This window comes from Rhodococcus shunpengi, from assembly GCF_048381395.1.
Taxonomy (GTDB): domain Bacteria; phylum Actinomycetota; class Actinomycetes; order Mycobacteriales; family Mycobacteriaceae; genus Rhodococcus.
In genome coordinates this window covers 247,251-361,901 of sequence record NZ_JBLWIU010000008.1, presented here as the reverse complement: position 1 = coordinate 361,901, position 114,651 = coordinate 247,251, and the positions used below count along the sequence as shown (strand labels likewise).

The following is a 114,651-nucleotide window of genomic DNA, read 5'->3' as shown; positions in this document are numbered from 1 at the left end:
ACCACCGCGACGTGGAGTCCACCGAGCACGACGGTCGCCGCCGCGGCGGCGATGTGCCATCCCGCGCCCACCGGCGCGACGAGCGCCCACACGACCTGCGCGACGACCAGCGGCAGCCACATCGAGGCCGCGCTCACGGCCCACAGCACACGCGCCTTCGGGCTCGGCCGCCACGACGGCTCCCTCATCACCACACCCGTCACCGCGGCACCGTCGGCCGGCCCCGCCGGCGTGCTCGCGGCAGGCCTCACCGATGTGTCCTCGACCGGTCCCGCCGGTGCACCCTCGTCGTCCTCCACCCGCACCTCCTGCTCCATCGGGCCCCGTGTCCGGTTCCACGCTAGGCTGGGATCCGTAGAACCCGGCCGGACTCGCCCGATCCGACCTCGCGATCGGGCCCTGTGAGGAGGAGATCGCAATGACGGAGTCGAATGCGCTCGACATCGAGATCCAGTCCGACAACGATTCCGAGGCCGACCGGCTCGAGCAGGCCACTCCCGTCTACGACGATCCTGCCGACGACCTGCCTTCGGATGTGCCCCTCGAGGCCGACCCGGCAGACACCTACGAGCAGTCCCGCGAAGTCCCGGCGGACGACGACTACCCGCGCGAATAGACCCCGAAGTGGCATGGGGGTGCTCGTAGGCGCATGATCGGGCGCATGACCGATTCCGCAGACGACACCCCGCAGTCCGCGATGCTCCCGACCCCCACCGTGCGTCCCGGCGCTGCGCACCGATCCGCGGCGACTCCCTCGGGAATGCGTCGAGCGCTGCGCCGGGCTCGCGACGGGGTCGCACTGAACGTGGACGAAGCGGCGGTCCTGCTGCAGGCCCGGGGCGCCGATCTCGAGGATCTCTGTGCGTCGGCGGCGCGGGTTCGCGATGCCGGCCTTCTCGCGGAGGGTCGACCCGGCACGGTCACCTACTCGCGCAAGGTCTTCGTCCCCATCACCCGGCTGTGCCGGGACCGATGCCACTACTGCACCTTCGTCACCGTCCCCGGTAAGCTCCGCGCCGAGGGTCACGGCATGTACCTCGAACCCGACGAGATCCTCGAGATCGCCCGTCAGGGAGCCGAACTGGGTTGCAAGGAAGCCCTGTTCACACTCGGCGACCGGCCCGAGGACCGGTGGCCCGAAGCGAAGCAGTGGCTCGACGAGCGCGGCTACGACTCCACCCTCGACTACGTGCGAGCGATGGCGATCCGCGTCCTCGAGGAGACCGGTCTGCTGCCGCACCTCAATCCCGGGGTGATGAGCTGGGCCGAGATCTCGCGGCTGAAGCCGGTCGCCCCGTCCATGGGCATGATGCTCGAGACCACCTCCGAACGGTTGTTCACCGAGAAGGGTCAGTGCCACTACGGCAGCCCCGACAAGGATCCGGCGGTGCGGCTGCGGGTGCTCACCGATGCGGGCCGACTCGCGGTGCCGTTCACCACCGGCATCCTCGTCGGCATCGGTGAGGACTTCACCGAGCGTGCCGAATCGATCCATGCGATCCGCAAGTCGCACAAGGCATTCGGTCACATTCAGGAAGTGATCGTCCAGAACTTCCGCGCCAAGGACGACACCGCGATGCGCGAGCACGACGACGCCGATCTCGACGAGTTCCTCGCCGCGATCGCCGTCGCCCGGCTCGTCCTCGGGCCGGGCATGCGCATCCAGGCCCCGCCGAATCTCGTCTCGCTCGACGAGTGCCGCGCGCTGCTCGGGGCGGGTGTCGACGACTGGGGTGGTGTCTCGCCGTTGACGCCCGATCACGTCAACCCCGAACGGCCCTGGCCGAATCTCGACACCCTGGCGCGCCTGAGCTCCGAGGCCGGCTTCGAGCTCACCGAGCGGATCGCCGCGCAGCCGAAGTACGTGCTCGCCGGGCAACCGTGGATCGATCCGCGCATCACCGCGCACGTGCACGCCCTCGCCGATCCGGCCACGGGCCTCGCGCGCGAGGTGATCCCGTCCGGACTGCCCTGGCAGGAGCCCGACATCGACTGGGAGTCGTCGGGCCGCGTGGATCTGAACTCCGAGATCGACGTGACCGGACGCAACACCGAGCACCGGTCCGATCTCGGGAGCGCCTTCGGTGACTGGGAGACCGTCCGCGAGCAGGTGCTCGAGCTGGGCGCCTCCGCACCGGTGCGGCTCGACAGCGACGTGCTCTCGGCGCTGCGCTCCGCGGAACGGGATCCGGGCGGTTGCACCGAAGCGGAGTACATCGCCCTCGCCAACGCCGACGGCGCCGGTCTCGAAGCGCTCGTGGCGCTCGCCGACCAGCTGCGCCGCGACACCGTCGGCGACGACGTCACCTACGTCGTCAACCGGAACATCAACTTCACCAACATCTGCTACACCGGCTGCCGGTTCTGCGCCTTCGCGCAGCGCAAGGGCGACGCCGACGCGTTCACCCTGTCGGCGAGCGAGGTCGCCGACCGCGCCTGGGAGGCGCACGTCGCCGGCGCCACCGAGGTGTGCATGCAGGGCGGCATCGACCCGGAACTGCCGGTGACCGGCTACGCCGATCTCGTCCGCGCCGTCAAGGCACGGGTGCCGTCGATGCACGTCCACGCCTTCTCGCCGATGGAGATCGTCAACGGTGTCGCGCGCAGTGGCACGTCGATCCGGGACTGGCTCACCGAACTGCGTGAGGCCGGGCTCGACACCATCCCGGGCACCGCCGCGGAGATCCTCGACGACGAGGTGCGGTGGGTGCTCACCAAGGGCAAGCTCCCGACCGCCGAGTGGATCGAGGTGGTGACCACCGCGCACGAGGTGGGCCTGCGCTCGAGCTCGACGATGATGTACGGGCACGTCGACCAGCCGCACCACTGGGTCGGCCATCTCGAGGTGATCCGCGGAATCCAGGACCGCACAGGCGGATTCACCGAGTTCGTGCTGCTGCCCTTCGTGCACCAGTCGTCGCCGTTGTATCTGGCCGGCGCGTCGCGTCCCGGCCCGACCATGCGCGACAACCGTGCCGCGCACGCCCTCGCGCGGGTCATGCTGCACGGCCGGATCGACAACATCCAGACCAGCTGGGTCAAGCTGGGCGTCGCCGGAACGCAGGCCATGCTCGAGGGTGGGGCGAACGATCTCGGCGGCACGCTCATGGAGGAGACGATCTCGCGCATGGCGGGCTCGCAGCACGGCTCGGAGAAGACCGTCGCCGAACTGGTCGCGATCGCCGAGGGCATCGGGCGGCCGGCGCGCCGGCGGACCACCGCGTACACGCCGATCGAGCTTCCGGTCACCTCGGGCTGACCCGCCACGGCGGCCGGCACTCCGAAGTAGGTAACCCTTACTCCGGAGGCCTACGGTGGGTCGGGGGATACTGGAGGACCGTGGGCGCCGAGGGTGCCCGCTCGGGCGAGACCGCGCAGGTCGGCGGGCTTACAGAGAGGCAGGGAGAACAGCAGTGACGTACACGATTGCGGAACCGTGCGTGGACGTGTTGGACAAGGCATGCATCGAGGAGTGCCCCGTCGACTGCATCTACGAGGGCGGTCGAATGCTGTACATCCACCCCGACGAGTGCGTCGACTGCGGTGCGTGCGAGCCCGTGTGCCCCGTCGAAGCGATCTTCTACGAGGACGACGTCCCGGACGAGTGGTCCGAGTACGTCAAGGCCAACGTCGACTTCTTCAACGATCTCGGCTCGCCCGGTGGCGCCGCGAAGCTCGGCAAGGTCGACTACGACCCGCCGTTCGTCAAGAACCTCCCTCCCATGGGCGAAGAGTGACGAACGGACCGGTGGAACTTTCGTGAGCACGCGTATCCGCCGTTCGGTGGCGAAGGGCCTGCCGGACTTCCCCTGGGACTCCCTGACCGACGCGAAGGCGAAGGCAGCGGCGCATCCCGACGGCATCGTCAACCTGTCGGTGGGCACACCGGTCGACCCGGTCGCCCCCGTGATCCGGGAGGCGCTCGTCTCCGTCGCGGAGGAGCCGGGTTATCCGACCACCCACGGCACCGCCGCACTTCGGCGGGCGGCCGTGGGTGCGCTCGAACGTCGCTACGGCATCACCGGTCTCGACGACTCGGCGATCCTGCCGGCGATCGGCACCAAGGAGATGATCGCCTGGCTGCCGTCGCTGCTCGGCCTCGGTGCCGACGATCTCGTCGTGATCCCCGAACTGGCGTACCCGACCTACGAGGTGGGCGGCCTGCTCGCCGGTGCCCGCATCATCCGCGCCGACGGGCTGACCCGCCTCGGCCCCGAGGTCGCGTCGCTGGTCTTCGTGAACTCGCCGTCGAACCCCACCGGCAAGGTGCTCGGACCCGACCACCTGCGCAAGGTCGTCGACTGGGCGCGCAGCCGCAACGCGATCGTCGTCTCCGACGAGTGCTATCTCGGGCTCACCTGGGAGGGTGAGGCCCTGTCGATCCTGCACCCGAGCGTGTGCGGGGGCGACCACACCAACCTCCTCGCGGTGCACTCGCTGTCGAAGACTTCGAATCTCGCGAGCTACCGGGCCGGTTTCGTCACCGGCGACGCCGACCTCGTCGCCGACCTGCTCGAGGTCCGCAAGCACTCCGGCATGATGCTGCCGCTGCCGATCCAGGCCGCGATGACCGCGGCACTGAACGACGACGAGCACGAGAACGCCCAGCGCGAGAAGTACCGCAAGCGTCGCGAGGTGCTCCTCGAGGCCGTGCGCGGCGCCGGCTTCACCGTCGACCATTCGGAGGCGGGCCTGTACCTGTGGGCGACGCGCGGTGAGGAATGCCGCGCGACCGTCGACTGGTTCGCCGAACGCGGCATCCTCGTCGCGCCCGGTGAGTTCTACGGTCCCGGTGGTGTCCTGCACGTCCGGATCGCGCTCACCGCAACCGACGACGCCATCGACGCCGCCGCTGCCCGACTGCGTGGATAGAGCGCAGCCTCCGGCTCCGCTGGGCGGATAGTCGCAGCCTCCGGCTCCGCTGGGCGGATAGTCGCAGCCACTGATGCGACAGCGTCGACGCACCGCCCGGCGAGCGGCTCGCCGGTAGATTGGCCCCGTGAGTTCGTCCGGTGAGGATCCGCTGCTGTGGGTGCTCTACGTCGCCGTGGTGGCCATCGCTGCGGTGAGCGCGTCGCGCTCCCACTCGGGAAGCTCCGCGCACGCGACGACGCGATCGTTCTGGTGGCCCCCACCCGTCGCGGCGACGATCCTGTGGTCGGTGGTCGCGGTGGCCTCACTCGCGCGGCTCGTCTTCCCCGGACTGCTCGACGTCTTCCGGCGGCAGCCGGTCCGCACCCGTGACCGGGGGGAGTGGTGGCGTGTCCTCACCGCCGGTCTGATCGAGGACGGCGGCGTGCTCCTCACCGTCGTGAACCTGCTGTTGCTCGCGGTGGTCGCCGTCGCGATCGTGCGGGTGTGGGGGTGGTACCGCGCACTCGGGTTGTTCCTGGTCGGCCAGGTGCTGTGGGGGTTGTTCACCACCTTCGTCTTCCCGTCCGACGGCGCGGGAACGACCGGCGCGACGCTCGCCTCGGCCGCGACCCTCGCGGGACTGTGGCCGGTCGTCGGAGCGACCCGCTCGCTGCTCGTCGCCTCCGCGGCGACCTTCCTTCTCGGTGTGGTCCTCGTGATCGCGGGCGACGCGCACGGCGTGGCCGTCCTCATCGGAATGCTGCTGGGCGCGGTCCTGGCCACTGTGCTTCCCCCGGCACATCTCGCGCGGACATCGATGTCCGCGGCGCGCGGCGACATCCACACCTGACCGCCACACCCGACCGCCTCCGCGAGGCTGCGGGAGCGATATGAAATCGTGGCTGCTGTGTCTGCACTGCTTCGTTCGCTGAACCCGCTGGCCGTCGCGCGCGGCGACGATCTCCCGGACGCCGTTCGTATCGACGGCCACACCTTCTCCCGCAGCGATCTGCTCGGCGCGGCCACCGCGGTCGCGGCGCGGGTGGCACGCGCCGATCGGGTGGCCGTGCTCGCCACTCCGAGCGCGACCACCGTCGTCGCCGTGACCGGTGCCCTGCTCGCCGGGACGACCGTGGTGCCGGTGCCGCCGGATTCGGGGCCCGCCGAACTCGCCCACATCCTGACGGATTCGGGTGCGCAGGCCTGGCTCGGTCCGGCGCCGGAGGTGCAGCATCCCGACGTTCCACAGCTGCCGAGCCTGCCGGTCCGCCTGCACGCCCGCGACTGGCACCACCTGCCCGAGCCGAACCCCGCGCGAATCGCGTTCGTGCTCTACACCTCCGGTACCACCGGCGCTCCGAAGGGTGTGCTGCTGAGCCGCCGGGCGATCGCCGCGGGCATCGACGCGCTCGCCGAGGCGTGGGCCTGGACCGAGCGCGACACGCTCGTCCACGGACTGCCGCTGTTCCACGTGCACGGACTCGTGCTCGGTGTGGTCGGGGCCCTGCGTGTGGGCAGCCGGCTGATCCACACGGGCAAGCCCACCCCGCAGGCCTACGCCGAAGCGCAGGGATCCCTCTACTTCGGGGTGCCGACGGTGTGGACACGCGTCGTCGAGGACGAGGACTCCGCCCGCGCGCTCAGCGGCGCGCGACTGCTCGTCTCGGGCAGCGCGCCGCTGCCGGTGCCGGTCTTCGAACGACTGCGTGAGCTCACGGGGCTGGTTCCGATCGAGCGCTACGGCATGAGCGAGACGATGCTGACCCTCAGCACGCGGGTCGACGGCGAGCGCCGTCCCGGCTGGGTCGGCACGCCGGTGGCCGGGGTCGAGACGCGACTGCGCGACGAGCAGGGCCGCGACGTGCCCCACGACGGGGAGAGCATCGGTGTCCTGCAGGTGCGTGGACCGATGCTCTTCGACGGCTACCTGAACAGGCCGGAGGCCACTGCGGCCGCGTGGACCGAGGACGGATGGTTCGTCACCGGCGACGTGGCGGCCGTCGACGAGGGTGGATTCCACCGCATCGTGGGTCGCGAGTCGACCGATCTGATCAAGACCGGCGGGTTCCGGGTCGGTGCGGGGGAGATCGAGACCGTTCTGCTCGGCCATCCCGCTGTGCGGGAGGTGGCCGTGGTGGGCCTGCCCGACGACGACCTCGGTCAGCGGATCGTCGCGTTCGTGGTGCCCGCCGCCGACGGCTCGGAGGTCGACGAATCGGAACTGATCGACCTTGTCGCACAACAGCTCTCCGTGCACAAGCGGCCCCGGGAGGTGCGTGTGGTGAGCGACCTTCCGCGCAACGCGATGGGCAAGGTGCAGAAGAAGAAACTGGGCTGACAGGGTCGGTGGGGGAGCGCCCGCGGGCAATTCCTGTTACCGGAACTTCGTGGAAAATCGGTCACAGGGGTTGCATGTGTCACACTGCGAGGCGGATTCTCTACTGCACCGTATGTAGATCTACTCACTTCGATGGGGGTTCGAGGGATGTCTGTAACGGATCAGGTCCGGTTGCCCGGGCACGACCGTCGGGGGGACGGTGAGAACGCTCCGCTCTTCGTGGTGGACGGGAAGCCCGCGTCCGTTCCGCTGCGCGATCTGCCGGCCGTGGCCCGCAAACTCGTGGCGCACTTCGCCGACAACGTGGCTCCGTGTTCGCTCCGACCGGGGGAATCACTGCGCGGCGACGTCACCGAGGTCACCGTGCGTTGCCTGCGCATCGCAATTCATCTCCTCGACTCCGGAGAACTGCCGTCCGACGCGGAGCTCGCCGACCTGCGCAGCAGCGCCGCACAGTGGGCCCGCGCCGGATTCCGGCTCGAGTACATGCTCCGGATCTACCACGAAGGCATCCGCCTCGGTTGGGAGCTGGTCACCGATCGGGCCCGGGAGGGCGACGTCTCCTCCGTCGCCGACGCGTCCCGCCTGTGGATGGCCCTGCTCGAGAAGGTCACCGTCGCCGCGACCACCGGTTTCGTCGCCGAACTCGACGCCATCCGCCGCGAACGCGACGTCGCCGCGCAGGAACTGGTCACCGCGCTGCTGAGCGGGCAGGACGCCGCGGCGGTCGCGCAGCGCTCCGGGCTGGTGCTCGCCGACACCTACACCGTGCTCGCGGTCTCGCTCACCCGGCATCCCGACGAACGCAATCCGCACGTGCGGCCGGAGGTCGTCGCGCGGCGCACCCTGCGGCGGGTCGAGACCGAACTCGAAGCGATCTGCGAGGGTCGCCATCTCGCGATGCTCGGTCCCGAGGGCGGCACCGTCCTGCTCCCCGAATCACCCACGACCGAGGCGATCGAGGAGTTCCGGCAGCGTATCGAGACCGTCGCGGGGGTGTCCGTCACGATCGCTCTCGTCCACGCTCCCGTCCGGGAGGTGCCCACCGCCGCGAAGCAGGCCCACGAGTTGCTCGATCTCGTGCGACGGCTCGGCCGTCCGGTCGGGGCCTACGGCATGAAGGATCTGGCCCTCGAATACCAGCTCACCCGGCCCGGACCGGCACGCCGCCACCTCGCGCGCGTACTCGACCCACTCGACGAATCACCCGAACTCGTCGAGACGCTGGAAACGCACATCGCCCACGACCTCAGTCGTCAGCTCACGGCCAAGACCTTGCACGTCCACGCGAACACCGTCGACTACCGGCTCAAGCGGGTCGCGCAACTCACCGGCTTCGACCCCACCCGGCCCTCCGGTCTGCGGCAACTGCAGGCGGCGCTGATCGCTCGACGACTCGAACTGGAGAGCTCCGAACAGGGCTGATATCGCATCGGATTCGGCTTCCCGAGGTCTGTCGGTCTATATCATCGGTCTCGGGCGACCGAGGGGCGTCACCCGGAGTGAACGCGAGGGGGCCGACGCATGGCGGGGGAATCCGAACCGTCCGAGTCGGATCCGCCGAGCCGTCGTGGCGGCGCGCGTGGGGGTGCACGGCCGGACAGGAGTCGGCAGGGCAGGGGTCGTGCGCGCTGGCTCGTCGTTGCCGCGATCCTCGTCCTCGCGGCCGGATCCGTCGCCTTCCTCGTCGTGGAGGGGCAGAGCGGGTGCGACGACTCCGAGCGCTACACCGTGGCGGTCACCGCGGACCTCGCACCCGTGATCGAGGAGATCGCGGTATCCGGATGCACCGAATTCGAGGTCGTCGAACAGGAACCGGGCGAGGTGTCGGCGCGACTGGCGACCGACGACGTTCCCGACCTGTGGCTCCCGGCGGGCGGTTGGTGGGCGTCGTGGGCGGGTGAGACCGCTACCGGCCCGGTGCGCACGGTGTCGACCCCTCTCGCCACCACGCCGCTCGTGATCGCGGGCGCGCCGGGCACCGTCGAACCGGCGGCCGACTGGCAGGAGGCCCTGTCCGATCCGGATCTCGTCTTCGGCAACCCACTGCGCTCCGGCCCCGCGGCGGGAGCCATCCGCGCGGTGCTGGCGGAGGCCGCCGACGACCCCGTCGCGATGGGCACCGTCCGTCCCGTCATGGCGCCGCTCGCCGAGCGGGAGGGGGTCCGCGACGAGGAGGTGCCCACCGGATCGACGCTGCTCGAGGAGACCGTCGCGAACGGCGGGACGGTGGTGAGCACCGAACAGCAGGTCGAGGCCTATCGCAGCGTCCACGAACGCGAACTGGGCATCGAGGTACCCGCCACCGGGACGCTGCTCGTGGACTATCCGGTGATCGTGACCGCGCGGGGGGAGAGACACGACGCCGCGGCGGCCGCCGCGACCGCGCTGACCGACGCGCTGCACACCTCCGAAGGGCTCGACAGGCTGGCCCGTCACGGCTTCCGGGGCGGAGGCGGACGGCCCCTGCCCGACGACCGCGGTGTGGGCGCGGTGCCGGTGCTCGAACTCGACGACGAGACCGTCGCCGAGGAAGCGATGAATGTGTGGGCGTTGCAGGCCCTTCCCGTGCGCACCGTGTTCGCGGTGGACGTCTCCGCTTCGATGAACCGCAATCTCGGCGACGAGAGCCGGATCGAACTGGTCCGACGCGCCGCGACCGCCGCCAACGAGGTCCTGCCCGGGAACGTCTCGGCCGGCCTGTGGTTCTTCGGCGGCAGAGTGAGCGACTATGCCACCTTGCCGAACGACCGGGCCGAACCCTCGGGGGACTACATCATGGCGGCCCCGATCCGGCGCTTCGATGCCGTGGTGGACGGCGGGACCCATCGCGACCGGCTCACCGCGCTCGTCGCGCAGATGGCCGGCACGGCCGACGAGACCACCGCGCTCTACGACACGATCCTCGCGGCCTTCCGGTACGTGCAGGACAGCTACGACCCGCGAGCGGCCAACAGTGTCGTCGTGGTGACCGATGGTGCCGACGACGGCTCCGAGATCTCGAAGGACGAACTGCTCGCCGTCCTCTCGAACGAGAACGATCCGTCCAGGCCGGTCCGGATCGTGACGATCGGACTCGGCGAGGACGTCGACACCGCGACCCTCGAGCAGATCGCTGCGGCGACCGGAGGGGTGAACTACCGGACGAGCGATCCGCTCGACATCACCGAGCTCGTGCTCACTGCGCTGGCCGATCGGACGGGTGGCTGACGGCCGTCCTGTCGTGGGTGCGGTGCCAGATCAGGCCGAGCGCCGTGATGATCAGGAACAGCACGAAGGTCGACGCGAGCTGGACCCGGGCCGCGCTGTCGGACAGCATCAGCACGATGAAGCCGATGAGCATCGCGAGCGTGAACCAGCTGAGATAGGGGAACAGCCACATGCGCAGGCGAATGGTGCCCTCGCGCTCGAACTTGCGACGCAACCGCAGATGCGAGACGACGATGAACAGCCAGATCGCGATGAGCGCCGATCCGACGGCGTTGAGCAGGATCCCGAGAATGGTGTCGGGCAGCAACCAGTTGAGCCATACGCTGACGAAGCCGAAGAACACCGAGACGAGCACCGCGTTGCGGGGCACTCCGTGGTGGGTGAGCTTGCTGAGCCAGGCCGGGCCGTCGCCGCCGCGCGCCAGCGAGTAGGCCATGCGGGAGGTGCCGTAGACGTTGGCGTTGAACGCCGACAGCAGCGCGATCACCACGACGAGTTCCATGAAGCCGGACGCGTAGGGGAGGCCGGCGATGTCGAGCACCGAGACGAACGGGGACGTCTCGCCGCTCGCCGCGGTCCACGGCAGCACGAGCACCATGATCGAGATCGACCCGAGGTAGAAGATCGAGATACGCCAGACGACGCTGCGCACGGCGGTCGCGATGGACCGTTCCGGGTCCTTCGATTCGGCCGCGGCGATCGTGACGATCTCGATGCCGCCGAACGCGAAGGCCACCGCGAGCAGGCCGGCCGCGATGCCGGCGATGCCGTTGGGCGCGAAACCGTCGCCGTCGCCGAGCAGGTGCGTGGTGCCGACGGGTTCGGTGCCGGGGAGCAGGCCGAACACGAGCAGGATACCGATCACCAGGAACCCGAGGATGACCGCGACCTTCAGGGCCGCGAACCAGAACTCGAATTCACCGAAGTTGGCGACCCGCGCGAGGTTGACCACCGCGAAGAAGGTGACGAACACCAGCGCGACCACCCATTGGGGTACGCCCGGTAGCCACGACTGCACGATCGCGGAGGCGCCGGTGATCTCGACACCGAGCACCATGATCAGCATGAACCAGTACAACCAACCCATGCTGAATCCGGCCCAGCGGCCGATCCCGATGCGTGCGTAGTGGGAGAACGAACCGCTCACCGGCAGCGCGGCACCCATCTCGCCGAGCATGCGCATCACGAAGATGATCATCACGCCGGCGAGCAGGTACGACACGATGATGGCCGGACCGGCGGCGGCGATACCCACTCCGGAACCGAGGAACAGGCCCGCGCCGATGGCGGAGCCGAGTCCCATCATGGTCAGATGACGGACCTTCAGGCCGCTCCCGAGATGTTCGACCTCGGAAGCCGGCCGCTGGGTTTCACTCACAGTTTCTCGGTTCCGAATCTGTCGTGGGGTGCAGAGCTAGTCGTTGGCGTGCAGAGCCGCGTTCAGTTCGACTCCGCTGCCCTTGTTCGGCACGACCTCGACCGCGCCGCTCACCGAGTTGCGTCGCAGCAGGAGGTTGGACGCGCCGCTGAGGGTCGCGGCCTTGACGACGGTGCCGTCCGGGCCGGTGACCTTGGTGCCGGCGGTGACGTACAGGCCGGCCTCGACGATGCAGTCGTCCCCGAGCGAGATGCCCACGCCCGCGTTCGCGCCGAGCAGGCAGCGCTTGCCGACGGAGATGACCTCCTTGCCACCACCGGAGAGGGTGCCCATGATCGAGGCGCCGCCACCGATGTCGGAACCGTCGTCGACGACGACACCCGCGGAGATGCGGCCCTCGACCATCGAGTTGCCGAGCGTGCCGGCGTTGAAGTTGACGAAGCCCTCGTGCATGACGGTGGTGCCGGACGCGAGGTGCGCGCCGAGGCGGACGCGGTCGGCGTCGGCGATGCGGACACCGGCGGGAACGACGTAGTCGACCATGCGGGGGAACTTGTCGACACCGAAGACGGTCACCGGTCCGCGGATGCGCAGACGCGAGCGCACGGTCTCGAAGTTCTCGAGCGAGCACGGGCCGTAGTTGGTCCACACGACGTTCGCGAGCAGACCGAAGATGCCGTCGAGGTTGAGTCCGTGCGGCTGGACGAGACGGTGCGACAGCAGGTGCAGGCGCAGGTAGGCGTCGTGAGTGTCGACGGGCGGCTTCGACAGGTCTGCGATGTCGGTGCGCACCACGACCTGCTGGACCTCGCGCGCCTCGTCGTGACCGGCGAGCAGGGCGAGATCGGACGGGATGTCCGTGCCCTCGAGTCGCGTGGTTCCGGTCTCGCTCGGCTCGCCGAGGGCGGGTGCCGGGTACCACGTGTCGAGGACGGTCCCGTCCTCCGTGATGTTCGCGATGCCTACTGCTGATGCTCCGTGTGCACTCACGGGTGAGAAGCGTACGCGAGGCGGTCCTGCGCCTGTGTCCCCCCTGAGAAAATCGTGTGCGGGGTCTGAGGGACGGACGCGTTTCGTATCGTGCAGGTATGCCCGTACCGCAGCTGGACCTGCACGCCGACCCCGTCGAACTGACCGCCGCACTCGTCGACATCCCGAGCGTGTCGCAGGACGAGACGCTCATCGCCGACGCCGTGGAAGTGGCCCTGCGGGAGCAGACCGACGGCTTCGAGATCGTGCGCAACGGCAACTGTGTCCTGGCGCGGACGAACCGCGGGCTCGGCAGCCGCGTGATGCTCGCCGGCCACCTCGACACCGTCCCGATCGCCGACAACGTGCCGTCGCGGCGCGACGGCGACCTGCTGTGGGGCTGCGGCACCTCCGACATGAAGGCCGGCGACGCCGTCTTCCTGCACCTCGCAGCGACCGTCACCGATCCCGCTCACGACCTGACGATCGTGATGTACGACTGCGAGGAGATCGCGGCCGCGTACAACGGGCTCGGCCGGATCGAGACCGAACTGCGCGACTGGCTCGACGCGGACGTCGCGATCCTCGGCGAACCCACCTCGGGTGAGATCGAGGCCGGTTGCCAGGGCACCCTGCGGGTGCGCATCACGACCGACGGTGTGCGGGCGCATTCGGCGCGCTCCTGGCTCGGCGACAACGCGATCCACAAGCTCGCTCCCGTGCTCGACCGTCTGGCCCGCTACGAGGCACGGTCGGTCGACATCGACGGCTGTGTGTACCGGGAAGGACTGTCGGCCGTGCGCATCGAGGGCGGTGTCGCCGGGAACGTGGTGCCCGACGCCGCTGCGCTCGACGTGAACTTCCGGTTCGCCCCGGATCGCAGCCCCGACGACGCACTCGCGCACGTCCGCGAGGTCTTCGACGGTCTCGCGATCTCGATGGAACTCACCGACATGTCGCCCGGCGCGCTGCCCGGACTGTCGAACCCGGCCGCGGCCGCGCTCGTCGAGGCCGCCGGCGGGAAGTTCCGGGCCAAGTACGGCTGGACCGACGTCTCGCGGTTCGCCGCGCTGGGGATTCCGGCCGTCAACTACGGGCCGGGCGACCCGAACCTCGCGCACAAGCGCGACGAGCACGTCGAGGTCGGTCGGATCACCGAGGTGACCTCCGTTCTGCGCTCCTACCTCACCCGATAACGTGACCGCCATGTCCGGCGACAACTCCTCCTCCGAACGCGGCTCCCGGCGCGAGGTCGTGCACCAGGGTCCGGTGCAACTGCGTGGTTCTCTCGCCCGCGAGGCGACGACGATGGACCAGCGGCTGCTCGATCGCCGCGGCCCGTCCGACTGGGTGCACACCGATCCGTGGCGTGTACTGCGGATCCAGAGCGAGTTCGTCGAAGGCTTCGGTGCGCTCGCCGAGGTGCCCCGCGCCGTCACCGTCTTCGGATCGGCACGCACCCCGGCCGGTCACGAGGAGTACGAGATCGGCCGCGAGCTCGGCGCCGCACTCGTCCACGCCGGATACGCCGTCGTCACCGGTGGCGGCCCGGGCGCGATGGAGGCGGCCAACCGCGGTGCCAGCGAGGCCGGGGGACTGTCGATCGGACTGGGGATCGAGCTGCCCTTCGAGCAGGGCCTCAACGAGTGGGTCGATCTCGGACTGAACTTCCGGTACTTCTTCGCGCGCAAGACGATGTTCGTGAAGTACTCGCAGGCGTTCGTGTGCCTGCCCGGCGGTTTCGGGACGCTCGACGAGCTGTTCGAGGCACTGACCCTCGTGCAGACCCGCAAGATCACGCAGTTCCCCATCGTGCTGTTCGGTTCGGAGTACTGGAACGGCCTGGTGGGATGGTTGCGCGAGACCCTGGTCCGCGGCGGCAAGATCTCGCCCGCCGATCTCGACCTCCTCTTCGTCACCGACAGCGTCGAGGAGACGGTGGACATCATCCTCGAGGCGCATCGCGGCGAGGACGAGAACGAACTGTACGGAAACGGGAGTGGATGGTGACCGAAGCTCTGTCGGTCTGTGTGTACTGCGCGTCGGGCCCTGTCGACCAGAAGTTCCTCGAACTCGCCGCCGCGGTCGGCACCGAGATCGGCCGACGGGGCTGGCAGCTGGTCTCCGGCGGCGGCAACGTGTCGATGATGGGCGCGGTCGCCGACGCGGCCCGCGCGGCGGGGGCGCACACGATCGGGGTCATTCCCAAGGCGCTCGTGCACCGCGAGGTCGCGGACGTCGACGCCGACGAGCTGATCGTCACCGAGACGATGCGCGAGCGCAAACGCATCATGGAGGACCGCGCCGACGCCTTCCTGACCCTGCCCGGCGGCATCGGAACCCTCGAGGAACTGTTCGAGACGTGGACCGCGGGGTATCTCGGTATGCATGACAAGCCGGTGGTCCTGCTCGATCCCACGGGGCACTTCGACGGCCTGCTCGGCTGGCTCGGATCGATGGTCGACACCGGTTTCGTCGCGCAACGCGCACTCGACGGTCTCGCGGTCACCACCGACCTCGCCGATGCGCTCGACCGGTGCGCTGCGCCGTACGCGGCGGTCTGAGGTGTTCCACTTCGGCGCGCGCTTATCTACTCTTCGGTAAGTTCGGGGGAACGCCATGGGTGTCGCCCGAGCGAGCCCGCCCGTCCCCGACGTCGCCGTGAGGAAATGTGTCGTGACCACTCGATCCGATCGAGACAATGCCCCCGTCGTGTCCCTGCCCGGACTCGTCTCGAAACTGCCCCGGATGGCCCCCGATCTCCCCATCGTGTTGCGCGGAGCAGTCGGGATGACCCGGAAGCCGACCGCCCGCGAGACGATCGGGTCGGTCTTCCAGAAGCTCGCCGAGCGTCACCCGGAGCGGCCCTTCATCCGGTTCGAGGGCGCCACCATCGGGTACGGCGAGGCCAACGCTCGGGTCAACCGGTACGCAGCGGTGCTCGCCGATCGCGGTGTCGGCAAGGGCGACGTCGTCGGCATCCTCATGGGCAACCGGCCCGAGACCCTGCTGGTCGCGCTGGCCGCGGTCAAGCTCGGCGCGGCCGCCGGCATGCTCAACATCAACCAGCGTGGTGAGGTGCTCGAGCACAGCCTGTCGCTGCTCGACAGCGCCGCCCTCGTGATCGGGGAGGAGTGCGAGGAGGCCGTCGACTCCCTCGGCGGCGAACCGCAGGCCCGCACCGTGCTGCGCTTCGACGAACTCGACACCGCCGCCCGCGACGCCGACGCGTCGAATCCCGCCGTCACCGAGGACCTGCGGGCGTCCGAGACGGCCTACTACATCTTCACCTCCGGCACGACAGGACTGCCGAAGGCCAGCCGCATGACGCACTTCCGGTGGCTGAAGTCGATGTCGGGCCTCGGCAGTCTCGGTGTGCGCCTGCGCCGCACCGACGTCCTGTACTCCTGCCTGCCGCTCTACCACAACAACGCTCTGACGGTCGCGTTGTCCTCGGTGCTCGCTGCCGGGGCCACCTTCGGGCTCGGCCGGAAGTTCTCGGCGTCCAACTTCTGGGACGACGCGGAGCGCAACGGCGCCACGGCCTTCATCTACATCGGTGAGATCTGCCGCTACCTGCTCAACCAGCCGCCGCGGGAGGACGACGCCGATCACGGGATCCGCCTGGCCGTCGGCAACGGTCTGCGTGCCGAACTGTGGGACGAGTTCACCGAACGCTTCGGCATCGACCGCGTCGCGGAGTTCTACGGCGCCAGCGAATGCAACATCGCCTTCATCAACGCGCTCGACCAGAAGCGCACCGCCGGCATCTGCCCGCTGCCCTACGCCGTCGTCGACTACGACCCCGATTCCGGGCAGGCGCGCCGCGGTGACGACGGCCGCCTGAAGAAGGTCGGCAAGGGCGAGGTCGGACTGCTCCTCGCGAAGGTCACCTCCCGCGCGCCCTTCGACGGATACACCGATCCCGAGGCCACCGAGAAGAAGTTGCTGCGCGACGCGTTCTCCGACGGCGACGTCTGGTTCGACACCGGCGACCTCGTCCGCGACCAGGGCTGGATGCACGTCGCGTTCGTCGACCGGCTCGGCGACACCTTCCGGTGGAAGGGCGAGAACGTCGCGACCACGCAGGTCGAGGCCGCGGTGTCGTCGCACGAGACGGTCGCCGAGGTCGTCGTCTACGGCGTAGAGGTCGATGGGGCCGACGGCCGCGCCGGGATGGCCGCGATCACCCTGAAGGAGGGCGCCGAGCTCGACGGAGCGGCGCTCGCGAAGTCGCTGCACGACGCGTTGCCGGACTACGCGGTCCCGCTCTTCGTCCGCATCGTCGACGAGCTCGAGTACACGACGACCTTCAAGAGCCGGAAGGTCGATCTGCGCAAGCAGGGCTACTCCGAGACCGGTGAGGACGAGGTGTACGTGCTCGCGAGTCGCAGCGAGGGCTACCGGCCGATCTTCGACGGCTTCGTCGACGGCATCGCGCGGGGAGAATTGCCCGCTCGCTGAGCATGTCAGGATGGGATCATGAGCGGCCCCGCGACCGAAGTCGACGAGCAGACCCCCGTGACCCGTCCCGGTCCGGCACCGTCCACCCTGTGCGGGCGCCCCGTCGCCACCGACCGGGCGCTCGTCATGGCGATCGTCAACCGCACCCCGGACTCGTTCTACGACCGGGGAGCGACCTTCGAGGACGACGCGGCGCTCGCCGCCGTCGACCGCGCGGTGGCCGAGGGTGCCGACCTCGTCGACATCGGCGGGGTGAAGGCCGGGCCGGGTGAGGTCGTCGACAGCGACGAGGAGATCCGGCGCGTCGTGCCGTTCGTCGCCGCCATCCGCGAGCGGTATCCGGATGTGCTCATCAGCGTCGACACCTGGCGCAGCGAGGTCGCGCGTCGCGCCGTGGGCGAGGGCGCCGATCTGATCAACGACACGTGGGCCGGTGCCGATCCCGAACTCGTCGCGGTCGCCGCCGAGCTCGGGGCCGGCATCGTCTGCTCCCACACCGGCGGTGCCGTCCCGCGCACCCGGCCGCACCGCGTGCGGTACACCGACATCGTCGGGGAGGTGGTCGCGGAGGTCGTCGCCGCCGCGGACGCCGCCGCCCGCGCCGGCGTTGCGAGCGACTCGATCCTCATCGATCCGACCCACGATTTCGGAAAGAACACCCATCACGGACTCGCTCTGTTGCGGCACGTGGACGTTCTTGTAAAAACCGGGTGGCCTGTGCTTATGGCGCTGAGCAACAAGGACTTCGTGGGGGAGACTCTGGGAGTCGAACTCGCCGACCGGTTGGAGGGCACATTGGCAGCGACAGCTCTGGCCGCAGCGGCCGGCGCACGGATGTTCCGGGTACACGAGGTGGCAGCCACACGTCGGGTGGTCGACATGGTCGCGGCGATCGCGGGCACACGCCCGCCGGCGCGCACGGTGAGGGGGTTGGCATGAGTGCACCTGTACGCACGTGGAACGAGGCCAACAGCTGGGATCGGCCCGCCTGGGCGATCGACGAGCTGATCGCGGCCAAGGCCGGCCGCACGGTGACCGTGGTGTTGCCCGCCCTCAACGAGGAGGAGACCGTCGCGGGAGTGATCGACACGATCCACCCGCTGCTCGGCGGTCTCGTGGACGAATTGGTGGTCCTCGATTCGGGTTCCACCGACGAGACCGCCTCCCGGGCGCGGGCGGCGGGTGCCCGCGTCATGTCCAGGGAGGAGGCGGTACCGGGCATCGAACCGGTCCCGGGCAAGGGCGAGGTGCTGTGGCGGTCGCTCGCCGCGACCTCCGGCGACCTCATCGCCTTCGTCGACTCCGATCTGATCGATCCCGATCCGGCCTTCGTGCCGAAACTGCTCGGGCCCCTGCTGCTCGGCGACGGTGTGCACCTCGTCAAGGGGTACTACCGGCGTCCCCTGCGCACCGGTGGTGGCGAGGACGCCCACGGTGGTGGCCGCGTCACCGAGCTCGTCGCACGGCCGCTGCTCGCGGCACTGCGACCGGAGCTGACCTGCGTGCTGCAACCGCTCGGCGGTGAATACGCGGGCACGCGGGAACTGCTCGAATCGGTTCCGTTCGCACCGGGTTACGGGGTGGAGATCGGGTTGCTGCTCGACACCTACGACCGGTTCGGTCTCCACGCGATCGCGCAGGTCAACCTCGGGGTCCGCAAGCACCGCAACCGGCCGCTGTCCGAACTCGGGGCGATGAGCCGGCAGATCGTGGGCACGATGCTCTCGCGATGCGGGATCCCCGATTCGGGGGCGCCGCTCACCCAGTTCCTGGTGGAGGGCGACGCGTTCGTCCCGTTCGACACCTCCGTCGATCTCACCGACCGGCCACCGATGGTGACGGTCACCGGCTGAACCGACCGTCCGGCACCGGCCCCGGCCGGTGTCGGACGCTCGTGCCAAGATCGGAGCATGCTCACGGTTCTGCTGTACGTGCTCGTGATGGCGGGCGTCGCCGCCGTGCTGTTCTTCGTCGCGAGCGCCGTCTTCGGCCGGGGCGAGACGTTGGCGCCGCTGCCTCCGGGCACCACCGTCACGGTGCTGCCGGCCACCGACGTCACCGGCACCGACATCCGCGACCTGCGGTTCCAGCAGACCGTGCGGGGTTACAAGATGAGCGAGGTCGACTGGGCGCTCGATCGTCTCGCCCGCGAGGTCGACGAGCTGCGGGTCCGTCTCGCCGACGCCGAGGCCCGCGCGGCGGGAGAGTCGGTCGACGGTGCCGGGCAGGACGTCGGGGCAGAAGAGCTCGAAGAGGAGGACGTTCCGGAGAGCGCATCGTCGGAGTCGACGGGGGAGTCGCGATGACGGCCGACGAGCAAGGACCCGTGGTCGACACCGACGAGCACGCTGCCGTGACCGATGCCGACGACCGCGTGCGGTGCCCGTGGGCGGTCGACGGTCCCGGTTCGTCGCTCTACCGCGACTATCACGATTACGAGTGGGGCCGGCCGCTCCACGGCCGCGACGAGATGTTCGAGCGGCTCTCCCTCGAGGCGTTCCAGTCGGGATTGTCGTGGCTGACGATCCTGCGCAAGCGGGAGGCCTTCCGCGCGGCATTCCAGGGCTTCGACGTCGAGGCGGTCGCCCGCTTCACGGAGGCCGACGTCGAGAGGTTGCTCGCCGACCCCGGCATCGTGCGCAACCGCCGCAAGATCGAGGCGGTGATCGCCAACGCGCGGGCCGTGCTCGAACTGCCCACCGACCTCGACGAGCTGCTGTGGTCGTTCGCACCGCCGCGACGCGCGCGACGGTCGGTAACGGTCGAGGAGATTCCGGCAGTGACGCCGGAGTCCACGGCGATGGCCCGTGAGCTGAAGCGTCACGGCTTCCGGTTTGTGGGCCCTACCACCGCATATGCGCTGATGCAGGCCACCGGGATGGTCGACGATCACCTCGAATCGTGCTGGGTGTCACTCGACCCGTAGAACCCGGAGGAGTCTCTTACCCAGGAGTCAGCTACGCGCACGTATTCCGGATAGGGAAGAATGAGAAGGTGCGCGTCGCCGCGACCGGCGATGCAACCACACGGTAACCCACGCGCCCGGCGGTCGGGTGCAGATTTGGAGGGAGCAGAGGATGGCGGCCATGAAGCCCCGGACCGGGGACGGTCCCCTCGAAGCAACCAAAGAGGGACGAGGAATCGTCATGAGGGTTCCACTCGAGGGCGGCGGACGTCTGGTCGTCGAGCTCACGCCGGAAGAGGCTGCGGCACTCGGCGACGAACTCAAGAGTGTCACCAGCTGATCGGCCCCTCTCAGGGCACTCCGGGCCCCGCGCTTCTCGGCGCGCGGGGCCCGGTGTCGTCCTGAGAACACGATCGGAGGCGCGATGCTCGCCGACGTGATCGACCTTCTCGCGTGCCCTCACTGCGAGTCCGCGCTCGACCTCGACGACAACGTCGTGATGTGCGATCGCGGGCACAGCTTCGACGTCGCACGCCAGGGCTACGTGTCGCTGCTCGCCGGCGGTTCGACGCCGTTCACCGGCGACACCGCCGACATGATCGCCGCCCGCGCCGACTTCCTCGGTGCCGGGCACTACGACCCCATCCGCCGCGCGGTAGCCGACGCCTGCGTCGACACGGCCGATGCGGTGGACACACCCGATTCGGTGGACGCACCCGCCGACGCTGCGATCCTCGAGGTCGGGGCCGGTACGGGGCAGTACCTCGCGTCCGTGCTCGACGCCCTGCCGGCAGCGCGCGGCATCGGACTCGACGTCTCCAAGCCCGCGGTGCGCCGCATCGCCCGCAGCCATCCCCGGACCGGAGCGATCCTCGCCGACGCGTGGCAACGACTGCCCGTGAAGTCGGCCTCGCTCACCCATGTGCTGTCGGTGTTCGCGCCGCGCAACGCCGCCGAGAGCCACCGCGTGCTCGCCCCCGGCGGAACGCTCGTCGTCGCGACACCCACCTCGGAGCATCTGCGCGAACTGGTCGCGCTACCCGGCATGGTGAGCGTGGACGACCGGAAGACCGAGCGGCTCTCGTCCGCCCTGTCGGGACGTTTCGAGCGGGCGGGACGGACGGACGTGCGCTTCACGGCCGCATTCCCGCGCGAGGCGCTCGGCCTCGTCGCGGGGATGGGCCCGTCGGCCCACCACGTGACCTCCGACCGGCGTGCGGAGTTGCTGGCCTCTCTGCCCGACCCGTTCGACGTGACGGTGTCGGTCACCGTCACCACGTGGCGACGGGTCGGGACGGCCGACGAACCTAGCGCGCCGTGATCACCTGCTGGTAGACGGAGACGGTCTGACGGGCGATCTGCGCCCACGAGAACTCGCTGACGGCGCGGTCGCGTCCGGCCCGGCCCCACTGTGCGGCCCGGTCGCGGTCGCGCGCGACGTCGTTGACGGCGTCGGCCAGTGCACGCTCGTAGGTCGCGGTGTCGAACGCGTCGTAGTGCACCAGGCGCCCGGTGATCCCGTCCTGCACCACCTCCGGGATGCCTCCCACGTCGGAGGCCACCACGGCGGTCTCGCAGGCCATCGCCTCGAGGTTGACGATCCCCAGCGGCTCGTACACCGAGGGGCAGACGAAAACCGTTGCCGCCGAGAGAAGTTCGCGGACCGATGCGGTGGGCAGCATCTCGCGCACCCAGTGCACCCCGTCGCGGGCCTCCTGCAGGGCGGCCACCGCGCGTTCGGTCTCGGCGGCGATCTCGGGGGTGTCGGGCGCGCCGGCACACAGGACGAGCTGGATATCGGGATCGAGGTGGTGCGCCGCGGCGATCAGGTGCCCGACGCCCTTCTGCCGGGTGATGCGGCCCACGAACACGACGATCGGGCGGTCCGGATCGAGACCGATGCGGGTGACGACGGACTCGTGGCCCGGCTCGGCCGGACCCGGATGCCAGACGGCGGTGTCGATCCCGTTGCGCACCACGTGGACCCGAGCAGGATCGACGAAGGGGTAGGCGTCGAGCACGTCGAGGCGCATCCCGTCGCTGACCGCGATGATCGCGTCGGCGTACCGGACGGCGTTGCGTTCGGACCAGGAGGAGATGCGGTAACCGCCGCCGAGCTGCTCGGCCTTCCACGGCCGTCGCGGCTCGAGGGAGTGCGCGGTGAGGATGTGCGGGACATCGTGGAGTTCGGCGGCGAGATGACCGGCCAGCCCGGTGTACCAGGTGTGCGAGTGCACCACGTCGACTCCGGCCGCGGCGTGCGCCATGCGCAACCCGGCGGACAGGGTCGTCAGGGCGGGATTGGCGTCGCGCAGTGCCGGGTCGGGGGAGTGCACGAACGCGGTGTCGCGCGGTGCACCCGTGCAGTGCACGTCGACCTCGACCAGTCGACGCAGTTGTTCGACGAGTTCGGTGACGTGGACTCCGGCCCCGCCGTACACCTCAGGCGGATATTCCCGCGTCATCATTGCCACCCTCACCGCCTCAAAGTAGCGGGCCGCGCAGGTTCCGGCCACCCGGCCCCGACACTCCGATCGGCGTCGAGATTCCGCTTCGCTGGCGGTGGCCTGGGTCGGGGGATAGGTTGAAGCGTGTGAGGAGCCAGCCCCATGTGCTTGGAATCGTTCTCGCCGGCGGCGAGGGCAAACGTCTGTATCCGCTGACCGCGGACAGAGCCAAGCCGGCAGTGCCGTTCGGGGGCGCGTACCGCCTCATCGATTTCGTGCTCAGCAATCTCGTGAATGCCGGTTACCTGCGCATCTGCGTTCTCACGCAGTACAAGTCGCACTCCCTCGACCGGCACATCTCGCAGACCTGGCGCCTGTCCGGATTCACCGGTGAGTACATCACCCCGGTGCCGGCCCAGCAGCGACTCGGTCCCCGCTGGTACACCGGCAGCGCCGACGCGATCCTGCAGTCGCTCAACCTGGTCTACGACGAGGATCCCGAGTACATCGTGGTCTTCGGCGCCGACCACGTGTACCGGATGGACCCCGAGCAGATGGTGCGCCAGCACATCGAGTCGGGAGCCGGTGTCACCGTCGCCGGTATCCGCGTCCCGCGGAGCGAAGCCTTCGCGTTCGGCTGCATCGACAGCGACGAGAGCGGCAGGATCACCCAGTTCCTCGAGAAGCCCGCACACCCGCCCGGGACGCCCGACGACCCCAACGTCACGTTCGCGTCCATGGGCAACTACGTCTTCACCACGAAGGTCCTCGTCGAGGCGCTGCGGGCCGACTCGGAGAATCCCGACTCCGACCACGACATGGGCGGCGACATCATCCCCGCGCTCGTCGAGCAGGGCGAGGCCCACGTCTACGACTTCAACGACAACGTCGTCCCGGGCGCGACCGAACGCGACCGTGCCTACTGGCGCGACGTCGGTACGCTCGACGCCTTCTACGACGCCCACATGGACCTCGTGTCGGTCCACCCGATCTTCAATCTCTACAACCGGCGCTGGCCCATCCGCGGTGCCGCCGAGAACCTGCCGCCCGCGAAGTTCGTGCAGGGTGGCCTGGCACAGGAATCGATCGTCGGTGCCGGCAGCATCCTGTCGGCCGCCACGGTCCGCAACTCGGTGCTCAGCTCGAACGTCATGGTCGACGACGGAGCGACCGTCGAGGGCAGCGTGCTCATGCCCGGTGTGCGCATCGGCAAGGGTGCGGTCGTGCGACGAGCGATCCTCGACAAGAACGTCGTCGTCGGCGACGGCGAGATCATCGGCGTCGACCTCGAGCGCGACCGTCAGCGGTTCGCGGTCAGCAACGGTGGTGTCGTCGCCATCGGCAAGGGCATCTGGATCTGAGACTGTGCCTGCCCCGAAGCCGGACGCCGGGGCGCACCGCGCAGATCAGCTGAGGCGCACCGCCGCAGATCAACTGAGGCGCACCGCGCAGAGCAGGCCGTCGCCGAGCGGCAGGACCACCGGGGCGAGGCGCTCGTCGTCGGACACCGCGCGGGTGGCCTCGCGCACCGCGAGCACCGTCGCGTCGCGGGCGGCGGGGTCGGCGACCCGTCCGTCGAGCAGGGCGTTGTGCAGAACGATCACGCCACCGGGCCGGAGCAGACGCACGCCCTCGCGCACGAAGTGCGGATGGTCGGCGGGGGTCGCGTCGACGAAGACCATGTCGTAGCCGGAGTCGGCGAGTCGCGGCAGCACGTCGAGCGCGCGGCCGTTGATGAGCCGGGTGCGCGACGCCACGATGCCGGCCTCGCGGAAGGCGATCTTCGCGGCCCGCTGATGTTCCGGTTCGCTGTCGATCGTGGTGAGCACGCCGTCCTCGCGGAGGCCGTGCAGCAACCACAGCCCGCTCACACCCGCACCGGTCCCGATCTCCACTACCGTCTTCGCGTCGAGCATGCGGGCGAACATCGCGAGGGTGGCTCCGACGGAGGGGGACACCGGGTCGGCGCCCAGATCTTCGGCACGGTCACGCGCCGCGGCGAGCTCGTCGTCCTCGACGACGATGTTCTCGGCGTGGGTCAGGATGCGATCGGCGTTGGTCTGCACCTCACTGAGGCTATCCTCGGCGATTCGTTCGCGCAGGCAGGCGCGCACGGAGTGGTGCCGTCAGTTGTGTGATTTCGGCGGATGAACATGCCCGGACCGGTTTTCTCAGCGACGTTTCAGGTTACTCATACGGCGGCCACATGGCCGCGAGGAAAACTGACACTCGACGAACCGGACGATCGCACCGGTTCACGACTTCGAGGACGCACCGGCCTCGTGGAACGTTCCTGTGAAGGAATATTCCCTGCAGGTCGCGTGTTGTAGGCCCCGAAGCCCGTATGACTGCGGTCCCGACGAGGAGGATCCACCGATCCACATGACCCGATCCCACACCGTTCCCGAGAACGACGCCTCGGCGCTCGACGCTGCCTTCGAGGCGGACCTGAGCGGCACCGCGGCGTTCGATGCCACCGGGGACCGCGCGGCGATGCCGTCGTGGGACGAACTCGTTCGTGAGCACGGCGACCGTGTCTACCGACTCGCCTACCGTCTTTCCGGCAACGCTCAGGACGCGGAGGATCTCACGCAGGAGACCTTCATCCGCGTCTTCCGGTCGTTGCAGAACTATCAGCCCGGCACTTTCGAGGGCTGGTTGCATCGCATCACCACGAACCTCTTCCTGGACATGGTGCGCCGCCGGAACCGCATCCGGATGGAAGCGCTCCCGGAGGACTACGATCGGGTACCGGCCGCAGGGCCGAACCCCGAGGAGATCTACCACGACGCGCGTCTCGGCGCCGACCTGCAGTCCGCTCTGGACTCGCTCGGACCCGAGTACCGTGCCGCGGTGGTGCTCTGTGACATCGAAGGTCTGTCCTACGAGGAGATCGGTGCCACACTGGGGGTGAAACTCGGTACGGTACGTAGTCGTATCCACCGAGGCCGCCAGGCACTCCGCGAGTACCTGCGCGAGCATGGAAAGGTCGAAAACGGTCGCGTCGATGCGGGGTAGCCGCCGGGAGGTAGTGATGACGATGGTGCAACCACCTCGCAGGTTCGGCTCCACTGAACATCTCGCCAGCGAGGCAGTTGCCGCTTTCGTCGACGGCGAACTGCGCATGGCGGCCTACATGCGGGCCGCCCAGCACCTGTCGATGTGTCCGGAGTGTGCCGCCGAGGTCGAAGCCCAGCAGCAGGCCCGCCACGCACTGCGGTCCGCTGCCGATCACGTACCGCGTATGCCGAGTTCACTGCTCGGGACGCTCAGCAACATCCCTTCACACCTGTGCGATCCATCCCCGCACCCGCAGGCAGAGGAAGGCTTCGCCGCGCGCCGCTGGTCGATTCTCCGGCGCCGGTGACCGGACGGGCGGTAACAGGTGATCCGATGCCATCGGTGATACTGGGCTGCGTGACGGACCTAGACGGGGGAGACGGGCACGCGTGACGGCCGAATCTGCGCAGCACACCGAACGACGAGCCGGCGACGATCCTCGTCGCGACGACGAGCTGCCCCATGCCTCATCCGGTAAGGACTCGTCGGGAAGAGGCTCGTCCGGCAACGCCTCGTCGGGTGGGTCCGACGGAGCGATCACGCGCCCTGATGACGCTCCCCGCCTCGAACCCCGGCCCGTCTACCGACCCACCGTCGACCAGGCATCCGCACGGGTCTTCGGACGCCCGCCCGGTGCCGAGGGCTCGTTCGACTCCTCGGTCCATCCCCGCGTCGTCGACCCGCGCGTCCAGCAGGCGCCCCCGGCCGACGCGATCCTGGCCGAGGCCTACGGACGTCCGTCCGACGCCGACGAGACACTCCAGCGTCCTCCCGCTCAGCCCGCAGCCGAGACCGAGGACGACACCGAACCCGATCCGTGGCGCGACCCCGACTCCGCGGTGCGGCTCGGTCCGCCCCTGGCCGGGGAGGCCGAGGAGAAGGAACTTCCCCCGGCCCCCGGACTCACCCTGCGTGAGGTGTTGTTCGACCGCCGCGTCCAACCCCGCGCACTCGCGACCTTGGCCGCGGTGGCCGTCGTGATCGGCATGGTCGGCGGACTCGTCGTCGCGCTCGCGACCGCCGACAACGGTTCGCTGACCAGTCGCGGAGTGACGCTGAGCCAGTCGGGTCCCGACGAGGAACTGCCGACCGGCGCGGTCGCGCGTGTCGCCGACACCGTGCTGCCTGCGGTCGTCTCCATCCAGACCACCGTCGGCGGCGACGCCGGCACCGGCTCGGGCGTGGTGATCGACGGCGCCGGCTACATCGTCACCAACAACCATGTCATCTCGATGGCCGCCGGAAATCCCGACGCGAAGGTGCAGGTCACCTTCGACGACGGCACGAAGGTGCCCGCCTCGATCGTCGGACGCGACATCAAGACCGACCTGGCCGTGCTCGCCGTCGAGAACGTCGACAACCTGGTCGTCGCCGAACTGGGCCGCTCCGAGGACGTCCAGGTGGGCGAGGACGTCGTCGCGGTCGGTTCGCCGCTCGGCCTGAGCAAGACCGTCACCCGCGGCATCGTCAGTGCGCTGCACCGGCCCATGCGGCTCAGCGGGCAAGGCACCGACACCGACGCGGTGATCGACGCCGTCCAGACCGACGCCTCGATCAACCCCGGCAACTCCGGCGGCCCCCTCATCGACATGGAGGGTCGCGTGATCGGCATCAACTCCGCGATCAAGTCGGAGACCGGCGGTTCGGTGGGTCTGGGCTTCGCGATCCCCATCGACGACGTCACCGAGGTGGCGCAGGAGCTGATCCGCACCGGCGAGATGCGGCACCCGGACATCGGCGTGAACGCACGCTCGGTCGTCAACGACGTCGCGAGCGGCGCGGAGGTCGCCAACGTCCGTCAGGACAGCCCGGCCCAGCGCGCAGGCATTGTCGAGGGCGACGTCATCGTCAAGGTCGGCGACCGCGAGGTCACCAGCGCCGACGAGCTCGTCGTGGCTGTCCAGCAGCAGGAGATCGACGAGCCGATCACCGTCCAGCTCGTGCGCAACGGCCGCCTCGTCGACGTCGAGGTCACCCCCGTCTCCGACTGAACGGTCCCTGTCTCGGACCGAACGTCCCAGCCGCGTGATGTGAGCTTCCGCGTAGGTGCTGCGATCCGGACGAGACCACGTACCCTGGATGCGTGTTCGGCAACATCGGTTGGGGCGAGTTCCTGGTACTCATCGTGGCGGCCCTCGTGGTTCTCGGCCCGGAGCGCCTGCCCGGCGCCGTCTCGTGGGTGGCCAAGTCGCTGCGTCAGGTACGCGACTACGCCACGGGTGCGCGCGACCAGCTCAAGGAGGAACTCGGACCGGAGTTCGACGACCTGCGGCAACCCCTGTCCGAGCTGAACCAGCTGCGCGGCATGACACCGCGGGCCGTGATCACCAAGCATCTGCTCGACGGCGACGACTCGGTCCTCACCGGCAACTTCGACAAGCCGTCCTCGGCGGCTCCGGGAACGCCCACCAACGGCGCGACCCGGCCGAACCTGTCGAAGCCGCTCGCCCCGGACGAGAAGCCGCCGATCGATCCCGACGCCACCTGACAGCTTTCCTACGATCGAGCCCCCGCCGTGAAGCACGGCGGGGGCTCGATCGATATCGGTTCTTACAGGTGACGCGTGGTGTCGATTCCCAGCGACATGCCGGCCAGCCCGCGCTTGCGCACCGCCAACTTGTCGGAGACTTCCTTCAGCGCCACCGCGGGCGCCGAGTCGGGCGCCGCGAGGACGATCGGGGTACCGGAGTCGCCGGCCTCGCGCACGGCCGGGTCGAGCGGGATCTGACCGAGCAGCGGCACCGTCGCGCCCACCGCGCGGGTGAGACGCTCGGCGACGGCCTGACCGCCACCGCTGCCGAAGACGTCCATGCGGGTGCCGTCGGGCAGCTCGAGCCACGACATGTTCTCCACCACGCCGGCGATGCGCTGACGCGTCTGCAGCGCGATCGAACCGGCACGCTCGGCGACCTCGGCGGCGGCCTGCTGCGGCGTCGTCACGACGAGGATCTCGGCGTTCGGGATCAGCTGCGCGACGGAGATGGCGACGTCACCCGTGCCGGGCGGCAGGTCGAGGAGCAGGACGTCGAGGTCGCCCCAGAAGACGTCGGCGAGGAACTGCTGCAGCGCGCGGTGCAGCATCGGGCCGCGCCACACCACCGGGGTGTTGCCCTCGGTGAACTGGGCGATGGAGATCATCTTCACGTCGTGCGCGATCGGCGGCATGATCATCCGCTCGACCTGCGTGGGCTTGGCGGACGTGCCGAGCATGCGGGGGATCGAGTGACCGTAGATGTCGGCGTCGAGCACACCCACCGACAGTCCGCGCGCGGCCATCGCTGCGGCGAGGTTGACGGTGACCGACGACTTGCCGACACCACCCTTGCCGGAGGCCACCGCGTAGACACGCGTGAGCGACCCGGGCTGGGCGAACGGGATGACGGGCTCGGTGGAATCGCCGCGCAGCGACTTGCGGAGCTCGGTGCGCTGTTCGTCGCTCATCACGTCGAGGGTCACGCGCACCTCGCCCACACCGGCGACGTCGGCGACGGCCTTGATGACGCGTTCCGAGATCTCGGTGCGCATGGGGCATCCGGCCGTGGTCAGATAGATCGCCACATCGACGCTGCTGTCGGCGCCGATCTCGACGCTCTTGACCATTCCGAGATCGGTGATGGGCTTGCGGATCTCCGGGTCCTGGACCCGTGCGAGCGCACTGCGGACGTCGGACTCACTGACTGCCATGACGCCCATGGTAGGCGGCATGCCGCTCGCTACCGGATACGGGTCGACGACCACCTCCGGTCATCAGTGGATGCGGGGGAGATCCGCGGGGCTCGGGTCGATGCCGGTGGAGTAGGCCGTCGACCAGGCGAGCACGTTCGCCACGTAGGCCATCGAGTTGTTGTAGCGGTGGATCGCCTTCGTCGAGTGCGCGAGGTTGCGCATGTCGAGGCCACCGTCGCACAGGTACTTCGCGGTGGTCAGCGTCGAGTCGTACAGGTTCTGGGGATCGGAGACCCCGTCGCCGTTGCCGTCGCCCGCGTACTGGTTCCACGTGGTGGGGATGAACTGCATCGGCCCGACCGCGCGGTCGTAGACGGTGTCGCCGTCGAGGGCGCCGCCGTCGGTGTCGTGGATGACGGCCTGGCCGGGCAGGCTGCCGTTGAGCGGCAGTCCGATGACGGGCTCGAGCAGGTTGCCTTTGTCGTCGGCGTGACCACCGTTGGCGTGTCCGGACTCGACGCGGCCGATGCCGGCGAGGAGCGTCCAGTGCATGCCGCAGGCGGGATTCTCCTCGGCGAGGACGCGCTCGGCGTTGCGGTAGGCGGCGTAGTTGATCCCGGGGATGCCGAGCGGGCCCTCCTGGAGGACCTCGGGCTCGGGTTCCGGCGCGGGGGCGGCCTTGAAGGTGCGCACGGGTGCCGGTTCGGGCTCGAGCATGATCGTCTGCACGGCGGCGACCGCTTCGGGAACCACGGCGGCGAGGTCGGCCGAGTCGGTCGACGACACCGCCGGCTCGGTCTCGTGGTGAGCTGCACCCATCAGCGCTCGCGGCGACGCACCCGCGGTGGTCGCGGCTGCGGCGACCAGTCCGACCGGAACGAGTCCGGTCATCGCGATGACGGAATTTCGCCGAAGCTTCGAATCCGACGGTTTGGCGTGGCGGCCCAATGGATAACCCTCCCTCGGGTGCCTCGGAACGAGACACCTTCGTTACGTGCCGGGCCGAGGCTACAGCATTCGATGCTTTTCCGTTACTCAAACGTGATGTAACGGGGGTGCAGGCGTACTGCTGTGGCCCATCCGTGCTGGTCCGATGGGTCGGGTGGGGTGAAAGAAAAAGATGACGACACGCGTGTCGCGCGTGTCGTCATGTCGCGTGTGTGCCGGGAGTTACTCGCAGAAGGCGGGCACCAGACAGGGGAGTTCGGGCAACTCCGGCATCGGCGGCGGAGCCGGGATGTTCTGTTCGGGTGCCTGCTGGGCCGGAGTGTCGGCGGGCGCTTGCTGGGCCGGAGTGTCGGTCGGCTGAGGTGTCGACTCCGGGGCGGGCGCGGTGACCGCCGGAGCCGGCGCGGGAGCCGCGACATCCGCGGCGTTCGGAACCGGCCGCGCCGGAATCGGAGCGAGATCGGCGGGAGCCACCTCGGCGGCCTTCGAATACGCACCGGACCAGTGCCGGACGTTCGCCAGATAGTCCGGTGACGGATCGACCGACGCCACCGCCCGCGCCTCACCGTCCGGCTCGCGCAGGTTTCCGCCCTCCGCGCACATCCGGGCACCGGCGGCCAGGGTCGCGTCGAAGATGTTCTGCGGATCGGCGGTGCCGTCCGCGTTGCCGTCGGCGGAATACTGCTCCCACACCGCGGGGGCCAGGCGCATCGGCCCGAGCAGTCCCTCCGGGGTGACGACCGGCGTGGTCAGCGTGCCCAGGATGTCGGTGCGTCCTCCGTCGGCGTGTCCGGAGCTCAGGCGCCCGACGGCCGCGAGCAGGTTCCACGGCAGGCCGCACTCGGGGGAGTCGATGGCCAGCTGCATCTCGGCCGCGCGGTAGGCGTAGAAGACGAGTTCGGGGATCGCGAGTGGCCCGTCGCCGAGAACTGCCGCACCTCCTGCCGCGGCCAGGGCGTCGGGCGGAAGCTGGGCGAGCGGGTCGCTCGGGCTGCGCAGCGGTTGCGCCTCGCGCATCTCGCCGGGAAGCACGCCCACCGCCGGGGTGGCGCTCGGCTCGGTCTCGGCGGACGTCGTCTCCGCCACCACTGTCGCCGACGACGCTGTCGCCGCGAGTCCGGCAGCGACGATCACCGGCATCGCCAGCGCGACCTTCCACCGCACGCGATCACCCTCCTCCGGCCGTCCGTCCGACTGCTGTGACGAAGGTTACAGAAGGATGTCGGGTTGTGTGCAACCGGGCGTGCCGGACAACAGGACGGGGGCCCTCAGCGACGAGGCCCGCGGGTGCGCGGAGTGCCGGCGTCGTCCTCGTTCTCGTCGTCGACCAGCAGGGCGCGCAGGTCGTCGAGTTCGCGACGCAGATAGTCGCGGGTCGCGACCTCGCCCACCGCGAGTCGCAGCGCCGCGAGTTCGCGTGCCAGGAACTCGGTGTCGGCCTTGGTCTGCTCGGCGCGGGCGCGGTCCTCCTCGAGCGACACGCGGTCGCGGTTCTCCTGCCGGTTCTGCGCCAGCAGGATCAACGGGGCGGCGTAGGCGGCCTGTGTCGAGAAGGCCAGGTTGAGAAGGATGAAGGGATAGGGATCCCACTGCAGTCCGACCGCGGCGATGTTGAGGGCGATCCACACGATGACGACGATCGTCTGGATGGCGAGATAGCGGCCCGTTCCGAGGAATCGGGCGATCGACTCGCTGACCCGGCCGACCGCCTCGGCGTCGAAGTTGAAGCGGAACCTCGACGCCTGGGGGGTTTCGAGGCGCGAGCGGCCCTGCGTGCTGCGGTCACTCATCCTCGATGTCCTCCTCGCGCCAGTCCTCCGGCAGCAGATGGTCGAGCACGTCGTCGACGCTCACCGCGCCGAGCAGGTGCCCCTCGTCGTCCACCACCGGACCGCAGACCAGGTTGTACGTCGCGAAGTACCGGGTGACGGTGGTCAGGGCGTCGTCGGGGGCCAGGCGCGGCAGGTCGTCGTCGACGACCCCTCCCACCAGGCTCGCAGGCGGTTCCCGGAGCAATCGTTGCAGATGGACACAGCCGAGGTACTTGCCGGTGGGTGTCGCGGTGGGCGGTCGCACGACGAAGACCATCGACGCCAGGGCCGGACTCAGATCCGGATTGCGGGCGCGGGCGAGCGCTTCGGCCACCGTGGTCGCCGGCGTCAGCACGACCGGTTCCGGGGTCATCAGACCACCGGCGGTGTCGGGGGAGTGCTCGAGCAGGCGGCGCACCGGCTCGGAGTCCTCGGGGTCCATGCGTTGCAGGAACGACTCGGCGTCCGTGGCGGGCAGCTCACCGAGGAGGTCGGCGACGTCGTCGGGATCCATCGCCTCGAGCACCGCGACCGCCCGGTCGAGACCGAGCTGGGTGAGCAGGTCGGTCTGATCGTCGGAGGGCAGCTCCTGCACGATGTCGGCGAGGCGTTCGTCGTCGAGTGCCGCGGCGACCTCGGTGCGTCTCTTGATCGGCAGGTCGCGCAGGGCGTTCGCGACGTCCGGCGGGCGCATGTCCTCGAACTGCAGGAGCAACTGTGCGACACCCTGTCCGGGCATCGACAGTGCCTGCTGGGTGAGTCCGTGCACGTGCGGCCATTCCACGATGTGGATGGGGGAGCGGCGCGCGAGCCGGCCGCGATGGCGACGCACCGCGACCCGGGCGACGACCCAGTCGCGGGTGCGCATGAGCTCGAGCCCCAGATCCACCACGACGGCGTCGACACCCATCAGGTCCGGTAGCTCCGGGTCGTCGACGCGCACACGCGAATCGAGGACCTGACCGAGGGCGAGCACCTCCGAAGGTCGCTGCGTGAACCGGCGCAGACTGACGTTGCCGGTGACGAGGGTGACCGCGCCGGGCTCGATCGCGGTCACGCGCAGCATCGGGACGAAGATCCGCTTGCGGGTGGGCAGTTCGACGACGAGCCCCAGCGCACGAGGAGGCTGACGCCCCACTCGTATGGTCAGCACGACATCGCGGACGCGGCCGATGGACTCGCCGTCGGGGCCGAGAACGACCAGTCCGGCCAGCCGCGCGACGAAGACCTTGCTCACTGCTGCCATGATTGCCAGGCTAGAGCGTGCGCACGCTGTTCCCGGAACTCGGAGGTCTGGTCAGGTCATGTCGTTTTCGTTCAGGCCCCGGAGGTCGGTACTCGCGGTTCCCGGCAGCAGCCGGAAGATGATCGACAAGGCCAAGGGCCTTCCCGCCGACGAGATCTTCCTCGATCTCGAGGACGCCGTGTCGCCACTGGCCAAGGAACAGGCCCGCAGCACCATCGTCGAAGCTCTGAACGAGGACGGCTGGGGCGACCAGATCAAGGTCGTGCGCGTCAACGACTGGACCACGGATGCGACCTATCTGGACGTCGCGACGGTCGTCGGTGGTGCCGGCGTGAATCTCGACGCGATCCTGCTGCCGAAGGTGCCCGACGCGAGCCACGTGAAGGCGCTCGACCTGCTCCTCACCCAGGTCGAGAAGGCTCACGGTCTCGAGGTGGGACGGATCGGCATCGAACCGCAGATCGAGAACGCCATCGGGTTGACGAACATCAACGAGATCGCGACGGCGAGCCCGCGCGTGCAGACGCTCGTGTTCGGTCCCGCCGACTTCATGGCGAGCATCAACATGCGCACGCTCGTCGTCGGTGAACAGCCCGAGGGTTACGACGTCGGCGACGCCTACCACCACATCCTCATGACGATCCTCATGGCCGCGCGCGCCCACGGGCTGCAGGCCATCGACGGTCCCTACCTCCAGATCCGCGACGTCGACGCCTTCCGCCGGTCGGCGCAGCGCACCGCCGCCCTGGGCTTCGACGGCAAGTGGGTGCTGCACCCGAGCCAGATCGACGCGGCGAACGAGGTCTTCAGCCCCCGGCAGGAGGACTACGACAAGGCCGAGATGATCCTCGACGCCTACGAGTGGCACACCTCGGCCGAGGGCGGCGCCCGCGGTGCCGCGATGCTCGGCGACGAGATGATCGACGAGGCGAGCCGGAAGATGGCCCTCGTGATCTCCGCGAAGGGCCGGGCCGCCGGGTTGCAGCGCACCCAGAAGTTCGAGCCGCCGGTCTCCTGACAGGAAAAAGAACATATCGGGCGAACCGTCGCGGCGTGCCGGTCCCCGTCGAGGCAGAATGGAGACCGGCGCCGCGACCGTCGGCGTGTATCGCGAAGGAGCCGAAACGACATGACGAATCCCCTCGGACCCGGTCGCCAGGTACCCGGTCTGCCCACACCTCCCACGGGCTGGCCCGTCGGTTCGTACCCGACCTATGCCGAGGCGCAACGGGCGGTCGACCACCTGGCCGATCAGAACTTCTCCGTCGAGGACGTCACCATCGTCGGTGTCGATCTCATGCAGGTCGAGCGGGTCACCGGTCGGCTCACGTGGCCGAAGGTGATCGGCGGCGGCATCGTCTCGGGCGCATGGCTCGGCGTGTTCTTCGGTCTGCTGCTCGGCATCTTCTCCACCGACTTCCTCGGCCCGCTTCTCGTCGGCCTCGTCGGCGGCATCATCTTCGGCCTCATCTCGGCGAGCATCCCGTACGCCGCGACCCGCGGTCAGCGCGACTTCTCGTCCACCATGCAGCTCGTCGCCGGCCGCTACGACGTGCTGTGCCAGCCGCCCACCGCCGAGAAGGCGCGCGACATCCTCGCCAAGCTCGCCATCTGATCGTCGCGCGGTCGCGCGTTCGCCGAGAACGGCACTCGTCGCGATCGGCCTCGCGCCACTACTGTCGATCCCATGCCCGACCTCGATTCGGTGGCCGATGCCCTCTACGGCCTCGACCCAGGAGACTTCGTGGCGGCCCGCTCCGAATTCGCGGCGCAGGCACGCGAAGCGGGCGACCGCGAGCTGACGGCGGCCATCGGCAGACTGCGCAAACCGACGGTCGCGGCCTGGATGGTCAATCTGCTCGCCCGCGAACGGGCCGACGAACTCGCGGCGCTGCTCGACATCGGATCCGCCCTGCGCACCGCGCAACGACGATTGTCCGGCAGCGAGATGCGGAAACTGTCGGAGCAGCGTCGCCGAGTGGTCGCCGCGCTCGAGCGCGACGCGGGTCGGCTCGCCGCCGACCGCGGCCGCACCGTCTCGGAGAGCGCACTGCGCGAGGTGGGGCGCACCCTCAACGCCGCGCTGTCGGATCCCGACATCGGGGAGCAGGTCCGGCAGGGCCGACTCGACGCGATCGTCGAGTCCGACGGCTTCGGTGACCTGTCGGCGATGCCGCTCACCGTCGTCCGTGGCGGGTCCGAGGAGAAGGACGAGGACGACAGAACGTCAGCGGACAGGACTGCGCGCAAGAGCAAGGGCGAGCGTGGACCCACGAAGCGCGAGAAGGCGGAGCAGGCGGCGCGCGACGCGGAGATCGACGAGGCCGCTGCCGCTCTCGACTCGGCTCACAGCGCGGCCGAGGACGCGCGCGAAGCCGCGTCGGCGGCAGAGCAGGAGCTGGCTCGTCACGAGGAGGAGGTCGCCGAGCTTCGGGCGAAGCTCGAACACGCAGAGCAGCAACGCACGTTCGCGCGCCGCGCCGCTGCCGAGGCGAAGAAACGGGTGGTCGCCGCCGAACGCGCCGTCTCGGCCGCCGAGGCCCACCTCGCCCGGACGAAGAACTGAGCCGTCAGGAGCGCGCCTTCGCGTGCGCGACGAATTTGCGCTGCCAGGGCGTCTCGACCGCGCGCGGATGGTAGTGCCGCCGAACGAAGTCGACCGCCTCCTCCGGGGAGAGCCCGTCGAGGACGGCGAGGCACGCCAGTGCGGTGCCGGTGCGGCCGCGTCCACGCCCGCACGCGATCTCCACGCGCTGTCTTCCCGCCCGGATCCACGCCTCGTACAGAATGGCGAGAGCGTCCTTCGGGTCGCGCGGCGTGCGGAAGTCGGGCCAGTGGATCCACCGCGACTCCCACTCGAACGGTGCTGCCGGAGGGCGGCCGAGGAGATACACCCCGAAGTCGGGAAACGGCTCGTCGAACACCGGTCTGCGTATCCCGCGTCCCCGCACGAGTCGGCCGGAGGGCAGCTGCAGCACCCCGGTGTCTGCTGGATCCCACTCGCGTCGCACGCTGGAAACCTACCCGCCCGGAGCCGGTGTACCGAACGTCACGGCCGTTCACCCGCGGTGCAAGTTCGCGGTCGATAGTGTCGTTCCATGGGTGAGCGAACGGAACCGGAGATCAGAGTTCTGGAGTCGGAAGCCGAATTGCGGGAGGCGTCCGCGCTGTTCCGCACGGCGATGGTGGGTCTGCCGTCGTGGCCCGAGGTTCCCGACGGGACGGTGAGCCGCTACCTCGAGGCCGGCCGCACGTGGGGTGCCTTCCTCGACGGCATGCTCGTCGGGACAGTCGACGCCACGAGCGGAAATCTCACCCTGCCCGGCGGCGCCCGGGTGCCGCACGCGGCGGTCACCCACATCGGTGTGCTGCCCACCCATACGCGTCGCGGCGTGATCTCCGGACTCGTGCATCGCCAGCTGAGCGACGCGCGGGACCGCGGCGAGATCCTTGCGACGCTGCGTGCCTCCGAAGCGACCATCTACGGCCGGTTCGGCTACGGCGTCGCCTCGACCTCGGTGTCCGTCGACGTCGACGTGCGTGGTGCCGCACTGCGTCCCGACGTGCCCGAGTCCGGAACGGTGCGTCTGCTGACCTATCCGGATGCGTGGGACGTGCTGGCGCAGATCCATTCCCGTCATCTGCCGCCGCGCCCCGGCATGATCGATCGGTCGGAGTACTGGTGGAACTCGCGGCGATGGCGGGCCGACTCGCTCACCGATCCGATGTACGTGGCGGTGCACGGCGAACCGGGGCAGGAGGACGGCTTCGTCCGGTACCACCCCGTCGACACGCAGGCGTGGTTCACCAGCCGCAACCGCACCGTCGTGGTCGACGACTTCTTCGCCCCGTCACCCGCGGCGTACGCCGGCCTGGTCCGGTTCCTGCTCGACCTCGATCTCGTCGACACCCTGCGGTTCGCGGCACTTCCGCAGGACGACCAGCTCCCGCTCATGCTCGGCGACGCGCGTGCCGTGCACTTCCGCTCGGTCTCGGACGAGACGTGGTTGCGCATCCTCGACCTCGATCGGGCGCTGTCGGCGCGGAGTTATCGAGGGTTCGGCTCGGTGAGCGTGGAGGTGACCGATCGGCTGCTGACGGACAACGCCGGTGTCTTCGAGATCTCCGCCGACGGCGTGGCGCGCACCGCGGGACCGGCCGACCTGACGATCGACATCGCCGACCTCGGTGCGCTCCTGCTCGGCAGGCATGGCTGGCACCGGATGGTCGACGCGGGTCGCGCCCGGGTGCACCGACCGGACGCCGTAGACACCGCTGACCTGCTGTTCTCCTGGCCCCAGGCACCCTTCTCGGGGACCTCCTTCTGACCTCGTCGTCGTGCCGATTCCGCTCCGGATGTACGCCCTGCTCGTTTTGCTACGGCTGGCCGGTACGGGCGTTATCGTCGGATCACGAGGTCCCCGATACGAGCGGAGTCACGCATGAGACGGTCGGGCAAGACACGGCGGACGCGCCGGGCGGTCACAGCTTCTGCGGCCGCGGTGCTCCTGGCGTCGGGACTGGCCGCGTGCGGCAGCGACGACGAGGGTGTCGTCCTGTCCTTCTACACGGCCGCCGACGGTGCCGAGCAGTACGCGCAGGCCGCGGAGGTGTGCACCGCGGAGGCCGGCGGCCGATATCGCGTGCAGCAGAGGACACTTCCGAAGAACGCCGACGACCAGCGACTGCAGTTGGCGCGGCGGCTGACCGGTAACGACCCGGGCCTCGACCTCATGACCCTCGACGTCGTGTGGACGGCCGAGTTCGCCGAGGCCGGGTGGGCGCTGCCCTTGCCCGACGATGTGGCCGCCGAGGTCTCCGAGGGCACCCTCGAGGGCCCTCTCGAATCAGCGACCTGGCAGGACCGGCTGTATGCTGCGCCGCTCAACACCAACACCCAGTTGCTCTGGTACCGAAAGGATCTCATGCCGGACGGGCAACCTCCGGAGACCTGGGACGAGATGATCGAGATCGCGAGCGGCCTGGCCGAGGAGGGCCGGCCGTCGTGGATCGGGGTGCAGGGCCGGCAGTACGAAGGGTTGATGGTGTGGTTCAACACCCTGCTCTCGAGCGCCGGAGGTTCGGTGGTGGGGGAGGACGGTGTCACGGTCACCCTCACCGACAACGACGCGGCGGTGACCGCGCTCGACATCATGAAGCGCGTCGCGACGGCGCCCGGCGCCGATCCGTCCCTGAACCAGGCCGACGAGGCGGCCGTCCGCCTCGGTATGGAGAGCGGGCGCACGGCGTTCCAGGTCAACTGGCCGTTCGTCCTGCCGGGCATCATCGAGAACGAGGCTGCTCTGCCCTTCATCGACGAGAACGGCAACGTCACCTCGGAGAACACCGGCAACACGGTCCTGACCGTCGACGGTGAGCAGAATTTCCTTCCCGCGCCGTACCCTTCGGTAATCCCCGGCGAGCCCGCCCAGGTCACCATCGGCGGGTTCAACATCGCCGTCGCCCGCACGAGTACCCAGCCGGATCTCGCGTTCGAAGCGATGCAGTGCCTGCGCAACGAGGAGAACCAGCGCAACAACGCCATCGGTGGCGGCGTGCCGCCGACGCTCGCGGCCCTGTACGACGACCCCGAATTCCAGGAGGCCTATCCGGCCTGGCGTGAGGTCCGCGCCGGTCTCGACAACGCCGCGGTGCGTCCCGCTTCACCGGCCTACCAGAGCATTTCGACGCTGGTGACGGCCACCCTCAACCCGGTCGACCAGATCGATCCGCCCCGCACCGTCGAGGAACTCGCCGAGCAGGTGCGCAAGGCGGTCAATTCGGAAGGACTGATCCCGTGACCGCCGTCGAATCGAAACCGACCGACGAGACCCCGAAGGAACCGTCGGCGAAGACGAAACCAGCGCTGTCCGAGGGGAAGAAGGCCGAGCGACGACTCGGTCTGCTGCTCGTCGCGCCCGCCGCGATCGTGATGCTCGCCGTGACGGCCTATCCGGTGGGATACGCCGTCTGGCTCAGTCTGCAACGCTACGATCTGCGCTTCCCCGACGAGCGCCGGTTCGTCGGGCTGTCGAACTACATCGCGGTGCTCAGCGACGAATTCTGGTGGCAGGCCTTCATCGTCACCTCGCTCGTCACCCTGGTCTCCGTCGCGATCGAGTTCGTACTGGGCCTCGCGATCGCACTCGTCATGCACCGCACGATCGTCGGCAAGGGCATCGTGCGCACGGTGGTGCTGATCCCGTACGGCATCGTCACCGTCGCCGCCGCCTACAGCTGGTACTACGCGTGGACCCCGGGCACGGGCTATCTCGCGAACCTGCTGCCCGACGGCAGCGCCCCGCTCACCGATCAGATCCCGTCCCTGGCGATCATCGTGCTCGCCGAGGTGTGGAAGACCACGCCGTTCATGGCGCTGCTGCTCCTCGCCGGCCTCGCGCTCGTCCCCGACGATCTGCTCAAGGCGGCGCAGGTCGACGGTGCCGGGGCATGGACACGTCTGGTGCGGATCATCGTTCCGTTGATGAAACCGGCGATCCTCGTCGCCCTGCTCTTCCGCACGCTCGACGCCTTCCGTATCTTCGACAACATCTACGTCCTCACCCGCGGCGCCAACGGCACCGGGTCGGTGTCGATCCTCGGTTACGACAACCTGTTCCGGGCCTTCAACCTCGGCATCGGGTCGGCGATCAGCGTCCTGATCTTCCTGTGCGTCGCGATCATCGCGTTCGTGTTCATCAAGTTGTTCGGTGCATCCGCGCCCGGCTCGGACGAAGGGGGCCGATGATGGCCGAGACCAGAAAACGGACCCTGTCGTGGTCGGCGGTGAACCTGATTGTCCTGCTCTACGCACTCGTCCCGGTGCTGTGGATCGCGAGCCTGTCGTTCAAGCCGCCCGGCACCATCCAGGACGGCCGGTTCATCCCGCAGCAGTGGACGCTGGACAACTACCGCGGCATCTTCCGCACCGACGCGTTCACGAGCGCCCTGATCAACTCCATCGGCATCGGCCTGATCGCCACGGTCATCGCGGTGATCCTCGGGACGATGGCGGCCTACGCGATCGCCCGGCTCGACTTCCCCGGTAAGAAGATCCTGGTAGGTGTGGCGCTGCTCATCGCGATGTTCCCCCAGATCTCGCTCGTCAGCCCGCTGTTCGAGATCATGCGCGGACTCGGACTGTTCGACACGTGGGCGGCGCTGATCCTGCCGTACATCACCTTCTCGCTGCCGCTCGCGATCTACACCTTGTCGGCCTTCTTCAAGGAGATCCCGTGGGAACTCGAGAAGGCCGCGAAGATGGACGGCGCGACACCGGGGCAGGCGTTCCGGAAGGTCGTGGCCCCGCTCGCCGCTCCCGGCATCATCACGGCGGCGATCCTGGTGTTCATCTTCTGCTGGAACGACCTGCTGTTCGCGATCTCGCTGACCTCCACCGAGCGGTCCATCACCGCACCGGCCGCGATCGCGAACTTCACGGGTGCATCGCAGTTCGAGGAACCGACCGGGTCGATCGCGGCGGCGGCCGTCGTCATCACGATCCCGATCATCGTGTTCGTCCTGATCTTCCAACGTCGAATCGTCGCCGGACTGACCTCCGGCGCAGTGAAGGGATAACTACCGTGGCCGAGATCGTGCTCGACAAGGTGACGAAGGAATATCCGGACGGAGCGAAGGCCGTCAGCGACGTGGATCTCGAGATCGCCGACGGCGAGTTCATCATCCTCGTCGGCCCGTCCGGGTGCGGAAAATCCACGACGCTCAACATGATCGCCGGCCTCGAGGACATCTCCGACGGCGAACTGCGCATCGCCGGGGAACGTGTCAACGAGCGGGCACCGAAGGACCGCGACATCGCGATGGTCTTCCAGTCCTACGCGCTGTATCCGCACATGTCGGTGCGCGACAACATCGCGTTCCCGCTCACCCTCGCGAAGGTGTCCAAGGACGAGATCGCCCGCAAGGTCGACGAGGCGGCCCGGATCCTCGATCTCACACAGCATCTCGACCGCAAGCCCGCCAACCTGTCGGGCGGTCAGCGGCAACGCGTGGCCATGGGTCGTGCGATCGTGCGCAGCCCCAAGGCGTTCCTCATGGACGAGCCGCTGTCGAATCTCGACGCGAAGCTACGCGTGCAGATGCGTACCGAGATCGCGCGCCTGCAGAAGCGTCTCGGCACCACCACGGTGTACGTCACCCACGACCAGACCGAGGCGATGACGCTGGGCGATCGCGTCGTCGTGATGCGCGGCGGGTTCGTGCAGCAGGTCGGGGCGCCGCAGGAGTTGTACGACCATCCGCAGAACCTGTTCGTCGCCGGCTTCATCGGATCACCGTCGATGAACTTCGTTCCGGGGCAGATCGAGAACGGTTCGATCCGCACCTCGTTCGGCGAGTTCCGGTTGCCCGACGAGCGGTGGGAGACCGTGCGCCGCAACAATCCGTCGCGCGAGGTGGTCGTCGGTATCCGTCCGGAGCACTTCGAGGACGCCGACCTGCTCGACCCGACCCAACGGGAGACGGGCGTGACCTTCTCCGCCGAGGTCGACGTGCTCGAGTCGATGGGTTCCGACAAGTTCGCGTACTTCACGGCCGAGGGGCCGGGTGTGCACTCGAAGGACCTCGACGAACTCGCCGCCGACGCCGGCGCCGACATGTCGGCCGAATCGCTGGTCGCGCGGTTGTCGGTGGAATCGCAGGCCACCAAGGGCGGGACCGTGCAGTTGTGGTTCGACCCGGCGAAGATCGCGCTGTTCGATCAGGAGACCGGCGCGAACGTCACCCTCTGACAAACCGACTTCGGTGGATCCGACCCCGGAAGGCGGGGCCGGATCCACCGAATTCGTCAGCGGGGTGCGCGGCTGCGGAGTTCGTCGACGATCTCCTCGCTCCACACGTGCCGCCGCACGAGTCGGTACCGCTCGCTCGCGATCCACAGATACACCTCGGCGTCGGTGCGTGAGCGCAGCATTCCCGCTTCGCGGGCCATCGCGACGACGGGGACGAACTCCTCCTCGTACCAGCGACGCGCGACCTCCTCGCGGGTGAGGTACTCGCCGAGATCCTGCATGAGCCGGAAACCCCACGCCTCCACGGCCTCGGCCAGTTCGGCGTACCCCCACGGGTCGGACACGCGGATCGCGTCCTGCTCGGCGCCGTGCAGGGGGACGCGGCCGAGGAACATCCGGAAGTGGTCCTTGCGCACGAGATCGGGACGGGCCCTGATGCCCTCCGCGGGCACCTTCGTGGTGATCTCGGTGACGTAGGCGTCGATCGTGTGATCGCCCTGCGCGTAGGCGATCGACACGCGGTGGTGCCCGTCCTGCACGAAGTGCATCGGCCCCACCCGGTACACGGAGATCGGCGGTATGGCCTCGCCGCGGCGCCGCGCGGCCGCGATGCGTTCCCAGCGTGCACGCAGACGCGCCGAGGTGGGGCGGAAGTGCCGGTCGAAGTCGTCGGCGCGGTCGACGCTGCCGACGATCGAGGCGACCTCGATGATCTGCAACCCGAGTCGCCGCTCACCGAGGCGTCCGAGGGCGGCGACGACGTCGTCGAAGGGCAGCACCGTGTTGACGTCGGCCGGTTCGCGGCGCAGCCATGCGATGAGCCGGGCGTACTCGGCGCGCCGGCGTTGCCGGGCGAAATCGTCGCCGGCATCGGAGACCGGAAAACCGGTGTCGCGAGCCACGCTTCGACGGTACCGGGCGGTGCACAGGTCCGGGTGGGAACCGCATGTGCGGGACGGGGACTACATTGCAGGGGTGACCGACGCAGTTCTCGCCACCGTCCGCAGCCACCTCACCGAGCATCTGACAGCGCCGGGTGATCCGGATCCGGAATCGGCGTCGGTGACCTTCCTCGGTCTCGAACCGATCGAGGTCCTCCGATTCCGCGGCGCCGAACTCCTGCGGTACGCGACCCTGGGATGTTCCCGGCACCCGATGGGCGACCCGACCGACATGGTGGCCGACCCGACGCGCGGGCCGCGGGCCGAACTGGTTCTCAGCCTGCGCGACGACGAGGGCGTCACCGCCGGCGTCCACCGCACCCTCGCGGTGCTCGCGGCGCTGCCCGCCGTGGAGGGCGTGGTCCTCACCGACGACGCCCTGCTCGATCTCGGGGAGCCGCTGTGGCCGGGCGCTCCGTTCACCGCGGTGTTGCTCGAGACGGCCGACGTGCCGTCGCTGGAGTTGCCCGAGCCGTCCGATCCGGTCCATTTCTTCGAGGCCCGTCCGATCACCGGTACCGAGGCGGCCTGGAAGCGGCTGAAGGGAACCGAGGCGCTGCGCGAGGCGTGGGAGGAAGCGGGCATCGACCTGAGCGACCCGCGCCGGGCGCAAGCACGTCTGTGACCGCTCGGGTCCTCACCGACCGTGCGCTCGGACGCGCCACGCTGGCCCGCCAGCACCTGCTGCGGCGGAGCAGCACGGATGCCTTGTCGATGATCGAGCACCTGCTCGGGTTGCAGGCCCAGGCGCCGCTCGCCCCGTATTTCGCGCTGTGGACCCGCATCCGGAGCTTCCGGCCCGACGCGTTGTCGGATCTGCTGGAGTCGCGGGCGGTCGTCCGGATCGCGTTGATGCGCGGCACCGTGTTCGCGGTCTCCGGCGCCGATGCGCACGCGCTGCGCCCGTGGGTGCAGCCGGTGCTCGACCGGGGCGTCGACGCGAACAAGGCCCACCGCATCGGCCTCGAGGGTCTCGACCGGTCGGCGCTCGTGTCGGTCGCCCGGGCTCTGCTGGCGGGCACTCCGATGAGTCAGGCCGAGTTGCGACCGTTGCTCGCCGAACGGTTCCCCGACCGGGATCCGGCCGCGCTGGCACACGCGGTGCGGTGTCTGCTTCCGCTCGTGCAGGTGCCGCCGCGCGGACTGTGGGGACGATCGGGGCAACCTCGCCTGGCGCACCTCGACGAGTATGTGGGCCCGCCGCCCGCGCTCCCCGGCCCAGATCGGTTGATCCTGCGGTACCTGGCCGCCTTCGGTCCCGCAAGTGTCAAGGACGTGCAGACCTGGTGCGGCCTGACCCGGCTCGCCGAGATCGTCGACCGCCTCCGCCCACAACTCGTCGTGTTCCGGGACGAACGCGGAACGGAACTGTTCGACCTGCCCGACGCGCCGCGACCCGACCCCTCGGCCCCTGCTCCCGTACGGATCCTCGCGCCGTTCGACAACGTGCTCCTCTCGCACGCCGATCGCACCCGGTTCGTCTCGGAGGAGCACCGCAAGCGCATCATGGCGGAGAACGGGATCATCGCACCCCTGCTGCTCGTCGGGGGCACTGTCGCGGGCAGTGCGCGCATGATCACCGACCGGACTACCGCCGCCGTGGAGATGACGCTGTGGCGGACGGTCACGGTGTCCGCTCGGTCGGCGCTCGAGGCCGAGGGCATGCGACTGCTGAACTTCGCGGCACCAGAGGTCGAGACACACGACGTGCGGTTCGTCGACGACCGCTGAGCCGCCTCCGACCCGCCGTCACCCCCGCGGCACGACCACCCCGAGCGATCCGGCACCGAGGCACACGGTGGTGCCGGGAGTGGACGAGCGCGCCTGCAACGCCGACCCGTCCCCGGAGACGCGGACGTACACCGTCCCGAGTCCTTCGGTGACGGGCACGGTGACGGATGCGTGGCCGGGGAACCCGAGGTCGATCGTGCCGTCGGCGGAGGCCCGGTAGTTCACCTGCACCGTCCACTCCCAGTCGCCCGCAGGGGAGTCGAGCGGCACGGCCGTGACGGCGTCGGTGGTGACGCGATGACCGCAGTCGGGCTCGGGGCCGGGCGGGACGAAGCGCAGCGGTAGCAGGTCGGCGGGAGTGCGGTGTCCGAGATCGTCGAGGACCCACAGGTCGGTCGCGTGGTCGCGGATGTCGGACCGGCCGGGCAGTGCGGAGAAGACGGACCCCACCAGGTTGTGCGGGTAGGTGACCGGCAGCAGGATCCACACCGACACCGGGTGATCGAGCACGGGCTCGTCGGGCCGGGCCGTGAGCGCGGCCTTCGCCGCCCCGAGGTAGTCGCCCGTCGGGTTGTCCGACCAGCTGCGCGCGAACGTCACGGTCGACCACAGCGAGCCGACGGTGAACACGGCTGCGCAGGTCCAGGCGGTCGCACGAACGACGCGAGGACGGGTCGTCGTGCCCCGCCGCGGGGCGCGCAGGATCAGCGCCGCGGCGATCGCGACGACCACCGCGGAGTCGGCGAAGTAGCGCAGCGTGCGCGCGAGTTCGTAGGTGGTCTCCGGACCGAAGCGGGTGCTGATCATCGCCGCGAGCGAGGCCAGGACGTAGGCGATCACCGCGAGCCACACCGGCCCGGTCCGGTGCCGCCGGCGCACCGTCCACACCGCTGCAACAGCGACGGCGAGCCACGCGGCGACGACGAGCACGAGCGGGGGATCGGCCCAGGGCGGACTCGGATTCCACCGTTCCCACTCCCACGGACCACCGAGCAGCGACGGCAGCAACCCGTAGGAGATGCCGTGATGGGTCAGCCCGGCCACCATCGACCACGGCGGGATCCCGAACCGGGACTCGACCACCGTCGCGTAACAGACCGCCCACACGACGAGCACGGCCACCGACCCGAGCCACAACGGCCGGGCCTGCGCCCATGTGCTGCGGATCGGGCGCGTGAGTCCGTCGACGTGGTGTGCGAGCGCGACCGCCGCGAACGCAGCGAACGGAACGAGGACCGACTTCTCGAAGAACACCAGGGCCACCGCGGTGACGACGAGGGCGCTCACGAGATGACGCCGTCGACCGGTCCTGCTGTACTGCAGCGCATCTCCCGCCACCCAGGCCAGTGCGGCCTGCAGCGGCAACGCGTTGAGCGCGGCCGCCCACCACGCGAAGGCCGGAAGCGTCAGCGGCGTGAGGAGATAGAACAGCAGCGGCCCCCACAGAGCGCGTCGCGGGCCGAGCAGCAGCCAGAGCACCCGCAGCACCGCCAGCGACGCGAGCAACTGACCGATCACGAGCGAGGCCGCCGCCGGCCACCATTCCAGCGGCGCGATCGCCGTGGCGATCCCCGCCACGAGGAAGGCGGCGGGCATCAGGTGACCGTCGTGGTCGTACCGCAGGAAGAGATCGGACAGCAGCGGATACGACCCCGCCCGCCCGACGAGGATCAGGTCGTCCCAGTAGAACTCGCCGGTCGCGGCCACCACTGCCCGGAGGATCGTCTGCAGCAGGATCAGTGCGAGAGCGACGGCGAGCACGTGGCGCCGCGGCGATCGCGCCGCCTGCGCAGCGCGTGTCGGGGCTCGGTCGAGTTCGGTCGTCACAGCCAGTTGTTGCGCCTGAAGGTGACGAACAGTCCCACGGTGATCGCGACGATCGCGGCGAGCACGACGTAATAGCCGTATTCCCAGTGCAGTTCGGGCATGCGATCGAAGTTCATGCCGTAGATCCCGGCGATCATCGTCGGCACGGCGGCGATCGCGACCCACGCGGAGATCTTGCGCATGTCGGTGTTCTGCTGCACGGTGACCTTCGCGATCGCCGCGTCGAGCAGCGTGCCGAGCGTCTCGTCGAAGGCGGCGATGCGGTCGGACACCGTGGTGTGGTGGTCGGCGACGTCGCGGAAGTACCGCCGGACATCCTTCGGGATCGGGTTGCCCGGTGCCCGGATGAGTTGCTGCAGCGGTTCGGCGAGCGGCACGACGGCGCGGCGCAGCTGCACGATCTCGCGCTTGAGCATGTAGATCTGGTCGACCGCGATCCGCGTGTCGGGGGTGAACACGAGCTCCTCGATGTCGTCGACGTCGGGCTGCACGGCCGTGGTGACGGCGAGATAGGAGTCGACCACGTGGTCGGCGATCGCGTGGAGCACGGCCGCCGGACCGCGGGACAGATGATCGGGGTCGCGTTCGAGGCGCTTGCGCACGTGCGAGAGCTCGGAGTGGTCGCCGTGCCGCACGCTCACGATGAAGTCGGGGCCGGTGAACAACATGATCTCGCCGGTCTCGACGATGTCCTTGGTGGTCGTCACCGACTCGTGCTCGATGTAGCTGACGGTGCGCAGCACCAGGAACAGCACGTCGTCGTAGCGCTCGAGCTTCGGCCGCTGGTGGGCGTGGACGGCGTCCTCGACCATCAGCTCGTGGAGTCCGAAGGTGTGCGAGACGTTCGTCATCTGCTCCTCGTCGGGGTGGTGCAGCCCGAGCCACACGAATCCCGTACCGCGCCGACGTACCTCTGCGACCGCCTCGGTGTGGCTGTAGCGGCCGGGCAGGCGGTGCCCGTCGACGTAGACCGCGCAGTCGACCACCGCTTGCTCGGTGGGGACGGTGGGGACCGGGGGAGTAGTGGGGCCGCGACGGGTGGCACGAGAAGGCTGGTGCGGCATGTTGTCCTTCCTCACGGCATGCCGCTGGGACGCGGCCCGGTCGCAGGCCCGCGGCGCGGCGGTCGCCCGTCGACGGGGACCGGGCGGGGCAGCTCCAGTCATGCTAGCCCGCCGACCTGACAGACTGGTGGCGTGCGTATCGATCTCCACACCCACTCGTCCGCATCGGACGGCACCGACCGTCCCGCGGAACTGGTCCGTGCCGCTGCCCGGGCGGGTCTCGACGTCGTGGCCCTGACCGACCACGACACGACCGCGGGATGGGACGAGGCCGCAGCGGCCCTGCCGACGGGCCTGCGTCTCGTCCGGGGAATGGAGATGTCCTGCACGGGACGCGGGGAGGACGGCGCCCCGGTCGCCGTGCACCTGCTGGCCTATCTCTTCGACCCGCACGACGCGGTCTTCGTCGCCGAACTCGAGCGGCTCCGTGGCGAACGGGTGTCGCGGATCCGGGCGATGGGTGTGCGGATGGCGGACGACGGTCTGCCGATCGACATCGACGCGGTGCTCGCCGAGGCGGGCCCCGCCGCGGGCCGGCCCCATCTGGCGCGGGCGCTCGTCGCCGCCGGTGTGGTGCCCACGGTGGCCGACGCCTTCACCGAGCTGCTGTCGCCGCGCGGCCGTTACTACGTACCGAAGGCCGATACCCCGCTCGCCGACGCGGTGAAGATGGTGACGGCCGCGGGCGGTGTGCCGGTGGTGGCGCACGCCCGGGCACGTGCGCGCGGGCGGCTCCTCGCTCTCGACCACATCGAGGAACTCGCCGAACTCGGACTCGGCGGTGTCGAGGCCGACCATCCCGATCACAACGAGCAGGACGTGCGGACGATGCGCGATCTCGCGCGGTCGCTCGGGGTCGTCGTCACGGGGTCGTCCGACTATCACGGCGACAACAAGACGATCAGGCTCGGCAGCTTCACCACGGCTCCGGCGGCGTACGAGGCGCTGCTCGACCGCGCGACCGGCGTGGAGGTGCTCGAGGGATGAGGCGACGGGGTGCGCGGTATCCGGACGGAGAGTACGGGTCGTCGAACGACGAAAACTACTACGACAGTGAGTACTACACCGAACCGTATTACCCGGACGAGGGGTACTACGCCGATCCGTACGAACCTGCACCGCGCCGCGCGAGTCTGCCGGTCCGCGCCCTCCGCGCTCTCTCCGGCGTGGTGTGCGGGGCGGTGCTGGTCCTGACGCTCGTGGTGTGCGGGGCCCAGTACCTCGCCGGCGACCGCGGTTTCCCCGGTCCGGGCACCACCTCGGTCGCCGCGCACGTCGTCGCCGCGCTCGTGGCCGTGATCGCCCAGGTGACGGCGGATCGGCGCTCGGGTGGTGCGGCACTCCTGTCGAGCCTTGTGGTGATCTTCACTGCATCGATTCTGATGATCACCCAGTGGTGGGGATGACGACCCCGAGTGCCATCTCGGCTACCCGTCGGTAGCCGTCGTGTAACTGCGGAAATTCGTCGCGGTGCGCCCGCGGCGCGGTGTTCACGGCACGTAAACTCACAGGTGAGGCGACAAAACCGTGAGACCTTCGCAATCGATGCCGATTTGATTGTTCGTCTGCAAAGGTGGCAAACTTGCGGCAATCCGAAAGCCGGAATACCCCGGAATCGGACGAAGGATGGCAGACCCACCCAGGGCTAGATCACCCAGGGCTCGATGCCAGGGCCACCCGCCCCGGCTCCATCACGTTCCGGAAGCCGTACAGCGTTGTACAGCGGCAGTCGTGATCGCGCCCGGAAGCTTCAATCCAATGTCCTTGGCGAAGCGCTGCAACTCGATGCATGCACGTGTGTGAAATGCATTGAACTGCGGTGTTTTCGCAGCAACCGAGTCCAGAGGTCGACTCGGAACACGCAGGAGTGTCATCGTGTCAATTGTGTCTGATGCACCTACCCCTCAGAAGCTCGAGTTGACTGACGAGGAGATCTTCTCGAGTCACGTCGACGGCAAGCTGTCGGTCGAGCTGACCGCGCCGCTCGAGAACCAGCGCGATCTGTCCATTGCGTACACCCCCGGTGTCGCCCAGGTCTGCCGAGCTATCGCCGCCGACGAGACCCTCGTCGACCGTTACACCTGGACCAACCGCCTGGTCGTCGTCGTCTCCGACGGCACCGCGGTCCTCGGTCTCGGCAACATCGGCGCACGTGCCTCGCTGCCGGTGATGGAGGGCAAGTCCGCGCTCTTCAAGAAGTTCGCGGGCCTGAATTCCATCCCGCTGGTGCTCGACACCACCGATCCCGACGCGATCGTCGAGACCCTCATCCGGCTGCGTCCGTCCTTCGGCGCCGTCAACCTCGAGGACATCTCGGCTCCGCGCTGCTTCGAGATCGAGAAGCGCGTCATCGAGGCGCTCGACTGCCCCGTCATGCACGACGACCAGCACGGCACCGCCATCGTCGCCCTGGCCGCCCTCAAGGGTGCGGTGAAGGTGCAGGGCCGCGACATCGCCGACCTGCGCATCGTGATCTCCGGGGCCGGCGCTGCCGGCGTGGCGTGCACGAACATCCTGCTCGCCGCCGGTGCGCGCGACGTGGTGGTGCTCGATTCGAAGGGCATCATCTCCTCCGACCGCACCGATCTCGGTGATATCAAGGCCGATCTGGCCTCCCGCACCAACCCCGAGGGCCGCAAGGGCGGCATCGCCGAGGCGCTCGACGGCGCCGACGTCTACCTCGGCGTGTCGTCGGGCACCGTGCCCGAGGAGATCGTCGCGACGATGGCCGACGACGCCATCATCTTCGCGATGTCGAACCCGGATCCGGAGATCCACCCCGACATCGCCCACAAGCACGCCGCGATCGTGGCGACGGGTCGCAGCGATTTCCCGAACCAGATCAACAACGTGCTGGCTTTCCCCGGTGTGTTCAAGGGCGCTCTCGACGCAGGTGCCCGCCGCATCACCGAGGGCATGAAGCTCGCCGCCGCCGAGGCCATCCTCTCGGTCGTCGGTGACGAACTGGCCGCGGACAAGATCGTCCCGAGCCCGCTCGATCCGCGTGTGGCGCCCGCCGTCGCCGAGGCCGTCGCGGCCGCGGCGAAGGCCGAAGGCGTCACCGACTAGGGATTCGCTCCCGGCGAGATCGCACCGAACGCCCCGATCCGAACCGCACAAGGGTTCCGGACCGGGGCGTTCGGCGTCGCGGCGGGCCGGACGGTCGGGCACGTGCGGACCGTGGCGCACCGGTGGGCGACAATGACCGCCGTGGCGAACGAAGCGAGACGGATCCGGCCGGTCGCGGCGACGGTGCTCACCGCATGCGCGGCGGCAGCCGTGCTCCAGGGATGTGCGTCGCCCGTTCTCGACGAGACGGCACCGTCGACGACGGTCGTCGTCGGGGCGGGGGAGCGGCCCGACGAGGAACTGCTCGCGCAGCTGTACGCGGGAGCGCTGCGCGGCAGCGGGGTCGAAGTACAGGTCCGCTCCGGCGTCGCCGATCCGACCGCAGCGCTCGACGCCGCCGAGCTCACGCTGATCCCCGGCTACACGGGACGGCTGCTCGCGTCCTACGACCCGGGCGCCGACGCGACCGACGCCGAGGACGTCTTCGAAGCGTTGGCGCGCGCACTGCCCGACGAACTGACCATCTCCGACTACGCCTCGGCGCAGGACCGCGCGGTGCTGCTCGCCGACCGCGAAGGACTCACGCAATGGTCGGTGAGCCGCGTGGCCGACCTCGCCGACCGCTGCGCCGACCTGACCTTCGCGGTGACCGAGGACTTCGACACCGCCGGTGGACTCACCGCCCTCGAACGCGCCGACTGCCGCCCGCGCGAGGTGCGACGGATCGAGGATGCACAGTCCGTCGCCGTCGCGTCGGAACCCGACACGGTCGTCGGAACCACCACGACGTCGTCCGCCCTCGCGGAGATCGACGCGGATTCGCCCGTGAGCACCGTGCCCGACGCACCCGACCGCAGCCCGCAGGACGACACGAACGCCGACGACACGCCCGCACCGGTCCTGCCGGCCCAGAACGTCGTCCCGGTCTTCCGCAAGGGCACCCTCGACGAAGCGCAACTCGACGCGTTGCGGACCATCGCGGGTGAACTGACCACGAGCGATCTCACCGAACTGCGTGCGCGGGTCGAGGAGGGCGACGATCCCGAGACCGTGGCCCGCGAATGGATCGACGAACACGCCGGAGCGTGAACGGCACCCCACGAGTACTCAGCTCGCGCGGGTGCCCATCCGGTCGCGGAGGAAGACGCCGAAGTCGGAGATCGCCGCGGCGGCCTCGGGAACGAGCGACGCCTGCAACGGCGCGACGTGCCACAGCTCGGGTTGTTCGACGAGGGTGACGTCGACGCCCGCCGCCCGGAGCTTCTCGGCGTACTGCCGCACCTGTGGGTGGAACATCTCCGCGGTGCCCACCTGGATGAGCGTCGGCGGCAGACCCGTGGGATCGGCGTGGATGGGCGCGTAACCGGGATCGGTGGGATCGCCGTCGGCGAGATACGCCTCGGCCGACGAATACACCCAGCCCTTGTTCAGGACGACGTCGTTCACGTCGGGCAGGTCGCGAGCGGCCGGATCGGTCCATGGCGACAACAATCCGAGCGCCGGCGGGATGATCCCGTGACGGTCGATGAGCCGGTGCGTGGTCGCCGCGGCGAGGCCACCGCCGGCCGAGTCGCCGGCGATCGCGGTGCCGGGCACCTCGAAGCCGTGCTCGCTGACGAGTTCGAGATAGGCCGCCTCGGCGTCGTTCAGCGCCGCCGGATAGGGATGCTCGGGAGCGAGCCGGTAGTCGAGGACGTACACGGCCGATCCGGACGCGGCGGCGAGATACGCCGCGAGCGAGCGGTGCGTGGCGAGCGACCCGCCGGTGTACGCGCCGCCGTGCAGGTACAGGATCGCCGTGGTCCGCTCGGTAGCGCCCACGGTGATCCGCTCGGCGGGGCGTCCCGCCAGACGGATCGGACGCACCACGGCGTCCTTCGGGAGGAACTGCAGCGGCGCCGCGAGATCGAGCAACCGGCGCTGCGTCGAGAACGACCAGCGCGGCGACAGCAGGGCACGGAAGAGAGGACGCAGGGCGGTACGCGCCACCCGCGGTGACAACTGCGGTGTCGGAGGCATGCCGCAGCCTATCCCTTCGGTACGACCCGGGAGGTCACGGTGGCGACGACACGCTGATAGGCCGGTCCGGCAACGCGGACGAAGGCGTCGAGCAGCTTCGCATCGGCGCCGATGAGCACGCGCGCCTTGTTCTTCCGCACACCGGTGAGGATGGTCTTCGCCGCGTCCTCGGGGGTCGTGCGTGCGAGCTTGCGGTCGAAGAACTCCGCGAAGGTCGCCTGGTCGTCGCCGTCGGGGACGGCGGCGTTGCGCGCGATCGCGGTCTTGATGCCGCCGGGATGCACGCACGTGACCTGCACGGGATGCCGCGCGACGAGCATCTCCTGCCGCACCGCCTCGGTGAAGCCGCGCACGGCGAACTTCGCCGAGTTGTACGCCGCCTGGCCCGGGATGCTCAGCAGGCCGAACAGGCTCGAGACGTTGACCAGGTGGCCGTCGCCCGAGGCGATGAGATACGGCAGGAAAGCCTTGGTGCCGTTGACGACCCCCCAGAAGTCGACGTCCATCACGCGCTCGATGTCCTTGAACTCGGTGCGCTCGAGGTCGCCGTGATAGGCGATGCCCGCGTTGTTGTACACCTGGTGGACCGCGCCGAAATGGGCGGCGACCTGCTCGGCGTACTCGAGGACCTTCTCGCGTTGGGTGACGTCGAGATGATCGGCCTTCACCTCGGCACCGAGTTCCCGTGCGCGACGCGCGGTCTCCTCGAGCCCTGTGGTGTCGACGTCCGAGATCGCCAGGCGGGCACCGTGGGCCGCGAGGGCGAGGACGAGGGCCCGTCCGATCCCGGAACCCGCGCCCGTGACGACGACGACCCGGCCTGCGAAATCACTCATCGAACTGCTGCCTCTCGGGACGTGCGCTCCTGCGCGGGACGGTCGGTGGCGGCGGGGAGATCCGACTCGGCGACGCTGCGGTACGCCTCGAGGTCGAATCTGCGGGTGATACGGCGGAATTCGAAGGTGAATCCCGGCCACAGCGTGGTGTTGTTGCCGTGCTTGTCGAGATACCAGCTCGCGCACCCGCCGTTGTTCCACACGCTCGACTGCAGCGCGCGCTGCAGGTCGCGGTTGTACTCGTCCTGCACGTCCTTACGGACCTCGACCGTGCCGATGCGGTTGCGGTCGATCGTGCGGATCGCGTCGACGACGTACTCGAGTTGCGACTCGATCATGTACACCATCGAGGTGTGGCCGAGTCCGGTGTTCGGGCCGACGAGGAAGAACAGGTTCGGGAAGCCGGCGACCGAGCTGCCCTTGTACCCCTGCATGCCGGTCTCGTCGAAGACCTCGGCGAGCGAGCGGCCGTCCTTGCCGAAGATACCGGCGAAGGTCGGGGAGTCGGTGACGTGGAAGCCGGTCGCGACGACGATCGCGTCGACCTCGCGTTCGGTGCCGTCCTTCGTGACGATGCCGCGCGGGGTGACGCGGGTGATGCCGTCGGTGACGAGGTCGACGTTCGGCCGGTCGAGGGCGGGGTAGTAGTTGTTCGAGATCAGCATGCGCTTGCAACCGATGCCGTAGTTCGGCGTGACCTTCCGGCGCAGTTCCTTGTCGCGGATCTGCCGGCGGACCTGGATGCGCGCGGCGAGTTCGAGCGGCTTCATGAAGGCCTGCGCCTTGGCCAGACCCACGACCTGCGTCTCGCGGGCGGTGTACTGCAGGGCACGCGAGAGACGCTGGAAGCCGGGGATGTAGCGGAAGGCGAACCGCTCGGGGGCGGTGTACTCGCGGTCGAAGCGGGGGAGGATCCACGGTGCCGTGCGCTGGTACACGTCGAGACGGCCGACGGTGCCCGCGATGGCCGGCACGATCTGGATGGCGGAGGCTCCGGTGCCGATGACGGCGACGCGCTTGCCGACGAGGTCGGCGTCGTGGTTCCACCGCGCCGAGTGGAAGATCTCGCCCTCGAACCCGGAGATGCCCTCGATGTCGGGCAGCGACGGCTCGCACAGGGCGCCGACCGCGGAGATCACGACCTTGGCGCTGTACTTGCCGCGCGTGGTGGCCACGTCCCAGCGGTGCGTCGCGGTGTTCCAGCGGGCCGTCTGCACGTCGCATCCGAAGACGGTGCGTCGCCGCACGTCGTACCGGTCGGCGACCGAGCGGATGTACTCCTGGATCTCCGGCTGCGGCGAGAACGAGCGCGTCCAGCCGGGGTTGAGGGCGAACGAGTAGGAGTACAGGTTCGACGGCACGTCGCACGCCGCGCCGGGGTAGGTGTTGTCGCGCCAGGTGCCGCCCACCTCGGAAGCGCGTTCGAGCAGGAGGAAGTCCTTGCCCGCCTGCGACAGTCGGATGGCCGCACCGAGCCCGGCGAACCCGCTGCCGATGATCAGCGTGTCGACCTGACGGATCTCCGCGTCGGCGACGGTATCTGTAACCGGAAGACTCATGTACTTGAGGCTAGAGCGTTCCAGTGACCTGGTCAACACTTGTTGACCATAATTCAATAACGGTGTTTGCATGGTGGACGTGACAGAAGACAATCCCGGACCCCGCCGGACCCGTCTCGGTCCCGCCCAACGCCGGGCCCAGCTGATCGAGCAGGGTCTCGAACTGCTCGCCGACCGGCCCCTCGAACAGATCTCCGTCGACGAGGTCGCCGAACGGGCCCGGGTCTCGAAGGGGCTGCTGTTCCACTACTTCGCCTCGAAGCACGACTACCACGTCGAACTCGTGCGATGCATCGGTCGGGATCTCGTCGAGTACACCGCACCGGACGAGGGCCTCGAACCGATCGAGATGCTGCGCGGCACGCTCGTCGCGTACGTCGACTACGTCACCCGGCGCCGCGACATGTACGTCTCGATCCTGCGCGGCGCCACCAGCGGCGACCCCGACATGCGGGCGGCCTTCGAGGACACCCGCACGGCGCTGGTCGACCGGACCGTCGCGCACCTGCCTGCCATCGGCATCGAGCCCACGCCGGCCGTGCGACTCGCCGTCCGCGGCTGGGTGGCCTTCGTCGAGGACACGACCATCGCGTGGCTACGCGATCCCGAACTCACCCGCGACGAGTTCGTCGAACTGGCCATCGCGGCGCTGTCCGGCGTTGCGCTGGCGGCACATTCGCTCCACTCTCCGGCCGGTGACGATGCTCCGGCCGGTGGGATTCTCAGCGATCGTTTCCGGGAAGGTACTCCTGCAGCTTCGTCTTGACGCCCTGTTTCACGAAGCCCCAACGGTTCTCGTCACCGGCGAGCACGGCCTTGGCGACATCGGTGAACTGCTCCCACGTCGCGTGCGGCGGGATCGGCGGCATGTCCGGATCGGTGTACACGTCGAGCACCGTCGGGCGGTCCGCGGCCAGCGCGCGATCCCAGGCCGAGCCCATCTCGTCCGAGGACTTCACGGTTTCGCCGCCCAACCCGAGACTGCGCGCGAAGGCGGCGTAGTCGACGTCCGGAAGCGACTGGGACTCCGCGAATTTCGGTGCCCCACCCATCGCACGCATCTCCCAGGTGACCTGGTTCAGGTCGTTGTTGTGGATGATCGCGACGACGAGCCTCGGGTCCGCCCACTGCTGCCAGTACCGCTGGATGGTGATCAGCTCGGCCATGCCGTTCATCTGCATCGCCCCGTCGCCGGCGAACGCGACCACCGGACGGCCCGGATTCGCGAACTTCGCGCCGATCCCGTACGGCACCGCCGGACCCATCGTCGCGAGGGTGCCCGACAGCGAACCGCGCATGTCACCACGGAACTGCAGTTGGCGCGCATACCAATTGGCGGCCGAACCCGAGTCCGCCGTGACGATCGCATCGTCCGGCAGTCGCGGTGAGGCCTCGGCGAACATCCGCAGCGGATTGACGAACTCCGTTTCGACCTCCGCCTGCTGTCCCATCGTCTGCCACCAGCGCTGCACGTTCTGCTCGATGCCCTCACGCCACGACCGATCCGCCTTGCGCTGCAGCAGCGGGACGAGCGCGTCGAGCGCGGCGGCGGCATCCGCGACGAGGTTGACCTCGTTCGGATAGCGCATCCCGATCATGTTCGGGTCGATGTCGATCTGCACGCAGCGGGCCTGGCCGTATTCGGGCAGGAACTGGCTGTAGGGGAGGGACGAACCGACGATGAGCAGCGTGTCGCAGCCGGTCATCATCTCATGGGTGGGCCGCGTGCCCAGCAGCCCGATCGAGCCCGTGACCCACGGCAACTCGTCCGACAGCACGTCCTTGCCCAGCAGGGCCTTCGCCACCCCGGCGCCGAGCAGGTCCGCGACCTGCTCGAGTTGCGCCCGCGCATCCCGGGCGCCGCTGCCGACGAGCATCGCCACCTTGTCCCCGGCGTTGAGGATCTCCGCGGCCCGCCGGATCGCGTCGTCGTCCGGTGCGATCCGGGGACGATCGAAGCCGACGCTCGACGGCACCATCTTGAACTCGTGGCCGGGCGGGGAGTACTCGAGTTCCTGCACGTCGCCGTGGATGATGACGGCCGTGGGCGTGCGATACGCGATGGCGGTGCGCATCGCCCGGTCGAGGACGTTCGGCAACTGCTCGGGCACCGTCACCGTCTCCACGAACGCCGACGCCACATCCTTGTACAGCGTGTGCAGGTCCACTTCCTGCTGGTACGACCCGCCCATCGCGGAGCGGTCGGTCTGGCCCACGATCGCCACCACCGGAACGTGGTCGAGTTTCGCGTCGTACAGGCCGTTGAGCAGATGGATCGCGCCCGGGCCGGAGGTTGCCATGCACACCCCGGGCCGGCCCGTGAACTTCGCATAGCCCACGGCCTCGAAGGCGCTCATCTCCTCGTGCCGGGACTGCACGAAGACCGGATCGTTGCCGGTGCGCGTCCAGGCGGCGAGGATCCCGTTGATGCCGTCGCCGGGATATCCGAAGACGTGGTCCACCCCCCACGTGCGCAGGCGGTGCAACAGGTAGTCGGCCACGGTCGGATTCGCCATCGGTAGCTCCTCGCAGGACGCGATCGGGGGTCCTCCGAAGGGTGCCCGTCGTGCCCGGTCCGAAACGCACCGGAAAAGGCGTGAGCCGGGTCGATCGCCCCTCGCGGGGACGAACCGACCCGGCTCACATGAGAACCGTCAAGGACCCGAAGGATCCGAAACGGAGCTTCTAGCGACCGAAGGCCTTCTCGATGATCTCCTGCTGCTCGACAGCGTGGACCTTGCTCGAACCGGACGACGGTGCCGACATCGCGCGACGCGACACGCGCTTGATACCGCTGAGCTTCTCGGGCAGCAGTTCCGGCAGCGCGAGGCCGAGGAACGGCCAGGCACCCTGGTTCGCCGGCTCCTCCTGGACCCAGAAGAACTCGGTGGCGTTCGGGTACTGCTCGAGCGTCTCGGCGATACGGCGGCGCGGCACCGGGTACAGCTGCTCGATGCGCACGATCGCGACGTCGTCACGACCTTCCTTCTGCTTCTTCGCCAGCAGTTCCCAGTAGATCTTGCCGGAGGTCAGCAGCACACGAGTGGCCTTCGACCGATCGGCCGTGCCCTCCTCGTAGGGAACCTCTTCGAGCAGCGAACGGAACTTGCCCTGCGTGAAGTCCTCGACGTTGCTGACCGCGGCCTTGTTGCGCAGCATCGACTTCGGCGTGAACACCACCAGCGGACGGCGGATGCCGTCGAGGTGATGGCGACGCAGCAGGTGGAAGTAGCTCGCCGGGGTCGACGGAACCGCAACCGTCATCGAGCCCTCGGCGCACAGCTGCAGCCAGCGCTCGATACGACCCGAGGTGTGGTCGGGACCCTGGCCCTCGTGGCCGTGCGGCAGCAGCAGCACGACGTCGGAGAGCTGACCCCACTTGGCCTCACCGGACGAGATGAACTCGTCGATGATGGACTGCGCGCCGTTGACGAAGTCGCCGAACTGCGCCTCCCACAGCACGAGCGCGTCGGGGTTGCCCACCGAGTAGCCGTACTCGAAGCCCAGGCCCGCGAACTCGGTCAGCGCCGAGTCGTAGACCATGAAGCGGCCGCCGTTGCCGGCCTGGTTGGCCAGCGAGGCGAGCGGGCTGTACTCGTCGCCCGTCTTGCGGTCGATGATGACCGAGTGGCGCTGCGTGAACGTGCCGCGACGCGAGTCCTGACCGGCCAGGCGCACCAGGGCGCCTTCCTCGGCCAGCGAACCGAACGCGAGCAGCTCGGCGAACGCCCAGTCGATCTTGCCGTTGCGCGACATCTCACGACGCTTCTCGAGCACCGGCTTGACGCGCGGGTGGACGGTGAAGCCCTCGGGCGCCTCGGCGAAGGCGTCGCCGATCCGCTCGAGCACCGACCGGTCGACGGAGGTGTCGAGGCGCTTCGGCGGGGTCTGGTCGAGCTCGACCGACTCCGACGGCTCCGGCGGGTACTTCTCGAGTTCGCGGACCTCGTTGAAGACCCGTTCGAGCTGTCCCTGGTAGTCGCGCAGGGCGTCTTCCGCTTCCTTGAGCGAGATGTCGCCGCGGCCGATCAGGGCCTCGGTGTAGCTCTTGCGGACGCTGCGCTTGGTGTCGATCACGTCGTACATCGCCGGCTGGGTCATCGACGGGTCGTCGCCCTCGTTGTGACCGCGGCGGCGGTAGCAGATCATGTCGATGACGACGTCCTTGTGGAACTTCTCGCGGAAGTCCACGGCGAGCTTCGCGACCCACACGCAGGCCTCGGGGTCGTCGCCGTTGACGTGGAAGATCGGCGCGCCGATCATCTTCGCCACGTCGGTGCAGTACTCGGACGAACGCGAGTGCTCCGGCGCGGTGGTGAAACCGACCTGGTTGTTCACGACGATGTGCACGGTGCCGCCGGTGCGGTAGCCGCGCAGCAGCGCGAGGTTGAGGGTCTCCGCGACGACGCCCTGACCGGCGAACGCAGCGTCGCCGTGCAGGAGCAGCGGCAGGACGGTGAAGCCGTCCTCACCCTTGTCGAGGATGTCCTGCTTGGCGCGGACGAGGCCCTCGAGCACCGGGTTGACCGCCTCGAGGTGCGAGGGGTTCGCGGTGAGCGAGACCTTGATGTCGTTGTCGCCGAACATCTGGATGTAGGTGCCCTCGGCGCCGAGGTGGTACTTCACGTCGCCGGAACCGTGCGCAGCGGCCGGATTCAGGTTGCCCTCGAACTCCGAGAAGATCTGCGAGTACGGCTTGCCGACGATGTTCGCGAGCACGTTCAGGCGACCGCGGTGCGGCATCGCGATGGCGACCTCGTCGAGCGTGTGCTCGGCGGCCTGATCGATGATCGCGTCCATCATCGGGATGACGGATTCGGCGCCCTCGAGCGAGAAGCGCTTCTGACCGACGTACTTGGTCTGCAGGAACGTCTCGAACGCCTCGGCGGCGTTGAGGCGGCTCAGGATGTACTTCTGCTGGGCGACCGTCGGCTTGACGTGGTGCGCCTCGACGCGCTCCTGCAGCCACTGCTGCTGCTCGGGCTCGAGGATGTGGGTGTACTCGACACCGACGTGGCGGCAGTACGCGTCGCGCAGCACCGACAGCACGTCGCGCAGCTTCATCTTCTGGCGGCCGTGGAAGCCACCGACGTTGAACTCGCGATCGAGATCCCACAGCGTCAGGTCGTGGGTCGTGACGTCGAGGTCGGGGTGCGAGCGGAACTTGTCGCGCACGAACTGCAGCGGATCGGTGTCGGCCATGAGGTGGCCGCGGCTGCGGTAGGCGGCGATGAGCTCGAGCACACGGGTGTGCTTGTCGACGAGGCCTTCCGGCACGTCCTTGCGCCAGCGGACCGGCTCGTAGGGGATGTGCAGGGTGTGGAAGATGCCGTCGTAGAAGTCGTCGCTGATGAGCAGCTCGTGGATCTTCTTCAGGAACTCACCCGACTCCGCGCCCTGGATCACGCGGTGGTCGTAGGTGGAGGTGAGCGTCAGCAGCTTGCCGATGCCCATCTCGGCGATCCGCGCGTCGGACGCACCCTGGAACTCGGCCGGGTACTCCATGGCGCCGGCGCCGATGATCGCGCCCTGGCCCTGCATCAGACGCGGGACCGAATGCACGGTGCCGATACCGCCCGGGTTGGTCAGCGAGATCGTGACGCCGGAGAAGTCGTCGCCGGTGAGCTTGCCGTCGCGGGCGCGGCGCACGATGTCCTCGTAGGCCGAGTAGAACTGCGCGAAGTTCATCGTCTCGCAGTTCTTGATGGCCGCCACGACCAGCGAACGCTGGCCGTTCTTGCCGGGCAGGTCGATCGCGAGACCGAGGTTCGTGTGCGCAGGCACGACGAGGTTCGGCTTGCCGTCGACCTCGGCGAAGTGGTTGTTCATGTTCGGGAACGCCTTGACCGCCTGGACGATCGCGTAACCGAGGATGTGGGTGAACGAGACCTTGCCGCCCCGGGTGCGGGCGAGGTGGTTGTTGATGACGATGCGGTTGTCGAACATCAACTTCGCGGGCACCGCGCGAACACTGGTGGCCGTCGGGATCGACAGCGAGGCGTTCATGTTCTTCGCAACGGCAGCAGCGGCGCCGCGCAGAACCTTCTTCTCCTCGGTGGCCTGGCCCGACGGGGCCGCGGCGGGCTTGGGAGCCGGCTTCGCGGGCGCGGCCTGGGCCTTCGGCTGCGCCGCAGGCTTGGTCTCCGCCTTCGGTGCAGGCTTCGCAGGCGCGGCCTTGGTCTCCGCCTTGGTCTCGGTCTTCGGTGCAGGCTTCGTGGGGGCCGAAGCGGAGGAACTCGGCGCAGATGCTGTGCTCGGCGCGGGCTTCTCGGTCGTGGCGGTGTCGGAGCCGTTGGTGCCTCCGGCCACCGCGGCTTCCGGCGAATAGTCGGTGAGGAATTCGTGCCAACTCGCGTCCACGGACGAAGGGTCGTCCTGGAAGCGCTGGTACATCTCGTCAACCAACCACTGGTTCTGTCCGAACTGTGATGTAGAGCTGCTGCTCACGGCAGTTGTTCGCCTCGTTTCTTTCTTCGGTACCCGATCGGAGCGCCTGTGAATATGAGGCTAGCCCGTGGCATGTGACGATCCGAACTGACCGCGCATGTCGGTGGGCTACCTCACAATCTGGTGCGATGGGGTCTCCATCGATGACGGTTCTCGAGAGCCGATTATTCCCTCTAAGGTGCATCGGCGCAGCGCGCACCCCGTTACAAACGTGAGGACGATCTCATGTTCGATCCTTCCGTCGTCGAAGTGAGCAGGACCTCGGGCTCCTCCGGAACGAGACCACCGGTAGCGAGTTGCCACAAAGTGGTGTACAGACCTCCCGCTCGGCGGAGCTCGTCGTGGGGCCCGCACTCGACGATACGGCCGTCGTCGACGACCACCACGAGATCGGCGCGTGCGGCGGTCGCGAGACGGTGCGCCACCACCACGGCCGTCCGTGAGCGGGCCACCCGCGCACCCGCCTCGAGCACCGCCTTCTCGGTGGCGGGATCGAGGGTCGCGGTGGCCTCGTCGAGCAGCAGCAGATCGGGATCCACCAGTTCGGCGCGCGCGAGCGCGATGAGCTGACGCTGGCCCGCCGACAGACCCTGACCGCGTTCACCGACCGCATGGTTCATGCCGCCGGCGAGACCCGCGATCATGTCCAGCGCCCCCACGGCGCGCGCGGCCGATTCGATCTCCTCGCGCGTCGCGTCGGGCCGGCCGTAGGCGATGTTGGTCGCCACCGTGCCCGTGAACAGGTGCGCCTCCTGCGGCACCACACCGAGCCGGCCCCGATAGTCGCGCAGGCGGTAACGGCGCAGATCGGTGTCGTCCACCCGCACCGAACCGGACGTCGGGTCGTAGAACCGGGCGAGCAGTTTGACGACCGTCGACTTCCCGGCGCCGGTGCGGCCCACCAGGGCGACCGTCGACCCGGCCGGGATCGACAGGTCCACATCGCTCAGCGCCTCACGATCGGCCTCGCTGTACCGGAAGCCCACCTGCCGCAGGTCGACGTCACCGCGGAGGTGCCCGGTGATGGCGACCGTGCCCTCCTCGGCAGACTCGAGCGAGCTCTCGGTCCGCAACAGGTCGCCGATCCGGCGCAGACCGACCCGCGCCTGCTGGTAGCCGTCGAAGACCTGCGACAACTGCTGGATGGGCGCGAACAACAGGTTCAGATACAGCACGAACGCGATCAGCACACCGGGGCCGACCGCGCCCGACGCCACCTCCCGGGCGCCGACGAAGACGACCGCCGCGAGCGCCAGATCGGACAGGAAGGTGATGAACGGGAAGTACAGCGAGATCGCCCGCTGCGACCGCAGGCGACTGCGCCGATAGGCCTCCGCGCGCTCGGCGAACCGCCGCGCCGCGGTCTCCTCCCTGCGGTAGGCCTGGGCGGCGCGCAGACCCGTGACGTTCTCCTGGAAATCCGCGTTCACCAGGGAGATGCGTTCGCGGGACTGCGCGTACGCCGTCCCGGAGACCTTCCGGAACCACAGGGTCGCGCCGACCAGCACGGGCAGCACCGCCAGCACCACCAGGGCCAGGGACAGATCGGTGACGATCAGCGCGATCGAGATACCGGTGAGCGTGAGCACCGCCACGACCGCGGTGGACAGGCCGGTCTGGATGAACTGCGACAGCGCATCCACATCGGTCGTCATCCGCGTCATGATCCGGCCCGACAGTTCGCGTTCGTAGTAGTCGAGTCCGAGCCGTTGCAGGTGCGCGTACGAGCGCACGCGCAGCCCGAACAACACCCGTTCGCCCGCCCGCGCGGTGAGCACCGTGAGGATCGCGACCACGAACCAGCCGAGCAGCGCGAGCACCACACCTGCGGCGGTCGCCTGCCACAGCCGGGACGGATCGCCCGGGGTCACTCCGCGGTCGACGGCGTACCGCACCAGCGACGGGAACGCGATGCTCGTCAGCGACTCCACCGCCAGGCACAGCACGACGACCGCCAGCAGTGCACGCACCGGGCGCAGCGTCGTCCGCAACCGGAACTGCGGGTCGGGCAGGCGCAGGGCCTCAGACTGCAGGGCCGGATCGTGTCCGGGCGTCTCGGTGGCCGGGGGAAGCGCGTCGACGGCCGCGCGCAGTTCCGGGGTCGGGGCGACCGCGCCGAGCGCACCGGACACCGGCCCGCCGCGGCCACCACCGCCCGCCGGTCCGCCGCGACCTCCACCGACGGCCGGTGGGTTCCGGACGGTCCCGGACAGTTCGTCGTCGTCCGGTTCGTCGGGCCACAACTCACCGGCGGGGACGGGGCGTTCCGGTGCCGGTGCGGCGTCGTCGTCGGTCGAGAGCAGACGCCGGAAGACGGGACTGCGCTCCTCGAGTTCGTCGACCGTCCCGATGTCGACGATGCGCCCCTCGTCGAGCACGGCGACCCGGTCGGCGAGCGCGAGCGTCGACCGCCGATGGGCGAGCACGAGGGTCGTGCGGCGCCGGCCCGCCCGCAACGCGCCGTAGATCGCGGCCTCCGTCTCGGCGTCGACCGCCGAGGTCGCGTCGTCGAGGATCAGCACCCGCGGATCGACGAGCAGTGCCCGCGCCAGCGCGACCCGCTGCCGCTGCCCGCCGGACAGGGTCAGGCCGCGTTCACCGACGACCGTGTCGTAGCCCTCGGGGAGGGCCTCGACGAAGTCGTCGGCGCGTGCCGCCGCGGCCGCGGCGCGGATCTCGTCGTCCGATGCGTCGGGCCGGCCGAGAGCGATGTTGGACGCGACGGTGTCGGAGAACAGGAACGGCTCGTCGAAGACGAGGCCGACCGCCCCGCGCAGATCGTCGGCGCGGAGCGTGGCGACGTCGATGTCGCGGCCGTCCGCGGTCAGGCACACCGACCCGCGGTGCGGCGCGTAGAAGCGGGGGAGCAGCAGCGACAGCACGGTCTTGCCCGACCCGGCCGGGCCGACGATCGCGACGGTCTCGCCGGGCGCGATCTCCAGGTCGAGGCCGCGCAGTACGTGCCGGTCGTCGTCGAAGCCGAACGTCACGTCCTCCAGGTGCACCCCGAGCGGACCGTCGGGCAGCTCGACGGGATGCGGGGGATCGGCGACATCGGGTTCGGTGTCGATCACCTCGTACACCCGCTCGACGGCGGCGCGGGACAACTGCGCCATGATCACGACCTGGGAGAGGGTGCGGGTCGTCCCCGTCATCGTCGCCACATAGGCGGTGAACGCCACGAAGGTGCCCACGGTGATCCCGCCCTCGAGGGCGAGCCAGCCGCCGAGCGCGATGGTGGCGACGAGCCCGAACTGTGGGATCGCACCCATCGGCGCCGAGAACCACGCGTTGATCCGGGCGGCACGCAGACGCTCCGCGTACAGCCTGCGACCGTGCTCCTCGAGCTGGTCGACGGCGTGCGACTCCTGCCCGAATCCCTTCACCACCCGCACGCCCGTGACCGTCTCCTCGACGTGCTGGGCAAGGTCGGCCGCGCGCTGCTGCGCCGACCAGGTCGCGGCGAACAGCTTCGGGCGCACGACCCGGACGAGACCCGCGATGATCGGGACGATGACCACCGCGACCAGTGTGAGCAGCGGCGAGAGGGTCGTCATGATCACCAGCGCGAGCACGAACTGCAGCAGCGCACCCGCCGACATCGGCACCATCGCGAGCAGGCCCTGCACGAGTTGCAGGTCGGTGATGGACCGCGAGACCACCTGACCCGTGCGGATGCGGTCCTGACCGTGGCCGTCGAGACGTTGGAGCGAGCCGAGCAGGCGCAACCGCAGGTCGTGCTGCACGTCGAGCGACAGGCGTCCGGCGAGCATGCGACGCCCGTACTGGCAGCCGAACCGGATCACCGCACCGGCCGCGATCGCAGCCGCCGCCAGCCCGATCAGGCGCAGGTCGTCGGCGGGCACGTCGCCCTGCCCGGTCGCGCTGTCGACCGCGACCTTCGTCAGCAGTGGGAAGGTGATGTCGATCAGGGCAGCGACGACGGTGACGGCCAGCGCCCCGACGGCTGTTCTGCGGTGTTTCAGGCATTCGGCGACGAGCCGGGAAATCCATCCCGGCGAGCGCGGAATCGGGTCGTGTGCCATCGAACCGACATTAGCGCCGAGTGACGACAGGGCACGTCGGAGCCGCCCGGGAGGGCCGGAGACGCAGGTGATCGAAGGTGTCAGACGACGTCGGCGGTGCGGGCGCGCCACCAGCCGAGGCCGCCCAGCACCACGGTCCAGAGGATCAGAAGCAGCGGAGCCGCCGGCCACGTCATCTCCAGCGTCACGTCCTCGGGCATCGACACCGCCGAGAACAGCACGTACCAGGTGACCTGCGCCGGCAGATACGACGCGATCGCGCCGAGACCGAGACCGTGCAGGACGACCGAGACCATCAGCTCCCCGAACGGCACCCACGCGCAGATCGCGAGCACACTGCCCGTCGTCGACCGTGTGAGCAGACCCAGCCCCGCTCCGATGAGCGACCACATCAGCGCGCAGAACAGACCGATGCCCATCACCTTGGCGACCGAACCGAGGTCGGCACCGTCGAAGCCCCCACCGAACAACATGAGCGTCGCGGCCGCCGCGACTTCCGTGACGATGCAGTACAACAACCCGATCACGGCGACGGTCGCGAACTTCACCCCGACGACCCGGTCGCGTCCCCGCGCGGTGAGGAAGGTCGTCACGATCGTTCGGTGCGCGAACTCGCTGCCCGTCGCCACCGCACCGAAGATCGCGGCGAACAGGAACACCAGCGACAACGAGAGGGAGATACCGACCGCGGCGGCGACGGCCTCGGCGAAACCGTCACCGAAACCGAGTTCGAGTTGCCGCGCGACCGGCAGCGTCAGCGCGCCGCAGAACAGACCCACCAGCAGTGGTGCGATGCCGAGGATCCACCAGTAGCGCAGGCTCAGGACCTTGCGGAACTCGGCGGTGAGAAGCACGGTCATGCGGTGGGACCTCCTTGCCCGGCCGGCGGTCGGTTCGGCTGCCCCCACTGCGGCTGCGGGTACTGCTGTGCGTTCGGGTACTGCTGTGCGTTCGGGTAGGGCTGATACTGCTGGCCGTGCCCCGGATACTGCGCGACCGGCGCGGCCGCATACCGACCCGCCGTCATCGCGAGGTAGACCTGCTCGAGATCGACGTGCTCGACACTCGTCCCGAACAGCGTCACCTCCGCGGTCGCGGCGATCTCGGCGATGCGGTCGGGAGTCACGCCGACCACCGCGAGCCGTCCGTCCTGCTGCACCTGCGCGTCGGTGTGCCCGGCCGCGGCGAGCGCGGTCGCGAGGCGGGCCGGGTCGGAGGCCGCGACGAACACCCGCGAGCGGTAGGCGTCGCGCAGGTCGGTCATCGAGGTCTCCGCGACCAGGTGACCGTTCGCGATGATCACGAGGCGGTCGGCCATCTGCTCGATCTCCCGCAGGATGTGGCTCGAGATCAGCACGGTCCCGCCGTTGGCGGCGAACGCGCGGAGGAAGTCGCGCAGCCAGGCCATGCCCTCGGGGTCGAGTCCGTTCGCCGGTTCGTCGAGCACGAGATAACGCGGTTGTCCGAGCAGGGCCGTCGCCAGGGCGAGTCGCTGCCGCATGCCGAGGGAGAACTCGCCGATACGACGTCGCGCGACCGACCCCAGGCCGACGAGATCGAGCATCTGCCTCGCCCGCTCGTCGGGCACGCCGATCGCGGCGCAATAGACCTGCAGGTGTGTCAGCGCCCGGTGCTTCGGGTGGGCGCTGCGCGCGTCGAGCACCGCCCCGACGACCTGTGCAGGCTGCCGCAGCGAGGTGAACGGCACGCCGTCGACGAAGGCGTTCCCGGCGCTCGGCCGGACGAGTCCGAGCATCATGCCGAGCGTGGTGGTCTTGCCCGATCCGTTGGGGCCGAGGAAACCGGTGATCGAGCCCGGTGGCACCGTGAACCACAGATTCGATACGGCCGTGTGGTCACCGAACGTCCTGCTCAGGCCGTGGACGGTGATCCCCGCGCCCGGTGTCCCCGAGGGCACCCGGGGATCGGGTGTGCCGTACGGCGGTTGCGCTGACGGTGCTGTCACGGATTCGGACCCCCGCGTCGTCGAGATGTGGGTGCGGCTCGTGCCGCGGTCGCCGTGAGCTTACGGGTCAGTCGAGGAAGGGCAGGACAGCGTCGAGGAACTCGCGGGGCGCGTCGAGCTGAGGACAGTGCCCGGCGTCAGGGATGATCACCACCCGTCTCCGGCCCCCGGCCTGCACCCGTCGCGCGGCGTGAGCGGGCGTCAACCGGTCGCGTGCGCCCCACACCAGCAGGGCCGGCATGTCGAGGGCGTGCACCATCTCCGGGATCGGCAGTCGACCGAGCTCACCGATCGCGTGCCGGCCCACGGTCAGCAGCGTGTCGACCTGCTCGCGGGTCGCGTAGTTCGCCGCGAACGCCGTGCGCGCCGCCCGGTCGAAGGTGCCGCGTCGGTGCACGGCGGCCCGCGCGTACAGGGCACCCATGGCCTGCTGCATCACCGGGGCGGGCAGCGGACGCAACAGCAGGCGCGACAGTTCGACCGGCATGCTCGCACCCCGCGTCCACCACCGGGGGATCCCGGCGAGACCCGGCATGTCGGCGAGCACCACGCGGCCGACCCGGGACGGGTGGACCGACGCGAACACCAGCGCGGTCACCGCACCGAGCGAGTTCCCCACCAGCGACACCGGTTCGGGAACGTCGTCGACGAGGTCGGCCAGGACGTCGACGTAGTGGTCGAGCACGGGTGTCTTCCAGTGCTGCGCGCTGCGCCCGAAACCGGGCAGGTCGACCGTGAGCACCCGGTGCCGCTCGGCGATCGCCGGCGCGACTTTGCACCACGTACCGCCGTGATCGGAGAAGCCGTGCAGCAGGACGACGGTGCGCGGTCCCGCACCGGACTCCCGTACGAACATCTTCCCGCCGGTCGGCACGGTCAGTCCTTCGGGACCGGAACACCGGCGTCGAGCGCCGGTGTCTCTCCGCTCGCCGGGAGAACGGGACGGGCGGCGGGCCACGTGGCCGGAGGCGGACCGAAGGCGTCGCGGGCGTTCTGGATAGTGCGCTTGCCCAGCGCACGGTTGCCGACGCCACCGATCGCGGCACCGATGCCCGCGGGGACGAGCTTGCCGATCAGCAGCGGACTGCGCTTGGCGAAGTACCGGCGGATGAACTTCTTGACCAGGGAATTGTTCAGCGTCTTCAGCTGGGTGCCTCCCGCGCCGGTGGTCAGGGCCTTGGGCCAGTTCCGCAGCGACGCGCCGGTCGCGGTCGCGACGATCTCCCGGCCGGCGTCACCGAGGGAGACGGCGAGCACCAGCGCGCGGCGCTGCTCGTGGTTGTGGGGTTCGATCCCGTGCACCGACGCGATGGCCAGGGTGAGCAGCGCGGACGCCTCGAAGAAGAAAGCCGTCTCGGCGCCGACCGCGCCGATGGCCGCGAGTGTCCCGATGCCGGGGAAGGCAGCGGTCGCGCCCGCCGCGGACCCGCTGCCGGTGACGGTCAGCAGGAACTGCTTCTCGAGCCGCTCGATGATCTGCGCCGGGGACTCGTCGGGGTGCGAGCGCCGCATGAGATCGACGTACTTGGCCACCGCAGGGCCCTGCAGCCTCGCGCCGTTGTCCAGCATCTTGACGATAAAGGCCTCTGCGACGCCTGCCTTGTTGCTCATCGTGCCCCTGTTCTCCGGTGCTCTTGTCTTCCGGACTGCTCTCACTACGCTGGTGCCATGACCGGGTCCGCAGTCGGTGTGTCGGACGGCGCCAGGCGGCGTCCGACACCCCTGCTGACACCCTACGTACGGTCGTACGAGGGGTATCGGCTCGACGGTTTCCCGCCGGGGACCCATCTGGGTATGCCCTCTCCGGAGGTCACCGTAATCCTCACGATCTCCGAACCCGTCGAACTCTCGCGGGGCGACGGACGGTGCCCGGAACGTTTCGACACGCTCGCCGGAGGGTTGTCGACGCAACCGGTGCCCATCGTCCACCACGGACGGCAGCACGGGATCCAACTCGCGCTCACCCCCGCGGGTGCCCGCGCCCTGCTCGGTGCGCCCGCCGCCGCGCTCGGTCCGTGGGCCGTCGATCTCGAGGACGTCATCGGCGCCGACGGCCGGGAGTTGTTCGACCGGATCTCCGCGGCCGAATCGTGGGACGAGCGGTTCGCCGTCCTCGACCGGATTCTCACCCGCCGCCTGGTCTCCGCACGGTCGACGAGCCCGGACGGGCACCTCGTCCACGCCTGGCACCTGCTCGTGACGGACCCGGCCCGCCCGGTCGGTGCCGTCGCGGACGAACTCGGATGGAGCAGGCGACACCTCGCGAACCGGTGCGCCGCCGAGTTCGGACTGTCCCCGAAGGACGTGGCCCGGGTGGCACGCTTCGACCGGTCGCGACGGATGCTGCGGGCCGACCCCGGCCGCCGCCTCGCCGATGTCGCCGCCGAGTGCGGCTTCTACGACCAGGCGCATCTCGCCCGCGACTGGCGCGATCTGGCGGGCGTCCCGCCGTCGCGGTGGCTCGAGGACGAGGTGTTCCCATTCGTCCAAGACGATCGAGACGTTCCGGGCCGACACTCGGAGGCATGACGAACACAACGAATTCCACGCAGCAGTCGGCCACCGTCGCACCCACCCTCGACACGGTGTGGCCGTGCTTCGCCTACACCGACGCCCGGGGCGCGATCCGTTTCCTCGTGGAGACCCTCGGGTTCGCCGAAGCGGAGGTCTACGGGGAAGGGGACCGCGTCGACCACGCAGCCCTGCTCTGGCCGCACGGCGGAGGGGTCATGCTCGGCTCGACCGGTCGCGGGTCGCCGCTCGACCAGCACGCCGACAAGGGCACCGCCTATCTCGTGCTTCCCGACGACGTCACCGTCGATGCCCTGTACGAGAGGGTGCTCGCCTCGGCGCAGGCGGAGGACCCGGCGGTCCGCGCGACCGTGACCGTCGAACTCCGCGACGAGGACTACGGATCGCACGGGTTCACCTGCCGCGACCCGCACGGCGTGTACTGGACGATCGGCACCTACCGACCCCGTCGGCCGTAGGAACCGTCGCAGGGGATCAGCGGGCGACCGCGCCGTGCCCTTCGGGGACCACCTCGCTCGGACGCGGCGGGGGCGGCGGTGTGCCGTCCCCGAACGGCCGCCCGCCGAGCGCCTCACGGCCGTGCGGATCGAGCCAGTTCGACAGGTCCGGTCCCTTCGGCACGATGCCCGTGGGATTGACGTCGGTGTGCACGAGATAGTAGTGCTGCTTGATCTGCACGAAGTCGATGGTGTCGCCGAAGCCGGGTGTCTGGAACAGATCGCGCGCATAGGCCCACAGCGCCGGGAAGTCCGCCAGCCGGTTCCGGTTGCACTTGAAGTGCCCGTGGTAGACGGGATCGAACCGGACGAGCGTGGTGAACAGGCGCACATCGGCCTCGGTGATGGTCTCGCCCACGAGATAGCGCTGCGCCCCGAGGCGTTCCTCGAGCCAGTCGAGGCGGGCGAAGAGCCGATCGAAGGCCTTGTCGTAGGACTCCTGCGAACCGGCGAAACCGCACCGGTACACGCCGTTGTTGACGTCCTGGTAGACGAGTTCCGCCACCTCGTCGATCTCGTCCCGCAGCTCCTCCGGATACAGATCAGGGGCGCCCTCGCGGTGGAACTGCGTCCACTCGGTGGAGAAGTCGAGGGTGATCTGCGGGTAGTCGTTCGTCACGACCTGCCCGGTGGGCACGTCGACGACGGCCGGGACGGTGATGCCGCGGTCGTATCCCGGGAAGCGCGCGAAGTACGCGTCCTGCAGTCGCGGGATGCCGAGGACGGGGTCGACCCCACCCGGGTCGAGGTCGAACGTCCAGCTGCGCTCGTCGTGCGTCGGGCCGCACAGTCCCAGCGACAGAGCGTCCTCGAGACCGAGCAGCCGCCGCACGATCAGGGTGCGGTTGGCCCACGGACACGCCCGGGCGGCGACGAGCCGGTACCGCCCCGACTCGACGGGATAGCCGTCGCGCCCGTCCGCGGTGATGCGGGTGGGGATGTAGTTGGTGTCCCGGGTGAACTCCGCACCCGGCTCGACGTACTTGTTCTCGGTCACCTACGCATCCTTCCGCGCACACTCGTCACTTCCCGGGTGGAACCCGAACCGTCACGAGGGTTCCCCAGATGTCGTATCCCGACACCGCCGCGACCGTCCGGGCACCGCGGTTGTCGCGGCGCATGCGGGCCAGCGGGACGAGTCCGGCATCGAGCGCGTCGTGGGTCGCCAGCGTCGCGACCGTCGAGGCGAGCCCGAGCCGGCGCGCCGGCGGTGTCGTCAGCACCCGCACGTCGGCCAGCAACGACCCGAGTTCGCTGTAGGCCGCGCCGGCGAGGGGACGGTGATCGTCGTCGAGCAACACGAACACGCGCGACGGTCCCGTCGGCGACAGTTCTGCCTCGGTGACGTCGTCGGGCGGGCAGCACCGCAGTAGCTCGGCGAGGTCCTCGGGGTCGTCGGAGATGAGCGGGTTCTCGACGCGTGTCGCGTCGATCCAGTCGGTGCACAGAGCGAGGATCTCCGTGCGACCCGCGTGGCCTGCGACGACGAGCTCGGCGTTCGGGGCGTCGATCTCGGCCGGGTCGGGTTCGGCCGCGAGGCGGAAGACCGCGGTGCCGGGTCCGACGATCGCGGTGGTGCGTTCCACGGCGAGCAGTCGGACGTCGCGGACCGAGTCGTCGATGCGCGTGACGCACCCGGGTTCGACGAGAGCGCCGTCGGGTAGGCCCAGTGCACGACACCACGCGAGGGCGGCGATGCTCGAGATGTGCGGGTCCACCCCGCTACCGTAGACCGCCGACGAGGGGAGAGGTCCGGTGAGCGACGACAGCGAGGTGGGCACGCGCGAACGCGGGTCCGATGTGGCGGTGGAGATGTCCGACGGTGCCCGATGGGCGGCGTTGGGCGCCCTGTGCCTGGGCTTCTTCATGATCCTGGTGGACAGCACGATCGTCGCCGTCGCCAACCCGGCGATCATGCGGACCTTCGGAGCCGACATCGCTGCAGTCGTGTGGGTCACGAGCGCATATCTGCTCGCCTATGCGGTGCCGCTGCTCGTGACGGGTCGCCTCGGTGACCGCTTCGGTCAGCGCCGGGTCTACCTCTGCGGGCTGGTGCTGTTCACGATCGCATCGTTGTGGTGCGGTTTCTCGTCGACGATCGAGATGCTCATCGTCGCCCGCGTGTTCCAGGGGTTCGGCGCGGCGCTCATGTCGCCGCAGACCATGGCCGTGGTGACGCGGATCTTCCCGCGTGAGCGGCGCGGGACCGCGATGGGCCTGTGGGGCGCCGTGGCCGGGGTCGCGACACTCGTCGGGCCGCTCGCCGGCGGTGTCCTGGTCGACGGACTGGGCTGGGAGTGGATCTTCTTCGTGAACGTGCCCGTCGGGATCGTCGGGTTCGCGCTCGCCGTGCGGTACGTGCCGGTGCTGCCCACGAGCCCGCACCGGTTCGACGTGCTCGGCATGCTGCTCAGCGGTGCCGGCCTGTTCTGTCTCGTGTTCGGGATCCAGGAGGGCAACTCGTTCGAGTGGACCGCCCGCGTGTGGGCGCTGATCGGACTGGGCATCGTGTTGCTCGTCGTGTTCGTCGCCCAGCAGTCGCGCAACCGCGGTGAACCGCTCGTACCGTTGTCGCTGTTCCGGGACCGCAACTTCGGGCTGGCGAACATCGGCATCGCGACGATGGGATTCGCCATCACCGGCGTCATGCTGCCGATCATGTTCTACGCCCAGTCGGTGCGCGGTCTGAGCCCGACCGGCGCCGCGATGCTCATGGTGCCGATGGCGGTGTTCAGCGGTGTGCTCGCGCCGCTCGTGGGCAGGCTCGTCGACCGGGTCCATCCGCGGCTGATCGCCGGCACCGGCTTCTCGCTGCTCACGATCGGGCTGGGTTGGCTCGCGCTGGTGATGACTCCCGACGCGGAGATCTGGCAGTTGCTGCTGCCGATCGCCCTGATCGGAGTAGCGAACGCGGGTATCTGGTCGCCGCTCTCCGCCACCGCGACGAACGGTCTCGCACCGAGCCGGGCCGGGGCGGGTTCCGGTGTGTACAACACGACGCGTCAGGTGGGCGCGGTGATGGGCAGTGCCGCTCTCGGCGCGATCATGGCGGCGCGGTTGAGTGCCAACGGTGTCGGCGGGGGAGGAGGTGCGGCGGAGATGGAAACGTCCGGCGCGGTCCTGCCGGAGCCCCTACGCGAACCGTTCGCCGCGGCGATGGCCGAATCGTTGTGGCTGCCCGCAGGCATCCTGCTCATCGGGCTCGTGGCCGTACTCGCCTTCGACCGTCCCGCAAGCCAGAAGGAGCAGCGCGCCGCCGAAGAGCGTTCGGCGGCAGCGAGCGCCTGACGGACGTTCCGACGACCACCCTGTGGCACCTTCCCGGTTGTCCGTGACCCGCCGTTTCCTCACATGGTTGTGATCCGCGCCATATAGTGCAGGCACGCACGCCGGGCGGGAGGTGGCATGTCGGTGGCCGTAGTGGAAATTCCTGCAGGGAGTCGGTGGCTCCGGGACGATCGGGTCACTCGCCGCGACAGCGGCATCCTCCAGTACGACTGCCTGGAGCCGTGCCTCGCCGAGCTGCTCGACCGGAGTGCGCTGCGTTTCGCGAACCGCGTCGCGGTCGTCGACCGGTGCGGCCGCACACTCACCTACCGCGAACTGTGGGCCGCCGCCGCCCGCGTCGCCGGTGGTCTCCTCGATCAGGGAGTCGGCCCCGCCGATCGGGTGGTCATCTGTCAGCCGAACGGGGTCCGCTGGTTGATCGGGTTCCTCGGCGTGGTTCTTGCCGGGGGCGTCCCGGTGCTCCCCGACCCGAGCTGCAGCCCCGAGGAAGCGGCGGAGATCGAGGTCCACAGCGGTGCGGTACTCACCCTGGACTCCGACCTGCCCGACGGCGTCGCCTTCCTCGACGGAGGTGCGTCACCGGACGAACTCGCGGTCCTCTACTACGTGCGCGTCGCCGGTGGTGGACTGCGCGGCGTCGAACTGACCAACACCAACGTGCTGTCGACGATCGAGGCCGTCGCCCACGCGATGGATCTCGTCGGCGACGGCGTGCGGACCGTGCTGACGGCGCCGCTGTCCACGGCGGTCGGATGCAGCGTCCAGTTGCTGCCCACGCTCGCCTTCGGAGGGACCGTCGTGGTCTCGGGATCCCGCGTGATCCGCGCACCGTGGCGTCATCTCCGCGCCGCCTTCCCCGCCTCGCGCTTCGTGCGGGGATGGGGTGTCGCCGAGACGGGCGGGATCGGTCTGCTGCTGCCGTCGGAACACCGCTCCCGCCATCCCCGCAGTGTCGGCGTGCCGTTCGGAGGGATCGAGGTCGCGCTGCTCGGGCCCGACGCCGAGCACGGCATGGGCGAACTGCTCTGTCGCGGACCGAGCGTGGCCCGCCGCTACTGGCGCGATCCGTGCGCCTCGGACGAGGCATTCACGGACGACGGCTGGTTCCGCACGGGCGATCAGGTGCGCATCGACGACGAGGGCTTCGTCGAGCAGATCGCCGTCCGGGTGTCGTGAACCCTGCAACAGGTTCTCGTCGGGTATACAGCCTGTAACCGGATGAACCGGCATTTTCCGTAGTGGAGAGGTGTGTCCATGTCCGACGTAGTCCTGCTCGAACGACGCGATCGCGTTCTCGTCATCACCATCAACCGGCCCGAGGCGCGCAACGCCGTCAACGCCGCCGTGAGCCATGCGCTCGCCGAGGCGGTCGACCAGCTCGACAGCGACGACTCCCTGTCGGTCGGTGTGCTCACCGGCGTCGGCGGCAACTTCTGCGCGGGCATGGACCTCAAGGCGTTCGTCGCCGGCGAGAACGTGGTGGTGCCCGGTAAGGGTCTCGGTTTCACGGAGGCGCCGCCGCGCAAGCCGCTCATCTCCGCCGTCGAAGGATTCGCCCTCGCCGGCGGAACCGAACTCGTCCTGGCCACCGACCTCGTCGTCGCCGCGAAGGACGCGAAGTTCGGCATCCCGGAGGTCAAGCGCGGCCTCGTCGCCGGTGGCGGTGGCCTGCTGCGCCTGCCGTCGCGCATCCCCTACCAGAAGGCCCTCGAACTCGCTCTCACCGGGGACGCGTTCACCGCCGAGGAAGGCTACGGATACGGTTTCGTCAATCGCCTCACCGAACCCGGTGGGGCACTCGAGGGTGCATTCGAACTGGCCGAGCGCATCACGGCGAACGGACCGCTCGCCGTGGCGGCGACCAAGGAGATCATCGTCCGCTCGGCCGACTGGTCGAGCGAGGAGGCGTTCGCGAAGCAGATGGAGATCATGGCACCCGTGTTCACCTCGGAGGACGCGCGTGAAGGCGCCACCGCCTTCGCCGAGAAGCGGCCTCCTGTGTGGAAGGGTCGCTGAGCTCCGGTGTGGAAGGGGCGCTGAGCTCCGGTGCGGAAGGGCCGCTGACCGGCCGGACACTCGAGGGCGAAGGAACGACAGATGGCGAGGATCAGGTGACCGACGGATTCGCAGAACTGCACGTGCACATCGAGGGCACGCTCGAACCCGAACTGATCCTCGCCCTCGCCGAGCGGAACCGCATCGAGCTGCCCTATCGCGATCTCGACGATCTGCGCAGCCGCTACCAATTCACCGATCTGCAGTCGTTCCTCGACCTGTACTACGCGAACATGGAGGTTCTGCGCACCGCGCAGGACTTCGCCGACCTCGCCCGCGCCTATTTCGCTCGTGCGGCGCGGGCGGGCGTCACCCGCGCGGAGTTCTTCTTCGATCCGCAGGCCCACACCTCGCGCGGTGTTCCGCTGCCCGAGGTCGTGGCCGGGCTTTCCGACGCGGTCGCCGGTGCACATCGGGAGTTCGGGGTCGATGCGGCGATGATCGCGTCGATCGTGCGCGATCGCCCCGTGCCCGAAGCCCACGAGGTGTTCGGCGAACTGCTGCGCCTCGGCGCGCCGATCATCGCCCTCGGCCTGGACTCGGCGGAGGTCGGCCACCCGCCGTCGCTGTTCGAGGACGTCTTCGCACGGGCGCGGGCCGAAGGGCTGCACATCACGGCGCACGCGGGGGAGGAGGGACCTCCGGAATACGTCTGGCAGGCGCTCGACCTCCTCGGCGCCGAGCGCATCGACCACGGCATCCGCTCGCTCGAGGATCCCGAACTTGTCGCGCGCCTGGTCGACGAGAGTATTCCGCTCACCGTCTGCCCGTTCTCGAATGTCCGCCTCCGCGTGGTGGATACGCTCGCCGACCATCCGCTGCGCCGCATGCTCGAGGCGGGCCTGTCGGTGAGCGTGCACTCGGACGATCCCGCCTATTTCGGTGGTTACGTCGACGACAACCTCGCAGGGCTGAAGGATCAGCTGGGTCTCACCGACGCCGAGCGGGATGTGCTCCGGCGCAATTCGTGGGATGCCGCCTTCCTCTGAGTCCGTCCAGGTGAGTCTGCCCGGGCGTCACTCGCCCAGGACGCGGCGCAGATACGGGTTCGTGAAGGTGCGGTGCGGATCCACACGGTCGCGCACGGCGAGGAAGTCGTCGAACCGAGGGTAGAGCTCGCGCAGATCGTCCGCGGTCAGGGAATGCAGCTTGCCCCAGTGCGGGCGGCCCTGCGCGGCACGCAGGATCGGCTCGACACCGTCGAAGTAGGCCGTGTGGTCGCGCCGATGGTACTGGTGCACGGCCACATAGGCGGTGTCGCGGCCGTGGGCCGTGGACAACCACACGTCGTCGCCCCGCGCGAACCGCACCTCCACCGGAAAACCGACGCGAACGTCCTTACGCTGCAGCCACGCATCGATCTCGCGCAGAACCGCTGGAAGGTGCTCGGCGGGGAGCGCGTACTCCATCTCCCGGAACCGCACCCGGCGGATGGACGCGAACACCCGGTAGCTGCGGTCGATGAAGGTGCGCGGGGACAACGCCCGTGACGCGACCCGGTTCAGCGCCGGGATGGTGGCGGGAATCCGCGTCTCGACCTGCTGGAAGAGCGCGAAGGCACCGTTGGAGAGCAGTTCGTCGTCGAGGAGGGTGCGCACCCGCCCGACCGGCTGCACCGGTGTCTCACCGGGGAGGCGGGTGTTGCGTTTGATGAGCACTCCGTCGGTGTGCGGGAACCAGTAGAACTCGAAATGGTCGACACCGCTGCGTAATTGGTCGAGGGCATCGAGTGTCGTGCGGAGCGAGGAGGGTGCTTCCTCCGCGCGCAGGCGGAATGCGGGGACACAGTCGAGCGTGACGGTGGCGAGCACGCCGAGGGCGCCGACTCCGAGCCGGGCGGCCTCGAACAGGTCGGGTTCGTGCTCGGGGGAGCAGTCGACGATCCGGCCGTCGGCGAGCACGATCGTCGCGCCGCACACGGCTGCCGCCAGTCCGCGGAAGGTCGCACCGGTGCCGTGGGTGCCGGTCGAGATCGCGCCGGCGACGGACTGGACGTCGATGTCGCCGAGATTCGGTACGGCGAGGCCCTGTGCCCACAGCAGGTCGCTCAGATCGCGCAGTCGCGTCCCCGCCCGAACGGTGACACGCGCGCCGGTGGCCGACGGTTCCACCGCGACGAGACCGGACATCCGGTCGAGCGAGATCAGTGTGCCGTCGGTGACGGCCGCGCCGGTGAACGAGTGCCCGGCGCCCACGGCCTTGACGTGTTCGCCCTGTTCGGAGGCGCGGGCGACGACGCGCGCGAGGTCGTCGACATCGCCGGGGGTCTCGAAACGGCGGGGTGTCGCGCTCTCGGTACGCGCCCAGTTGCGCCAGGTGGCCATGCCTCATCTTCGACCTGGACGAGCGTCCAGGTCAACACCTGCTCGCGAATCTTTCCCGACCTCTACCATCAGGTCATGCCGAATCGGTTGCCTGCTGACGAGCGTCGCACCCAACTCGTGGCTGCGGCACTGGAACTGGCGGAAGGCGGGGGAGTGGGAGCTGTCACGGTCCGCGCCGTCGCCGAGAAGGCCGGGGTGTCACTGGGTGTCGTCCACTACTGTTTCGACAGCAAGGAAGACCTCGTCGTCGCCATGGCGAACGCCGTCGTCGGCGAACTCGCCGGAGCCATGCACGCGGCCTTCGACGTGCCCGAGGACACGCAGCAGACCGGCGGCGTCGAGTGTCTCCGCTCGATGCTCCACACCGGTCTTCGCGCCATGTGGTCGGCCATCGAATCCACGCCGGGGTTGCAGACCCTCACCTACGAGATCACCGCCTACTCGCTCCGGCACCGCACCGACGGCAGTCCCGCCAGCGGCGACATCGCCGTGGAGCAGTACCGCCTGATGGACGAGCAGGCTCGGCTGTTCCTCGACACGTGCGCCGAGCGATGCGGTCTCGAATGGTCGCTGCCCACCGGGACGCTCGCACGACTGTCGCTGTCCGCGCTCGACGGAGTCGTGCTCCGGTGGCTCGTCGATCGCGACGGTGAGGCGGCCACGGCCGAACTGGGAGTCGTCGCCGACATCATCGCGACCCGTGCCGTAGAACGTTCCTGACCCGACCCGACCTTTCGAAGGGATCGCCCGTGCTCCGTGCTGCTTCCGCTCACGACGATGCCCTCGATCGGGTGCAGGCGGCGACGGCCGACCTCGACCCGCCGTTCGCTGCCGTCGACCTGCCCACCCTGCGACGCAACGCCGACGACCTGATCCGCCGCGCGAACGGTGTGCCCGTACGGGTCGCGAGCAAATCGGTGCGCTGCCGCGCCGTCCTGTCCGAGGTCCTGGGCCCGGAACTGACCGCTCGCGGCGGTTTTCGCGGCATCATGGCGTACTCGCTGCGCGAGGCCCTGTGGCTCGTCGAGCACGGCGCCCGCGACATCCTGATGGGATATCCGACGGTCGACCGGACGGCGCTCGGGCGTCTCGCGGCGTCGCCCGAAGCGGCACAGGCGATCACGCTCATGATCGATTCGGCGGAGCACCTCCGCATCACCCGCGAGGTAGCCCGCGATGCTGTGGGGGAGAACGGCTTCCGGCCACGAGTCTGCCTGGACATCGATGCGTCGCTGCGGGTGGGTCCGGTCCACCTCGGGGTGCGGCGTTCGCCGATACGCACCCCCGCGAGCGCGGCCGAGCTGGCCCGTCGCGCCGAGGACGCCGGGTTCGACGTCGTCGGCGTGATGTTCTACGAGGCCCAGATCGCGGGTCTGCCCGACTCGTCGCTACCGGTTCGGCTCGTCAAGGGCCTGTCGGCTCGGGAACTCGCCTCACGCCGACGCGCCGTGGTCGACGCGGTCCGAACGATCGTGGGCGAACTCGAACTGGTCAACGGCGGCGGCACCGGGTCGCTCGAGGTGACCACCGCCGACCGGGTCGTCACCGAGGCCACGGCGGGATCGGGACTGTACGTTCCCACCCTGTTCGACGGTTACCGCGCGTTCACTCCGACACCGTCGATGTTCTTCGCGCTACCCGCCGTGCGGAAACCGGCACCGTCGATCACGACGTTGTTCGGCGGCGGATACATCGCATCCGGCCCGGCCGGGGCCTCGCGGGTCCCGCGTCCGGTCCGGCCCGCGGGGCTGAAACTGCTGGGGACGGAGGGCGCGGGGGAGGTGCAGACCCCGGTCCGCGGTCGCGCGGCCGCGTCGATCCGCATCGGGGGACGGGTGTGGTTCCGCCACGCGAAGGCCGGCGAACTGTGCGAGAGGTTCGACCGGGTGTATCTCGTCGACGAGCACGGACGCACCGAGGTGCCCACCTACCGCGGTGAGGGCGGCTGCTGGTGACCTCTCGCCTCCGGCGAGAATGAGTTCCATGCCGTTGACGTTCTTCCCCGGATCGGTCGGCCGGGTCCACTGGCGGTCCTGGCCGGTCGAGGATGCGCGTGCCGCTGTCGTGTTCGCCCACGGCTTCGGGCAGCACACCGGGCACTACCACCGTTTCGCGTCCGGTCTCGCGGCTCACGGCATCGCACTGTGGGGACTCGACCTCGCCGGCCACGGACTCTCGGAAGGAGAGCCCGGCTCACCCGGCGACGTCGGGCGCCACGCCGAGGACTTCGGCGTGCTCGCCGGGATCGCCGCCGAGTCGGGTCTGCCCCTGGTGGCGATGGGACATTCCCTCGGTGCGGCAACCGTCCTGACGGCGCTGGCGTCCGGCGCGTCCAGCGGCACCCGTTTCGCGGGCGTCGTCCTGTGCGGTACGCCGCGCACCGCGGCGCTGCCGGCGACGGCCGAAGCGCTTCGCACGAGCGACCTGCCGGTCCTGCTGGTCCACGGCGTCGACGACCGGCTCGCCCCGATCGATCCGGTGCGCGACTGGGCGGCGGCGGTGCCGCGGGCGCAGCTGCTCGACTATCCCGATGCCGGGCACGACCTGCTCCACGAGCCCGTCCATCGCAGGGTGACCTCGGACGTCGCCGGGTTCGTGGGCGGGCCGGCCGTCTGACACCGCAGTCCCCGGAAGACGACCGGGCCCCTCGCGGTTGCGAGGGGCCCGGTGTGTTCGAAGCGTCAGTTGTAGATCGCTGCGATCTCGGCGCCGTGCTTGTCGTGGATGATGTTCCGCTTGAGCTTGAGCGTCGGGGTCAGCTCACCGCTCTCGATGCTGAAGTCGGTCTCGAGGATGCGGTACTTGCGGATCGACTCGGCCTTCGAGACCTTCTTGTTGGTCTCGGCGACGGCCTCGTCGATCTCGGCGATCAGGTCGGGGTTCTTGATCAGTTCCGCGACCGTCGTGCCTGCCGGCAGGTTGTGGCGCTCGAGCCAGCCCGGCAGTGCCTCCGGATCGAGAGTGATCAGCGCGCCGACGAACGGCTTGGAATCGCCGACCACGATGACCTGGCTGATCAGCGGGTGGGCGCGCAGCGAATCCTCGAGGACGGCCGGCGCGACGTTCTTGCCACCCGCGGTGACGATGAGTTCCTTCTTGCGGCCGGTGATCGAGATGAAGCCGTCCTCGTCGATCGCACCGATGTCGCCGGTGTGGAACCAGCCGTCGCGAATGGCTTCGTCGGTGGCCTTGTCGTTCTGCCAGTAACCGTCGAACACCTGGGGACCCTTGAGCAGCAGTTCGCCGTCCTCGGCGATCTTCGCCGCGCAGCCGTTGAACGGCTTGCCGACGGTGCCGATCTTCTGAGCTGCCGGGGTGTTCATGATGATGCCGCCGGTGGTCTCCGTCAGACCGTAACCCTCGTAGATGGTGACGCCGACACCGCGGAAGAAGTGGCCGAGACGTGCGCCGAGTGCGGCGCCGCCCGAGACGGCACGCGTGACGTTGCCGCCGAGCGCGGCCTTGAGCTTGCCGTAGACCAGCTTGTCGAAGACGAAGTGCTGGATCTTCAGGGCGAGGCCGGGGCCGCCGTTCTCGAGTGCCTTGCTGTACTCGATCGCGACGTCGGAGGCCTTCTCGAAGATCTTGCCCTTGCCGCCGTCGTAGGCCTTCTGCTTGGCCGAGTTGTAGACCTTCTCGAACACGCGGGGCACCGACAGGATGAAGTTCGGCTTGAAGACCGCGAACTGATCGAGCAGCGTCGACAGGTCGGAGGTGTGGCCCACGGTGACCTTGCTGTCGAAGGCCGCGAAGGAGATCAGGCGGGCGAAGACGTGCGCCATCGGGATGAACAGCAGGGTGCGCTGACCCTCGTGCATCGAATCGGGCAGGGCGAGACCGCAGGCGGCGGACTCGGAGGCGAAGTGACGGTGCTTGAGCTGCACGCCCTTCGGCCGGCCCGTGGTGCCGGAGGTGTAGATGAGGGTCGCAGCGGATTCGGCCGTGACCGAGTTGCGCCGTTCCTCGACCTGCTCGTCGGTGACCGCCGCGCCGCGTGCGATGAGTTCGTCGACCGCGCTCTTGCCGCCCGGCGCGGGCTCGATCTGCAGGACCTCACGCACGGTCGGGGCGTTCTCGGCGACCTCGCGGACCGTGTCGACGTGCCCGGAGTTCTCGACGATGAGCAGCTTGGTTCCGGAGTCCTCGAGGATCCACTGGGCCTGGTCGGCCGACGACGTTTCGTAGATCGCGACGGTGGCACCGCCCGCGGTCCAGATCGCGTAGTCGAGGAGCACCCACTCGTAGCGGGTCGCCGCCAGCACCGCGACGCGATCGCCGAGTTCGATGCCCGACGCCATCAGGCCCTTCGCCACGGCGCGTACCTCGGATGCGAACTGACGCGCGGTGACGGGAACCCATTTGCCGTCGACCAGCCGCTCGAACGGCACGAACTCCGGCGACTCCTTCTCGTGGCGGAAGACGCTGTCGGCCATCGACGTGTTCTCGGGGATCGAGAACGACTGTGGCACGGCAATCTCACTCACTGTGACCCCTCCATCGTTAGATACTGTCGGTGTGCATTGCATCACATGTCATTGGGAAATGCATTACCCCTCGGACTGATTTGCCCCTTTTTTACAGTCCGATAAGCAGTGATCTACGTAACAATGCTACCCGCCGGTAACGAGGATTACCACTATCGGATAGTCTCGTCGGTTTTTCCGGTACCCGAAGTACCGGTATCGCGGAGGAGGCGGACGGCCTCGTCGTCGCCGAGCTGGTGGAAATCCTTGTAAGCAGCGCCGACGCTGTCGGTGTCCACCGGTGTCCAGGGGCAGATCACCTCATCGGCCACCCGGCCCACTCGGCGCAGTGCTTCCGGGGAAGCCACCGGCACCGCAAGGACGACTCGGTCGGCGCCGGATGCGCGCGCAGCGAGACAGGCCACCGCCGCCGTCGCGCCCGTGGCCACCCCGTCGTCGACGACGACCGCCGTGCGGCCTGCCAGTGGTACGCGGGCGCGACCCGCGCGCAGGAAATCGGCGCGGCGGGCCAGTTCGGCGAGTTCGCGTCTCTCGATGTTGTCGACGGATTCGGGGGCTATCCGCCCGCGCCGGATCACGTCCTCGTTGAGGACCCGGAAGACGCCCTCGCCTGCCGCCTCCCCGGACTCGGTGGTCGGGCCTTCGGCGATCGCGCCCATCGCGAGTTCCGGATGCCACGGCACGCCCAGTTTGCGGACGACGAGGACATCCAGGGGTGCGTCGAGGGCGGCGGCGAGTTCGCGGGCGACGGGGATGCCGCCACGGGGAAGTGCGAGAACCACCGGGTCGGCGTCGCGCAGGTGCCCGGCCGACCGGGCGAGTCGCCGGCCCGCCTCCTCACGCGTGGCGTACCGCACGCCTCCAGTATGGGACGGTCCGCCCGGGCGGGGCGAGCATTCGCCGCCCGGACGGACCGATGGGGATCTCAGTCGAGCTCGCCCGACAGGTAGGAGTGGTAGGCGGGCAGATCGAGCTGACCGTGGCCGGACAGGCCGATCACGATCACCTCGGGCTCGGTGAGGCCGCGCGCGTACTCCGCGGCCGCTGCGATCGCATGCGACGACTCCGGCGCCGGCACGATGCCCTCGTTCCGGGCGAAGAGCACCGCCGCGGAGAAGGCATCGGTCTGTGCCACGGACTGTCCCTGCACGTAGCCGAGCTCGACGGTGTGGCTGAGCAACGGTGCCATGCCGTGGTATCGCAACCCGCCGGCGTGGATCGGATCCGGGATGAAGTCCTGGCCGAGGGTGTGCATCTTCAGCAGCGGCGTCAGACCTGCGATGTCGCCGTGGTCGTAGCGGTACTCGCCGCGGGTGATCGACGGGCACGCTGCGGGCTCGACGGCGACGACGCGCGTCGTCGCCCGCTCGTGGATGACCTCGCGCAGGAACGGAAACGACAGGCCGGCGAGGTTCGAACCGCCACCTGCGCAACCGAAGACCACGTCGGCCTGGTCCTCGCCCGCGGCCCGCAACTGCTCCACGGCCTCGAGGCCGATGACGGTCTGGTGCAGCACTACGTGGTTGAGCACGCTGCCGAGGGTGTAGCGGGCGGCGGCGTCCTTCACCGCGACCTCCACGGCCTCCGACACCGCGATGCCGAGCGAGCCGGGTGTGTCCGGGTGCTCGGCGAGGACGGCGCGACCGGCTTCCGTCAGATCGGAGGGGCTGGGATGTACTGTGCCGCCGTAGGTCTCGATGAGGAAGCGGCGGTAGGGCTTCGAGTCGTAGGAGGCGCGGACCTGCCACACCTCGAGATCGATACCGAACTTCGCGCACGCGAACGACAGGGCAGAACCCCACTGTCCGGCACCGGTTTCCGTCGTCAGTCGGGTGACGCCGTCGAGCGAGTTGTAGTAGGCCTGGGCGACCGCCGAGTTCACCTTGTGGCTGCCCACCGGGCTCACGCCCTCGTACTTGACGTAGATGCGGGCCGGGGTGCCGAGTGCCTTCTCGAACGAGCGGGCGCGGAACAGGGGAGTGGAGCGGTAACCGGCGTAGACCTCGCGCACGGCCTCCGGGATCTCGATGTCGGTCTCGGTCGACAGTTCCTGCGCGATCAGTCCCGAGGCGAACAGCGGCGCGAGATCGTCGGCGGTGATCGGTTCGCGGGTGCCCGGGTGCAGGTGCGGCGGCGGGGCCACCTCGAGGTCGCCGACGATGTTGTACCAGTGCGTCGGAATGCCCGAATCGGCAACGGACGGGGGTGTCGCGGACTCGTGCGCGGAGGGGGAAGCCGTCACTGTGGAATCCTTCGGTCGGGGACGATGAACCTGCCCAGTGTGACGCGCCCCGGGTGCCGGCGACGGGGTGGGGTGGGTCATTATTCGCGCGCTCGAGCCCAGGTCGCCGCCGGGTCCGGGCGCGAAGAGGTGGGTTCATCCGATAAACTGCTGGTCAAATGAGTGATATTCAAGACGCCCCCGACCAGGAGACCGCAGCTCTCACGTTTGCCGATCTCGACATCGATGCACGTGTGCTGCAAGCTCTTTCGGATGTGGGTTACGAGTCCCCGTCGCCGATCCAGGCGGCGACCATCCCACCGCTGCTGGAGGGACGGGACGTCGTCGGTCTCGCTCAGACCGGCACCGGCAAGACCGCCGCCTTCGCGGTGCCGATCCTCTCGCGTATCGACACCTCCGTGAAGCGGCCCCAGGCGCTGGTGCTGGCGCCCACCCGAGAGCTCGCGCTGCAGGTCGCGGAGGCTTTCGGTAAGTATTCCGTCCACATCCCGGGCCTGTCCGTCCTGCCCATCTACGGCGGCCAGGCATACGGTGTACAGCTGTCCGGCCTCCGTCGCGGCGCCCAGGTCATCGTCGGTACCCCCGGACGTGTGATCGATCACCTCGCCAAGGGCACCCTCGACATCTCCGAACTCGAGTTCCTCGTCCTCGACGAGGCCGACGAGATGCTCACCATGGGCTTCCAGGAGGACGTCGAGCGCATCCTCGCCGACACCCCCGACACCAAGCAGGTCGCGCTGTTCTCCGCGACCATGCCGGGCGCGATCCGCCGGCTGTCGAAGCAGTACCTGAAGGATCCGCAGGAGATCACCGTCAAGTCGAAGACGACGACGTCGGCGAACATCTCCCAGCGCTGGGTTCTCGTCTCCCATCAGCGCAAGCTCGACGCGCTGACCCGAATCCTCGAGGTCGAGACCTTCGAGGCCATGATCATCTTCGTGCGCACGAAGCAGGCCACCGAGGACCTGGCCGAGCGCCTGCGGGCCCGCGGTTTCTCCGCCGCCGCCATCAACGGCGACATCGTGCAGGCCCAGCGCGAGCGCACGATCAACCAGCTCAAGAACGGCACGCTCGACATCCTCGTCGCCACCGACGTCGCCGCGCGTGGTCTCGACGTCGAGCGCATCAGCCACGTCGTCAACTACGACATCCCTCACGACACCGAGTCGTACGTGCACCGCATCGGCCGCACGGGCCGCGCCGGCCGCACCGGCGACGCGCTGCTGTTCGTCGCTCCGCGTGAGCGGCACCTGCTCAAGGCGATCGAGCGGGCCACCCGCCAGCCCCTCGCAGAGATGCAGCTGCCCACCGTCGAGGACGTCAACGCCCAGCGCGTGTCGAAGTTCAACGACTCGATCACCGAGGCGCTCGCCTCCGATCACCTGCAGCTGTTCCGCACGTTCATCGAGGACTACGAGCGCGAGCACGACGTGCCGCTCGCCGACATCGCGGCCGCGCTGGCGGTGCTGTCTCGCGACGGCGAGTCGTTCCTCATGGAGGCCGAACCCGAGCCGGTCGCACCGCCGCGCCGCGAGCGCGAACCGCGCGAGCGCCCGCCGCGTCGCTTCGACGACGGGCCGAAGGTCGGTCGCGACGGCCAGGAGATGACCACCTACCGCATCGCCGTGGGCAAGCGTCACCGCGTGCAGCCCGGTGCGATCGTCGGTGCCATCGCCAACGAGGGGGGACTGCGCCGCGGCGATTTCGGGCACATCAGCATCCGTGCCGATCACAGCCTCGTCGAGCTGCCGAAGGATCTGTCGCCGCAGACTCTCGACGCGCTGCGCTCCACCCGCATCTCGGGCGTGCTCATCCAGCTTCAGCCCGACTCCGGCGCACCGTCCGGACGTCCCAGCTCGTATCGCGGACGCGACGACCGTCGCGGCGACGATCGACGCGGGGGAGACCGTCGCGATCACGGCAAGCGTGATCGTGGCGGCAAGCGCGAGTACAGCGACAGCCGTGGCGGCCGCTCCGGCGACTTCACGCACCGCAGCGACCGTAACGACCGTGGTGGTCGCGGCGGATACCGCGACTGACGTCCGTCATTTCATCCGTTGCGGGCCTGATCCTCGGTCAGGCCCGCAACGCGTTGCGCAGGGCGTCGAATCGGTTCGGAGAACAGCGTCACTTCGGCAACAGGTCGTGTTCTCGGGCGCTCATGCGCCGAGTATGGGGGCTCCCGCCGACACCTTCGGTCCCGAATCGGCGAACTGCGTGCGGTACAGCTCCGCGTAGCGGCCGCCCGCCGCCAGAAGGTCGTCGTGGTTGCCGCGTTCGACGATGCGTCCGGCCTCGACGACCAGGATCTCGTCGGCGGCGCGGATGGTCGACAGGCGGTGCGCGATGACCACCGACGTGCGACCCTCGAGCGCCTCGGTCAATGCCTCCTGCACGGCGGCCTCCGAGGTCGAATCGAGATGGGCGGTGGCCTCGTCCAGGATCACCACCCGCGGATGGGCGAGCAGCAGCCGCGCAATCGTCAGCCGCTGACGTTCACCACCCGAGAGCCGGTAGCCGCGTTCGCCGACGACCGTGTCGAGTCCGTTCGGCAACGACGCGATCAGGGGCTCGAGGCGAGCGCGACGCAGGGCGTGCCACAGTTCGTCCTCGCCGGCTTCGGGGCGGGCGAGCAGCAGGTTGTTGCGGACCGTGTCGTGGAACAGGTGACCGTCCTGGGTGACCAGCCCGACCGTCGCGCGGATCGAATCGGCGGTGAGTTCGCGGACGTCCGCTCCGCCGAGCAGCACGGCACCGGCATCGACATCGTACAGTCGCGGGATCAGTTGGGCGATGGTCGATTTGCCCGCACCGGACGATCCGACCAGTGCGACCATCCGGCCCGGTTCCACGCGGAACGACACGTCGTGCAGCACCTCTTCGCCGCCCCGCGAATCGAGCACCGCGACCTCCTCGAGGGATGCGAGCGAGACCTTGTCGGCGGACGGATACGCGAAGGCGACATCCCGGAGTTCCACCGCGACCGGACCGTCGGGCACCGGCCGGGCGTCGGGCGATTGTTCGATCAGCGGCTTCAGGTCGAGGATCTCGAAGACCCGCTCGAAGCTCACCATCGCACTCATGACGTCCATGCGGGCACTGGCCAGCGCCGTCAGCGGCGAGTACAGGCGCGTGAGGAGCATCGCCATCGCGACCACCGAACCGGGATCGAGCTGGTCGCGCAGGGCATAGAAACCGCCGAGGCCGTAGACGAGCGCGAGCGCGAGCGCGGACACCAGTGTCAGGGCCGTGACGAACACGCTCTGCAGCATCGCGGTGCGCACCCCGATGTCGCGGACCCGCGTCGCCCGGACGGCGAACTCCCTCGACTCCTGCGCCGGACGGCCGAACAGCTTGACCAGGGTGGCGCCCGGAGCCGAGAATCGTTCGGTCATCTGTGTGTTCATCACCGAGTTGTGGTTGGCGGCCTCCCTGCTGAGCTGCGCGAGCCGGGCACCCATGTGCCGGGCGGGGATTACGAAGATCGGGAGCAGCAGCAGTGCGAGAAGTGTGATCTGCCAGGAGATCCCGATCATCACCACCAGGGTGATCGCGAGGGTGACGATGTTGCCGACCACGCCGGAGAGGGTGTCGCTGAAGGCGCGTTGTGCACCGATGACGTCGTTGTTCAGGCGTGAGACGAGCGCGCCGGTACGGGTTCTCGTGAAGAAGGCGACCGGCATGCGCTGCACGTGGTCGAACACCGTGGTGCGCAGATCGAGGATGAGATCCTCGCCGATGCTCGCCGACAACCAGCGGTTCGCGATCCCGAGGCCGGCCTCGACCAGTGCGATCGCGGCGATGATCACCGCGAGCAGCACCACGACCGAGACCGCGGCGCCGTCGACGATCGCGTCGATCACCCGCCCCGCGAGTACCGGTGTCGCGACGCCGAGAGCCGCGATGGTCACGCTCAGGACGAGATAGAAGGTGATGTTGCGGCGGTGCGGCCGGGCGAACTCGGCGATCCGCCGCAGGCTCGCTCGGGAGAACGGCCTGCGGTCGCTCTCGGCGTGCATCGCGTTGTACATCGCGTTCCACGCGGTGACTTCCATGCTCATGGTGTCGGCCTCCTCGGGTCGCAGCCGAGGCTAGGACCTCGAGTGCGCTCGAGGTCAAGCCTAGGCTCGCACCACGACAGGACGAGGCGTCAGCGAGCCACGTCGATCACCACGCGGGTCGGCCCGGTGAGGGAGTACACCGAGAACGGGGTGCCGTGTGCGGCGACGCCGATGAACGACTGGGTGACACCTTCGAAGACACCGGACCCGCTGACCTCCACCACGGATCCGCCGGCATCGGCGAGCACCGGATCCGGGCCGGCGTACTGCTCGACACCGCTGTCGAACGGATAGGCCGAACCGTCGATGAGCACCTGCAGCACGGCGTCGCCCGCAACGGGGACCTCGTTGCCGCTGCCCTGCTGGAGCGGCTCGTCGACATAGCCGACCCGCCATCCCGGTGTGCCCTCGCCGCCGAGTTCGTAGACCACGCGATCGAAGCCCTCGTGACGTCCGGTACGGATGTCGACGACGGTGAGCTTCGCACCCTCTCCCGCCGGGGAGACCTTTTCGCGCGCGTCGCGCGGGACCTCGTCGGAGGTGGTGGTCTCGGGAGCCGAGGAGGTCGGCGTGTCGACCGAGACGGCGGGGGAGGGCGCGGGCTCGTCGCCGCCGGCGGAGCATCCCGCCAGGACCAGTGCTGTTGCCGTGACGGCCAGTGCGAGACGCGTGTGCTTCATGGGGCTCATGGTACGTCGGAGCTGCCGGCGGTCCCTGGCGACGCTCGCGGGGGTTGACCGGATCGAGACGTGAGGCGCACAATTCATCCGAGGATGATTTCAACACTCGATGAATTGAGTGGACCATGAACATCGACCACATCTCCGACGCCGTCGACATCCGCGACCTGCACGTCCGGCGTGGCACCCACCGAGCTCTCGAGGGCGTGAGCGTGCGCGTCCCACGCGGTTCGATCACCGGACTGCTCGGCCCCTCGGGCTGCGGGAAGACCACACTGATGCGCGCGATCGTAGGCACCCAGATCGTCGAATCCGGCACGGTCACGGTGCTGGGCCTGCCCGTAGGCAGCGCCGAACTGCGCCGCCGTATCGGGTACGTCACCCAGTCGCCGAGCGTCTACCCCGACCTGACCGTCACCGAGAACGTCTCCTATTTCGCCTCCCTCTACGGGCGGAAGGGCCCCGCGGTCTCCGACACCCTCGCGGCGGTCGGGCTCACCGACCACGCCGACAACCGGACGTCGGCCCTTTCCGGCGGCCAGCTCGGACGGGTGTCGCTCGCGTGCGCACTGGTGGGCGATCCCGAACTCCTCGTACTCGACGAACCCACCGTCGGACTCGATCCACTGCTGCGCGCCGAGCTGTGGGAGCACTTCCGTGCGCTCGCCGACCGCGGCACCACCCTGCTCGTGTCGAGCCACGTCATGGACGAGGCCGACCACTGCGACGAGCTCGTCCTCCTGCGCGAAGGCCGGCTGGTGGCCCAGCTGACCCCGGTCGAACTGCGCGAACAGACTGGGGAGACGGGCCTCGAGAACGCTTTTCTCCGACTCATCCGGAACCGGACGGGAGCACGACCGTGAGCGCCGTCATCTATGCCACCACGACCACCCGCATCCTGCGTCAGCTGCGGGCCGACCATCGCACCGTCGCGATGATCGTGCTCGTCCCGAGCCTGCTGATGACGCTGCTGTACTTCATGTATCAGAACGCCCCCACCGGTCCGGGCGGAGTCTCGCTGTTCGACCGGATCGCCGTCACGATGCTCGGGATCCTCCCGTTCGTCGTGATGTTCCTGGTCACCTCCATCGCGATGCAACGCGAGCGCAGTTCGGGCACCCTCGAACGGCTTCTCACGACACCGCTGACGAAACTCGACCTGCTCGCCGGTTACGGCAGCGCCTTCTCGCTCGCGGCGGCCGTCCAGGCCGGTCTCGCCTGCGTGGTGGCCTTCTGGCTGCTCGACGTCACCAGCGCCGGATCGGTGCTGTGGGTGCTGGTCGTCGCGGTTCTCGTCGCCGTCCTCGGGGTCTCCCTGGGTCTGCTGTGCAGCGCCTTCGCCCGCACCGAGTTCCAGGCCGTGCAGTTCATGCCGGTGATCGTCATCCCGCAGTTCCTGCTGTGCGGGTTGCTCGTCGCCCGGGACGATCTGCCGGACTGGCTGCGCTGGATCAGCAACGCACTGCCGTTGAGCTACGCGGTGGAGGCGCTGCAGGAGATCACCGTGAATCCGGGGGTCACCGGCGTCATGGTGCGGGATCTGATCGTCGTTGCGGCATTCGCCGCCGCGGCCCTCACGCTCGGTGCGGCGACACTGCGCCGTCGCACCCCGTGACGAGCGAGGCCGGGGCGCGGCGCCCCGGCCGTCGCCCCGGCAATTCGGGCGCGCGTGACGACATCCTCGCGAGCGCCCGGGAACTGTTCGCCGCCAACGGCTTCGACAAGACGACGGTGCGTGCGGTCGCAGCCGGTGCCGGGGTGGACCCGGCGCTCGTGCACCACTACTTCGGCACCAAGTTGCAGCTGTTCACCGCGTCCATCGCGCTGCCGGTCGATCCGCGCGACGTCCTCGCCCCCGTCTACGCGGCCGCACCCGAGGATCTCGGTCGAGCTCTCGTGACCGCCCTTCTCGGTGTGTGGGATTCGCCGCACCGCGACGCGGCAGTGGCAATGTTCCGTGCGCAGATCGCAGGCGGTGACAGTGGTCTGATCCGCTCGTTCCTGCTGGAGGTCGCGCTCGCGCCGTTGTTCGAGCGCATCGATCGTCCGGTCGGCACCGGCAGACTTCGGGCCGAGCTGGTGGCCACCCAGATGACCGGGATCATGCTGGTGCGCTACATCATCGGACTCGAACCGCTCGCGTCGATGCCGTCGGAGCAGCTCGTCCAGATCGTCGCCCCCACCGTGCAGCACTATCTGACCGGCGACCTGCCCGGCATGTGACCGCAGCTTCGCGGCGTGCGCTTCGGTCGGAGACAGAAGCGCGCCGTCGACACGGTGCATCGGTCCGCGCACGACGCAAACGTAGAGCGGAGTGCGTCGTCAGGTCGAGTGCTCCCGCAGGAAGGCGATGTCCTCGGCGAGTCCCTCCGCCGGGGTCTCGAGCACGATCGGTGCGTCGGCCTGCACCGCGATCTCCGCGAGCAACTGCGGGTCGATCTGCCCGTCGGCGAGATTGGCGTGCCGGTCGCGGGCCGAATCGAACTCGTCACGCGAATTGTTCAGGTGCACCAGGTCGATCCGGCCGGTGACCGCCCGCACCCGTTCGACGACACCGACGAGATCCTCCCCGGCCGCCCAGGCGTGGCAGGTGTCGAGGCAGAAGCCGGGACCGTAGTCGCCGATGGCGTCCCACAGCCGCCCGATCGCGTCGATGTAGCGGGCCATCGCGAAGTCGCCGCCCGCGGTGTTCTCGACGAGGATCGGCACCCCGAACCCGCCCTTGTCCTCCTGCCGTTCGAACAGCTTGCGCCAATTCTCGACCCCGGCGGCGACGTCCTCACCTGCTCGCACGTGCCCGCCGTGGACGACCAGCCCGAGCGCGCCGATCCGCGCGGCCGCCTCGGCGTGGTCGGCGACGGCCTTGCGCGACGGCATCCGCACCCTGTTGTTCAGGCTCGCCACGTTGATGACGTACGGCGAGTGCACCACCACGTCGACGTCCGACGCGAGGATCTCCTCGGTGCGCGGATGCTCACCGGGCTTCGTCCACTTCTGCGGGTCCGACAGGAACACCTGCACCAGATCGGCACCGAGATGCTCGCCCTGACCGATGGGATCGTCGTCCTGCCGGACGTGCGCACCTATCCGCATGTGCCACAGGTTAGGGCAGTGTCCCGCCGACCGGGACCGCAATACCCGGACGTGCCCGGAATCTGCTCGACTCCTCGCATGGGCACACTCGAAGGCGGGAAACTCGACGGCAGGGTCGCGCTGATCACCGGCGCAGGTCAGGGGATCGGTCAGGGGGTCGCGTTCGCGCTGGCCCGCGAAGGCGTGGCCATCGCGGTCGCCGGCCGGACCGAGTCGAAGCTGATCGACACCGTCGAGCAGATCCGTGCCTTCGGTGGCACCGCCGAGCCGGTCGTGTGCGACATCGCCGATCCGGAGGCGATCGCAGCTGCGGTGGACCGGACGGTCGGGGCCTTCGGCGGTGTCGACATCCTCGTCAACAATGCGAGCTTCAATCCGCTCGGGCCGCTGCTCGACCTGAAGCCGGCCGTGCTGGAGAAGGCGTACCGCTCGGGTCCGCTCGCGGCGTTGCACGCCATGCAGCTCGTCCACCCGATCATGAAGGAACGCGGCGGCGGGTCGATCGTCAACATGGTCACCTCCGCGGCGGTGCGCTGGGATATGAGCGGCTACGGCGGCTACGCCTCGACCAAGGAGGCGCTGCGCTCGCTCACCCGCACCGCGGCAACGGAATGGGGGACCGACGGCATCCGCGTCAACGCCATCGCCCCGCACGCCTTGTCGCCCGGCCTGAAATGGTGGACGGAGACGAACCCGGAGGAGGCCGCCGAGTTCGTGAAGTCCATCCCGCTCCGCCGTATCGGCGACCCCGAGGAGGACATCGGGCGCGCCGTGGCGTGGATTGTGAGCGACGACGCACGCTATCTCACCGGAGCGACGATCCCGCTGGACGGAGGTCAGGCACGCTGGGCCTGAGCCACCACCGCGGCATACGCCCGTATCCCCGAATCGAAGATCGGGGTCCTCCCCGATGGTGCGGTGCTCCCGGCACCGGGAAGATGGGTGCATGCCACTGCACTCGGCCCCAGCAGCCCGCGCCCAGGACCTGAAGAAGATCTACGGCACCGGAGAAACCGCGGTACACGCCCTCGACGGTGTGACCGCGGATTTCGCCGCCGGTGAGTTCACCGCGATCATGGGTCCCTCCGGATCGGGCAAGTCGACTCTCATGCACTGCCTCGCAGGTCTCGACAGCGCGACCTCCGGAGCGGTCTTCATCGGTGACACCGATCTGACGACCCTGTCCGACAAGGGGATGACCCAGCTGCGGCGCGACCGCATCGGCTTCGTCTTCCAGGCGTTCAACCTCGTCCCCACCCTCACCGCGCTCGAGAACATCACCCTCCCGGTGGACATCGCGGGCCGCAAGGTCGATCAGGAATGGCTCGACACCGTCGTCACCCGTCTCGGACTCACCGACCGTCTCGGGCACCGCCCCGGCGAACTGTCCGGTGGCCAGCAGCAGCGCGTCGCGTGCGCGCGTGCCCTCGCGGGCCGGCCCGAGATCATCTTCGGCGACGAGCCGACCGGCAACCTCGACTCCCGCTCGTCCGGTGAGGTGCTGTCCATCCTGCGGGCGGCCGTCGACGAGTTCGACCAGACCGTCGTGATCGTCACCCACGACCCGCGCGCCGCCGGTTACGCCGACCGCGTGGTGTTCCTCGCCGACGGACGCATCGTCGACGAGATGCGCGGACCGACGGCCGAACGAGTGCTCGACCGGATGAAGCAGTTCGATCCCGCCTCCGCGGCTCCCGTGGCGGAATAGGAGACACCGCGATGAGTGGGAATCCCATCCGCAGGGTTGCCCTGCGCAACCTCGCCGCACACAAGGTGCGGCTCGCCCTGACCGTGCTCTCCGTGGTGCTCGGCACGGCCTTCATCACCGGTTCGTTCGTCTTCACCGACACACTGCAGCGCACCTTCGACGGCATCTTCGGCGACGTCGCCCAGGGCGTCGACGTCCGCGTCAGCACCGAGCAGTACGGCACCAGCGGTGTCCCGATCGAGGCAGTGGACCAGGTCGCCGCCCTCCCCGGCGTCGAGCGCACGTCCCCGTCGATCGGGGGCGGCATCATCGTCCTCGACTCCGAGGGCGCCGCGATCCAGACCGGAGGCGCACCCGCCGAGGGCTACGCCTACATCCCGCCCGACCGTCTCGTCGGCGAACCGGAGACCTTCGTGGCCGGTGGACCGCCCGCGGAGAGCGGTCAGATCGCGCTCAACGAGAGCGCGGCCGAACGCGGTGATCTCTCGATCGGCGACAGCACGACCGTGCTCACCGTCTCGCAGGGCATGGTGCCGGTGACCGTCAGCGGCATCTACGAACTCGAGACCGACACCGGCGGCTACATCGGTGCGTTGTTCACCGAGGAACAGGCCTCGCAGCTGTTCACCGACGGCCGGCACGTCGGCTTCCTCGACGTCGCGGGCGACGGTTCGCTCTCGCCCGAGCAACTGCGCGACGAGATCGCGGCGGCGCTGCCCGACCTGAAGGTGCAGACCGGAGCCGAGGTCACCGAGGAGACCAAGTCGCAGGTCGCCGAGGCCCTGAACTTCCTCAACTACTTCCTGCTCGCGTTCGGCGCGATCGCACTGCTCGTCGGCACGTTCATCATCTACAACACCTTCTCGATGATCGTCGCCCAGCGACTGCGCGAACTCGCCCTGCTCCGCGCGATCGGCGCGAGCCGCAAGCAGGTCGGCCGGTCGGTCACCCTCGAGGCCTTCGTCGTCGGCCTGATCGGCAGCATCATCGGTATCGCCGCGGGCGTCGCGCTCGCCTACGGTCTGCGCGCGGCACTGAACGCCGCGGATCTCGGACTGCCGTCGGGCCCGCTGCAGTTGTCCCCGCGTACCGTGATCGTCGCGCTGCTCGTCGGCGTGGTCGTGACGATGGTCAGCGCCTACGCCCCGGCGCGACGCGCGACCCACGTTCCGCCCGTCGCCGCGATGCGCGAGGAATCCACGGCGACCGTCGAGTCGCTGCGCCTCCGCACGATCATCGGTGTGCTCTGCGCGATCGTCGGTGCGGCGCTCGTCGTGGTGGGCGCACAGCAGGTCGGTGGCGGCGCGGCCGCGACCGTCGGTATCGGCGCCTTCCTGCTGATCCTGTCGGTGCTGTTCGCGGCGCCGGCGTTGTCCCGGCCCGTCGTGAACGCACTCGGTGCCGTCTTCGCCCGGCCCTTCGGAGCGATCGGCCGGCTCGCGCGCACCAACGCGACCCGCAATCCGCGTCGCACCGCCGCGACCGCCTTCGCCCTCACTCTGGGTCTGATGCTCGTCTCCGTCATCGGGGTGTTCGGGTCGTCGGCGAAGGCCAGTGTCGACGCGCTCGTCGACAACGGTGTCGAGGCGGACTTCATGCTCACCGGGCCGCAGATGTTCGGTGTCCCGACCCCCGCCGCCGAAGCGGTCCGCGGGGTGGACGGCATCGAGGAGGTCGTGCCCGCCTACGGCGTGCAGGCCAAGATCGACGAGGACTTCGAGTTCGGCACCGGAGCAGGCGGACCCCTCCAGGACGTCCTCGATCTGGACATGGTCGCGGGTGCCTTCGAGGTGACCGGGAACGAGATCCTCGTCTCGCAGACCTCGGCGGACGACCGAGGCTGGGAGGTGGGCTCCACCGTTCCGCTCACCAGCCGCGACGGCGACACCGTCGACACCACGGTCGCCGGCATCTTCACCGACAACCAGCTGATCGGTCCGTGGGTCGTCTCGCAGGAGCTGTTCGAGCAGTTCACGCCGCCGAACAACCGGTCGGCGCTCGTCGTCCTCATGAACACCGTCGACGGTGCCGATCCGGAGACCGTGCGCGCGTCGATCGAGGAGGCCGTCAAGGACTACGTGATCGTGCAGGTCCTCGACCGAGAGCAGTTCAAGGGGCAGCAGGCGCAGCAGATCGACATGCTCCTCGCGATCCTCTACGGCCTGCTCGCCCTCGCCGTGGTCATCGCCATCCTGGGCATCGTCAACACCCTGGCGCTGTCGGTGGTGGAACGGCGACGGGAGATCGGCATGCTCCGCGCCGTCGGTATGCAACGCGCCCAGGTGCGTCGCACGATCTACCTGGAGTCGCTGCTCATCGCGGTCTTCGGTGCGGTCGTGGGTGTCGTGCTCGGTCTCGCGTTCGGCTGGGCGTTCGTGCGCACCCTCGCCGATCAGGGACTCGACATCATCTCGGTGCCGTGGTCGCAGGTCGTCGGCATGCTCGTCGCGTCCGGCATCATCGGTGTCCTCGCGGCGCTGTGGCCCGGCCAGCGTGCGGCGAAGACGCCGCCGCTCGAAGCGATCAGCGACATGTAGGCAGAAAGTGCCTGTGGATACGAGTTGTCCACAGGCAGTGGAGTTGTCCACAACAACCGGCCCGCGGAGCGATCCGCGGGCCGGTCGTCGTCGGTGCCCCTTATGCTTCCGCGGCAGGGGGTGGTGGTGTGCGGGTGGACGATCTGGCGGGGTGGGATCCGGATGCGCTCGAGAGCATGGCGACCGAACTCGCTGCGTGTGCCGACGCGGTGGACGCCGTGGCCGGCGACGTGGTGCGGTCGGCATCCTTCGGCGACGCCTGGAGCGGTGCGGCTCACGAGGAAGCGAGGTCCGTATTCTCCTCGTACGGGCGGGATCTCGCGGCGCAGGCCGAGGCGTATCGGCAGGTGTCCGCGTGTGCGCGGTTCGTCGTGCCGCGACTGCGGGCACTGCACGCCGAACTGGGCGAGCTGCAGGTCAGGGCCGCTGCACGGGGTTTCCCGCTCGACGCCGACGAACTGCTCGCCGCGTCGCTGCGATCGTTGCTCGTCCGTGCCGAGGGGCTCGACCGTGAGGCCGCCGCTCGCCTGAGTGCCGAATCCGAGCTGCCGGCAACGATTCTCGGCGAACAGGATCGCCTCCACACCGCGATTCCGCGGTCCGGATCGACGACGCTGCCGGCCCTGCCGGATCCGGCCGCCGAACCCGTGCAGGTCGCGCAGTGGTGGAACGGTCTCGACGACACGGCACGCACCGCGCTCGTCGCCGAACATCCCGAACGGATCGGCGCTCTCGACGGACTGCCCGCCGCGGCTCGCGATCTCGCCAATCGTGCCCTGCTCGACGACGAACGCCGCCGCCTCGAATCCGTGGCGACGCAGTTGCGGGCCGAACTCGACGCGATGTTCCTCGGTGGCACCGTGATCGACCGTCTCGGCGTCACCGGACTGTTCACCGACGCCGATGCGGGCCTCGAACAGACAGTACGGAAGATCGAAGCCCTCGACGCGATCGACGCGACCCTCGCCCACGGCGACCGGCAATTGCTCGCCCTCGACCTGTCCGGGCGCGAAGCGATGGCAGCCGTGGCCGTCGGGGACGTCGACACCGCCGACCACCTGGCCGTCTTCGTCCCCGGTGCCGGCTCGACCGTGCAGGGCAATCTGCAGGGCTACGACACGCAGGTCGCGGCGCTGCGCGATTCTGCTCGGCTCCACCTCACCGGCGACTCCGCTCGCCTCCACCTCACCGACCACACCGGCGGCGATCCCTCCGTCGCGGCGGTCACCTGGCTGAACTACCAGGCGCCCCACTGGGGATGGGGTCTCGCGTTCACCGAGCGCAGTCCGGTCTCCGACCTCGCCGCCCGGATCGCCGCACCTCGCCTGGTCGACTTCCTCGACGGCATCGCGGCCTCGCGCCCCGACGACCCGCGTATCACCACGGTCGGGCATTCCTACGGGGCCGTCGTCTCCGGTCTGGCACTGAGGGAGACCGGTGCGGTCGATGCCGCGGTGTTCGTCGGGGCTCCGGGGATCGGGACCGGCGACGTGACCGACCTGCGGATCCCACCCGGCTCCGCCTATCTCGTCGAAGCCGAATGCGACATCGTCGCCGACGTCGGAACCTTCGGCGGCGACCCGAGCTTCCTCGACGGCCTGACGCATCTTCCCGCCGGTCCCGGCACCACCGCCGCCGGAGCTCCGCTCGCGGGCATCACCGGCCACAGCTCGTATCTCACCCCCGGAACGTCGAGTTCCCACCACATCGCCGGTGTCGTGGCAGGCACCGCAGAACGGAGTATGCCGTGACCTCTGCGTGGAGTTCCCGGCTCGGGGCGAGCGTCGTCCTGCCGGCAGTACTGCTCGCCGCATGCACCACCACGGTGACCCCGGTCGCGATGCCCGAACCGGTCGCCACGACCAGCGCGGGCGCGGTCGAGTTCTACACCGCCGTGCAGCGCGACGTCCTCACCGCACTGTCCGCCGAGTTCCCCGGCGTGCGCTTCGAACCGAAGTACGCGAGCACCACGGCGGGATGCACGCTGCCCGACGGCACCTCGGGGCTCACGGTGCACCTTCCGATCCACGGCTCCGGCCGACCGGTGCCGGTCGACGAACTCGACCGCGCGGCCAGGGTCTTCGAGGACACCGCCGCGCGGGCGGGCTTCCACGGTCGCCATGTGCTGCCTCCGGACACCGGTTTCGCCGTCCGGATGTTCGCGGCCGACGGCTCGTACATCACCTTCGGCAGTTACGTCGCCGCGACCGTCGGACTCACCGTCGGTTGTTACCGGGAGTAGGCCCGGATGTCGGTTAGGCTCGTCCGAGCGACGGCCGCTCGGGCCGTCGTGATTCGTGCTGGCAGCCGTGGAGGGACGAACAGATGCGCCCGATGCTCGGCATCTCCGTCGACGACGGTGAAGTGTGCGCGGTCCTCGTCGATGCCGACGTTCCGAGTCTCGGTCCGTTCGACTCCCAGCGAGGCTTCGGCGCACCCGGGGACACACCGGCCGAGGCCGCCGCCGCTGCCGCCTCTGCCATGGCGGAACGTGCCGCCGCGGCGTCGCTGACCCTGTCCGCGGCCGCGGTGGTGACCGGTCCCGAGAACGACGAGGACGCCGAACCGGTCACCGAGGCGGTGCGAGCCGTGCTCGGTATCGACGTCGACTCGGTCCTGCTCGACGAAGCGCGACTGGCCTTCCTCGCCGGAGCACCCGAACTCGCGGAACTGCCGGTCCTGGCCTTGCACACCCGCACCTACGGCGTCGAATCGGCATCGATGGTCGACGTCCCTTCACGCACGGTGCTGTCCACGGTCAGCCCCGACGGCGACGAGTTCGGCCCCTACACACAGTCCCTGCCCGAGGCGATGGACGAAGCGGTCGCCCGCGCCGGAACCTCGCCCGACGCTGTGGTGTTCCTCGATCTGCGTCCCGGCGACGCCCGTCCGGCACGAGAACTCGCCACCGTCCTCGGTGTTCCCTTCGTGACTCCGCACGGGGTGCCCTGGCATCGCGCGACCGGTGCCGCGCTCGTCGCATCCGCCCGCCGTACCCCGGCGGTCGTCGCCGCGCCCACGAACCGCCGTCGCGGCACCGTCCTGCTGGCCACGCTCGTCGCGCTCGTCGCCCTGCTGGGTGGGGGACTGGCCGTCGCGGTGAGCAGTGGCGTGCAGGCGGAACGCTCCGCGCCGGGGTTGCAGACCGCCGTGGCACCGCCGCCGTCGCCGGTGCCGTCTCCCGACCGCGCACCCGTCGCCGATCCGTGCTCCGAGGCGCGACCGGCATCGTGGCCGGCCCACGCGTCCGATCCCGTCGACCCGGTGCCGACGCCCGAGACTCCTACCGAGATACCCTGCGGCAGCGCACCTCCCACCGCTCCGTGACCGGCCGGTGATCGGGCGCGCCGCTCAGACTCGTAGTGCCCGGCCGGCGCGCGTCAGCGCCTCCGCATCGGACGCGACAACGACCTCGGCGAACCGCTCGCGGTAGTCGCCGAGATCGTCGCCGACCGAACCGACCACCGCGACCACCGGAACGTCGCCGCAGCGCGCGAGGAGCACTGAGACGATCTTGCCTGCCCGCGACTGGCCGTCGAGCCGTCCCTCGCCGACCACCACGAGATCGGCGGTGCGCACGGCGTCGTCGAAGCCCACTGCGTCGAGCACGAAGTCGGCTCCCGACCGCAGTTCGGCACCGAACCGCGACCACATCCCACCGGAGAAACCACCGGCCGCACCCGAGCCGTCGACCTCCCGCGGGTCGCGAGGGAGTGTCAGCGCGGTCTCCTCGAGGCGGCGCGTGAGCAGCGCGACGGCCGCCGCGTCGGCGCCCTTCTGCGGCCCGAAGATCCGTGCCGCATCGGTATAACGGGTCGTCACGTCGGACAGCACGGTCACGCGGGCCTCGCCGAGCCCACCCCGCTCGTCGATCGCGGCGATCGCACCCGCACCACCGTCGGTCGTCGCCGATCCACCGGCCGCGACGACGATGTGCCGTGCTCCGCGCCGGACCGCTTCGGCCATGACCATCCCGGTGCCGTAGGTATCGGCGATGACCGCGTCGCGCGGACCGTCGTGCGGGGTGGTGATGCCACTCGCGGTCGCCAGTTCGACGACCGCCGTGCCGTCCGACGACATCCCCAGCAGCCCGCGGCACGGTGCTCGCCACGGATTCACGGCCTCGACCTCGATCCGGGCGAGACCGAGCGGCCCGGCGAGTGCGTCGAGTGTGCCCTCACCGCCGTCCGCGACGGGCATCCGGATCGCGGTGTGCCCGGCGCTCTCCACACCGGAGGCGATCGCGTCGGCGACCTCGACGGCGGTGTAGGTGCCCTTGAAGCTGTCGGGGGCGATCAGGATGCGGGTCACCGGAGCACCCAGTCGAAGGCCTCGGCCTCGGAGCGGGCGCCCTGCCGGGCACGCGACCGGTTCGGTTCGTCCAGTTCGGCGACGATGTCCTCACCGAGGCGGACCAGAGAGCCGAAGACCTCCGGGTCCAGCCACGACGGACGGGTCGCGAAGAGCAGGTCCTCGCTCGCGGTGTTGCCACTCGCACCCGGTGCGAACGGGCAGCCGCCCAGGCCGGCGAGCGCGCCGTCGACGACGGTCGCTCCGGCGTCGATCGCGGCGAGGCTGTTGGCGACACCGAGGCCCCACGTGTCGTGACCGTGGTAGACGATCCGTCGGTCGGGGGATTCGGCGGCCAGCCGCGCGACCAGCGACGACACCTGGCCGGGCACGGCCTGGCCCAGGGTGTCGGCGACGACGATGTCGGCGGCTCCGTCGGTGCGCGGGTCGCACGCGATCTCCACGACGCGGTCGGGGTCGACCGGCCCGTCGAGCGGGCACGTGAACGAAGTGGCCAGGCACAACTGGATGCTGCCGCCGACGGCGTGGGCGCGTTCGATCGCCGCCGGCATCGCGGCGATGCTGTCCTCGGTGTCGCGGCCGATGTTGGCGCGGTTGTGGGCGTCGGAGACCGAGAAGCAGTACTGGAACCGGCGGGCACCGGCCGCGATCGCCTTCTCGACGTGGCGCGGTGTGGCGACCCAGATCCAGCAGCGGTCGAGTTCCTCCTCGGTCAGCGCCGCCACGAGGTCGAGGGTGTTCGCCATCGGCGGCACGAGGTCGGCGCGGGCCAGGGACCCGATCTCGAGTTCGGGCACGCCCGCGGCGAGCAGCGCCCGGACGATCTCCACCTTGCGTTCGGTCGGGAGCAGCTTGCCGGTCAGTTGCAGTCCGTCGCGCAGCGTCACGTCCCGCAGGATCACGTCCGTGCGCGCTCGGTCACTCGTCGGTCCCGCCACAGTTTCCGCCTCCCCGTCGTGTTCCTGCCGACCCCACCGTCTCGAACCGCACCAGTATGCCCCGGTCACCGTGCAGGCACGATCCGTCGACACACCGATGGACTTTCGCGAGGACTGTGACAGATGACACTATCCTCACCGTTCTGATCGTGACTTGCCGGAAGGTGCGGGGAAATGGCTTCGGTCCTGGGAAAAGTACTGCTCTGGATCGCTCTGCTGGGGGGACTGGCCGGAGCGGTGATCGCCGTGTGGGCGCTGCACGTGAACGGGCTGGTGGCCTCGCTCATCGTCGCGTCGGTGACGGGACTCGTCCTGCTGCGGCTGCGCCCGGAGGCGCGTGACGACTCCGACTCCGACATCGCCCTCACCTGACGGGAAACAGGGTGTTCGGACTGTAGGGTGAGAACCGGCGTCCGGGTCGAGGGCGCCTCGCGTGGACGCGCTGCACGAGCGCGGCGTCGACGCCGGAGAGGGGGCCCGCGGCCTCCGCCGGGCGTGGAAGAGGAGCAACGGTCAGTGTCGCTGTGGTCTCGTGCCTTGTCGTCGGACGAACTCGACAGTCGTCGCTGGGTGGATCTGATGCCGTGGATCGACCGCTACGGATCGGCCCGCACCGCCGCTCTCGGGACGCTCGTGTCGTCGTCCCGCTGGTGGGAGAACGAGTCGCCCGCCGAGACCTGCGAGCACACCGAGATCCCCGAGCTGTGCGCCGAACTCGCCCACATCTACGTCACCGACCACCCGGAGCTGCGCTTCGCGGACGGTCTGCTGCGTGAGGACGAAGTGCCCGTGGCCGCACTCGATCTCGGTCCTGCCGCCGCGACCCTCGTCGCGCGCCTTCCACACGCACCCACCACCGCCGAGTTGTTCAGCCGCAGTCCGGCCGATCTGCTCGGGATCCGCGGCGCCGACCGCGACGCGGTGGAGGAGATCGTCTGCGCCGCGCTCGTCGCGACGGTGCTCCGCGAACCGGCCACCCTCGAAGCCGATCCGCGTACCGCGCGGGTGCCTGCCGCGGCCCTGCTCCTCGACGACCTGGCGGCGCTGGCGCGGTGGAGTCGCGTGTGCGGCCGCGACGATGCGCCTCTCCTGCAGGCCGTGATCGACGACGGGGCGCCGGAGGAGATCCAGGACGCCGCGGCCCGGCTGCGGGCACTCACCGCCCGCGACCTGCCGGTTGCGGCGCCGGCCGACCCGATCGCCGAACTCATCGACTACCTGAAGGGCTTGCCCGACGCGGAACGCACGGCCCTGCGGCGCCGCGTCCACGACGACGTCGACGACCCGGCCGCGCCGTCCACCTTCCCGTTCGGCACGGCGGTCGGCGACCTGCTCGCGGCGCTGCGCGTCGACGTGCGGCCGGTGGCGGCCTTCGACCGGATGGTGCGCACCCACCCGGTGCTGGGCCGGACCGTCCCGGGTTTCGACGTGCCCCTGTGGCGGGTGCTGCACCGCCTCGACGACCGTTTCGAGGTCGCGGACGGGTGGGTCGCGGTCCCGGATCTGCCCGACGCCGAGAAGCAGACCCGCGGGCTGCTCTCGGAGTTCGAATCGCCGAACGGTGTGGTCGAGCCCGCCGCCGTGAAGGCCGTGTGGTCGCTTCCCGACGACGAGTTCGAGGCGTGGACCCGGTACTGCGGCACGACGACCTTCGAAGGCCGTCTGCTGTCCCCGCCGGACGGGCTCGCCGGTCGCGCCGCTCAGGTCCTCGAGGTTCTCGGCGACCCGCTGACCGCCGACACGCTCGTCGCGCGCATGGGGGTCAACGCCGACGTCCACACCCTCGTCTCCGAACTCGCCGACGACGAGCGCTTCACGTCCGACGGTGAACGTTGGGCGCTGGCCGAGTGGGACGTCGACGTGGTCACCGCCATCCGCACCCGCATCGCACGGCTGGTCGATTCCCGCGGCGGAAGTGCCGATCGCGACATGGTGGTCTCCGCGCTCGTCGACCGGTTCGGCATCTCCGAGGATTCCGCCCGGACATTCACGGCCGGAGGAGATTTCGAGGTCGTCGACGGCCGAGTCCGGCGTCGTCACCGCTCGCACGTCCCGATCGCCGTGCCCGAGCGCACGCGCCGCCTCTACCGGCTGGGCGAGGCCTGGCGACTGCGGATCCCCGCGACCCGCGACCACCTGCGGGGAGCCGAGTTCACGGTTCCGTCCGCCGTCGCCGCGATCGCCGGGTGCGCACCGGGTGGGCACGTGGTGCTCCCGTCGCGGCTGGGCGGCCAGACCCTGCGCTGGACGGGATCGGTGCCGCGTCTGTCCTCGATCCGCCGGTTCCTCGAGGACATCGGGGTGGAGGAGGACAACGAGCTGCTGCTCGAGGTCCGCACCGACGGCCGATTCGACGTCCTGCCACTGCGCACCGTCGCAGACAACGCCGAACCTCTGCGCAAGGCACTCTCGCTCATCGGCCACACCGAACCGGAGACGGTCCCCGAAGAGCGGATCGCGTCGGCCCTGGCATCCGCTCTCGGCCTCGACGGGGAGTCGCGCCCGCGCCGGATCCTGTCGGCCTACCGAGCCCGCAGGGAGACGGAAGTAGTGGCCCTGCTCGAACAGGCTTGGGTCCGCGTCCCGAACTGAGCGGGAAGTGGGTCCGCGTCCCGAACTGAGCGGGAAGTGGGTCCGCGTCCCGAACCGACCCGGAGGACGTGATGCATCCGGCCCTCCGACGTAGCACGATTGGGGAATGGCCGACACGTCGAAACCCACCGCCGCAGTCCCCACCGCCCCCGACGCGGTCCTCGAGGCGTTGCGGGGAGCAGTCGCGTCGGTGGAGGCCGCCGTCGTGCGTCTCGAAGGCGACGACGCGGCGCCCGGAACCGTCGACCGCGTGCTCGCCCTGGCCGGGGCGGAGCCGGCCGGCGACATCGTCGCGACCCACAATGCTCTGACCAGGGCGGCATCGATCGTCGACCACACGGGCGGTCTGCCCGACCGGGACTGGCAGGCGATCGCCGGCCTCGGGGAGGTCCTCGCCCGGACGGTGACGCGTCTGCGCGGGCACGTCTCGTCGTCGCTCGACGATCTCGGACTCGACGCGGCGGTGGGCGAGCACGTCGAACTGCTGCAGAAGGTCGCGGTGGAGGAGGCGCTGGGGGAGACGCTGCAGTTGCTCGTGATCGTCGAGGACTGCCTGTTCCTGTGGCATCGCGTGCACCTGGCGCGCACGCCCGACGAGGAACTGCGCGACGCGCTGGCCTCCGCGCGGCAGGTCCTGGCCGACCATTTCACGCAGGACGCCGAACTGCTGCGCCGCGCCCGTGCCGCGCTCGCCCGGTTCGCGGAGGGCACCCCGATCGAGGTCGTCCGACGCCTGTCGTCGGGACGGACGACGAAGGTGCTTGCGGGTCTGCGTCAGGACTTCGACGACTTCCGGTGGGCGTGCCGCGCCGACGAGGCGGGCTGGCTCGACGCTGAGGACCCGGTGATCGCCGAGGCCCTGGACTCGATGAGCAGCCCGCTCAAGGCGGTCGGGGGAGTCCTCGGCGACGTGTTCGAACGCGGCCGCGCGCGGGTGACAGAGACGTGGAGTCGCTCCGAGGCTTCGGAATCTGCCGCTTCGGGATCTGCGGATTCCGGATCGACCGACTCCGGCTCCGACGATTCCGCAACCGCCGGAGCCGACGACCGGCAGTAGACGCCACCGGACCGCTTCGCGGAGATCTCTCGGTCCTCATACCTAGATCTGCTAGGGTCACCGTTATCCATAGAACTTCTAGGTATGAGGACGACATGTTCATCGAGAAGGATCTGGTGGCCGCGTCCGCCACCCCGCTCGTGCTCGGCATCCTCGCCGAGGGTGAGTCGTACGGGTACGCGATCATCAAGCGCGTCAACGAGTTGTCGCAGGGCCGGATGCAGTGGACCGACGGGATGCTCTATCCCCTCCTGCACCGTCTCGAGCGGGCGGGGCACGTGTCCGCCGCCTGGCGTGTCGCCGACAACGGGCGACGCCGGAAGCACTACGCCATCACCGACGCGGGCCGCGAGGTCCTCGCCGAACGGGCGGCGCAGTGGACGGTCGTCGCCGAGGCTCTGCACCAGGTGTGGCAGTCGGCCCAGTTGCCTCCCGCCGTCGCACCGGGGTGGTCGTGATGACACTCGACGCGCATCTCGAGGACCGGATCGCCGGCTGGCGCAGCTACGTCGCCGATCATCGGGTCATCTCGTCCTCGGACATCGACGAGATGGAAGATCATCTCCGGGAACAGATCTCGGACCTCGTGTCGGTCGGACTGACGGCCGACGAGGCATTCCTCGTCGCGGTCGGCCGAATGGGTGGTCTCGACGAGGTCTCCCGCGAGTTCGCCCAGGAGCACTCCGACCGGCTGTGGAAGCAACTCGTCCTCACCGGTGGCGGTCACGGTGAGGAATCCGGAACCCCGCGTCGCCGTAGGGAACTCGCGGTCGTGCTCGCTTGCGCGCTGGGTGCAGGTCTGGCCGTCCGGGCCGGATTCGAGTGGCTCTCCGAAACCGCGCTGGTGCGCAACGCCGCCGTGCTCGTGCTGCCCTTCCTCACGCTGTATTTCGCGTGGAAGCGTCAGATGAGCCCGAAGAGCAGTGCGCTCCTTGCTGTTCCGTTCGTCCTCGCGGCGATCGTGCTCAACGTCTTCCCGTTCGAACCGGGCGGTGCCACCGAGATCATCGCGGCGATCCACGCCCCGGTCGCCTTGTGGTTCGTCGTCGGTGCGGCCTATGTCGCAGGGCAGTGGCGATCCCATCGCCGTCGCATGGACTTCGTGCGTTTCACCGGGGAGTTCGCCGTGTACCTGGCGCTGCTCGCGCTCGGCGGCGGCGTACTCATGGGACTGACCGCAGGTGCCTTCAGCGCCCTGGGGATCGATATCGAACCGTTCTTCGAACAGTGGATCGTCCCGTTCGGGCCGGCCGGAGCGATCGTCGTCGCGGCCTGGCTCGTCGAGGCGAAACAGCAGGTCGTGGAGAACATCGCTCCCGTTCTCACCCGGGTCTTCACGCCCGTCACGATCCTCATGCTGGTCGCGCTGTTCGTCGCGGTGATCGCGTCCCACAGTGTCGTCGACGTCGACCGCGGCCTGCTGATCCTCATGGACCTGATCCTCGTGCTCGTCCTCGGACTCCTGCTCTACTCGATCTCCGCCCGCGACCCGCACGCCGCACCGGACGTCTTCGATCTGCTGCAGGTCGTGCTGATCGCCGCGGCGCTCGCCGTCGACCTGCTGATGCTCACCGCGATGGCCACCCGCATCGCCGAGTTCGGCTTCACCGCCAACAAGGTCACCGCCCTCGGTCTGAACCTCGTCCTCCTGGTGAACCTGGTGTGGGCGGCGTGGCTCGGCGCCTCGTTCCTGCGGGGCCGCACCGGTTTCGCGGCGGTCGAGCGGTGGCAGATGCGGTACCTGCCCGTCTACTGCGGGTGGGCGGCACTGGCGGTCGTCGCGATCCCGCCGCTCTTCCGGTTCGTGTGAGCGCTTCCGCCCGGGACGACGGTCGGAGGCCCGGGACTACGGTGGGACCATGGCCAGGACGGACGCGGTGCCCACGTACACGATGAGGCAACTCGCGGCGTTCGTCGCCGTCGCCGAGTGGGGCACCATCACCGCGGCCGCCGACGCGATGCACATGTCCCACTCGGCGCTCTCGTCCGCGATCACCGACCTGGAGAAGGCCCTCGCGGTCAAGCTCCTCGTCCGGCAACGCGCCCGGGGTGTCAAGCTCACACCGACCGGTCACGCGGTGCTCGAGCGGGCGAAGATGCTGCTGCACCACGCGAGCGAACTCGAGAGCGACGCGCGGTCGGAGGCGGGGGACGTCGTCGGTCCGGTGGCGGTGGGGTGTTATCTCTCCCTCGCGCCGACGCTGTTGCCCGCCCTCATCGCCGAGTTCACCCGCTCCCACCCGCGCGCCGACGTCGACTTCCGTGAGGACACCCAGAACCGTCTGCGGATGCTGCTCGACTCGCACGAGCTCGACGTGGCCTTCCTCTACGACCTCGATCTCGAACCGGGACTCGAGACGGTCACCCTCGACGTGCGTGAGCCGATGGTGCTCGTCTCGGCCGATCATCCGCTCGCGGGAGGCTCGCAGGTGCGCCTGCGCGACCTCGCCGACGAGCCGATGGTGCTCCTCGACGCCCCGCCGAGTTCGGGGCACGCCCTGCGGGTGTGCGCGGAGGCCGGCTTCACCCCGTCCATCGCGTATCGGACGCAGACCTTCGAGACGGCACGGTCGTTCGTGGGGCGCGGGCTGGGGTGGACCCTGCTGGTCCAGCGACCCGCCGTCGACGTCACCTACGAGGGCCGGAAACTCGTTCTGCTGCCCGTCGTCGACCCGACTCCGGAACCCGTGCGCGTCGTGCTCGCGTGGCGCAAGGACGCCCTTCCGAGCCGTGTTGCCCAAACTTTCACGGACTTCGTCGTCGACGTCGCGAGGACCTCTCAGGCACTCTGACGTGGCCGAACGGCCTCATCCACGGAATTTCCGGGGATATTCACCGACTTTGTGCGCTTTGCAAACGATGTGACCGCTCTCATGATTGGTCCCACTGCGTCCGAACGCTCGTTAATCGGATGCCTCGGATCGACCGCCGGAGAGGGCACTGAACATGACCGTCCTTGACTCGACGCCGCAGACGTCGGCAAGAGCCGCACGCAAAGCCGCGCTCGGCAGCTTCGTCGGTACCGCCATCGAGTGGTACGACTTCTTCATCTACGGCACCGCTGCGGCGCTCGTGCTCGGCCCGCAGTTCTTCCCCGGCTCGTCCGAGGTCGCGGGAACTCTGGCTGCCTTCGCCACGCTCGCCGTCGGCTTCATCGCCCGCCCCATCGGTGGCGTCGTGATGGGCCACTTCGGCGACCGCATCGGCCGCAAGTCGATGCTCGTCGTCTCGCTGCTGCTGATGGGCTTCGCGACCGTGGCGATCGGCGTGCTCCCGAACTACGCGGCCATCGGCGTCGCGGCCCCCATCCTGCTCGTCGCCCTGCGGTTCATCCAGGGGCTCGGCGTCGGCGGTGAGTGGGGCGGAGCGGTGCTCGTCGCCACCGAGAACGCTCCCGCCGGCAAGCGCGGCCTCTACGGTGCGGCACCGCAGATCGGTGTGCCGGCCGGTGTATTGCTCGCGAACCTGGTCTACCTGCCGCTGACCGCCTTCCTCAGCGAGGAGACGTTCAACGCGTGGGGTTGGCGCATCCCGTTCATCGCCTCGGCGGTGCTCGTCTTCGTCGCCATGTGGATCCGCCTGGGTCTCGAGGAGAGCGCGGAGTTCAAGGCCGCCAAGGACGCCCCCGCGACCGAAGAGAAGCTGCCGATCCTCGAGGTGCTCACCCAGCACTGGAAGACCGTGCTGCTCGCCGGCGGCACCTTCATCGCCACCAACGGCATCGCGTATGCCTACATGGTCTACGTCCTCAAGTACGGCGAGGCCACGCTCGGGTTCAGCAAGACCACGATGCTCGCGCTGCTGATCGCCTCGTGCCCGTTCTGGATGGCCGGTATGGCCTTCGCGGCCTGGCGCTCGGATCTCGTCGGACGCCGCACCGTCTACATCCGGTCCTCGGCCGCCCTGGTCGTCGCGGCCGCCCTGTTCTTCCCCCTGATGGACACGGCGCTCCTGCCGGTCATGCTCCTTGCGATGGTCGGCCTCGGCTTCACCCTCGGCTGCTGCGCCGGCCCGCAGTCGGCCCTGTTCGCCGAACTGTTCCCCGCCAAGATCCGCTACAGCGGGGCGTCGCTCGGCTACCAGGTCGGCGCGATCCTCGGCGGCGGTCTCGCACCGATGGTGGCGACCTCCCTGTTCGCCGCGACGGGCACCTCGATGTCCATCACCGGCTACTTCGTGCTGATCGCGCTGATCAGCCTCATGAGCATCCTGCTGCTGCGCGTGCCGTCCGCCGGGCACGCGAACATCACCGACTCCCGCCGTTCTCCCGAGGAAGGTGCCTGACCATGTCGACCTACTACCAGCCGCCCAAGTACCCCGCGTCGGAGTTCGAGTCGATGACTCCCGCCGACGAGACGCTTCCCGTCGTCGTGGTCGGGGCCGGACCGGTCGGCATGGCCGTCGCCCTCGGACTGGCCCAGCGCGGTGTGCCCGTCACCATCCTCGAGGCCGCCGATCAGGTGTCCTTCGGGTCGCGCGCCATCTGCATCTCGCGCCACAGCCTCGAGGCCGCCGCCCGCCTCGGTTTCGGCGAGGAACTCGAGAAGATCGTGCTGCCGTGGGTCGGCGGTCGCAGCTTCTACCGCGACCAGCAGGTCCTGCACTTCCAGATGCCGCAGCGTGACTTCGACGTCCGCCCGCCCATGATCAACGTCTCCCAGTCGGAGTTCGAGCAGATCATGGTCGACACCATCGAGCAGAACCCGCTCATCACCCTGCACTGGCAGGCACCGATCGCCGGGATCCTGCGCGGCGAGGACGAGGTCACCCTCGAGGTCGACACCGCCGCCGGCAAGCGGCACCTGCGCGCACGCTGGGTCGTCGCCGCCGACGGTGGCCGCAGCCGCATGCGCGAACTCGCGGGCCTGCGTCTGCAGGGCACCAGCTACGAGGGCCGCTACGTCATCGCCGACATCCACTGGGAGTCCGATCTCCCTGCGGAGCGCATGGTCTGGTTCGACCCGCCGAGCAACCCCGGCTCGACGATCATCATGCACAAGCAGCCCGGCAACATCTGGCGCATCGACTACCAGCTCGACCCGTCCGAGGATGCCGAGATCGAGACGCAGGAGGAGGCGATCCGCGCCCGCATCGCCAAGCACCTCGACTGGCTGCAGAACGACCTGCCGTGGACCCTCGAGTGGAAGGGCTTCTACAGTGCTCGCGCACTCGCCCTCGACGAGTTCACCCACGACCGTCTCCTCTTCGCCGGAGACGCGGCCCATCTGGTGCCGATCTTCGGTGTGCGCGGACTCAACTCGGGCATGGAGGACGCCGAGACCCTCGCGTGGCAGCTCGCCGCGGTCGTGAACGGCAACGCCGAGCCCGCCCTGCTGAAGGCGTACTCGTTCGAACGCCACAACGCGTGGGAGCAGAACGTCGCCAACGCCGGCAAGTCCACGCTCATCATGAGCCCCGGCAGCCACGGCTACCGCACCACGCGCGACGCGATCCTCGCGCTCGCCGTGGGCCGTCCCGAGTTCGGGCACCTGATCAACCCACGCCAGTCCAGCGCCACGCACGCACGCCTGTCTCCGCTGACCTGGTCTGTCACCCCCGGCACCGAAGGTGTGCTCCCGGGTGATCCCGTCGAGGACCGCCGGATCCACATCGCCGATCGCGAGACGTCGCTGAACGACGCCCGCGGAACCGGATTCGCCGTGCTCGGAGTCGGTCTCGATGCGGCGGGCTCGGCCGCCCTCGCGAACGCCGCAGCCGGCCTGGCGCAGGCGCTCGCACCCGAGAGCGTCGCGGCCCTGGCCGTCGACAGCGCAGAGGTGGACGGTGTGACACTCCTCGAGGCGCCCGATCTCGGCGAGGCACTCGGCGCGACGGCCGGCGAGGCCTTCGTGATCCGCCCCGACGGTCTGCTGCTGTGCCGTGTGCCGGTCGCCGACCTGGACGGTGTCGCGGCGTCCCTGCGCTCCGGTGCCGCTCCGGCCGGCGCGGAACTCCCGGCCCGCCCTGCCGAGCAGGTCACCGAGGACGATCAGCGGCGTGAGAACGTCTGGCTCGGCCTGTCCACCGCCCTGGATCAGGCTGCCGAGGACGACCGCGAGGGCTTCCTGGCGCGACTCGCGCTGGTGCTCGGCTCGCAGGTCGACCGCCGGCAGTTCGAGGAGGCCATCGCGGCCGCCGCGGACACCTCGCCGCTGCGCGTGGAGGAACTCGCCCCGCAGGTCTGAGCGATGACATCGCTCGAGTGTCCGTCCCCGGTTGCCCCCTGCAACCGGGGGCGGACTGCTGTGTAAGGGATTACCGCAGCGCGTCGAGTGCCTCGTCGATCGGAACGTCGCCATTGTTGAACTCGATCGTGCGTCCCACCGTCTCCGGTCGCTCGAGCACGGCTGCGGCGACGGCCGCGACGTCGGCGCGCGAGACCTGTCCCTTGTCGCTCGCCCCGTGCCCCTCGATCTCGATGCGGCCGGTGGGCGGGTCGAGGGTCAGCGCGCTCGGACCGAGGATCGTCCAGTCGAGGTCGGTACCCCGCAGATGGGCGTCCGCAGCCGACTTGGCCTCGGCATAGGCGTAGAAACTGTTGTCCTCGGGGACACCGTGGTCGGGGCGGGCCCCGAAGTACGACACCATCACGTACCGGCGGACCCCGGCCTCCTGCGCGGCGGTCATCGAGGCGATCGCCGCGTCGCGGTCCACCGCATAGGTGCGTTCGGGATTCCCTCCGCCCGCGCCTGCAGACCAGACCACCGCGTCGTGGCCGCGCAGCAGCTCGGTGATCTCGGCGATGTCCATCTTCTCGACGTCGGCAACGACGGGCGTGCCACCGGCAGCGCGGACATCGTCGGCGTGATCGGGATTGCGGATGAACGCACTGGTCTCGTGACCGGCATCGGCCAGCAGCCGCTCGAGATGCAACGCCACCTTGCCGTGTCCTCCGAAGAGTGCGATTCGTGCCATGGAGACCTCCTGACGATGAAGTGGTTCCCGTGCAGCATGCCCCGAAGCGGTCACCGCGAACCGTGACGTCCGCCGCCGGATGCCCGATCAGGCGATGCGTTCGAATGCGCGGTCGACGAGATACTCCGCGATCGCCATCGACGAGGTGGCGCCGGGCGACGGGGCATTGCGCAGGTGCACGACCCGCCCGTGCCCGGTGACGACGAAGTCGTCCTCGAGGCCTCCGTCGGAGTTCATCGCCTGAGCGCGGATGCCACGCGGACCCGGCCGCACGTCGTCGACGGTCAGCCCGGGCATGTACGCGGCCGCATCGGCGACGAACCGCCGAGTACTGGTGGCCGTGCGCAGTTCCCGACCCGCTGCGGGCAGGTTGTTCGCGGCGAACCGCCAGAAACCGGGCCAGGCGACGGCATCGCGCAGATCCCGCCACGATCCGCGCCCGCCGCGATAGGCCTCGCGGCCGGGGGAGAGGAAGGCGTTGGGTCCCACCATCACCTCACCGTCGATCCGCCGGGTGAGATGCACCCCGAGGAACGGATAGCGGGGGTCGGGCACCGGATAGATCAATCCGCGCACCTTTGCCGCCGCGTCGGGTTCGAGCAGCAGATAGTCGCCGAGGAACGGGACGATCCGCGGGTCGCGGGTGTCGCCCGAGGTGTGGGCGAGGCGGTCGGACTGCAGTCCCGCGCACGTGATCACCAGGTCGAAGGCAAGTTGGTCGCCCGGGATGTCGACGACGACCTGCTCGCCCGCCTCACGGATCGCCGTCACGGCGGTACCGGTCCGCACCGTGCCGCCCGCGGCGACGACGTCGTCCGCGAGCGCGCGGGTGACGGCGACGAAGTCGATGATCGCCGTGTGCGGGGAATGAAGGGCTGCGATCCCGACGGCGTGCGGCTCGATCGCGGTGATCTCGTCGGCGCCGAGACGCCTGATGCCGGGGACCCCGTTCGCCGTGGCCCGCGAGAAGATCGCGTCGAGGCGGCCGAGTTCCGACTCGTCGAGGGCGACGACGACCTTGCCGCACTCGTCGTAGGGCAGGCCCTTGTCCGTGGTGAACGTCTGCAACAACTTCACCCCGCGCCTGCACAACCGGGCTTTGAGACTTCCGGGCGTGTAGTAGAGGCCGGCGTGGACGACGCCACTGTTGTGCCCCGTCTGGTGAGCGGCGAGCCGGTCTTCCTTCTCGAACAGCGTGACGTCGGCGTCCGTGAGGGCGAGTTGCCGGGCGGTCGCGGCACCGATGATGCCCCCACCGACCACCGCGACGCGAAGGCTGCGAATACTCAAGGGCCGCTCCCTGTTCTCCGCGGATCGTGACGTCCGTCCGCAGTCCGGCGAGTATATGTCGCGACCCTGTGAGGACAGGGTCGTTCCGGGACGACAGGGTTGTCCCGAGACGGTCGGCGAAATCCCCCGAGTGAGGGATGGCCGGGGTCACGAACACCGGTCGAGACTGGATCCACGGAATGGAGAGGTTCACCGAGAACCCTCGTCGATCGGATATCACCATGAAGAAACATCGATCATCTCGTTCCATCGCAGTGCTCCTCGCCTCTTGTATTGCCGTGGCGGTCGGGGGTGTGGCATCGGCAGTGCCCACACCTGCCCACCTGCATTTCGGTCAGGCCGTGAGCGTCGGTGACGGAACTGCGCGTTCGTATGCGACCGTGGATGCGGACGGCGCCCCGACCGCCGTCGGTATCCGATTCTCGCCGGCGGCCCTCGACGGACTGCCCGATGCCGACGGGATGTACATGCTGCACCTGCCCGTTCAGGCATCCGA

Annotated in this window: 103 protein-coding genes (2 of these 103 running past the window's edge); 66 read left to right on the top strand and 37 right to left on the bottom strand. The window is 69.4% G+C overall.

The features are described from left to right. A protein-coding gene (locus ACNJ7K_RS02500; protein WP_487041134.1) for a PH domain-containing protein crosses the window boundary here: on the bottom strand, positions 1–317 show its 5' portion. The gene continues 289 nt to the left of window position 1, outside the view; 317 of the gene's 606 nt are visible here — the first part of the coding sequence; it begins with the start codon at positions 315–317; its stop codon lies off the left edge, out of view. Between the two features lie 101 nt (positions 318–418). On the opposite strand from ACNJ7K_RS02500, the gene ACNJ7K_RS02495 reads away from it, so the two are divergent. The 8 genes from ACNJ7K_RS02495 (at position 419) to ACNJ7K_RS02460 (ending at position 10,402) form a co-directional block, all read left to right on the top strand. Further along, the gene (locus ACNJ7K_RS02495; protein ID WP_120281862.1) at positions 419–616 is read left to right on the top strand and encodes a hypothetical protein; all 198 of its coding nucleotides are present in this window, start codon (positions 419–421) and stop codon (positions 614–616) included. 45 nt (positions 617–661) lie between these two features. After that, positions 662–3,259, top strand: a complete 2,598-nt coding sequence (locus tag ACNJ7K_RS02490) for a bifunctional FO biosynthesis protein CofGH (RefSeq protein ID WP_487041133.1) — start codon at positions 662–664, stop codon at positions 3,257–3,259. 154 nt (positions 3,260–3,413) lie between these two features. Beyond that, positions 3,414–3,737, top strand: coding sequence for a ferredoxin (fdxA, locus tag ACNJ7K_RS02485; RefSeq protein ID WP_006550573.1), 324 nt, complete (start codon positions 3,414–3,416; stop codon positions 3,735–3,737). Positions 3,738–3,759: 22 nt separating this feature from the next. Next, positions 3,760–4,872, top strand: coding sequence for a succinyldiaminopimelate transaminase (gene dapC, locus ACNJ7K_RS02480; protein WP_268655363.1), 1,113 nt, complete (start codon positions 3,760–3,762; stop codon positions 4,870–4,872). Between the two features lie 127 nt (positions 4,873–4,999). Then, positions 5,000–5,704, top strand: coding sequence for a rhomboid family intramembrane serine protease (locus ACNJ7K_RS02475; protein WP_120281863.1), 705 nt, complete (start codon positions 5,000–5,002; stop codon positions 5,702–5,704). Positions 5,705–5,761: 57 nt separating this feature from the next. Continuing rightward, on the top strand, positions 5,762–7,192 hold the full coding sequence (locus ACNJ7K_RS02470; protein WP_159418903.1) for an acyl-CoA synthetase: 1,431 nt from the start codon (positions 5,762–5,764) through the stop codon (positions 7,190–7,192). 171 nt (positions 7,193–7,363) lie between these two features. Next, a complete protein-coding gene (locus ACNJ7K_RS02465) occupies positions 7,364–8,617 on the top strand; it encodes a PucR family transcriptional regulator (protein ID WP_120281865.1) in 1,254 nt (417 codons plus the stop codon). A gap of 99 nt (positions 8,618–8,716) precedes the next feature. Further along, positions 8,717–10,402 carry a substrate-binding domain-containing protein gene (locus tag ACNJ7K_RS02460; RefSeq protein WP_230790800.1) on the top strand — a complete coding sequence of 562 codons (1,686 nt, stop codon included), beginning with the start codon at positions 8,717–8,719 and terminating at the stop codon, positions 10,400–10,402. Here ACNJ7K_RS02460 and ACNJ7K_RS02455 read toward each other — a convergent pair. Together ACNJ7K_RS02455 and dapD are read right to left on the bottom strand one after the other, a co-directional pair. Beyond that, a complete protein-coding gene (locus ACNJ7K_RS02455) occupies positions 10,371–11,708 on the bottom strand; it encodes an amino acid permease (protein ID WP_225623812.1) in 1,338 nt (445 codons plus the stop codon). The genes ACNJ7K_RS02460 and ACNJ7K_RS02455 overlap by 32 nt on opposite strands. Before the next feature lie 108 nt (positions 11,709–11,816). Then, positions 11,817–12,770 (bottom strand): 2,3,4,5-tetrahydropyridine-2,6-dicarboxylate N-succinyltransferase, encoded by a 954-nt coding sequence (gene dapD / locus ACNJ7K_RS02450; protein ID WP_060651706.1) that lies wholly within the window; start codon positions 12,768–12,770, stop codon positions 11,817–11,819. A gap of 98 nt (positions 12,771–12,868) precedes the next feature. Between dapD and dapE the strand changes: the two genes are divergently transcribed. The 10 genes from dapE (at position 12,869) to ACNJ7K_RS02400 (ending at position 21,439) form a co-directional block, all read left to right on the top strand. Then, on the top strand, positions 12,869–13,945 hold the full coding sequence (dapE, locus tag ACNJ7K_RS02445) for a succinyl-diaminopimelate desuccinylase (protein ID WP_120281868.1): 1,077 nt from the start codon (positions 12,869–12,871) through the stop codon (positions 13,943–13,945). 10 nt (positions 13,946–13,955) lie between these two features. Beyond that, entirely contained in the window at positions 13,956–14,759 is an 804-nt protein-coding gene (locus ACNJ7K_RS02440) for an LOG family protein (RefSeq protein WP_006550564.1), read from the top strand. After that, the gene (locus tag ACNJ7K_RS02435; RefSeq protein WP_120281869.1) at positions 14,753–15,313 is read left to right on the top strand and encodes an LOG family protein; all 561 of its coding nucleotides are present in this window, start codon (positions 14,753–14,755) and stop codon (positions 15,311–15,313) included. The genes ACNJ7K_RS02440 and ACNJ7K_RS02435 overlap by 7 nt, the downstream gene beginning before the upstream one ends. Positions 15,314–15,461: 148 nt before the next feature. Then, the gene (locus ACNJ7K_RS02430) at positions 15,462–17,213 is read left to right on the top strand and encodes a long-chain-acyl-CoA synthetase (protein WP_159419299.1); all 1,752 of its coding nucleotides are present in this window, start codon (positions 15,462–15,464) and stop codon (positions 17,211–17,213) included. A gap of 18 nt (positions 17,214–17,231) precedes the next feature. Beyond that, positions 17,232–18,152 carry a dihydropteroate synthase gene (gene folP / locus ACNJ7K_RS02425; protein WP_120281871.1) on the top strand — a complete coding sequence of 307 codons (921 nt, stop codon included), beginning with the start codon at positions 17,232–17,234 and terminating at the stop codon, positions 18,150–18,152. Further along, positions 18,149–19,066, top strand: a complete 918-nt coding sequence (locus ACNJ7K_RS02420; RefSeq protein ID WP_159418899.1) for a glucosyl-3-phosphoglycerate synthase — start codon at positions 18,149–18,151, stop codon at positions 19,064–19,066. The genes folP and ACNJ7K_RS02420 overlap by 4 nt, the downstream gene beginning before the upstream one ends. A 57-nt stretch (positions 19,067–19,123) precedes the next feature. After that, positions 19,124–19,519 carry a DivIVA domain-containing protein gene (locus ACNJ7K_RS02415; protein ID WP_159418898.1) on the top strand — a complete coding sequence of 132 codons (396 nt, stop codon included), beginning with the start codon at positions 19,124–19,126 and terminating at the stop codon, positions 19,517–19,519. Continuing rightward, the gene (locus ACNJ7K_RS02410) at positions 19,516–20,139 is read left to right on the top strand and encodes a DNA-3-methyladenine glycosylase I (RefSeq protein WP_174247068.1); all 624 of its coding nucleotides are present in this window, start codon (positions 19,516–19,518) and stop codon (positions 20,137–20,139) included. Before ACNJ7K_RS02415 ends, ACNJ7K_RS02410 begins: the two co-directional genes overlap by 4 nt. A 151-nt stretch (positions 20,140–20,290) precedes the next feature. After that, on the top strand, positions 20,291–20,458 hold the full coding sequence (locus tag ACNJ7K_RS02405) for a DUF3117 domain-containing protein (RefSeq protein WP_006554284.1): 168 nt from the start codon (positions 20,291–20,293) through the stop codon (positions 20,456–20,458). A gap of 84 nt (positions 20,459–20,542) precedes the next feature. Beyond that, entirely contained in the window at positions 20,543–21,439 is an 897-nt protein-coding gene (locus ACNJ7K_RS02400) for a putative RNA methyltransferase (RefSeq protein WP_487041132.1), read from the top strand. Here ACNJ7K_RS02400 and glgA read toward each other — a convergent pair. Continuing rightward, on the bottom strand, positions 21,426–22,598 hold the full coding sequence (gene glgA / locus ACNJ7K_RS02395) for a glycogen synthase (protein ID WP_120284064.1): 1,173 nt from the start codon (positions 22,596–22,598) through the stop codon (positions 21,426–21,428). The genes ACNJ7K_RS02400 and glgA overlap by 14 nt on opposite strands. A 113-nt stretch (positions 22,599–22,711) precedes the next feature. Here glgA and glgC point away from each other — a divergent pair, with 113 nt between their 5' ends. Beyond that, positions 22,712–23,926, top strand: coding sequence for a glucose-1-phosphate adenylyltransferase (glgC, locus tag ACNJ7K_RS02390; protein WP_037190186.1), 1,215 nt, complete (start codon positions 22,712–22,714; stop codon positions 23,924–23,926). 69 nt (positions 23,927–23,995) lie between these two features. Here the strand turns inward: glgC and ACNJ7K_RS02385 are convergent, their stop codons facing one another. Further along, positions 23,996–24,631, bottom strand: a complete 636-nt coding sequence (locus ACNJ7K_RS02385; protein WP_159418896.1) for an O-methyltransferase — start codon at positions 24,629–24,631, stop codon at positions 23,996–23,998. A 316-nt stretch (positions 24,632–24,947) separates the two neighbouring features. Here ACNJ7K_RS02385 and sigE point away from each other — a divergent pair, with 316 nt between their 5' ends. The 4 genes from sigE (at position 24,948) to tatB (ending at position 28,113) form a co-directional block, all read left to right on the top strand. After that, positions 24,948–25,583 carry an RNA polymerase sigma factor SigE gene (gene sigE / locus ACNJ7K_RS02380; RefSeq protein ID WP_120281875.1) on the top strand — a complete coding sequence of 212 codons (636 nt, stop codon included), beginning with the start codon at positions 24,948–24,950 and terminating at the stop codon, positions 25,581–25,583. 16 nt (positions 25,584–25,599) lie between these two features. After that, complete coding sequence (locus tag ACNJ7K_RS02375) at positions 25,600–25,932, top strand: anti-sigma factor family protein (RefSeq protein WP_060651698.1); 333 nt, start codon at positions 25,600–25,602, stop codon at positions 25,930–25,932. 82 nt (positions 25,933–26,014) lie between these two features. Further along, complete coding sequence (locus ACNJ7K_RS02370; protein WP_487041131.1) at positions 26,015–27,616, top strand: S1C family serine protease; 1,602 nt, start codon at positions 26,015–26,017, stop codon at positions 27,614–27,616. A gap of 92 nt (positions 27,617–27,708) precedes the next feature. Next, positions 27,709–28,113, top strand: a complete 405-nt coding sequence (gene tatB, locus ACNJ7K_RS02365; protein WP_487041130.1) for a Sec-independent protein translocase protein TatB — start codon at positions 27,709–27,711, stop codon at positions 28,111–28,113. A 62-nt stretch (positions 28,114–28,175) separates the two neighbouring features. Here the strand turns inward: tatB and ACNJ7K_RS02360 are convergent, their stop codons facing one another. The 5 genes from ACNJ7K_RS02360 to ACNJ7K_RS02340 all read right to left on the bottom strand — a co-directional run bounded on the left by ACNJ7K_RS02360 (position 28,176) and on the right by ACNJ7K_RS02340 (position 33,296). After that, positions 28,176–29,309 carry an Mrp/NBP35 family ATP-binding protein gene (locus tag ACNJ7K_RS02360; protein WP_487041129.1) on the bottom strand — a complete coding sequence of 378 codons (1,134 nt, stop codon included), beginning with the start codon at positions 29,307–29,309 and terminating at the stop codon, positions 28,176–28,178. Between the two features lie 63 nt (positions 29,310–29,372). Then, positions 29,373–30,239 carry a lytic transglycosylase domain-containing protein gene (locus ACNJ7K_RS02355; protein ID WP_183070667.1) on the bottom strand — a complete coding sequence of 289 codons (867 nt, stop codon included), beginning with the start codon at positions 30,237–30,239 and terminating at the stop codon, positions 29,373–29,375. Positions 30,240–30,461: 222 nt separating this feature from the next. Further along, positions 30,462–31,403 (bottom strand): lysozyme family protein, encoded by a 942-nt coding sequence (locus ACNJ7K_RS02350; RefSeq protein WP_159418894.1) that lies wholly within the window; start codon positions 31,401–31,403, stop codon positions 30,462–30,464. 104 nt (positions 31,404–31,507) lie between these two features. Further along, the gene (locus ACNJ7K_RS02345; RefSeq protein ID WP_120281881.1) at positions 31,508–32,029 is read right to left on the bottom strand and encodes a DUF1003 domain-containing protein; all 522 of its coding nucleotides are present in this window, start codon (positions 32,027–32,029) and stop codon (positions 31,508–31,510) included. After that, positions 32,022–33,296 (bottom strand): magnesium transporter MgtE N-terminal domain-containing protein, encoded by a 1,275-nt coding sequence (locus ACNJ7K_RS02340; protein WP_006554297.1) that lies wholly within the window; start codon positions 33,294–33,296, stop codon positions 32,022–32,024. The genes ACNJ7K_RS02345 and ACNJ7K_RS02340 overlap by 8 nt, the downstream gene beginning before the upstream one ends. A 58-nt stretch (positions 33,297–33,354) precedes the next feature. Here ACNJ7K_RS02340 and ACNJ7K_RS02335 point away from each other — a divergent pair, with 58 nt between their 5' ends. The 3 genes from ACNJ7K_RS02335 to ACNJ7K_RS02325 all read left to right on the top strand — a co-directional run bounded on the left by ACNJ7K_RS02335 (position 33,355) and on the right by ACNJ7K_RS02325 (position 35,862). Next, entirely contained in the window at positions 33,355–34,314 is a 960-nt protein-coding gene (locus tag ACNJ7K_RS02335; protein ID WP_159418893.1) for an HpcH/HpaI aldolase/citrate lyase family protein, read from the top strand. 111 nt (positions 34,315–34,425) lie between these two features. Further along, positions 34,426–34,911, top strand: a complete 486-nt coding sequence (locus ACNJ7K_RS02330) for a YflT domain-containing protein (RefSeq protein WP_006554299.1) — start codon at positions 34,426–34,428, stop codon at positions 34,909–34,911. Positions 34,912–34,983: 72 nt separating this feature from the next. Continuing rightward, a complete protein-coding gene (locus tag ACNJ7K_RS02325) occupies positions 34,984–35,862 on the top strand; it encodes a hypothetical protein (RefSeq protein ID WP_120281883.1) in 879 nt (292 codons plus the stop codon). A 4-nt stretch (positions 35,863–35,866) separates the two neighbouring features. Here the strand turns inward: ACNJ7K_RS02325 and ACNJ7K_RS02320 are convergent, their stop codons facing one another. Then, positions 35,867–36,307, bottom strand: coding sequence for a protein-tyrosine phosphatase family protein (locus tag ACNJ7K_RS02320; RefSeq protein WP_487041128.1), 441 nt, complete (start codon positions 36,305–36,307; stop codon positions 35,867–35,869). A gap of 87 nt (positions 36,308–36,394) precedes the next feature. Here ACNJ7K_RS02320 and ACNJ7K_RS02315 point away from each other — a divergent pair, with 87 nt between their 5' ends. The 5 genes from ACNJ7K_RS02315 (at position 36,395) to ACNJ7K_RS02295 (ending at position 42,046) form a co-directional block, all read left to right on the top strand. After that, positions 36,395–37,624: a GNAT family N-acetyltransferase gene (locus ACNJ7K_RS02315; RefSeq protein WP_120281885.1), complete on the top strand. Its 1,230-nt coding sequence runs from the start codon at positions 36,395–36,397 to the stop codon at positions 37,622–37,624. Positions 37,625–37,738: 114 nt separating this feature from the next. Further along, complete coding sequence (locus ACNJ7K_RS02310; RefSeq protein ID WP_487041127.1) at positions 37,739–39,097, top strand: ABC transporter substrate-binding protein; 1,359 nt, start codon at positions 37,739–37,741, stop codon at positions 39,095–39,097. Between the two features lie 65 nt (positions 39,098–39,162). Next, entirely contained in the window at positions 39,163–40,044 is an 882-nt protein-coding gene (locus ACNJ7K_RS02305; RefSeq protein ID WP_120284068.1) for a carbohydrate ABC transporter permease, read from the top strand. Next, positions 40,044–40,874 carry a carbohydrate ABC transporter permease gene (locus ACNJ7K_RS02300; RefSeq protein ID WP_006554305.1) on the top strand — a complete coding sequence of 277 codons (831 nt, stop codon included), beginning with the start codon at positions 40,044–40,046 and terminating at the stop codon, positions 40,872–40,874. The genes ACNJ7K_RS02305 and ACNJ7K_RS02300 overlap by 1 nt, the downstream gene beginning before the upstream one ends. 5 nt (positions 40,875–40,879) lie before the next feature. Then, positions 40,880–42,046, top strand: coding sequence for a sn-glycerol-3-phosphate ABC transporter ATP-binding protein UgpC (locus ACNJ7K_RS02295; protein WP_120281887.1), 1,167 nt, complete (start codon positions 40,880–40,882; stop codon positions 42,044–42,046). A 56-nt stretch (positions 42,047–42,102) separates the two neighbouring features. On the opposite strand, the gene ACNJ7K_RS02290 is transcribed toward ACNJ7K_RS02295, so the two are convergent. Continuing rightward, positions 42,103–42,948, bottom strand: a complete 846-nt coding sequence (locus tag ACNJ7K_RS02290) for a chromosome partitioning protein ParB (protein WP_120281888.1) — start codon at positions 42,946–42,948, stop codon at positions 42,103–42,105. Positions 42,949–43,021: 73 nt separating this feature from the next. On the opposite strand from ACNJ7K_RS02290, the gene ACNJ7K_RS02285 reads away from it, so the two are divergent. Together ACNJ7K_RS02285 and ACNJ7K_RS02280 are read left to right on the top strand one after the other, a co-directional pair. Beyond that, entirely contained in the window at positions 43,022–43,612 is a 591-nt protein-coding gene (locus ACNJ7K_RS02285; RefSeq protein ID WP_159418887.1) for a suppressor of fused domain protein, read from the top strand. After that, the gene (locus ACNJ7K_RS02280) at positions 43,609–44,718 is read left to right on the top strand and encodes a winged helix DNA-binding domain-containing protein (protein WP_487041126.1); all 1,110 of its coding nucleotides are present in this window, start codon (positions 43,609–43,611) and stop codon (positions 44,716–44,718) included. Before ACNJ7K_RS02285 ends, ACNJ7K_RS02280 begins: the two co-directional genes overlap by 4 nt. Before the next feature lie 18 nt (positions 44,719–44,736). On the opposite strand, the gene ACNJ7K_RS02275 is transcribed toward ACNJ7K_RS02280, so the two are convergent. Together ACNJ7K_RS02275 and ACNJ7K_RS02270 are read right to left on the bottom strand one after the other, a co-directional pair. Further along, complete coding sequence (locus tag ACNJ7K_RS02275; protein ID WP_230790790.1) at positions 44,737–46,545, bottom strand: hypothetical protein; 1,809 nt, start codon at positions 46,543–46,545, stop codon at positions 44,737–44,739. Beyond that, complete coding sequence (locus ACNJ7K_RS02270; RefSeq protein ID WP_230790789.1) at positions 46,542–47,609, bottom strand: magnesium and cobalt transport protein CorA; 1,068 nt, start codon at positions 47,607–47,609, stop codon at positions 46,542–46,544. Before ACNJ7K_RS02270 ends, ACNJ7K_RS02275 begins: the two co-directional genes overlap by 4 nt. A 132-nt stretch (positions 47,610–47,741) precedes the next feature. Here ACNJ7K_RS02270 and ACNJ7K_RS02265 point away from each other — a divergent pair, with 132 nt between their 5' ends. The 4 genes from ACNJ7K_RS02265 (at position 47,742) to ACNJ7K_RS02250 (ending at position 51,767) form a co-directional block, all read left to right on the top strand. Beyond that, the gene (locus tag ACNJ7K_RS02265; RefSeq protein ID WP_159418884.1) at positions 47,742–48,596 is read left to right on the top strand and encodes a PHP domain-containing protein; all 855 of its coding nucleotides are present in this window, start codon (positions 47,742–47,744) and stop codon (positions 48,594–48,596) included. Next, positions 48,593–49,015: a hypothetical protein gene (locus ACNJ7K_RS02260; protein WP_159418883.1), complete on the top strand. Its 423-nt coding sequence runs from the start codon at positions 48,593–48,595 to the stop codon at positions 49,013–49,015. The genes ACNJ7K_RS02265 and ACNJ7K_RS02260 overlap by 4 nt, the downstream gene beginning before the upstream one ends. Before the next feature lie 469 nt (positions 49,016–49,484). After that, the gene (locus tag ACNJ7K_RS02255) at positions 49,485–50,678 is read left to right on the top strand and encodes an NAD(P)-dependent malic enzyme (RefSeq protein ID WP_106200373.1); all 1,194 of its coding nucleotides are present in this window, start codon (positions 49,485–49,487) and stop codon (positions 50,676–50,678) included. 132 nt (positions 50,679–50,810) lie between these two features. Continuing rightward, the gene (locus ACNJ7K_RS02250; RefSeq protein ID WP_487041125.1) at positions 50,811–51,767 is read left to right on the top strand and encodes a glycine betaine ABC transporter substrate-binding protein; all 957 of its coding nucleotides are present in this window, start codon (positions 50,811–50,813) and stop codon (positions 51,765–51,767) included. An 18-nt stretch (positions 51,768–51,785) separates the two neighbouring features. Here the strand turns inward: ACNJ7K_RS02250 and ACNJ7K_RS02245 are convergent, their stop codons facing one another. From ACNJ7K_RS02245 to ACNJ7K_RS02235, 3 genes are read right to left on the bottom strand one after another with little or no spacing between them, the layout of a single operon-like run. Then, complete coding sequence (locus tag ACNJ7K_RS02245; RefSeq protein WP_487041124.1) at positions 51,786–52,697, bottom strand: alpha/beta hydrolase; 912 nt, start codon at positions 52,695–52,697, stop codon at positions 51,786–51,788. Between the two features lie 8 nt (positions 52,698–52,705). Further along, on the bottom strand, positions 52,706–53,533 hold the full coding sequence (locus ACNJ7K_RS02240) for an SDR family NAD(P)-dependent oxidoreductase (protein ID WP_106200370.1): 828 nt from the start codon (positions 53,531–53,533) through the stop codon (positions 52,706–52,708). Further along, positions 53,530–55,092, bottom strand: coding sequence for a flavin-containing monooxygenase (locus ACNJ7K_RS02235; protein ID WP_159418880.1), 1,563 nt, complete (start codon positions 55,090–55,092; stop codon positions 53,530–53,532). The genes ACNJ7K_RS02240 and ACNJ7K_RS02235 overlap by 4 nt, the downstream gene beginning before the upstream one ends. 70 nt (positions 55,093–55,162) lie before the next feature. Here ACNJ7K_RS02235 and ACNJ7K_RS02230 point away from each other — a divergent pair, with 70 nt between their 5' ends. Continuing rightward, positions 55,163–55,858, top strand: a complete 696-nt coding sequence (locus ACNJ7K_RS02230; protein ID WP_159418879.1) for a TetR/AcrR family transcriptional regulator — start codon at positions 55,163–55,165, stop codon at positions 55,856–55,858. On the opposite strand, the gene ACNJ7K_RS02225 is transcribed toward ACNJ7K_RS02230, so the two are convergent. From ACNJ7K_RS02225 to ACNJ7K_RS02195, 7 genes are all read right to left on the bottom strand, one after another. Continuing rightward, on the bottom strand, positions 55,815–57,608 hold the full coding sequence (locus ACNJ7K_RS02225; protein ID WP_159418878.1) for a thiamine pyrophosphate-requiring protein: 1,794 nt from the start codon (positions 57,606–57,608) through the stop codon (positions 55,815–55,817). The two genes, ACNJ7K_RS02230 and ACNJ7K_RS02225, sit on opposite strands and share 44 nt — an antisense overlap. A gap of 169 nt (positions 57,609–57,777) precedes the next feature. Then, positions 57,778–61,539 carry a multifunctional oxoglutarate decarboxylase/oxoglutarate dehydrogenase thiamine pyrophosphate-binding subunit/dihydrolipoyllysine-residue succinyltransferase subunit gene (locus ACNJ7K_RS02220; RefSeq protein ID WP_159418877.1) on the bottom strand — a complete coding sequence of 1,254 codons (3,762 nt, stop codon included), beginning with the start codon at positions 61,537–61,539 and terminating at the stop codon, positions 57,778–57,780. A gap of 203 nt (positions 61,540–61,742) precedes the next feature. Then, positions 61,743–65,585 (bottom strand): ABC transporter ATP-binding protein, encoded by a 3,843-nt coding sequence (locus tag ACNJ7K_RS02215; protein WP_159418876.1) that lies wholly within the window; start codon positions 65,583–65,585, stop codon positions 61,743–61,745. Positions 65,586–65,665: 80 nt separating this feature from the next. Further along, on the bottom strand, positions 65,666–66,445 hold the full coding sequence (locus tag ACNJ7K_RS02210) for an ABC transporter permease (RefSeq protein ID WP_159418875.1): 780 nt from the start codon (positions 66,443–66,445) through the stop codon (positions 65,666–65,668). Next, positions 66,442–67,551 (bottom strand): ABC transporter ATP-binding protein, encoded by a 1,110-nt coding sequence (locus ACNJ7K_RS02205; RefSeq protein ID WP_487041123.1) that lies wholly within the window; start codon positions 67,549–67,551, stop codon positions 66,442–66,444. Before ACNJ7K_RS02205 ends, ACNJ7K_RS02210 begins: the two co-directional genes overlap by 4 nt. A gap of 67 nt (positions 67,552–67,618) precedes the next feature. After that, on the bottom strand, positions 67,619–68,407 hold the full coding sequence (locus tag ACNJ7K_RS02200) for an alpha/beta fold hydrolase (RefSeq protein WP_159419294.1): 789 nt from the start codon (positions 68,405–68,407) through the stop codon (positions 67,619–67,621). Positions 68,408–68,427: 20 nt separating this feature from the next. Next, positions 68,428–69,162 (bottom strand): hypothetical protein, encoded by a 735-nt coding sequence (locus tag ACNJ7K_RS02195; RefSeq protein WP_159418874.1) that lies wholly within the window; start codon positions 69,160–69,162, stop codon positions 68,428–68,430. 57 nt (positions 69,163–69,219) lie between these two features. On the opposite strand from ACNJ7K_RS02195, the gene ACNJ7K_RS02190 reads away from it, so the two are divergent. Further along, the gene (locus ACNJ7K_RS02190; protein ID WP_174247064.1) at positions 69,220–70,080 is read left to right on the top strand and encodes an AraC family transcriptional regulator; all 861 of its coding nucleotides are present in this window, start codon (positions 69,220–69,222) and stop codon (positions 70,078–70,080) included. Continuing rightward, positions 70,077–70,541 carry a VOC family protein gene (locus ACNJ7K_RS02185; RefSeq protein ID WP_159418873.1) on the top strand — a complete coding sequence of 155 codons (465 nt, stop codon included), beginning with the start codon at positions 70,077–70,079 and terminating at the stop codon, positions 70,539–70,541. Before ACNJ7K_RS02190 ends, ACNJ7K_RS02185 begins: the two co-directional genes overlap by 4 nt. A gap of 16 nt (positions 70,542–70,557) precedes the next feature. On the opposite strand, the gene ACNJ7K_RS02180 is transcribed toward ACNJ7K_RS02185, so the two are convergent. Further along, the gene (locus ACNJ7K_RS02180; RefSeq protein ID WP_159418872.1) at positions 70,558–71,577 is read right to left on the bottom strand and encodes a glutathione S-transferase family protein; all 1,020 of its coding nucleotides are present in this window, start codon (positions 71,575–71,577) and stop codon (positions 70,558–70,560) included. Between the two features lie 25 nt (positions 71,578–71,602). After that, positions 71,603–72,298 carry a GNAT family N-acetyltransferase gene (locus tag ACNJ7K_RS02175; protein ID WP_159419292.1) on the bottom strand — a complete coding sequence of 232 codons (696 nt, stop codon included), beginning with the start codon at positions 72,296–72,298 and terminating at the stop codon, positions 71,603–71,605. A gap of 94 nt (positions 72,299–72,392) precedes the next feature. Between ACNJ7K_RS02175 and ACNJ7K_RS02170 the strand changes: the two genes are divergently transcribed. From ACNJ7K_RS02170 to ACNJ7K_RS02155, 4 genes are all read left to right on the top strand, one after another. Next, complete coding sequence (locus ACNJ7K_RS02170; RefSeq protein WP_230790947.1) at positions 72,393–73,868, top strand: DHA2 family efflux MFS transporter permease subunit; 1,476 nt, start codon at positions 72,393–72,395, stop codon at positions 73,866–73,868. Positions 73,869–74,000: 132 nt separating this feature from the next. Beyond that, the gene (locus tag ACNJ7K_RS02165; RefSeq protein WP_120281905.1) at positions 74,001–75,044 is read left to right on the top strand and encodes a class I adenylate-forming enzyme family protein; all 1,044 of its coding nucleotides are present in this window, start codon (positions 74,001–74,003) and stop codon (positions 75,042–75,044) included. A gap of 78 nt (positions 75,045–75,122) precedes the next feature. Continuing rightward, positions 75,123–75,884 carry a crotonase/enoyl-CoA hydratase family protein gene (locus ACNJ7K_RS02160; RefSeq protein ID WP_230790775.1) on the top strand — a complete coding sequence of 254 codons (762 nt, stop codon included), beginning with the start codon at positions 75,123–75,125 and terminating at the stop codon, positions 75,882–75,884. Positions 75,885–75,979: 95 nt separating this feature from the next. Next, positions 75,980–76,912, top strand: coding sequence for an adenosine deaminase (locus ACNJ7K_RS02155; RefSeq protein WP_120284082.1), 933 nt, complete (start codon positions 75,980–75,982; stop codon positions 76,910–76,912). 27 nt (positions 76,913–76,939) lie between these two features. On the opposite strand, the gene ACNJ7K_RS02150 is transcribed toward ACNJ7K_RS02155, so the two are convergent. Next, positions 76,940–78,247 carry a D-arabinono-1,4-lactone oxidase gene (locus ACNJ7K_RS02150; protein ID WP_487041122.1) on the bottom strand — a complete coding sequence of 436 codons (1,308 nt, stop codon included), beginning with the start codon at positions 78,245–78,247 and terminating at the stop codon, positions 76,940–76,942. 75 nt (positions 78,248–78,322) lie between these two features. On the opposite strand from ACNJ7K_RS02150, the gene ACNJ7K_RS02145 reads away from it, so the two are divergent. From ACNJ7K_RS02145 to ACNJ7K_RS02135, 3 genes are read left to right on the top strand one after another with little or no spacing between them, the layout of a single operon-like run. Continuing rightward, positions 78,323–78,967 (top strand): TetR/AcrR family transcriptional regulator, encoded by a 645-nt coding sequence (locus ACNJ7K_RS02145; RefSeq protein WP_174247063.1) that lies wholly within the window; start codon positions 78,323–78,325, stop codon positions 78,965–78,967. Positions 78,968–78,996: 29 nt separating this feature from the next. Beyond that, the gene (locus ACNJ7K_RS02140; protein ID WP_487041121.1) at positions 78,997–80,202 is read left to right on the top strand and encodes an amino acid deaminase/aldolase; all 1,206 of its coding nucleotides are present in this window, start codon (positions 78,997–78,999) and stop codon (positions 80,200–80,202) included. A gap of 28 nt (positions 80,203–80,230) precedes the next feature. Continuing rightward, positions 80,231–80,863: an alpha/beta hydrolase gene (locus ACNJ7K_RS02135; protein ID WP_268655381.1), complete on the top strand. Its 633-nt coding sequence runs from the start codon at positions 80,231–80,233 to the stop codon at positions 80,861–80,863. 65 nt (positions 80,864–80,928) lie between these two features. On the opposite strand, the gene ACNJ7K_RS02130 is transcribed toward ACNJ7K_RS02135, so the two are convergent. The 3 genes from ACNJ7K_RS02130 to ACNJ7K_RS02120 all read right to left on the bottom strand — a co-directional run bounded on the left by ACNJ7K_RS02130 (position 80,929) and on the right by ACNJ7K_RS02120 (position 84,973). Beyond that, positions 80,929–82,731 (bottom strand): AMP-dependent synthetase/ligase, encoded by a 1,803-nt coding sequence (locus ACNJ7K_RS02130; RefSeq protein WP_120281909.1) that lies wholly within the window; start codon positions 82,729–82,731, stop codon positions 80,929–80,931. A gap of 152 nt (positions 82,732–82,883) precedes the next feature. Next, positions 82,884–83,588 (bottom strand): phosphoribosyltransferase, encoded by a 705-nt coding sequence (locus ACNJ7K_RS02125; protein WP_120281910.1) that lies wholly within the window; start codon positions 83,586–83,588, stop codon positions 82,884–82,886. 68 nt (positions 83,589–83,656) lie between these two features. Next, positions 83,657–84,973, bottom strand: a complete 1,317-nt coding sequence (locus tag ACNJ7K_RS02120) for a TrpB-like pyridoxal phosphate-dependent enzyme (protein WP_487041120.1) — start codon at positions 84,971–84,973, stop codon at positions 83,657–83,659. A gap of 158 nt (positions 84,974–85,131) precedes the next feature. Here ACNJ7K_RS02120 and ACNJ7K_RS02115 point away from each other — a divergent pair, with 158 nt between their 5' ends. Continuing rightward, positions 85,132–87,012 carry a DEAD/DEAH box helicase gene (locus ACNJ7K_RS02115; RefSeq protein ID WP_268655383.1) on the top strand — a complete coding sequence of 627 codons (1,881 nt, stop codon included), beginning with the start codon at positions 85,132–85,134 and terminating at the stop codon, positions 87,010–87,012. Positions 87,013–87,132: 120 nt separating this feature from the next. Here the strand turns inward: ACNJ7K_RS02115 and ACNJ7K_RS02110 are convergent, their stop codons facing one another. After that, positions 87,133–89,034 (bottom strand): ABC transporter ATP-binding protein, encoded by a 1,902-nt coding sequence (locus ACNJ7K_RS02110; protein WP_487041119.1) that lies wholly within the window; start codon positions 89,032–89,034, stop codon positions 87,133–87,135. An 89-nt stretch (positions 89,035–89,123) separates the two neighbouring features. Continuing rightward, positions 89,124–89,714 (bottom strand): AMIN-like domain-containing (lipo)protein, encoded by a 591-nt coding sequence (locus ACNJ7K_RS02105; RefSeq protein WP_230790763.1) that lies wholly within the window; start codon positions 89,712–89,714, stop codon positions 89,124–89,126. Between the two features lie 125 nt (positions 89,715–89,839). Here ACNJ7K_RS02105 and ACNJ7K_RS02100 point away from each other — a divergent pair, with 125 nt between their 5' ends. From ACNJ7K_RS02100 to ACNJ7K_RS02090, 3 genes are read left to right on the top strand one after another with little or no spacing between them, the layout of a single operon-like run. After that, positions 89,840–90,577 (top strand): ABC transporter ATP-binding protein, encoded by a 738-nt coding sequence (locus ACNJ7K_RS02100; RefSeq protein ID WP_487041118.1) that lies wholly within the window; start codon positions 89,840–89,842, stop codon positions 90,575–90,577. Next, entirely contained in the window at positions 90,574–91,329 is a 756-nt protein-coding gene (locus tag ACNJ7K_RS02095; RefSeq protein ID WP_019288103.1) for an ABC transporter permease, read from the top strand. Before ACNJ7K_RS02100 ends, ACNJ7K_RS02095 begins: the two co-directional genes overlap by 4 nt. Further along, a complete protein-coding gene (locus tag ACNJ7K_RS02090) occupies positions 91,326–91,937 on the top strand; it encodes a TetR/AcrR family transcriptional regulator (RefSeq protein WP_487041117.1) in 612 nt (203 codons plus the stop codon). The genes ACNJ7K_RS02095 and ACNJ7K_RS02090 overlap by 4 nt, the downstream gene beginning before the upstream one ends. A gap of 99 nt (positions 91,938–92,036) precedes the next feature. On the opposite strand, the gene ACNJ7K_RS02085 is transcribed toward ACNJ7K_RS02090, so the two are convergent. Then, positions 92,037–92,807: a deoxyribonuclease IV gene (locus ACNJ7K_RS02085; protein ID WP_268655389.1), complete on the bottom strand. Its 771-nt coding sequence runs from the start codon at positions 92,805–92,807 to the stop codon at positions 92,037–92,039. A 78-nt stretch (positions 92,808–92,885) separates the two neighbouring features. Between ACNJ7K_RS02085 and ACNJ7K_RS02080 the strand changes: the two genes are divergently transcribed. The 6 genes from ACNJ7K_RS02080 to ACNJ7K_RS02055 all read left to right on the top strand — a co-directional run bounded on the left by ACNJ7K_RS02080 (position 92,886) and on the right by ACNJ7K_RS02055 (position 100,379). Beyond that, positions 92,886–93,662 (top strand): SDR family NAD(P)-dependent oxidoreductase, encoded by a 777-nt coding sequence (locus ACNJ7K_RS02080; RefSeq protein ID WP_159418859.1) that lies wholly within the window; start codon positions 92,886–92,888, stop codon positions 93,660–93,662. 91 nt (positions 93,663–93,753) lie between these two features. Continuing rightward, the gene (locus ACNJ7K_RS02075; RefSeq protein WP_120281918.1) at positions 93,754–94,515 is read left to right on the top strand and encodes an ABC transporter ATP-binding protein; all 762 of its coding nucleotides are present in this window, start codon (positions 93,754–93,756) and stop codon (positions 94,513–94,515) included. An 11-nt stretch (positions 94,516–94,526) separates the two neighbouring features. Further along, complete coding sequence (locus ACNJ7K_RS02070) at positions 94,527–97,052, top strand: ABC transporter permease (RefSeq protein WP_487041116.1); 2,526 nt, start codon at positions 94,527–94,529, stop codon at positions 97,050–97,052. 134 nt (positions 97,053–97,186) lie between these two features. Next, positions 97,187–98,803 carry an alpha/beta hydrolase gene (locus ACNJ7K_RS02065; protein WP_225623744.1) on the top strand — a complete coding sequence of 539 codons (1,617 nt, stop codon included), beginning with the start codon at positions 97,187–97,189 and terminating at the stop codon, positions 98,801–98,803. Further along, on the top strand, positions 98,800–99,294 hold the full coding sequence (locus ACNJ7K_RS02060) for an LppA family lipoprotein (RefSeq protein ID WP_159418857.1): 495 nt from the start codon (positions 98,800–98,802) through the stop codon (positions 99,292–99,294). The genes ACNJ7K_RS02065 and ACNJ7K_RS02060 overlap by 4 nt, the downstream gene beginning before the upstream one ends. An 83-nt stretch (positions 99,295–99,377) precedes the next feature. Beyond that, a complete protein-coding gene (locus ACNJ7K_RS02055; RefSeq protein WP_159418856.1) occupies positions 99,378–100,379 on the top strand; it encodes a hypothetical protein in 1,002 nt (333 codons plus the stop codon). Positions 100,380–100,403: 24 nt separating this feature from the next. On the opposite strand, the gene ACNJ7K_RS02050 is transcribed toward ACNJ7K_RS02055, so the two are convergent. Further along, complete coding sequence (locus ACNJ7K_RS02050; RefSeq protein WP_159418855.1) at positions 100,404–101,363, bottom strand: glycerate kinase family protein; 960 nt, start codon at positions 101,361–101,363, stop codon at positions 100,404–100,406. After that, entirely contained in the window at positions 101,360–102,265 is a 906-nt protein-coding gene (locus ACNJ7K_RS02045; RefSeq protein WP_487041115.1) for a beta/alpha barrel domain-containing protein, read from the bottom strand. The genes ACNJ7K_RS02050 and ACNJ7K_RS02045 overlap by 4 nt, the downstream gene beginning before the upstream one ends. Positions 102,266–102,475: 210 nt before the next feature. Here ACNJ7K_RS02045 and ACNJ7K_RS02040 point away from each other — a divergent pair, with 210 nt between their 5' ends. The 8 genes from ACNJ7K_RS02040 (at position 102,476) to ACNJ7K_RS02005 (ending at position 112,135) form a co-directional block, all read left to right on the top strand. Then, positions 102,476–102,673, top strand: a complete 198-nt coding sequence (locus ACNJ7K_RS02040) for a hypothetical protein (protein WP_059382923.1) — start codon at positions 102,476–102,478, stop codon at positions 102,671–102,673. Between the two features lie 144 nt (positions 102,674–102,817). Next, a complete protein-coding gene (locus ACNJ7K_RS02035) occupies positions 102,818–104,893 on the top strand; it encodes a hypothetical protein (protein ID WP_487041114.1) in 2,076 nt (691 codons plus the stop codon). Between the two features lie 106 nt (positions 104,894–104,999). After that, entirely contained in the window at positions 105,000–105,950 is a 951-nt protein-coding gene (locus ACNJ7K_RS02030; protein WP_120281924.1) for a hypothetical protein, read from the top strand. Between the two features lie 95 nt (positions 105,951–106,045). Next, complete coding sequence (locus ACNJ7K_RS02025) at positions 106,046–106,408, top strand: PadR family transcriptional regulator (RefSeq protein WP_016691962.1); 363 nt, start codon at positions 106,046–106,048, stop codon at positions 106,406–106,408. Continuing rightward, on the top strand, positions 106,408–107,760 hold the full coding sequence (locus tag ACNJ7K_RS02020; RefSeq protein ID WP_487041113.1) for a permease prefix domain 1-containing protein: 1,353 nt from the start codon (positions 106,408–106,410) through the stop codon (positions 107,758–107,760). Before ACNJ7K_RS02025 ends, ACNJ7K_RS02020 begins: the two co-directional genes overlap by 1 nt. Positions 107,761–107,809: 49 nt before the next feature. Further along, a complete protein-coding gene (locus ACNJ7K_RS02015; RefSeq protein ID WP_230790757.1) occupies positions 107,810–108,742 on the top strand; it encodes a LysR family transcriptional regulator in 933 nt (310 codons plus the stop codon). Positions 108,743–108,896: 154 nt separating this feature from the next. Beyond that, the gene (locus ACNJ7K_RS02010) at positions 108,897–110,234 is read left to right on the top strand and encodes an MFS transporter (protein WP_120281927.1); all 1,338 of its coding nucleotides are present in this window, start codon (positions 108,897–108,899) and stop codon (positions 110,232–110,234) included. Between the two features lie 2 nt (positions 110,235–110,236). Next, positions 110,237–112,135 (top strand): FAD-dependent monooxygenase, encoded by a 1,899-nt coding sequence (locus ACNJ7K_RS02005; protein ID WP_268655396.1) that lies wholly within the window; start codon positions 110,237–110,239, stop codon positions 112,133–112,135. Positions 112,136–112,205: 70 nt separating this feature from the next. Here ACNJ7K_RS02005 and ACNJ7K_RS02000 read toward each other — a convergent pair whose 3' ends face one another. Then, positions 112,206–112,865: an SDR family oxidoreductase gene (locus tag ACNJ7K_RS02000; protein ID WP_106200354.1), complete on the bottom strand. Its 660-nt coding sequence runs from the start codon at positions 112,863–112,865 to the stop codon at positions 112,206–112,208. Between the two features lie 87 nt (positions 112,866–112,952). Further along, positions 112,953–114,149, bottom strand: a complete 1,197-nt coding sequence (gene lhgO, locus ACNJ7K_RS01995) for an L-2-hydroxyglutarate oxidase (RefSeq protein WP_487041242.1) — start codon at positions 114,147–114,149, stop codon at positions 112,953–112,955. Between the two features lie 227 nt (positions 114,150–114,376). Here lhgO and ACNJ7K_RS01990 point away from each other — a divergent pair, with 227 nt between their 5' ends. Next, on the top strand, positions 114,377–114,651 hold the beginning of the coding sequence (locus ACNJ7K_RS01990) for a DUF5602 domain-containing protein (protein WP_487041112.1). It continues 526 nt past the right edge of the window; the window shows 275 of its 801 coding nt (coding positions 1–275); the start codon lies at positions 114,377–114,379; the stop codon falls past the right edge of the window.

What these genes read in the sequence shown, in the direction of transcription:
- ACNJ7K_RS02325 (WP_120281883.1), top strand. Translation starts at nt 34,984, where the DNA reads ATGCCCGACCTCGATTCGGTGGCCGATGCCCTCTACGGCCTCGACCCA.
- ACNJ7K_RS02230 (WP_159418879.1), top strand. Translation starts at nt 55,163, where the DNA reads ATGGTGGACGTGACAGAAGACAATCCCGGACCCCGCCGGACCCGTCTC.
- ACNJ7K_RS02115 (WP_268655383.1), top strand. Translation starts at nt 85,132, where the DNA reads ATGAGTGATATTCAAGACGCCCCCGACCAGGAGACCGCAGCTCTCACG.
- ACNJ7K_RS02245 (WP_487041124.1), bottom strand. Translation starts at nt 52,697, where the DNA reads ATGCCTCCGACACCGCAGTTGTCACCGCGGGTGGCGCGTACCGCCCTG.
- ACNJ7K_RS02075 (WP_120281918.1), top strand. Translation starts at nt 93,754, where the DNA reads ATGCCACTGCACTCGGCCCCAGCAGCCCGCGCCCAGGACCTGAAGAAG.
- ACNJ7K_RS02070 (WP_487041116.1), top strand. Translation starts at nt 94,527, where the DNA reads ATGAGTGGGAATCCCATCCGCAGGGTTGCCCTGCGCAACCTCGCCGCA.
- ACNJ7K_RS02210 (WP_159418875.1), bottom strand. Translation starts at nt 66,445, where the DNA reads ATGACCGTGCTTCTCACCGCCGAGTTCCGCAAGGTCCTGAGCCTGCGC.
- ACNJ7K_RS02300 (WP_006554305.1), top strand. Translation starts at nt 40,044, where the DNA reads ATGGCCGAGACCAGAAAACGGACCCTGTCGTGGTCGGCGGTGAACCTG.
- ACNJ7K_RS02100 (WP_487041118.1), top strand. Translation starts at nt 89,840, where the DNA reads ATGAACATCGACCACATCTCCGACGCCGTCGACATCCGCGACCTGCAC.
- ACNJ7K_RS02225 (WP_159418878.1), bottom strand. Translation starts at nt 57,608, where the DNA reads ATGGCGAATCCGACCGTGGCCGACTACCTGTTGCACCGCCTGCGCACG.
- ACNJ7K_RS02440 (WP_006550564.1), top strand. Translation starts at nt 13,956, where the DNA reads ATGTCCGGCGACAACTCCTCCTCCGAACGCGGCTCCCGGCGCGAGGTC.
- ACNJ7K_RS02495 (WP_120281862.1), top strand. Translation starts at nt 419, where the DNA reads ATGACGGAGTCGAATGCGCTCGACATCGAGATCCAGTCCGACAACGAT.
- ACNJ7K_RS02185 (WP_159418873.1), top strand. Translation starts at nt 70,077, where the DNA reads ATGACGAACACAACGAATTCCACGCAGCAGTCGGCCACCGTCGCACCC.
- ACNJ7K_RS02150 (WP_487041122.1), bottom strand. Translation starts at nt 78,247, where the DNA reads ATGGCCACCTGGCGCAACTGGGCGCGTACCGAGAGCGCGACACCCCGC.
- ACNJ7K_RS02040 (WP_059382923.1), top strand. Translation starts at nt 102,476, where the DNA reads ATGGCTTCGGTCCTGGGAAAAGTACTGCTCTGGATCGCTCTGCTGGGG.
- ACNJ7K_RS02315 (WP_120281885.1), top strand. Translation starts at nt 36,395, where the DNA reads ATGGGTGAGCGAACGGAACCGGAGATCAGAGTTCTGGAGTCGGAAGCC.
- ACNJ7K_RS02490 (WP_487041133.1), top strand. Translation starts at nt 662, where the DNA reads ATGACCGATTCCGCAGACGACACCCCGCAGTCCGCGATGCTCCCGACC.
- ACNJ7K_RS02190 (WP_174247064.1), top strand. Translation starts at nt 69,220, where the DNA reads ATGACCGGGTCCGCAGTCGGTGTGTCGGACGGCGCCAGGCGGCGTCCG.
- ACNJ7K_RS02240 (WP_106200370.1), bottom strand. Translation starts at nt 53,533, where the DNA reads ATGAGTGATTTCGCAGGCCGGGTCGTCGTCGTCACGGGCGCGGGTTCC.
- ACNJ7K_RS02085 (WP_268655389.1), bottom strand. Translation starts at nt 92,807, where the DNA reads ATGCGGATAGGTGCGCACGTCCGGCAGGACGACGATCCCATCGGTCAG.
- ACNJ7K_RS02005 (WP_268655396.1), top strand. Translation starts at nt 110,237, where the DNA reads ATGTCGACCTACTACCAGCCGCCCAAGTACCCCGCGTCGGAGTTCGAG.
- ACNJ7K_RS02330 (WP_006554299.1), top strand. Translation starts at nt 34,426, where the DNA reads ATGACGAATCCCCTCGGACCCGGTCGCCAGGTACCCGGTCTGCCCACA.
- ACNJ7K_RS02360 (WP_487041129.1), bottom strand. Translation starts at nt 29,309, where the DNA reads ATGGCAGTCAGTGAGTCCGACGTCCGCAGTGCGCTCGCACGGGTCCAG.
- ACNJ7K_RS02340 (WP_006554297.1), bottom strand. Translation starts at nt 33,296, where the DNA reads ATGGCAGCAGTGAGCAAGGTCTTCGTCGCGCGGCTGGCCGGACTGGTC.
- ACNJ7K_RS02030 (WP_120281924.1), top strand. Translation starts at nt 105,000, where the DNA reads ATGGCCGACACGTCGAAACCCACCGCCGCAGTCCCCACCGCCCCCGAC.
- ACNJ7K_RS02000 (WP_106200354.1), bottom strand. Translation starts at nt 112,865, where the DNA reads ATGGCACGAATCGCACTCTTCGGAGGACACGGCAAGGTGGCGTTGCAT.
- ACNJ7K_RS02105 (WP_230790763.1), bottom strand. Translation starts at nt 89,714, where the DNA reads ATGAAGCACACGCGTCTCGCACTGGCCGTCACGGCAACAGCACTGGTC.
- ACNJ7K_RS02260 (WP_159418883.1), top strand. Translation starts at nt 48,593, where the DNA reads ATGAGGCGACGGGGTGCGCGGTATCCGGACGGAGAGTACGGGTCGTCG.
- ACNJ7K_RS02410 (WP_174247068.1), top strand. Translation starts at nt 19,516, where the DNA reads ATGACGGCCGACGAGCAAGGACCCGTGGTCGACACCGACGAGCACGCT.
- sigE (WP_120281875.1), top strand. Translation starts at nt 24,948, where the DNA reads ATGACCCGATCCCACACCGTTCCCGAGAACGACGCCTCGGCGCTCGAC.
- ACNJ7K_RS02215 (WP_159418876.1), bottom strand. Translation starts at nt 65,585, where the DNA reads ATGGCACACGACCCGATTCCGCGCTCGCCGGGATGGATTTCCCGGCTC.
- ACNJ7K_RS02080 (WP_159418859.1), top strand. Translation starts at nt 92,886, where the DNA reads ATGGGCACACTCGAAGGCGGGAAACTCGACGGCAGGGTCGCGCTGATC.
- ACNJ7K_RS02010 (WP_120281927.1), top strand. Translation starts at nt 108,897, where the DNA reads ATGACCGTCCTTGACTCGACGCCGCAGACGTCGGCAAGAGCCGCACGC.
- ACNJ7K_RS02015 (WP_230790757.1), top strand. Translation starts at nt 107,810, where the DNA reads ATGGCCAGGACGGACGCGGTGCCCACGTACACGATGAGGCAACTCGCG.
- ACNJ7K_RS02200 (WP_159419294.1), bottom strand. Translation starts at nt 68,407, where the DNA reads ATGTTCGTACGGGAGTCCGGTGCGGGACCGCGCACCGTCGTCCTGCTG.
- ACNJ7K_RS02195 (WP_159418874.1), bottom strand. Translation starts at nt 69,162, where the DNA reads ATGAGCAACAAGGCAGGCGTCGCAGAGGCCTTTATCGTCAAGATGCTG.
- ACNJ7K_RS02055 (WP_159418856.1), top strand. Translation starts at nt 99,378, where the DNA reads ATGCGCCCGATGCTCGGCATCTCCGTCGACGACGGTGAAGTGTGCGCG.
- folP (WP_120281871.1), top strand. Translation starts at nt 17,232, where the DNA reads ATGAGCGGCCCCGCGACCGAAGTCGACGAGCAGACCCCCGTGACCCGT.
- ACNJ7K_RS02145 (WP_174247063.1), top strand. Translation starts at nt 78,323, where the DNA reads ATGCCGAATCGGTTGCCTGCTGACGAGCGTCGCACCCAACTCGTGGCT.
- ACNJ7K_RS02025 (WP_016691962.1), top strand. Translation starts at nt 106,046, where the DNA reads ATGTTCATCGAGAAGGATCTGGTGGCCGCGTCCGCCACCCCGCTCGTG.
- ACNJ7K_RS02420 (WP_159418899.1), top strand. Translation starts at nt 18,149, where the DNA reads ATGAGTGCACCTGTACGCACGTGGAACGAGGCCAACAGCTGGGATCGG.
- ACNJ7K_RS02250 (WP_487041125.1), top strand. Translation starts at nt 50,811, where the DNA reads ATGACCGCCGTGGCGAACGAAGCGAGACGGATCCGGCCGGTCGCGGCG.
- ACNJ7K_RS02460 (WP_230790800.1), top strand. Translation starts at nt 8,717, where the DNA reads ATGGCGGGGGAATCCGAACCGTCCGAGTCGGATCCGCCGAGCCGTCGT.
- ACNJ7K_RS02345 (WP_120281881.1), bottom strand. Translation starts at nt 32,029, where the DNA reads ATGAGTGACCGCAGCACGCAGGGCCGCTCGCGCCTCGAAACCCCCCAG.
- ACNJ7K_RS02170 (WP_230790947.1), top strand. Translation starts at nt 72,393, where the DNA reads ATGTCCGACGGTGCCCGATGGGCGGCGTTGGGCGCCCTGTGCCTGGGC.
- ACNJ7K_RS02335 (WP_159418893.1), top strand. Translation starts at nt 33,355, where the DNA reads ATGTCGTTTTCGTTCAGGCCCCGGAGGTCGGTACTCGCGGTTCCCGGC.
- ACNJ7K_RS02455 (WP_225623812.1), bottom strand. Translation starts at nt 11,708, where the DNA reads ATGATGGGACTCGGCTCCGCCATCGGCGCGGGCCTGTTCCTCGGTTCC.
- ACNJ7K_RS02400 (WP_487041132.1), top strand. Translation starts at nt 20,543, where the DNA reads ATGCTCGCCGACGTGATCGACCTTCTCGCGTGCCCTCACTGCGAGTCC.
- ACNJ7K_RS02310 (WP_487041127.1), top strand. Translation starts at nt 37,739, where the DNA reads ATGAGACGGTCGGGCAAGACACGGCGGACGCGCCGGGCGGTCACAGCT.
- ACNJ7K_RS02375 (WP_060651698.1), top strand. Translation starts at nt 25,600, where the DNA reads ATGACGATGGTGCAACCACCTCGCAGGTTCGGCTCCACTGAACATCTC.
- ACNJ7K_RS02160 (WP_230790775.1), top strand. Translation starts at nt 75,123, where the DNA reads ATGTCCGACGTAGTCCTGCTCGAACGACGCGATCGCGTTCTCGTCATC.
- ACNJ7K_RS02235 (WP_159418880.1), bottom strand. Translation starts at nt 55,092, where the DNA reads ATGAGTCTTCCGGTTACAGATACCGTCGCCGACGCGGAGATCCGTCAG.
- ACNJ7K_RS02270 (WP_230790789.1), bottom strand. Translation starts at nt 47,609, where the DNA reads ATGCCGCACCAGCCTTCTCGTGCCACCCGTCGCGGCCCCACTACTCCC.
- ACNJ7K_RS02435 (WP_120281869.1), top strand. Translation starts at nt 14,753, where the DNA reads ATGGTGACCGAAGCTCTGTCGGTCTGTGTGTACTGCGCGTCGGGCCCT.
- ACNJ7K_RS02415 (WP_159418898.1), top strand. Translation starts at nt 19,124, where the DNA reads ATGCTCACGGTTCTGCTGTACGTGCTCGTGATGGCGGGCGTCGCCGCC.
- ACNJ7K_RS02135 (WP_268655381.1), top strand. Translation starts at nt 80,231, where the DNA reads ATGCCGTTGACGTTCTTCCCCGGATCGGTCGGCCGGGTCCACTGGCGG.
- ACNJ7K_RS02020 (WP_487041113.1), top strand. Translation starts at nt 106,408, where the DNA reads ATGACACTCGACGCGCATCTCGAGGACCGGATCGCCGGCTGGCGCAGC.
- ACNJ7K_RS02405 (WP_006554284.1), top strand. Translation starts at nt 20,291, where the DNA reads ATGGCGGCCATGAAGCCCCGGACCGGGGACGGTCCCCTCGAAGCAACC.
- ACNJ7K_RS02110 (WP_487041119.1), bottom strand. Translation starts at nt 89,034, where the DNA reads ATGAGCATGGAAGTCACCGCGTGGAACGCGATGTACAACGCGATGCAC.
- dapE (WP_120281868.1), top strand. Translation starts at nt 12,869, where the DNA reads ATGCCCGTACCGCAGCTGGACCTGCACGCCGACCCCGTCGAACTGACC.